The organism is candidate division KSB1 bacterium, from assembly GCA_034521575.1.
GTDB lineage: Bacteria > Zhuqueibacterota > Zhuqueibacteria > Residuimicrobiales > Krinioviventaceae > JAXHMJ01.
This window is the reverse complement of the sequence record JAXHMJ010000002.1, coordinates 692,056-807,398: the sequence shown is the minus strand read 5'-3', so window position 1 is coordinate 807,398 and position 115,343 is coordinate 692,056. Positions and strand designations below refer to the sequence as shown.

Here is a 115,343-nt window from a genome sequence, read left to right as displayed (position 1 = left end):
ACAGGATGCAGGCAATGAAGATTTTGATTTCCCCGGAGTTTTTTCAATGATAGAAGACGAGGATGAAAAAGAAGAGCCCTACAATCCTTTTGAAGAGCCCGAAGAAGCTTCTTCGGCTTCTGTTAATGCCGAGGAAGATGAATCAGAGGCATTCAAATCCTCGGATGAAGACTCTTTGAACGATTTCCTGGCAAGTCTTGATATCAATGATCCAACTTCTGGTTCTGACTCTGACGAAGACGAAGAGGCATTCAAACCTGAACCACCTGCTGCCAAAGAGGCGTTCAAACCTGAACCACCTGCTGCCAAAGAGCCGGTTGAGCCCCCCCAAAAAAGCCATGCGGAGAATGAAAACGATAGTGAAAATTTTGTAACTCCGACCCTGGGAGAAATCTATGCGGCTCAGGGGCAATATGCCAAAGCTATTGAGGTATTTAAAACCCTGATCAGTAAAAACCCAAATAACGAATGGTATCAATCAAAAATCGATTTTCTCCAGAAAAAACTGGACGAAAGTGAAGAATAATTTAGACTTGAATCCGGCGAACGTTTCAGGAATGACAGGATGAGTTTATGCAAATAGAACTGTCCGTCGTGATCGTGACCTACAACAGTTCATCCTATATTCTCGACTGCCTCTGTTCTTTGGTTCAATCTTGTCATGTCTCCACTCAGGTGGTGATTGTAGATAACGCCAGTACAGACGCAACTCTGGATATCCTGTACTCGCATCAAAATGCATTTGCCCTGTCGTTTACTCAATTTACTATTATTGCCAGTCCTGTCAATAAAGGGTATACTCGCGGAATTAATGAAGGCCTGCGCTGTGTCCAGGGTCAAAGTGTATTGCTGCTCAATCCGGATGTTCGGGTGACCGGAGATTTGAATTTACTGATGCAGATGCTTGATGACCCTAAAATTGGTATAATCGCACCGCAACTCAGGTTTCCCGACGGTTCCGTACAAGCATCATGCAGACGATTTCCCCGTCGCCGTGATGTTTTTCTAGAGTGCCTGGGATTTTCATCCTTTTTCAGGGCAAACCGGATTTTTAATCATTGGAAAATGCCCGATTTTGATCATTTAACCGAATATCTAAATTGCCAGCCTCAAGGCGCTTTTTTATTAACACGCAAAGCCGTCATTCGCAAAATCGGTATGCTGGATGAACGGTTTCCCATGTTTTTTAGTGATGTCGACTGGTGCCAGCGTGTTATCAATGCCGGATACATTGTAAAATTTACACCGCGAACCTGGATGATCCATTCAAAAGGCCAAAGCATCTCTCAACGACGACTGGAGATGATCATTTCTTCGCATCGATCATTTGTAACCTATTTTCATAAACAGGAACACAGACTTTGGCACAAAATCGGCACTCACCTGGTTTTTGTGGTATTACTGATCGGTACTCTGCCTCGTCTGCTATTTACAATGCTGCGTGAAAATTCATGAATTATAAAAACTCCACAGTCCTGGTTTTGTTGCTGTTCCTCTCTCACTCGTTTGCGGCGCCGACTTTGCTTTTCAAAGTACAAGAGACCCCGCTGGCAAAAAAACACACAGTTTGGGGTCGTACCGGTGTAAACCGTGTCGATCAGGTTTTACAGCGCTTACAAAAAAATGCTGTTCCACTGTTTACTCAAGCGGATGAAAATTTACAACGTTGGTATCAGATCTATTTTTCATCCGCGGATTCTGCTGAACACACTTTAGAGGTGTTGGCCGGGCTCCCGGATCTGGAATATGCAGATTTAAACCGGGCTTTTCGGCTGCATGATAGACCGGATGACCCGCGACTGGATGAGCAATGGGCCCTGAGCCGTGTGCAGGCCTTTGACGCGTGGGACATTGAACAGGGGGATGCGGCTATTCCGATCGCAATTATTGACACCGGAGTCGATTACAAACATAAAGATCTTGAAGCAAATATATGGATTAATCCAGGGGAAGACCTGAATGGAAATGGTGTCTTTGATCTCACGGATTTGAACGGTATTGATGATGACGGAAACGGATATATTGACGATGTCATGGGCTGGGATTTTACCGATGCTCCCAATTACCCGGATGGCGGGGATTATCTGGAGCGCGATCATGATCCAATGGACGAGCACGGTCATGGGACAGGTGTGGCGGGGATTGTTGCTGCGGTTTCAGATAATCAAATCGGCATTAGCGGACTTGCACCCAACTGCCGTATCATGAATTTGCGGGCCTTTACTGCTAATGGGTACGGTGAAGAAGATGATGTGGCTTCTGCTGTTCTGTATGCCATTGAGAATGACGCGCGCATTATCAATATGAGTTTTGGAGATGTATTCGTCTCTCGAGTTTTAGACGACGTAATCGAATACGCACGGAAAAAGGATATTATCATGGTGGCGTCTGCAGGCAATTCATCATCCGATGATGTTCATTATCCATCTGGATTCAATGCCACAATTTCCGTCGGTTCTACGGATGAATCCGATCAATTATCCGGCTTTTCAAATTACGGCAGCACAATAGATCTGGTTGCCCCGGGCAGTGATATCCTTAGCACTGATCTGAATGATGGTTATCGATTCTGGAATGGAACCAGTTTTAGTTGTCCTTATGTCTCCGCCGCTGCGGCTTTGCTGTTGTCCAGGAATACGGCATTAGCAGCCGAATCTATACGCGGTATTCTGGTAAACTCAACGGACCTCATTGGCGGAACAGATGCATGGAACCCGCTTTTCGGCAGTGGACGTTTAAATGTACTGCAAGCACTTTCAAAGCCAGTTCAATCCATAGTGCGCATCACGGAACCTGCCCTTGACCAGGGATTCGCAACCGGTCCTTTGATGATTCGGGGATCGGCGTGGAGTCCCTCGTTTTCAGAGTACAGTCTGTACTGGGGAACCGGATTTAATCCGGATGCCTGGAATCCGATTATAAAAGGCGTGACCACCCCCCTTATTGATTCTGTTTTATATGTTTGGGACCATTTACCCAAAGATGGCGAATATACATTGTCTTTGCGTGTACAAAATCGTGACGGGGCAGAAGAGAGACACCAAACCCGATTTTTCCTGGATTCTACTCCGCCTGTGATTTCAGAAACTGCCTTGTTCCCCATGATCGACGGACCCAATAGAGTTATTTGCTTGAATTTTATACAGATGATCTGTGCGAAGGAACCATCCATTACCGCGAGGCTGGTTCGCATGATGCATGGAATACGCAGAAATTGACTTTTAGAACCGTAGAATCGCGATTTCACCTGACTCCGGACCTCATTGATCAAAACATTGAATTTTATGTAACGTCCCACAACAGTTCAGGTTTGCAGACCGCGGACGATAATGACGGCGCATACTATCAGGTTGATCTAAGCCAACCGCCGCTGCCTGATATGGCGTTCGCCCCCATCGGTCTTGATATTGAGCCGGGCCGAATATTATCAGAATATTCTGATTATAATTCAAATGGCCTGCCCGAATTGATTGTATCTTCTCAATCTGATGGCGGGATAGGGCCTCTTGTGTTATATGAACTGCAAAACAATGCCATGATCCCTGTCTATACGAGTGAACAGAGACTGATTCCGCGTGATCTCAAAGATATTAACGGTGACGGGCGCCCTGAACTTTTAAGCGGCTTTGGATTCAACAGTTATTTGTATACCAGCCCTTCTGAGGGTGCGTTCCCGTCCCGGCTTTTGAAAGCCTGGGAGGGAAATGGTGCGGATCAGTACTGGGCAAGCCGGCTGGCTGATCTGGATAAAGATGGAAAGGGCCAAGTCATCATGCGCGTGGTGAGCAGCAGCGATGATCAGGATATGTTCAAGGTCTTTGAACTGCAGCCGGATGATACATTTGAGAGCGTCGCCGATTTACCCAATCCCACTCCGGGAGAAAATTTCTACGGTGTGCCGCATTGTGAAATATCCGATTTTGATGGAGATGGGTATACTGATATTTTATTCGGCGACAGTGACGGGGATATTTATATCTATGAAAACAAGGGTGATGATCAATATCAGGCCGTATGGCAGGACAGTCTGCCGCTGATTGACAGTATCGATTACATCGATCACGGAGATTTTGACGGAGACGGTGTCAGCGAATTTATCGCCGGCTGCCACTCACAGCCCAACCTCAATACAGAGCACTATTATGACGCTCGACATTGGTTGTACAGGGTTTATGACCGTCAAGGTGATAATGACTATAAAGTTAGAGCAGAATGGCGTTTTTTCGGGTTCGAGTCGCCTTCAGACTTTCAAAGCGGTGTATCTGCCGGTGATGTTGACGGCGATGGCGATGATGAAATCTATTTGTCCTTGTTTCCGGATTTCTATGTGATCGATCATGTCGATGATCATTACAAAATCATTCACTACCAGATGCCCGCTCAAACGGGCTCTGTACTCACCGGAGATTTGAACGTTGACGGAATACCGGAATATTGGATGTCGGACGGCAATCGTATTCGTGCATTTGCTTTGACAAGCGAACTTACAGCTCCCGTTCCACCCGTCGGATTAACTGCTGCGCCGCTTGACGAACGCACAGTCAGTCTGAACTGGCGGCCGGTGAATGGCGCGGATTCTTACACCATCTTTAGAGGGCCGAAAGCAGATACTGCTCTCGGAACGTGTAACGCTAAAACAGACCACATTCATTGATTCGACCGTCCAGTCAGACTCTGTCTACTATTACGCGGCTCGAACCCTCGATACCGACAAGGAACCGGACACCAGTATTTTATCCAGGACAGCTGCCGCGCGTCCCGGAAAACCGCCTGCATTGCAGACTATTCAACCGGTAAATTTGACGCATATTCGTTTGTTATTTAGCAAGCCGATGAATGAGCGTGCTAAAAACGTTATCCATTACAACTGTAATGCTCCGCCGAAAATAACATCAGCGGTTTTAGACCGGTCCGGGCGCGCAGTGATTTTGACGTTTGATGCAGAGCTCACAGCCGATCAAACATTTTCACTGTTCTGCTCGAATTTACAGGATGTCTATGGTATACCCCTGGATTCAGTGCGCAATTCTGCAGAGTTTACTATGGCATCTCCGGCAGTCACACCATATTTGAAAAAAGGAGAGTGGACTGACTGGAATCAGGCAGTGCTTGAATTCAGTACGAGCATGATGAAATCTTCTCTTGTAAATTCAAACAATTATATGTGTGATGCCGGGGACATAACAATTGCAGAGCTCACAAGCCAGTCAAAAGTCGCATTGACTGTCGCTTTTGATGAGCCGCCGGTAAAGGGACAAAGCATTGTGTTTCGTACAGATAATATTGAAAATAATTTGGGTATCAACAGTCAATCCCGGAAGGGGAGATCAGCTTGAACTTTCCTATCAACTAAATACAGTTAAACCGCATGATGTCATCGTTTACCCTAATCCTCTTAATGCAGCACTTTATGACAATATTACATTTACCAATTTAAAATCTTCATGGACGATTAATATTTTGAACGAATACGGGCAGCTTGTTCGATCTCTAAAATCTCAGCCTCTCCTGAATCGTGTAGCATGGGATATCCGAAATCAGCGGGGAAATAAGGTGGCGCCCGGTATTTATTTATATCAGATTAAAGCGGAAAGCACACAATACATCGGTAAACTGGCTATTGTAAGGTGATTATGAAAAACCATTGGTTTAACAGGCGGCATTGGCAGCGGAAAGACAAGCTGTAGCAAGGGGCCTGCAAAAATTCGGGGCTGTGGTCATCGATGCGGATGCCAAGGGCCATCTTGTACTTGAAATGCCGGATGTAAAATCAAAGCTTGGCCAAATATTCGGTCAAGGAATATTTGTAAAAAGTGATATCGATCGTAAAACACTTTCTAAACTGGCCTTTGAAAGCAAGGAAAATGTCCAGCATCTAAATCGAATAGTACATCCCAAAATTCTGACACTGATTGCAGAGGGATCCGCAAACGCTGGCCCGTCAGGATTTCAATTATATCGTCATTGACGCGGCGCTTTTGTTTGAAGTGAAGCTGGACAAATTATGCGACTGCACCGTTACTGTGGATGCTCCCATCGATCAATGTATAGAACGTGTAAAAAAACGCAATCATCTGACCGAAACCCAAATCCGGCAACGGATGCGGTTTCAGCTTTCTTTTCAAGAGAAACGGGCAAGAGCGGATTATGTGCTGGTTAATGATGCCGCACTTGAAATCTTACATGAAAAAATAAAAAAATTAAATGATTGGATATTGCACTTTTGCTGACCGGGTTTACTTTTCGCACGTGTCGTAATCCTGGAGGAATTGTGTTGATCACATTCATGTTCTTGAGCCTTGGCTTTTTTCTGATAGTAAAAGGTGCGGATTGGCTTGTCAACGGGGCATCGCATCTGGCAAAAAATTTTTCGATCTCTGAATTGGCTATCGGACTTGCCATTGTCGCTTTCGGAACTTCTGCACCTGAATTGATTGTCAATATTATCGCCTCCATTCAGAATAAATCAGATATCGTATATGGTAATATTATAGGCAGCAATCAGTTCAACCTCTTTTTCATTCTGGGGATTTCAGGGTTAATCACTCCCTTGTCCGTAAAATCCAGTACTGCCTGGAAAGAAATACCTTTTTCATTGATTGCAGTTTTGGTTTTGTTTGTTTTATCGAGTGACGAGCTTTTGAGAAATGCCTCTTTATCACAGCTCAGCCGCACCGACGGTATTATTCTGGTTGGTCTTTTTGCCGGTTTTCTATTTTACGTGGCTGATCAGCTCAAAAATGAACCCAAGAGGGAATTGAAAACCAGCAACTCGATAGGCACCAGACATATTGTATTTTATTTGATCATCGGTTTGGCTGCTCTTTTTATGGGTGGGGAGATGGTGGTCCGAAATGCCGTCGAAATGGCCAAAAAACTGGGTATAAGTGAAATGATGATCAGTCTGACCGTTGTTGCTGTCGGAACATCCCTCCCCGAACTGGCAACCTCGGTGACCGCTGCCGTGAAACGAAATAATGACATTGCCGTTGGAAATATAATCGGATCCAATGTTTTTAATATTTTACTGGTTATTGCATCCAGCGCGGTTATTCGTCCGATACATTATTCGGATGCATATAATGCAGGATTGATCGTCTTAATCGCAGGCACTTTATTCCTCACTCTGTCCATGTGGACCGGAGGACGGAGAAAACTGGATAGATGGGAAGCCTTTATTCTCCTGTCAGGTTATTTAATCTTTCAGACCTGGTTCATAATGCAGCATGTCTGAATCGGCTAAACTGGTCCGAACCAGTTGTTGATTAACCGGTGAAATCCCGGCGTTGACTGGTATCAATGAGTTCTGAATATCATATCCTACCACTTATCTTAATAACAGCATAGACCTGGTCTTGATAACAGTGCCGGCACGCAGTCTGGCAAGATAAATACCGCTGGAAACGCTCTTGTTCTTGGAATCTTTCCCATCCCATTTAAATGTCAACGTCCCTGAACGGAAGTTCAGAATCCACCAATGTCCGGATATGCTGACCCTTAATGTCAAATATATCGATTCGAACAGGTCCGTTTTTGCTAATGAATATCTGAATCTGTGTACCTGAATTGAATGGATTAGGATAATTGCTGATGCCATAGGTTTCTGGCTTGTTTTCAGCAAACCGTATACCGGATACACTTTCCGGATCCCCGGGGTTGGTAACCAAATCCGGGGATCCGGGATCGCCATCCCCTTTTTCCCAGCTGCCGTCGGGATCAAGCAGTTCCTGGCCATTTGTGCCTCCGTCTTCATCTGCATCCAGAATGGCAAGATCATTTTCCCATATCACATCACCGTTGACATCCAGATATTCAGCTTCGATCAGCTGACCGAATGGATTGCGGGGTCCACCCGTGCCGGTATGACAGGTTCTGCACTGAAATACAGAGCCGTTTGGAATCTGGTCAACCCGCTTTGATCTGGGAAAAACGCTTACTGCACAGAACACAACCGTTACAAAAACAAATAATCTCATGCTAACCTCCACTCCTATAAAATACGGGATATTAAAAAGCCAAAACGTAAATTGTTTCCATTAAACGTTAGATCGGATCCGGTCAGATATTGGGTCATATTAATTTTATCCTGATTTGTAAAGAATAGCTTGAAAAAATGACCGCCTGTCTCCAATTCGATACCCAGTGAAACCGTGTTATAGGTTTGCCGCCATCCGGATAGGGTGGGACTATATTCAATGATCAAACTCCAGAATTCTGAAATATAATATTGCATATAGCTGCCCCAAACAAGGCTGTATTGAAGATCCTTGCAAAAGGGCTGAGCATTGTAAACATAAGAGGGTACAAATCCGAGTCCGAGCTTATCCTCGTACAGAGCATTCAGAATGATCTGACCATAGTATTGGAACTCTCTGGATCTGTTTTTTACCGTACCGGTTGGTCGAGTTGTGAATTCCAGGCAGCTCCGCCCTGGAATGTCAGAACAACGGGAAGCAGGTCATTGTCCCAGGTCCATGCTTTATATCTAAGCTGCAGATCAGCATTATCATAAACATTTGTACGTCCCACATTCACAAAAATACGGTCTGTAATTGCATACCCGAGCGCAAGTCTGATGTTAGCAGGGCCGTCTAATCCCCAAAACGCTTTAATCCCATCTCCCACGGGCGGACGAAATCGGTGCGATACTTTGAAAAGAATGTCGCCGCGAGAAGGCGTTTCAGCGCTCGGCAGTACCAGCGCATTCAGGGAATGAAATAACTGCAACAATTGGGACTGTTGTTCTGAGCGATTCCAGGAAGTTTGCAATTCTTGTGGACAGAGGAGGGCAGAATAAAGAAGAACGATAACTGCTATTAATATTGATTTCACAGCAAATCCTTTACTTTTGTACCGGCTGCATATAAACTTTCACTTGTAATTGTATAATTTCACTTAGCTTGAGAAACATCAGTTTCGGGATCTTTATGTAATGATCGGAGAGTAAGACCTGAAATTCACTATATGCTTGATATTGGTCGTCGTCCGGGGTTACCTGCACCTCCATCTCTAACGGTTTTTCCACCCCGTGCACGGAAAAGGTACCCTCTGTAAAAGCGATAAAGCCGCTGTCAATGGCAGCCGAATCTATTTCTGTGATTGTTCCTTCATAGGTGGCATAGGGGTATGTTTCCGTTTCCAAATAATTTTCACGCATATGACGGTTGCGCAGCCCGATTCCGGTGTCCAGTGTCTGCAGTTCCACCTCGAAATAAAACTTGTTATTTACCAGAACAGCGTCATTGTCCCATACCACATAACCATCAATCTGGCCGGTCACGCCGTCAAACGTTTCTACCTTGGCATCACTTATAAACCTGACCTTGTTCTGCGCCTCTGTATCTACATGATATTCTGCAGGATAACTGAATGAGGCAAGTGAAAGGCATAACATTAAAATGGATAATTTCATTTCTATCCTCCTAATCATTTGGAGCGCCCCGATCAATCCAGGCGGCAACAGAATCAATTTTGGCATCGCTCAAAGGCCCGGATGGAGGCATAAGAGGTGCGTTGTCTCCGACGAGGGTCAGATACAGGTAACTGCTGTCGCTGTCAAATGGAAGCACGCGCACATACTCTGAAGTATTGACTGGCTCATTGACAAGATTGTTGTATGCTACATCATTTGAAAGATCCAAGCCTCCTGACGGTGTGGTGCCGGAATGGCAGGAGACACAGTTCGGATTAAAAACAGATGCTTGGATCTGTGAAAATGTTGTTCTATTTCCGATCAGGCTTTTATCGGAAACACGATCGCAATCTGATACAATATTTTGCTCACATCCAGACACAATAAATAGTAAAAGAAAAAGCAAGAACCGATATCTCACAGTTTATCCTTTCTCTAACTTTTTAAAAGTTAGAACATTTGTTTAAAAGGTTGTATTCCTAAAAGGAGAGCGGAGGTCTTTAAAATTAGATGCGGCAGGACATTGGAGAAAACCGGGCTCAGAATACAAACCCGGTTTGCAGGGTTTATTTACATTCGATAACACGTGCGGCGATAATACCATCTATAGCTTTTAATTCACCGATCGCCTTTTCATCAAAATTGCCTTCGATATCGATAATGTTATATGCATATTCATCCTGATGTCGGTTCAGCATGTTGGAAATATTAATGTTGCGGTCTGCCAGTACGCCGGTGATCTTTTGTACCATAGCCGGAATGTTTTGGTTGATGACAATAAGGCGTATGTCGCCGGTAAACTGCATCTCACAATCCGGAAAATTGACACTGTTGACCACATTGCCGCATTCCAGGTAATTTACAAGCTGAGTCGCAGCCATGATTGCACAATTGTCTTCGGATTCGGGTGTGGATGCACCCAGATGTGGAACGCCGATTACACTGTCGTGTTTAAGCAGTTCTTCATCAGGGAAATCCGTGACATAACAGGTCACAATGCCGTCATCCAGCGCCTTTTTTATGTCATTATTATTCACCAGACCGCCGCGGGCAAAGTTGAGAATTCGTACACCTTTTTTCATGATCGAGAATTTTTCCGCATTAAACATACCACGGGTTTTATCCGTCAACGGCGCATGAATACTGATGTAATCAGCTTTCGAGACCAGATCATCAAGGGAAACAGCTCTTTGAATATTACGGGATAAACCCCAGGCGCTGTCCACAGACAAAAACGGATCAAACCCAATCACATCCATCCCGAGATCATAAGCATCGTTTGCAACATTGACTCCGATAGCGCCAAGTCCGATTATACCCAACCTCTTGCCTTTGATTTCAGGGCCGGCAAATTGGGATTTGTTTTTTTCGATGAGCTTCGGCACTTGATCACCTTCGCCGATCTGGGTTTTGGCCCAGTCAACACCCTGCACAATTTTACGGGAAGCCAGAAACAATGAACATAAAACCAACTCTTTTACACCATTTGCATTGGCTCCAGGGGTGTTAAATACAACGATGCCGCGTTTTGTACAATCATCGACAGGTATATTGTTAACACCAGCTCCGGCTCGAGCAATGGCCAAAAGTGACTCCGGGAACGGCTCGTCATGGAGTTTATAACTGCGCAGAATATATCCGTCGGCATTAACTGTTTCACTGGACACTTCATACTGATCTCTGGGCAGCAAATCAAGACCACGTGGTGAAATTTTATTGTACGTCTTTATCTTGTACATAAAAATCTCCTATTTGTGTGTTTGTTCAAAATTTTTCATAAATCCGACAAGTTTTTTAACACCGTCAACGGGCATGGCGTTGTAAATGCTGGCGCGCATACCGCCTACGCTCCGATGGCCTTTTAAAGTCTTTAACCCCTGCTCTTCAGCCTCGGCGATAAATTGTTTATCCAAATCCGCATCAGGCGATACAAACGGTACATTCATCAAAGAACGGTCTTTTTTCTCGGCTGTTCCCTTGAAAAAATCGGATTGATCCAGATAATCATATAAAAGCGCTGCTTTCTCTTCATTTTGTGCCTGCATGGCTTTGATGCCGCCGTTGTTTTTCAGCCAGTCAAACACCAGTTTTGCGATATAAATATTATAGCAGGGAGGGGTGTTGAACAGAGAGTCTTTGGATACATGTGTTTTGTAATTCAGCATTGTAGGTAAAGTATCCGGGGCATTTCCAACCAGATCATCACGGATGATGATGATGGTCACACCGGCCGGTCCTATATTTTTTTGCGCGCCTGCAAAGATAATCCCGAATTTGTTGACATCTATTTCTTCAGACAAGATATTAGATGACATATCAGCCACAATCGGAACATTACCTGTGTCAGGAATTTGTGTGTAACGTGTTCCATAGATGGTATTGTTGGTGACGATATAAAAATAATCGGCGTCTTTGGTAAAGGAGGCCGGATTCAACTCAGGAATATAAGTATAGTTTTTATCTTCGGATGATGCAATAATATTGACAGTACCAAATCGTTCGGCTTCCGGTATGGCTTTTTTTGACCAGGCGCCGGTATGCACATAATCTGCTTTGCCGTTTTTCGTCATAATATTCATCGGAACCATGGCAAACTGGGTCGAGGCTCCGCCCTGAAGAAAAAGGACATGATAATTATCCGGGATGTTTAAAAGCTCTCTCAAAACAGCTTCAGCGGATTTAATAATATCATCAAATGCTTTTGATCGGTGGCTCATCTCCATCACAGACATGCCGGTTCCGTTGTAATCCAGCATTTCATCTGCTGCTTTTTTGAGCACCGATTCGGGCAGGGTTGCAGGACCCGCGGAAAAATTATAAACTCGTGTCATATTCTGTCTCCTTTTTTTATTGACTTTTTAGGGTGATAAACGATGATAGGATGGAAAGTTCTGTCATAATATCTATATTGCTTATAAAAACAGGCTTGTCCGGGATAGTAATTATACGCTGTGTGAAATTCAGTATCCCGCGTATGCCCGCATTAATCAATGTGTCGGTCATGTCCTGAGCAGCTTCTGTCGGCACCGTCAGCATTGCGATTTCTATATTCAGCTGAGGAATAATCTCCGGGATATTATAAGCGGGATAGACCGGAATATGAGTACGTATTGTCTCAACCCTGTTGGTATTGGAATCAAATCCGGCTACAAGATTATAGGTATCCGGTTGATAGTTGAGATTGAGAAGAGCGCGGCCGAGTTTGCCCAGGCCGACAATGCACATATTACGCATCTGTGCCAGTCCCAGCTTGTCTGCTATGACGGCGGCAAGCTGCTTGACATCATAACCGCCGCCTCCGCTGCCTTTTTCATCCAAATGACTGATGTCTTTACGGATACTATGCGATCCCACGCCGAGTCGATCCGCCAGCTGAAAAGAGGAGATGCGTGAGATATCCTGTTGTTCCAGGGTCTTCAGAACCCGGTGCAGCTGACAAAGACGTGAAAGTGTTGGTTTGGGTAATCTGTGCACAGAGTTAATATCCTTTCATGGCTTAACTGTGAATTATATCACAAATATACGTCAATTAAGGCTTTTTGTCAAGGGAAATAATATAAATAAACAACCAAAAATAGTAACAAAGTAAATTTCTGTGAAATAAATCACATAATGCGTCCTTTTTAGATGCCGCCAAACCGGCTTCATTTTCAGGGTTCAAAAGACAGTCAAAGCACAGTATAAGAGTTGACGTTGTACCGGTGCTATCGGTCAAATAAAAATTATTGAATTTTATGGCTTAAACTGTTAACTTTAAAAAAAAGGCAAACAATGAAAGTACTATTTATCGGTGGTTCCGGGTGATCAGTTCAGCGTGCAGTGAATTGGCATTGAAAAATCCGGATATTGAACTCTATTGGTTTAACCGCGGCGAAACTGAAATTGATTTAAAGCCTGCCCCGCATTTACTCACTGGTGATATTCGCAACCGAAATCAGGTGGAAAGCATAGTCAAAGCTCATACCTTTGATGTGGTGGTCAACTGGATCGCTTTTACTCCGCAACATGTCAAACAAGACTATGAGGTTTTCGGCGGCAGAGTCGGACAGTATATTTTTATTAGTTCTGCTTCGGCGTATCAGACACCGGCGATGCAGTTTCCGATTACAGAAGACACACCGCTGGACAATCCGTTTTGGCAGTATTCTCGTAATAAAGCCGATTGCGAAAGGTTTTTGAACCGCCGCTGCGAACAGAACAAGTTTCCAGTCACAATAGTTCGTCCGTCACATACCTATAACCGCAAAATGCTGCCCATCATTGGAAAATACACCACCTTTGCGCGTATGCTTCAGAACAAAAAGGTGTTCATACACGACCGGGGTGAGTCAGTCTGGATTTTAACGCATCATAAAGATTTCGCCAAAGGCTTTAACGGACTTTTGGGCCTTGAACCAGCTGTAGGTGAAACCGTGCATATTACCTCAGATGAGCTCCTGTCCTGGAACCAGATCTATCAGACTATAGCCGAGGCAGCCGATGTTGATCTGAATGGCGTTTATTTGCCGTCTCATCTAATTAATGCTTATGATTCGGAACTCGGTGCCGGACTCCTGGGTGATAAGAGCTGCAGTATGATCCCGGACAATTCGAAAATCAAATCACTGGTCCCCGGTTTTGGTGCCGAAATTCCATTTGCACAGGGCGCCCGGGAAATTGTGGACTATTACTTGAATACGCCCCAGGCCCAGGTTCTTGATGAACAGTTTGATTCACTGACAGATAAAATGATCAGCGAATGGGAAGCGTTTTTGAATATAAAACGTTCCTAATTAAAAACGGGAGGTCATGTGCGTTTCTTATCATGTTTTATTATTCTGTGTTTTTTTACAGGATTACCTGCATATTCACAAGCGTATGATCCCTTTGATCATTCAGACCGAGCCATGAATGCGCTGCTGGGTTGGGGCGCATTGTCCATCGCAACCGGTACAGGAATGCTGTTCAGCGGCAATGCCAGAGTACAGTACGCGGGCATTCAAAATATCGCATGGGGAGCGATTGATTCAGGTATCGCATTCTGGGGTAAATCCGGTAATGTGAATGACCGATTGCGTTTGAGTCCCCAGCAAAAAACGATAAATTTTCGCCAGGCGTTATGGATCAATGGATTGCTGGATGTTGTCTATATCGGGGTCGGATATGCGCTGTATCGCAACGGTAAAAATGAAAGGGTAATAGGCAGTGGTGTGGGCGTCATGATCCAGGGCAGTTTTCTTTTCGCATTCGACTGGATCAATTATGCGCTGACTTTGCTGAATTGCGTTCGCGTCTGCGCTGTTTTTGCTGTCCCAGTTGTGAGATCAGCATTCCGGTGAACATTAAACCGCACCCGAAAAGACCGCGCAGCGGCATTTGCTCACTCAGCAGCAACCAGCCGCCGACAACCGCAAACACGGATTCCATGCTTAGAAAGATCACCGCATGCGATGGCGGTGCGTATTTTTGTCCAATAATCTGTAAACTGTATGCAATGCCTACCGAAAATAAACCGCCATACAATATCGGGACCGCAGCCATGCTCACAGCATGCCATTCGATCGGTTCAGCAAAAACAGCCACAATCATGCTGAATATCGCACACGCGCCGTATTGTATAAATGCGAGTTGACCGGATCGTATACGTCCTGCCAAATGTCCGATGATATGCACATGTATCGCATAAAAAAATGCAGACAAAAACACATAGACATCGCCGCGCTGTACTGTAAATTTGCCGTGTATGGAAAGAAAGTAAAGTCCCGCCACGGCCAGAATTGCGCCAATCCAGTTGTGCCGGCTGATTTGATGGCGCAAAAAAAGTCCAAAAAACGGAACCAGGATCACGTAAAGTCCGGTTATAAATCCCGCATTGCCCGGCCGTGGTATATACCAATCCGATCTGCTGCAAAGAGGAAGCAATAAACAGCGCAGCGCCTGAAATAATCCCGGCAATTACGTATTTCCAGGAAAACGTCGCCCGGTATTTGCGAAAGCGTGTGAACGGGTAAAGTGCCAGACATCCCAGGGCAAACCGCAGTCCGTTGTATAAAAAGGGGCCGATATGATCCATACCCTGACGCTGAAAGGCAAAGGCAAATCCCCACACTGCAGCAGTGAGCAACAATATCGAGTCGGATTTAAAGGTTGACATATTGTCTCTTGGCATGACATGTTCCGAATGAATGACAAATTGTCTGTCAGTCTGACAGGCTCAGTATTTCAGTTCATTATATTATAAGTTAAATAAAATCAATTTAATATTCAACTAAAATATGATTGCATGGAATTTGCAACAGATTCTAAGAAAATGCATAGTTTTGAATTAATCAGGAGGACAAAATGACCCAGGAAACACAGACGGGAAAACAATCTTTTGAATTTCAGGCGGAAGTTCGACAGCTTTTGGATATTTTATCCCATTCACTCTATACACACCGGGATGTGTTTATCCGGGAATTGATATCCAATGCAACGGACGCCCTTGATAAAGCGCGGTTTAAAAGTGTCAAGAATGAAGAAATGGCAGACAGTGAGCTGTCATTTGAGATCAATATTGAACTGGATAAAGACAAAAATCAGCTGAAACTATCCGATACAGGAATCGGCATGACTCATGACGAACTGGTGGAAAACCTCGGCACCATTGCCCGATCCGGCACCACTGAATTTATCAAACAGGCCGCTCAGAACAAAGAAGATATCAGCCTGATTGGTCGATTTGGTGTCGGTTTCTACTCGGTGTTCATGGCTGCTGAGACCGTCAAGGTGCATACCAAATCAGCCGAGCCCGGGACTCCGTCGTGGACATGGATCAGTGATGGGACTGGAAAATTTGAGATCGAAGAGGGTCCCCACGATATGAAGCGTGGAACGACTGTTGTGCTGCAACTGCGGGAAGATGCCAAAGATTTTGCTGAAGAATCCAGTGTCAAAAGTATAATCGAAAAATATTCTAATTTCATTCCATTCTCTATCAAAGTAAATGGTGAACAGGTCAATACAGTGAGCGCCATATGGAGAGAACCCAAGTCGAATATCAAAACCGAGCAGTACAATGAGTTTTATAAATTTATCTCACACAAACAGGAAGATGCCTTGACCTGGATGCATTTTTCGGCTGATGTTCCGCTTCAGTTTCATACCCTGTTCTTTGTTCCCAAGACCAATCTCGAGTTTATGGGGTTTGAAGCCGAAGACGAAGGTATTCAGCTGTTTGTGCGCCGGGTACTGGTGGATCCGCATAATTCGGATATTTTACCCAATTATCTGCGTTTTCTGCGCGGTGTGATCGAAAGCGATGATCTGCCGTTGAATATCTCGAGGGAAACCCTTCAGGAAAATGCACATATGATCAAGATCAAAAACACAGTGGTCAGCAAATTCCTGGCACATCTACAGAATCTTGCCGACAAAGAGCCGGAGACGTACACCACATTCTGGAGACAGCACGGACGTATTTTCAAAGAAGGCTATAACGATTACGCCAACAAAGACAAAGTGGCATCGCTATTTCGATTCAATTCCTCGGCTTGCGAAACCCCGGAAGATCTGGTTTCATTGGATACCTATATTGAGCGCATGCCTGAAAATCAGGAAGAGATTTATTATCTCTCCGGGCCGGATTACAAAACTTTGAACAGCAATCCGAATCTGGAAATATTCAAAGCCAAGGATGTAGAGGTGTTGTACTGCTACGATCCTATCGACGAGTTCGCATTACCCGGTCTTTTTGAATATAAAGGAAAGCAGATCGTATCCGCAGACACAGTGGATATGACCAAACTGGAAAAGCTGCCGGACCTTGAAACAAAGCCGGAACCCGAGGGACTGAAAGCGTCACAATCCGATCTTGATAAATTGGCGCGCCGGATTAAAGATATTCTCGGTGACCGGGTTGAGGATGTCAAAATCTCCGAACGCCTGGTCGACAGCCCCGCAGTACTGCGCAGCGACGCTATGTCATCCCAAATGGAAAAAATGATGAAAATCTATACACAGGATAATTCCACAAAACCCAAAACGATGGAAATCAACAAAAAGCATCCGCTGATACATAATCTTTTAGCAATTTATCAAAAAAATGCCAAAGATCCGGTTCTGAATGTTGCGGTTGAGAACCTGTTCAACAGTGTCTCGCTGCTGGACGGAAGCATCAATGATCCTCAGAGTATGGCTGACAGCATTCAGAATATGATTTCGCAGAGTCTGGATTTATACAATCAGCAACCCGGATCAGAAGAGAAATAAAACTATTTTCAGTCAAAAGCCGGCTTTTAATTGAGAGCCGGCTTTTTTAACCGGGGTTATTCGTTTAAGGGGTGTTGTGCTTGCTTTATGTTAATCTCTTGTGATTATTTCAAATAATCAAAACTTTTTTATTGTTTAATACATAAATGGACAGACCTGAGCATACGGTCTATTTTTCATACAGCAAACGATGCGTTTATTTGGCAATGCAGGATCACTCAAAGACACGAATGAATAATCCGCTGGAACGCAAACTTTCCCTGTTTCCGCTCATCAATATCGTTGTGGCGAATATGATTGGAGCGGGAATATTTACCACATCCGGACTGCTTATGCAGAACCTGCGTGATCCGCGGATTATGCTGGTTCTCTGGGTGGTCGGAGGCGCGGTGGCATTATGCGGTGCGCTGAGCTACAGCGAGCTCGGCGCCGCATTCCCGCAGGCCGGCGGCGAGTATTCATTCCTTACACAACTGTATCATCCCAGTCTGGGATTTTTGAGCGGCTGGACATCACTGATCGCGGGATTTTCCGCGCCCATCGCAGCATCCGCTATAGGCGTTGGAAAGTATTTGTTCCGGGCTTTTGATGTTTCCGCCTTGTCAATGGGGGGCGTTGAGATATCTGTTCAAACCGGACAGAAAGCTTTGTCCGTTGCCGTTATTGCTCTATTTACGGCGCTGCATACTCGAGGGATTAAACCCGGAACATATGTGCAAAATCTGCTTACTATACTGAAAATAGCAATTATTGCAGGATTGATTGTCAGTGGTTTTACACTCGGGAACGGCAGTTACCAGCATTTTTACCGGGACCGTGAATTTGTTTTTGATGTGAATGCATTCAAAAATATCGGCCTCTCTCTGATGTGGATTATGTTTGCCTATAGCGGCTGGAATGCCGCCACTTATGTGGGTTCGGAAATCAAGCGCCCTCAAAAAAACCTGCCGCTCTCATTGCTGTTGGGTACAGGTATTGTTATCCTGCTTTATTTTGCCCTCAACCTGTTTTTTGTTTATGCTGTGCCGCCGCTGGATATGCAGGGTGTATGTGTCCATTGGCGGACTTGCTGTCGAACGTGCTTTTGGCAGCAGCTGGGATGCCGCATTGTCCGTTCTGATTGCATTTGCATTGTTTTCTTCACTCAGCGCTTTTATTATTCTGGGACCGCGAGTATATTATGCCATGGCCAGAGACGGTGTGTTTTTCAAGAGTCTCGCAAAAGTACATGCCCGGCATAAAGTACCGGTTCGGGCGATTATACTGCAGGGATTGATCGCCTCTGCACTTGTACTTTCGGGTACATTTGATCAGATTCTCACTTTTATGGGGTTTGCCCTGGGTGTGTTTCCCCTGTTTGCAGTGTTTGGATTGTTTAAACTGCGACGGCGCTGTAAACCCCAGCTCAGAATTTCCGGCTTTCCGGTGGTGCCTGCGATTTATCTGACAGTTAGTCTGGTGATTCTGATTTTTGCATTTCTGCAGCGGCCGCTCGAGTCAGGGTTAGCTCTTGTAACTGTCCTTGCAGGAATTCCCGTTTTTCTCATATTTCGACAAAAGAACCCGAGACAGCAAAAGTGACCAATCTCATCTATATATTATCTTTCTGAAAATCACAGAATGCATCGGCTGGATATGAACTCATCCGGCCATATTCGCTCTGCATATCGCGTCTGAATGTGCTTTGGGGATCATAAAAAATTGTATCTCTTAAAATTAAATTACGGGTACTTTACAGGATCAGCATGGCAGGCATTCCAATGATAAATCTGTATTTACTGCTTTTTTTGCATAACAGTCAAAGCCGTGACTGCCTTTATCACTGTTTGGTCTTGATCGAAGAATGATTGGAAATGTTTGGTTTATTTGGCTGCTCAGAACTTTGAATTTGATGATTGAACGGAAACCGATGAAAATTTATTTTCCATTGTAATCTTTTATCGTTTGAGAGAAGGGGGCTACATTCACAACACAGCGCCTGATGGGACAGACGCTGTATTGGTTTTTGTGTTTAATATTTCACCGAACAACCGTACGGTTTGGTGCTGTTTACACTGACATCTTTACCGGACAAAAGTTCATCCAGAGCTTGTGAAGCATAATTTTTGGCTTTGGATACATCCGCAGGATCTGTGGACCGGATACTGTCAATAGCACCATTATAAACCACTTTACCTTCTTTATTGATGATGAACATGTGTGGAGTTGTTTTCGCGCCGTATTGATTACCGACGCTACCGTCATGGTCAAGTAGAATTGCTGTGGGATCGGCATTATCCAGGATTTCCAGTTCCTGTGCTTTTTCAGCAGTCAGAAAACCCGGCTTTCCGGGAGCAGAAGAAGTAACCGTGAGCCAAACAACACCTTTCTCAGTGTATTTTTCCTGCAGATTCTGCATGTTATCACTTTTATAGTGTTTTTGCACAAACGGGCAGCCGTAATTAAACCATTCCAGCACGACAAGTTTTCCGTCATATTGTGATAAAGAATGTGTCTCTCCTTTAACATCAATCAGATCAAAATCCGGAGCTTGTTCACCTGTCTGTACACCGGCGACAAGTAATGCCGGAAACAGAAGCAGCGCAATATACAATAAATGAATTGATTTGGTTATTGACATATTTTTCCTCCATACTATTTTTAATTGATTACTGTTTTAAATTTAATCGCTTTCTTTTTGGTGTTTTCAGTTTCATAGATGACGACACCTTTTAACTGTTCAGGTAATTCAGTTAGATAAGGAGATTTTTGAAAGGTTTTGCTGTATTGATCGCCCTGTTTTTCTAAACGGTTATTTTCTGTATAAGAGACGACACTTTCCTGTTCAATGAAAACTTTTATATCAGTCAATTTCTCAGGCGGAGTTAATTTGACGACAATTTTATTTTGTTCAGCCAGAGCTGTCACGATCCATTTATCATCAGGCCGTGGCAATGACTTGAGGGCGGAGCGGATGAGCAATGCATGCTGTTTATGGTCTTTCGGGTGAACCGATTTGACCGGCAGCCGCAGAGACAATTCTGCTTGACCGGGGATACAGGCATCGGAGCACGCCAGCCAGTTCACTTTGGTTTGCAGGGTGACCGCAGACGCAGGAAGAGACTCGGGCGGAATCAACCGGGTGAGCAGCACCACCTGATCATTGTATCCGAATGTGACTTCTAATTCTGACTCGAATCGCGAGGGATACGGCCATTGTATCGGGCCTGCCTTGAACCCGGCCGGGAGCGTCCATTCAATTTGGCTTGGTAACCCGGAATCACCGGGATTTTTCCAGTACGTATGATAGTGATCACTCATGGACAAATATATTCCAACCAGGAAAGGTCGGCCGGGTTGAATGGATGTCTCCTCTGCAATCAATTCCGCCTTTACCGGAAGGTTTTCCCGGGCAGAGATACCTGAAACAGCAAAGCTGCACACTATGATGATTTTGATTGCTTGTTTCAAGGTTGCTCCCGTTGTGATAATGATCATTTCTCTTTAACAATTCAACTGGAGAATACCGTTGAAAATTCCTGTTGATTTCTCATCAAAGTAAAGAACGTGCTCGCATGATTAACTGTTAATGGCTGTTCTGAATAAGGGTTCCGGGTGACCCATCATTGCAGAGCAATGTCCGCATAGCTCTGCAATGACTTGAATAGGATTTGATACCTCACTGGGAATGAACCACATCAGCCATTGCCTGCAGATTTTCGATCGGAGTGTCGGGTGATATACCACCTCCGGCTGAGAGGATGATCGGACCATGATCATGTGCTGTTTTCAGCAATTCCCGGGTTGCTTGTTTAACCTGGTCTGCTGTAGCGCGCACCAATGTGTCAACAGGAGGGAGGTTGCCAAACAACACCATATCGTCACCGACCAACTCACGCGCTCTTTCTATGCTGATCTCATGACTGAAATTAAACACATCAATGCCGCATTCAGCCAAGCCTGGAAAAATTTTGTCATTTGGAGTATCATTGTGAAATAAATGAATCATATCCGGGAAACTGTCAAATATACGTTTCAGAAAGGGAAAGGCGAGCTGATCAGCCATCTTGGGGCGCATCATACCGGCAATATCGTCAAGCACCAGAATTCCAAACGGATCGTCCATACGGTCCAGCTGCGCCTTTAGCCATTTAATGCATAAATCAGTGGTCTTTTCAAACAATGCCAGGCAGTTTTCCTTGTCCAGACGGGTAGCCGTTAATAGTTCTGTAACACCAATCAGATGTGCGGCGACTGCAAGAGGACCTCGAGCGGCTGCCATTTTTGGGGGAATACCATCCTGGTTGAGAATTTCCCGGGTTCGTTCATATTGGCGCAGTATCACCGGCATCATACCGTGATGTTCAGGGTCCGGCGTATCTTGTTCAATAATTGCCGCTAATCCACCCGGGAAATGATGCAGCGACGGGGGAGACCCGGGTTTCCATTCAATTTTAACACCCCACCCACTGGGTTCTGCAGACATGCCATACTCGACCCAGCTGCCGGGAACAAATGCAACACCGGGAAGATCTTTTAAAACCTGACGGTAAGAGTTTAGCCAGACTGTCTGATCAAAATAAAAATCCAGTGTATTCACATCCATGTACCCGGGCATCCAGGGAGAATCAATAATAATGCCCATCATAACATCATTGCTTTTTTCTTTGACAATGTTGTAAAAACGATTTAACGTTTCGCTGTATCGGTTCATAAAACCACCTCCTTTTAACTGAACCGGTTCACTTGCTCGTTAAAATAAAATACACATTATTCATCAATGTTTCAAGTGCTAATTGCGATTAATGGATGAATTTTCAAAATACACAGCAGTCAAATTCCGGTTCAAGGGATAAATTGTATCGTAGAACCAATGTCTAATCGACCTGGCCGGATGATTGTCTTTCAAAAGTATAAAAGTACATATAAAATGCAAGAAATGAGTTGCATGGTAACATGCAATTCAGTAATTTTCAGAAAATAATAATGCTTTTTTAATTCCAATAACTTGGGTGCATGATGCGTATTATTCGTGGATGGAGTTGGCTTTTTTGTCTTGATCAGCGCCATAACTGTGAATGCCCAGATCGAATGCGATCTGGAGACCGGGGCGGTGTTCAGCGGTTACAATGATGTGCGTATTCCCGGCGATAACGGAACAAAGTTCTCTTTATCCGAAGAATTGAACGCTGATCCGGCTGCATTTTTCCGGATTGGTCTGACTTTGGATTTTAATCCCCGTCATCATCTAAAGGCGTTGTATGCGCCCCTGTCTATCAATTCAACCGGAACCCTGGACCGGGATTTGATCTTTACAGATGAAATGTTTTCAGCCCGGACTCCGATTGAAACTCAGTATAGATTCAATTCATACAGGTTGACATACCGTTATGATTTTTTAAGAAAAGAAAAACTGCAATTGGGAGCAGGATTTACAGCAAAAATACGGGATGCTGAAATCAGTGTCAAAGGAGGGGGGAAAGAAGCGTCAAAGACCAATGTAGGTTTTGTACCCATCATACATTTTAGAGTATTCTATAAAATGACAGATCGGTTTGGATTTCTACTTGAGGGCGATGCACTCGCTGCTCCTCAAGGCCGAGCAGAAGATGTTCTGGCTGCATTAACTTTCAGAGCAACCAATGCCTTCGATTTAAAGCTGGGTTATCGCATTCTGGAAGGCGGTGCGGATAATGATGAGGTTTATAATTTTGCACTGATACACTATGCTTCACTGGGCACATCGATCCGCTTCTAATTCCAATACAGGTGGTTTCAAAGTTGAGCAGCATATTAAATACTTTAAGTAAATAGTTTTACTTGCTGCTATATAATAAGATAAAGATATTTTATAAAGTACCTAGTGATCGGCGTTTAATTTGAGTCCCGGCTTGTGGAAACCGATTATTGTGCATGGGATAAACTTTTTTTATGCACTTTTTTTGCTCTGAAACAACTGTTAAGCAATCTAAAATCTGGCCCTCAGGTTTATTGCACCCTGGAATTTTGAAAGCAGATACATCACTGGATTTGTAAGAATTTATATATTTGCTCATTTTAAAGAGTACTCTTTGTATTACAATGTTTGATGGCTTTAAATTATTAATACTGTTCAATTTGAAAAATATGTTAAATATTTTGAATTCAATATTCAGGAGTCATACGTATGCCGAATAGACGGACATTTTTTAAACACGGACTCGGTTCAATGGCAACCTTGTCAGTATTTCCGTTTACCCGATACGCTGTTCAACGGCATCCCAATATTCTGTTTATCGCAGTCGATGATTTGAAACCGCTGCTGGGCTGTTATGGTGATGAGTCAACTTTATCGCCGCATATTGATCAATGAGCAGAGCAGGGAACGTTTTTTTTTAATAATCACTGTCAGCAGGCTGTTTGCGGGCCTTCTCGTGCGTCTTTATTGACCGGTCTGTATCCGGATGAAAACAACCCATGGGGATTCACAATGATTCGCGAGGCGCTGCCGGATGTGGTTACTTTACCGCAGTATTTTAAACAGAACGGATATACTACAATCAATATCTCGAAAATATTTGATTACCGAACTGTAGATAAATACTGGGATCAGCCCTCCTGGACACGAGCTTTTCCTTTATCAGAAGAGGCTATGAAACCGTATTATGCTGATTCAACCGGTCCGGTTTGCGGTTATTTTTATCAATCGCCGCTGGTCAAGGATGTATTTGCACAGGTTGAAAATGATACAGGACTTTCAGGTCATGCATTGATACGCAAAGCGCACAAACGCATCAAACCGGCCACTGAATGTCTGGATGTACCGGATAATGCGTACAAGGACGGTGTTTTCGCAGACAAGGCTTTGGCGGACCTGGAAAAACTGTCACAATCCGACAGCCCATTTTTTCTTGCAGTCGGATTTGAGCGTCCGCATTTGCCGTTCACAGCACCTGAAAAATATTAGGATTTATATGATCCAAAGGACATTCAGCTGGCGGAATATCAGCGGATGGCGGAAAATGACCATGCGTATTTTTATACAAAATCACCGGAGCTGCAGTCCTATACTGCTGAAAACGGTGATCGTATTTATGATAAACTCGAAAATAGAAAAAAACTTTCCGGGACCGAGCAAAGTCGCTTGATTCATGGATACAAAGCCGCTGTGAGTTATATAGACGCTCAAATCGGCAAAATCATGAAAAAACTGGATGAACTGGACTTGAACCAAGAGACCATCGTTGTGTTGTGGGGGGATCATGGCTGGCATCTGGGCGATCACGCTCTGTGGGGCAAAGCCACTAATTTTGAACAGGCCACACGCTCTCCGTTGATTATTCGTGTACCTGGACAAACTCCAAACCGCACATCAAAATCAACCGGATTCATTGATTTGTTTTCAACCCTTTGCGAACTGGCCGGACTTGATATCCCGTCCCAGGTCTCCGGCCGCAGTCTGGTCAGGTTGATCAAAGGTAAAGAGGATCCAGATCATACTTTTTCAATCAGTCAATACACCCGTGATAATAAGATGGGATATGCAGTACGCGATGAACGTTATCGGTATGTTGAATGGATCGAGGCGGGCCTGCATGCTGATTCGGACTCTGAATTAAATCATATTGTCGGTAAGCAGCTATTCGATTATGAGCAGGATCCTCTGGAAACTGTAAATGTGGCGGAACAGTCAAAGTATGCTGAGGTTCAGGCAAAACTGGGGGCCTATCTCAAAAAACATTTGAAAACTATCAGTTATAAGAAAGAATGATGTAAAGAGGCAGACTGTTTTGCCGGGCATAGGTTGTTGCATATACAGTGTTCACCTGTCAGCAGAGTTATCATAAATAATATTTCACGGTGCAACCGGCTAAAAAACAAGCCCGGTTACGCCTGTGGTCTCCAGGATCATCCAGGTGACAAACAGAACATAGAGCACGAGCAGCAGCACTGCTTCTCCGCGATAAAGAGTGAGTCGCGTTCGAAGTGTGGTGAACAATACAATGGTTGCAAGTGTGAGAAATCCCATCAGGGGGGCAGCAATGGAAAAGTTGACGGCTGAACTGCCGACTATAAGAATACCTGCAGGTACGGCAATCAGCAGGTCAAAGATATTACTGCCGAGTACATTGGCCAAACTAACCACGCCTTGGCCCTTGCGGGCTGTTTTTACGCTGATAAACATATCGGGCAGACTGGTACCTGCCGCTACTACGGTCAATCCCCAAAGCGAACTGGGTGTATTGAGCAATTCTCCCAAACCCAATGCGGATCGGAGAAGCCCTTCCACGCCTGCAATAATCAACAATAGCCCTGCAATCAGGCGTAGCCATTCCCTCAAAGGACTGACTCTGCTATTTTGCTGTACAGAGTTTTCTGCCGCCCATTTTTCCCGTGTGTCCTGCTGCTGAACAAACAGGTACAATCCGTACAGCAAAACGGGCGCCAGCGCAATCGGGCGGGTCATCGAGCCGACAAGATCTGCCCCGCTTACCGGATGATAAATCACGGCAAATGAAAAGGCCAGCAAAAGAGTTGCTACAGAGATAATATAAAACTGGACATCTTTGTAGACAAGATTGATATCTGCCTGCAGCCGCCTGCCAACCAGTCCCGACACTCCGGGAATGACCAGAATATTAAAAATAGCCGATCCGACAATAGATGCAACGCCCAGATCAAAATCACCATGCAAAAGGGTAGAGATGACAGTTGCAGAGAGTTCGGGAAAACTGGACCCGACGGCAGCGATTACAGCACCCTGTACAATAGCAGGGAGACGATAATGCCTGGCCAGTCGATCCGAGGCCAATTCCAGTAAACCGCTGCCTTTCCAGGTTACAGCTGTGCCGATTCCTGCCAGTCCGATGTAGAAAATAAATAGCAACATTAAATCTCATTATTATTAATCAATTAAGAAAATGCACGGCGTCGGTTTAGTTGAAAATAATATCATTTATATCTATAACGGATATAAATTCTAAAATCATTCAAGGATGATGATGGGTAGCGTCAAATTGAGCAGCGTGTCATCACGATGCACTTAGAAAAAAGCTTTGATTAATCATCCTTTTAACGCTTATTATAAACATGATCAGTATCAGAACTAAAAGAGGTTTTAATAGTTATCTGTCAACTAATTTTGGAATTTCCCCTTTATCCTGTCTTGAAAAATTTGTATCTTGAACAATTCTGCCAAAAGTCCCGGGTTTAATTGCATCGTGTTTCCGAACTGAATCAATCTACGCGCAATGGAGGTTTATCGTGCGATACTTGCTTTATCTCTTAATCATTTTCATAACAGGAATCATTCTGCCTGCTTTTGCTCAAAATGAAAATAACATCCGCAACGAGGCAATCACTGTTTTTCTGGATGTGCCGGGAGAGTTCGAGTCTTATATTAAAACCGAAATCCAGTTTGTCAATTATGTGCGCGACCGCAAACAAGCGCAGGTGTATGTGATGATGTCGGAGCAGCAGACCGGAGGAGGCGGCGAGGAATATACGCTGCATTTGATCGGGCAGCAGAGATTTAAATCCATAAATGATACCCTGAAATACGTGTGCACCCGGTTTGCCAGCGAAGACGACATCCGGCGCGGTATCGTCCGGGTGCTGAAAATCGGTTTGATGCGCTACATTCATGACACACCGCTTTCTGATTATATTCATATCAGCTACAACCAGCCGCAGGAAAGCAGAATCCGTGACAAATGGAATTTTTGGGTGTTTAATATCGATGTTGACTGGGACTTGCAGGGTGAGGAAACCCAGAAAGAGTATGAACTGGAGGCGTCGTTTTCTGTGGACCGGGTAACACCGGAATCCAAGATCGCGCTTTCAATCGAGAATGAGTACAATGAAGAACATTTTGAACTGGATGACCGAACCCTGACCAGTATCCGCCGGTCGCGAGAAATTGAAGGCATGTACGTCAAGAGTCTCACAGATCACTGGTCTGTGGGCGGCTATACCGATATTGAATCATCGACTTATTCAAATCTGGATCTGTCCTGCCGTGTGGGACCGGCGGTCGAGTATAATATTTTTCCCTATTCCGAATACACGCGGCGGGAACTGCGTCTGTTTTATCGGCCCATGTACCGGTATTCGGATTATATCAAACCCACTATTTATCAGAAACAATACGAACATCTGATGCATCAGAGTCTTTCGGCCACGTTTGAACTCAAAGAACCCTGGGGATCGCTGAGCTCAACCCTGGAAGGCTCGCATTATCTGCACGATTGGTCCCGCAACCGAGTCGAGTTTTACTGCAATCTCAATCTGCAGCTGATCGAAGGGCTGTCCCTGAACCTGTTCGGAGATGTGTCCATGATCCGTGATCAGCTGTCACTGCCGGCAGGCGGTGCGACACAGGAGGAAATTTTGCTGCGCCAGAAGGAAGTAGCAACCAACTATGATTATTATGTGTCCATAGGGTTCCGTTATACATTCGGATCTATTTACAGCAATGTGGTCAATCCGAGATTCGGGGATTGATAGCGTGTTTGCGGGAATGTGCTTGCTTTTCCGGTTTGGATGATAAGTTGAGATGTCCATGGAATGCGGATTTCCACGGATTGACGCAGATTGTGCTTTGCAATCCGTGAAAATCCGCGTATACCGCGTCAACCGTGTTCCATCATCCGATGATGATTTGTTTCTGCTTTCTCTGCCGCGGTCTTTGTCGACAAAACAGGAGTTGCCGGTGAACGGGTCGCGTTCGGTATAATACATAAGGGTGGACAGGGTGGAAGGCGTCGGAGTGAAAATCTGAATCTGCCTCGGCTTGACTTTAAGGGTGCGCGCGGCAAACTGTTTTAGCTTGTGCATATCCTGTTCACGGCAGCCGGGATGCGCGGCAATGAGATAATAGGTCAGATACTGGTCCTTGCCTGCTTTGCGGGTCAGGTCGTAAAACATATTTACAAACCGGACCAGATCGTCAACCGGGGGTTTGCCCATTTTCGCCAGCACGTTCGGTTCTGAATGTTCCGGCGCAATTTTTAGCTGTCCGGACACATGAGCCCGGACAATTTCGTTCAGATAATCGCGCCCATGCTGTTTATCAGCCAGCACCATATCATAGCGAATTCCGGAGCTCACGTATACGCTTTTGATATCGGGAATGTTTTTCATGCGCCGCAGCAGATCAATCTGCGGCTGATGGTCTATCTGCAGTGTATTACACACAGCGGGATAAAGACAGCGCTTGTCGCGGCAGGCGCCGGATTTTAGTTTTTTCGCGCACTCGAATCCGTACATATTTGCAGTGGGTCCGCCCAGATCGGTGATACGGCCTTTGAAATTCGGGTGCTGTGTCAGAGTACGCGCTTCATTCGTCACGGAGTCCATACTGCGCCAGCGCACGGTTCTTCCCTGATGTACAGCGATGGAACAGAAATGGCATTCACCATAACATCCGCGGTGCGTAGGGATGGAAAATTGTATCGTATCAAGAGCCTTGACAGGGCCCTGCTGCCGGTGATGCGGATGCAGATCGCGCTCAAAGGGCAGCGCGTGAAGACGATCGAGTTCCGTCTGCCTCAGGTAAGGGGCCGGAGGATTCTGAACCAGATAGCGGGTGTCCTGCAGCTGGGCCAGGGGACGGGCATGTTTCGGATCCTGTTCCTGATAAAATGTCATAAACATGTCGGTAAATGCCGCTTTGTCGCGTTTGACTTGATCCCAGGCCGGCAGCACCAGCGCAGTATCAGGGATAGTGGAGGAGATATGGCAAAGTCCTGGCAGATCTGCCGGAGATTCGCCGTTCTGCAGCCGTTCTGTGAGCTGCACGACCGTGCGGTCGGACATGCCGTACAGCAGATAATCGGCTTTGGCGTCGAACAGAATGGAGCGCCGAAGTTTATTCGACCAATAGTCGTAATGGACTATCCGCCGCAGACTCGCCTCAATGCCGCCAAGTACCAGGGGAACGGTATTTTTGAAATAACGCCGAATGAGATTGCTGTAGACAATCACAGCCCGGTCCGGCCGACGGTTGTTCACATTGCCTGCCGTATAATCATCGGATTTGCGTTTGCGCCCGTTGGCCGTGTAATTGGCGACCATCGAATCAATGCAGCCCGAGGTAATGCCCCAAAACAGTCGCGGCTCGCCAAAGCGGGTAATATCTTTGTCCGATTCGATGTCCGGCTGCGGGATAATTGCGACTTTATAGCCGGCGTCCATCAATATATGTCCGATCATAGAAATGCCGACAAACGGGGAATCAATATAACTGTCACCGGTAATCAGGATGATATCCGGATCGGTCCAGCCGAGGCGCTCAAGTTCTTTTCGGGTTGCAGGTATAAACATGATGTTATTAAATGGTTCATATCATAAAAAAGTTTTCTGATTTAACACCGATCCACGCATAGAAATTTCTTTTTTTGTTGAATTTGGGTGTTCAGGTCCAGATGGTTATAGAACGCGGATGACACTGATAAAAAAAAAGTGCACGCGTGAAAGGGTTCCTAAAACTGTGCATAGAGCGGTCATGGTTTTGAAAACGCTCTCAAGGATTCCGGGACTGGAGAGCAGTTTTGAAAAATTTACCCTGTGTGGTTGGCGTAAATGCCTTGTCCCGGATCAGCATGGGCGACCAATCGGCATCAAACACCCAGACTACCCAGGAGACACCTTTTTTTTCAGTGTAAGCGGTGATGGCCTTGCCGTAGGATACGTCACTGATTACCGGTACATGCGCACCGCGTTCATCTTTGAGACAAAAGCCGATTTCTGTCAGAATCACCGGATACGTATCCGCTGCAAATCCCCAGTCCGCTTGCCATTTTTCTTCCCAGGGTTTCTCACGTTTTTGCGGATACGGGTGACTGACATAGGCAATGTTCACAGCATCAATAGGATTCTCTTTGATTGGCGTCAGACCATAGGCCCAGTTGAATCCGGCACAGAGCACAATGGTTTCGCTGTCTATTTTGCGAATGGCGCCGATTATGCGTTCCTGCAATTGTTTCCATTCCGGCCAAGTCATATCGCCGAATTGATCACCGCTGACCGTCGGTTCGTTATAAATTTCATACATGGCCACCACCGGTTCATCCTTGTAACGCTGTGCAATGGTTTGCCAAAACTCGATGGTTTCTTTAACCGTGGTGTCATACATCCGATGCTGGAATTTTTCCTCTTTTAAATTGCCGATCGAGTGCCAGTCAATGATCACATACAGATCATAGGCTCGGGCCAGTTCAATTCCTTTATCCAGCAGCTGCAGATAATTCCCAGGTTTGCGGTTTCGCCAGGCACGGGGATGTACCGGGAAACGGACGATATTAGCGCCCCAGTCTGCAATTTCACTGAAATAATCAAAAGAATTTTGCACATTGATAAATTGACATTAGATTATTTAAAACGCTTGGATATTCAGCGATAATTTAATATGTTAATCTTGAATATAAAATCGGTATTCAACATGACAACAAAAAAATAAGAAAACAAATGGTACGATCCAAACGCGATAAAACGCATTTTGTTTGTCAGGAATGCGGGTCGGAAACGCCTCGCTGGCAGGGCAAATGTCCGGCTTGCGGCACCTGGAACAGTCTGGTGGAAGAAAAAGTACAGGCCACCCAGTCCCGCGACCGGTTGATGAGTATCAAAGAGGGTAGTGAACCGAAACCGCTGGCTGAAATTGACCATCAGCATCTGCCGCGGCGTGCCACTCACAGTCAGGAATTCAATCGGGTGCTGGGAGGCGGTATCGTCCCCGGTTCTGTGATTCTGGTGGGCGGTGATCCGGGAATCGGCAAGTCTACGCTTCTGCTGCAGGAATCCGGTGCACTGAGTTCGGGTAAAGAAAAAGTTCTATATATCACCGGTGAGGAATCCGCGGAACAGATCAAAATGCGCGCTGATCGACTGAAACTCAAAGCCGATGCCCTGCTGATTATGGCTGAAACCGAGATTGAATCCATCCTCAAGGCCATGCAGAACGCGCAGCCGTCCGTGGTCGTTATCGATTCCATTCAGACCATGTATACGGTTTCACTGGACAGCGCACCCGGCAGCGTCAGTCAGGTGCGTGAATGCACACTGCGCCTCATTGAGCAGGCAAAACAGAATAAAATCGCAGTGTTTCTGGTCGGACATGTCACCAAAGAAGGTTATTTGGCTGGTCCCAAGGTGCTTGAACATATGGTGGATACTTTGCTTATGTTTGAAGGCGACCGTGATCAGTTTTATCGTATTCTGCGCACCACCAAAAATCGTTTTGGTTCCACCCGAGAGATCGGAGTGTTTGAAATGCAGGAAAAAGGGCTGATCGATGTACCGAATCCGTCGGCTGTTTTTTTATCAGAGCGCCAGAGTCAGGCCAGCGGCTCGTCTGTGATCTGCTGTATGGAAGGCACGCGTCCTATATTGGTTGAAGTTCAGGCGCTGGCCGCGCCGACGCGCTTTGGCTATCCGCAGCGCACCACCACAGGCATGGATTTCAAGCGCCTGGTCATGCTGCTGGGTGTTCTGGAAAAGCGGTTGGGGTACCGAGTGGGGAGCATGGATGTGTTTCTGAATGTCGTCGGCGGCATCCGTATTGACGAGACCGCAGCGGATTTGGGAGTGATTGCCGCGGTTGCCTCCAGTATCCGCAATCGTGCTATTTCCGACTCGTCCATTTTACTGGGCGAAGTGGGACTGGGCGGGGAACTGAGGTCTATCGCGCACATTCAATCTCGGCTCAACGAAGCGGAAAAAATGGGATTTCGGCGCGCGATCATACCCAAAGGTAATACCAAGGGATTGGAATCATTTGAAAAAATAAAGGTTGTGCCGGTAGAAAATGCTTATGACGCCTTGAAACAGGCCGGAGATTGATCTCGTAATGCAAGAACATGTTGAATTTTAAGGGATTCTTTGTTACATTAATAAATATTTAATTCGGACTTGTGAATTTTAAGATCAAACACATTGATGCAAAAACCGGCGCCCGCGCGGGATTGATACAGACCGATCACGGCAGTATAGAAACACCCATTTTTATGCCGGTCGGCACGCAGGCCTCGGTCAAAGCTTTGTCGCCGCAGGATTTGAATGAAACCGGAGCCCGGATTATTCTGGGAAACACGTATCATTTGTATTTGCGGCCGGGACAAAAGACCATCCATCAGTGCGGCGGTATCCAGCGGTTCAGCAGCTGGAACAAGCCGGTCCTGACCGACAGCGGCGGCTATCAGGTGTTCAGTTTGAGTAAATTCAACAAAATCTCAGAGGATGGCTTTGTGTTCCGCTCACATCTGGATGGTTCCGAACATAAATTTACTCCGGAAAAGGTGATTGACATCCAGCGCGATCTCGGCTCGGATATCATGATGGTTCTGGACGAGTGCGTGGCCTATCCGGCTGAATATCAGTATGCTGAAAAATCAATAGAGTTGACGCGTCAATGGGCCAAACGCAGTCTCGATGCCTGATAATACAAGTCGGTCGCGTTATGATTTTGCACAGACCCTGTTTGCCATTGTACAGGGCAGTACGTTTCCTGATCTGCGCAAAATAAGCGCTCAACAGCTTGTAGACCTGGATTTTCCCGGATACGCCATAGGTGGATTGTCAGTGGGCGAACCCAAAAATGATATGTATGATATGACCGATTTGGTAACCGGATTGTTGCCCCGGAACAAACCGCGTTATCTGATGGGAGTGGGTAAACCGGAAGATGTACTGGAAGGAATAGAACGCGGTGTGGATATGTTTGACTGTATTATACCGACCCGCAACGGACGCAATGGACAGGCGTTCACATCAGCAGGACCTTTGAATATCAGAAATGAAAAATTCAAAACCGATCAGACTGTTTTGGACCCGGAAATGCAGCTCGCTATACCGGCCGGACATTTTCGCGTGCCTATCTCCGGCATCTTATTATGGCTAAAGAATTACTGGTACTAAAACTGCTAAGTTTGCACAATATAACCTATTATATTAATTTGGTAAAGCAAGCTCGCAAGTCTGTCCTGAAAAATAATTTTGCAGAGTTTAAAAAATCATTTTATCATAAACAAGATCAAAAAATTCAATAAACCTGGAGGTTAACATGTACGCAATATTGAATATTATCGCTGCAGCTGGATCCACACAGTCGGGTGAGGGCGGCAGTGCACTCGGTATGTTTCTGCCGCTGATCATCATTTTTCTGATCATGTGGTTGTTGATATTCCGTCCGCAGGCCAAAAAACAGAAAAAACACCAGCAGATGCTGCAGGCTGTTAAAAAAGGCGATAAAATACTGACTGCAGGCGGTATTTATGGCACTGTAAACGGGTTCAAAGAAAATGAATCGATTATTATTCTCAAAGTGGACGATGGCTGCAAAGTTGATCTTTTAAAAAGCTCAATTGCCCAAAATATCACGGCTGAAGAACGCAACAAAGCCGCTCAAGGCAAAAAATGAAACTGATTTTCATGGGCACCCCTGATTTTGCGGTAGTTAGCTTGAACATACTTCAAAACAGCCGTCACACGGTGGCGGCTGTCGTAACGGCCACAGACAAACCGGCCGGCCGCGGACGCAAACTCAAGGCTTCACCTGTAAAACAGGCAGCCGAACGCCACGCTATACCGGTATTGCAGCCGCAATCTATTAAAGATCCACAGTTTATCAAACAACTCAAACGCTACAATGCGGATTGCTTTGTTGTGGTAGCCTTTCGTATACTACCGATTGAGGTGTTCAGTATTCCCCCGAAAGGGACGTTTAATCTGCATGCCTCGTTGCTGCCCAAATACCGCGGGGCCGCTCCCATTAACTGGGCGCTGATCCGGGGTGAATCGAAAAGCGGGGTGACTACATTTTTCATCGACCAGCAGATTGATACGGGTGAGATGCTGTTTCAAAGACAGGTGTCTCTGCATAATGATATGACGGCCGGTGAACTGGCACGATCTGCTCATGCACAGAGGCGCGGACCTGGTGCTGGAAAACCGTGAATGCTGTCGAATCCGGTGATTTTCAACCGGTAAAGCAGGAGGGAGACGCGACCGCTGCGCCTAAATTGAATAAGGAATTGTGCAGAATCGACTGGTCTCAATCCGCTCAATCGGTACATAACCTTATACGCGGGCTTTCGCCTTATCCGGGCGCTTTTTCCGTGCTCCACGGCAAGCGCCTTCAAATTCTTCGCAGCCGTCCTGTGGAATTCGCATCGTCCAATGCTGCTCCCGGTACAGTGATACGGGTTGAAAAACAGCAGGTGACTGTTCAGACCGGAAATGGACAGATTGCGCTGCTGCGGGTGAAACCCCAGGGCAAGCGGGCCATGTCAGTCGAAGAGTATGTACGCGGTTATTGCATTCAAACGGGTGATGTCTTTGAAAATTAAAGCCGGGACCTCTTATACAGCGCGCGGACTGGCTTTGGAAGCGGTCAAACGGATTGAGCAGGACCAGGCGTATACGAGATCCGGTACTGGATTCGATTATGAAACAAAACCCGCTCTCCGGACAAGACAATGCGTTTCTGAACGAAATCGTACGCGGCACCATCCGCTGGAAAAATCGGCTGGACTGGATTGTAAAGCAGCGTTTCAAGGGAAAATCGGCGGATATGCCGCTGACCGTCCGCTGGATTTTGTGGCTTGGTATCTATCAGGTTTTATTTACGCATACGCCGCCGTTCGCTGCTGTGAACGAATCCGTGAATCTGGTCAAGCAGAAAAAATATATGCGATGGACCGGAGTGGTCAACGGGCTTTTGCGAAATCTCATTCGCCACCCGGACGCTGTGCGTTACCCCAATCCGGATAAGGATCCGGTCGCCTATCTGTCGATTACACAGTCTCATCCCGAATGGTTGGTGAAAAAATGGATAAAAGAGCTTGGTTATCAGGAAACACAGCAGCTTTGTCAGGCCAATAACCAGCCGGCAGGTGTTACGCTGCGCGTTAATCCGCGTATAATATCAGAAAAAGCTTTAATCGAACGTTTGCATCAAAAGGGCATACAGCTGAAATCAACAGGGTTGAGCGGTTATTATCATGTGATCGATAATCAACCCAAAGTATTAAACAAGTTTTTGCACGCCGGAATGCTCAGCATACAGGACATGAGCGCCGGGTTGCCGGTTCGTCTCATTGACGTTGTGCCGGGTGATGTGATTCTGGATGTCTGCGGCGCACCGGGCGGTAAATCAGCCGCCCTGGCAGAACGTTGGGATGAACAATGTCAGATAGTGAGCGGCGATATCAGTCCAGGTCGCAGTAAATTGATTGAAAGCACCCTGAAACGGCTGAATTTACAGCATGTTTATCCTGTGACGGCGGCTGCACAACAATTTCCCGCTTTAAACGTCGATACCGTTTTGCTGGATGCACCATGCTCCGGACTCGGAGTTCTTCAGCGCAAAGCCGATATACGCTGGCAGCGTAAACCCACGGATATTTACGACCTGTCTTTGCTGCAAAAAGACTTGATAAATGCCGCAGCCTCGCATGTCAAGCCGGGAGGCCAGCTCGTTTATTCAACCTGTACGGTCTTACGCGAAGAAAATGAAGATATCGTCCATGCATTTTTAACAAATCATCCAGAGTTTACACTGAAACCAGCTACAAACATCCCGGATGATTGTATCACACAGGCAGGGTTTGTACGTACATGGCCGCACAAACATGCTATAGACGGCAGTTTTGCAGCAAAATTCATTCGCAAGGAATAGTAACGGCATGGAAAAAACAAAACATATTTTACGTGATATCGGTCTGGCCGCGTTGGTCATCCTGATTGCCTATATCGCTATAGTTTACCTGATTCTGCCCCTTTACACCCGGCACTGGCAGTCCATTTCCGTCCCCCATGTAACCGGCATCAGTCAGCGCGCTGCTGAAAAAGTCTTGCAGGATAAGAATCTGGAACCGGTTAAGGATATTGAAAAATTCGATGACAGGGTGCCGCCCGGATTTATTGTCTTTCAGAATCCGGAACCGGATCGGGAAGTGAAGAAGAAGCGACGAATTTATCTTGTCATTTCCAAAGGATATCGTACCATTCAGATGCCGGATTTGATCGGTATACCCATTCGAGACGCCCGTTTTTCATTACAGGAGAATCAGCTCGAGATCGGGCAGATTGAATACACATTTCATCATTTATACCCTGAAAATGTGATTATTGAACAAAGCATCGAACCTGGCTCGGATATTCCGGTCAAGAGCAAAGTCGATCTGGTCTTAAGTTTGGGCAGTGAGCCCGAGACCATAATGGTGCCTTCTCTGACCGGGAATAAACTGGAAGAAGGTCTGCTTAAAATAAAAAAAGCGGGGTTGGTAGCCGGTCATGTCAATATCCGAGAAACCACAGTTTTCCCGGATAAAACCATTATCAATCAATCCATATCATCGGGACAGATTGTCAGCAGAGGCGATACACTCGATATCACAGTAAGCGACAATCCGACAGCAGGAAAGGAACAGGCATGGTAAAAATAGCTCCGTCCATACTCAGCGCTGATTTCTCTCAATTAAAGGAACAGGTGAAAACGGTTGAAGAGGCCGGTGCGGACTGGATTCATTTCGATGTGATGGACGGACATTTTGTCCCGCAAATCACGTTCGGACCTATCGTTGCCCGGGGGGTTCGTAAAATCACCAAACGTTTTCTGGACGCTCATCTGATGGTTCATACACCGGACCGGTTTCTTGAAGAGTTTCAAAAGGCCGGTATCAATCAACTTACCGTGCATGTGGAAGCGGCTTTGCACCTGTGGCAGACCCTGCAGCGGATACATGAACTGGGACTAAAAGCCGGAGTTACAATGAATCCGGCCACACCTGTTGATTGGATCCATAATGTGCTGCATAAGGTAGATAATGTGCTTGTCATGACCGTAGAGCCCGGATATGGAGGTCAGACATTCCTGCCCGAAATGCTGAAAAAGGTGGAAGCGCTGCGCGAACTTAAAATTAAATACGGCTATACTTATGAAATTGAAGTGGATGGAGGAATTGATACCCAAACTGCACCCCTGGTAACCCGCGCAGGCGCTACGGTACTGGTTTCCGGCAGCTCAATTTTCAATGCAAAGGATGTCTCAGCGGCCTTGAAAGATATTAAAAAAGCAGCGTTGAACGGCCTCAACCAAAAAGTTTAAATAAAGCTTGACAAATTAAGCACTTATTAGTATATTTCAAGCCTGATTTGTAGAGGGAGTAAGCGGAAGGATCGTCTCAACTTAATGTTGGAAGCATATCTACAAATCAGTTGAGCGTTCCATAGTCACAATCGGAGGTTTTACCATGCAGAGAGGGAGAGTTAAATGGTTTAATGATTCCAAAGGTTACGGTTTCATTGAACAGGATGAAGGTGAAGATGTGTTTGTCCATTTTTCAGTTATCGAAATGGACGGCTTTAAAACTCTGGCAGATGGTTCCGAAGTTGAATTCGAGTTTGTTCAAGGTGATAAAGGCCTTCAGGCCACCAAAGTGGTTTCTGCCTGACATCTTTTGACTCCCTAATCAAAACCCCGCATTCAATTGTGGGGTTTTTGGTCTCTTAATGGCGATGTTGGTTTATCGGTGCGTAATATGAACACAGTATTTAAAGAAAAAGATATTAAAAAAATTTCAAAGACGCTCGGTGTCGAACCCAAGTTTAAGAGCAACAACTACAGGTTTGAGCTTTACAATGAAGAGCGGGGAAATAAACTTTCGGTTGAAATTTACCCGGATTTACAGATTGGCTCACGCAAAGGCAATCTGGTTAGCGTTTATGCACCCAGCGCTCATTTGCAGTTACACTTTTGCACCGGCTATGTGGTCAGTGATATGCTTGGAGAAGTCACTTTTATAGGAGAAAGCGGTGGAAAGCTTTCAGGTTTAATTGTTGAAAAAGAAGCCGGCTGCAGCCTTTATACCAATGTTGATCGTGAACTTTTATCCGGAGATTTTTCAAAGCTGGGTCCGGAAATTATGCTGTCCGGTGTAGCCTTGTCTCTTGTAGACGATATTTTGCCGGATGATAAAGACTGACCGGCAGATGCTTTTGCGATGGAAAGCAAATTATATGATTATCTGAAACAGTTTCTTGACTATCTGCAGATCGAACGCCAGGTCTCTGCAAATACCCTTGACGCCTATCAACGCGATCTTGTCCGTTATATTGACATTCTCACCCGTCAATCTGTAATTACACCCCAATCTATTCAATTACAGCATGTTAATGATTATTTAAATATCTTGATGGATTTAAATCTCGGCCAATCCACAATTTCAAGAAACCTTTCGGCCGTACGCGCGTTTCATCATTTTTTAATAGCTGAAAATCTGACGGATACCGATCCGACTGAAGATGTGGTGGTTTCCAAGCCCTGGATGAAACTTCCAGAAGTCTTGAATATTCACGAGATAGAGCGGCTGCTTGAACAGCCGGACACCGGGACGGAAACCGGGCTTCGTGACCGGGCTATACTCGAATTCCTTTATGCGACCGGCGTGCGGGTGTCCGAATGTGTGCATCTTAAAATACCACATGTTTTTTGGCAGGATGAGTTTGTTCTGATATACGGAAAAGGTCAAAAAGAGCGGCTTGTGCCCATTTCAAACACTTCTTTGGCGTGGCTGCGTGATTATATAAACGGTCCGCGTATTGTCAAATCCAATTTGGGACTGGCCCATGAAGTTGTTTTTTTGAACCGATTCGGCAAAAAAATATCCCGTCAGAGTATATGGAAACTGATTAAAAAGTATACGCAGCAGGCGAATATTGACAAATTTACCAGCCCGCACACCATTCGTCATTCATTTGCCACACATCTGGTGGAAAACGGAGCCGATTTGAGGGCGGTGCAGGAGATGCTGGGACATGCTGATATCACAACCACTCAGATCTATACGCATCTGGACAGCAAGCGTTTGAAAACTATTCATCATCAGTTTCACCCGCTTGAAACGGGCGCATTATGGAAAAAAAACAGCAAACGTGATGAAAACAAATATTATTCATCTTGAAACAACTGATTCGACCAATGAATATCTGAAACGACATCAGAATTCATTGGCGAGCGGCACCTTGGTCTGTGCCGAACAGCAATCCCGGGGAAAAGGACGCCGTGGGCATGAATGGGCTTCAATGCGCGGTAAAAGTCTGTTGTTCTCTATGCTTATCAAACCGCACATAACTTTTCAGCCGGCGACTAATTTATCTATATGCCCGGCTATTGCACTTATCAGAGCCCTGGCTCAGCTAAATATTAAGGCTGCTGTCAAATGGCCGAATGATATTGTGATGAATAATCGCAAAATCGCGGGCATTCTGGTCGAGAGCAGCTGGCAGTCTGATACCATAAAGACTGTTGTAATCGGAGTGGGGATAAATGTTTCCCAAGACCAAAATGATTTTAGCGGTCTGTCGGAAGCCGGTTCCATATTAACACAAACCGGCAGATATATCGATCGTGATGAATTGTTTGAATCGATTTGTGCCGAGTTTTACCGGTTTTCGAGCTATTTCGAGATGCGGAAACCGTTTCACGAGCTGATACAGGAGTGGTTGTCCTATTGTGATCACATTGACAGTCCGATTCATTTAATGGATGGCTCGGGCAAACGCGGCGGGATTTTCAGGAGCATTAATGAACAGGGGGAGGCGATTGTCGAGACTCCTGATAAGCAGCATCACATCTTTGAGAATTCAAAATATAAAATGAGGAAAACCAATGCTGTTGACGATTGATATCGGCAATACACAGGTTGTAGCCGGACTATGGGAGAACAAGAAACTCGTGCTGCACTGGCGGCTTTCAAGTACCATTGAACGAACCGAGGATGAAACCTGGGTGCTGATGCAGGCGATCTGCCGAACCCGCGGATTCGAACTGGAAAAGACCACTGGTGTGATCATATCCTCTGTGGTGCCGAACCGGACGTTTGATTCTGGAAAAATGGCGGAAAATATTTGTCGTGTCCGTACACCCTGGTGGAATCCGACCTGGATATGGGTATTGAAATAGACTATAATTCTCCCAAAGATGTCGGCAGTGACAGGATATGCAATGCGGTTGCCGGGTATACCCTTTATGACCCGCCTCTGCTCATTGTTGATTTCGGCACCGCCACGTCATTCGATGTGATTTCGCGTCAGGGACATTACCGCGGCGGTGTTATTGCGCCCGGTATCGAGATGTCTTCGCAGCTTTTGCATCAGCGAGCCGCCCGGCTTCCGAGCATCTCCCTGGAATTCCCCGATACGGTTGTCGGCAATACGACCGTTAAAAGTATGCAGTCCGGTCTGATGTGGGGAACGGTAGAGATGATTAACGGCATAACGCGAAGAATTGACAAAGAGCTGGGAGAAACAACAACCAAAATTGCAACAGGCGGACTGGCGCCTGTGGTAGTGAATGAGCTGGATGTAAATTATAAACTGGAATCCCACCTGACATTAAAGGGATTGTACTATATTTATCAAAATCTCAATGGAAAATGAACCGGAATAGCCGTAGAATACAATCAAATCAGCAATTTCGTCATGAAAAGCTGTATGATACTTTGGACCGGACGCGCCAAACTACTTACCGTAAACCGGTTCCGGATCATACCCGAAACGCCTTTGAGTGGATCAATTCCAAAATCAGTAACTTTGACGGCGATGTTATACTGGATTCCGGATGCGGTACAGGGGAAAGCGTACGGGTTTTGTCTAGACTGCACCCGGATGCATTGATTATTGGCATAGATAAATCTTTAACCCGGATTAAAAAGGCGCGGAAACATCCGGACAGCGGTAATACAAGATTCATTCAGGCTGAATATTTCGATTTCTGGCGTTTGGCTGTACAGAATGAGTGGACAATCAAAAAACATTATATTTTATACCCCAATCCATGGCCTAAAAAACAGCATTTGCGGCGTAGAATCCACGGTCACCCGGCGTTCGGCTGTCTGATGCACCTTGGAAACGAAATAGAACTTCGCAGCAATTGGTCGGTTTACGTCCAAGAGTTTTCAATCGCTGTTCACTATATCACCGGCAAAAAGGCGGTTTGGACTCAATTCGAACCGGAAACTCCCCTTACCTTGTTTGAACAAAAATACATGCAGAGTGGACATGCCTTGTTTAGATGTACTTTTCATCCCGGTGAAGACCAATGACAAGCCTTGAACGTGCAGGATGGGATGAATTTATCGGCAAACACGCGCCTGACCTGGCAAAAAACCGCCATGTGGGGCGTATTTGTCTGCAGCAAAAGAATAAATACAGAATCTTGGGGATCGAGGGCGAAATTCCGGCGGTCATATCCGGTCGTTTGTACCACAAAGCAGCAGACCCGTCACAACTTCCGGTGATCGGAGATTGGGTGGTCTATAAAAAAACAGACGCACACGCAAGAATTGAATCTGTTTTACCCAGAAAGACCGAACTCAAACGCGATACAGCGACGCGAAAGGGACGTCAGCGTTCATCGATACAGGTTATAATTGCCAATGTGGATATTATATTTTTGGTGATCGGCCTCGATACACGCTGTGAATCTCAGGCGCATCGAACGCTATCTGACAATTATTGGTGAGAGTGGCGCAGATCCGGTCATCGTTCTCAACAAGTCGGATCTTTGTGAGGATATTCAAACTCAGGTGGAACGCGTTCGCAGCATCGCCCCAACTATCCCTGTACACGTCACCCGGGCGCGTGAGCAGGAGGGACTTGATGCCTTGAACCAATATGGCGCGCAAGGATCGACTCTGGCCTTTATCGGCTCTTCCGGCGTGGGCAAGTCGACGCTCCTGAATGCTTTGTTCGGAGAGAATAAAATGCAAGTCGCTGACCCGCAAGCGGATACCGGACGCGGGATGCACACCACCACGCATCGACAGTTATTTATTTTGCAGGATGGCAGGATCGTCATTGACAATCCGGGTATGCGGGCCATACACTTGTATGATAGCGAGGACGGTCTGGAGCGGGCGTTCCAGGATATTCGGGACCTGGCCCGGCATTGCCGCTTCAGAAACTGCAGGCATCGGCAAGAACCGGATTGTGCGGTCAAACAATCCGTGGAAAACGGAACTCTGGATCAGAATCGCTACGAAAGTTATTTAAAGTTGAAACAGGAACTGTCGAGTCGGGAACCATATTAAATAAAACAGCCCGAATTCAAAAAAGCCGGTAGAAAAAGACCATTTTTTTATGATTTATGGAGAAAATATCTTGCATGATAATGACAAAAGTACTATATTATAAAACTTTAAGCGGGAGTAGTTCAGTGGTAGAACACAACCTTGCCAAGGTTGGGGTCGCGAGTTCGAATCTCGTCTCCCGCTCAATCACTGAATATAGGGCGGCGTAGCCAAGTGGCTAAGGCGGAGGTCTGCAAAACCTCTATTCATCGGTTCGACTCCGATCGCCGCCTCCACAAGCTGAGCTTGGCCGGGGTGGCGAAATTGGTAGACGCAAGGGACTTAAAATCCCTCGGGCTTTTCAAGTCCGTGCCGGTTCGATTCCGGCCCTCGGCACAGTAAAGACAGCGTAACCTGATGGTGCGCTTTTTTTTATAAAGGAACAGGGCGGTTAGCTCAGTTGGTTAGAGTGCTTGCTTGACATGCAAGAGGTCACTGGTTCAAATCCAGTACCGCCCACATTTTCAGGGTTAAAATGAGCCGCCTTTTATGTAATAAACAGGCGGTTTTCTTTTTATAGCCATTTATGAATTGGAGGTTTCGATTGCCGAATATTACTTTTCCAGACGGAAAGACAAAATCATATAATATGGGAACCACTGCCCGGGATATTTTGCTTGAAATCGGGGGACGATTAAAAAAGGAAGCGCTCGCGGCAAAATTGAACGACAAGGCCATTGATCTGGATCATACGATTCAGGAAGACGGTAAAATTGTTTTTCTCACCTTCAATACGGCTGAGGGACAAGATATTTTCTGGCACAGCTCGGCTCATGTGATGGCCCATGCAATTAAAGAAATATACCCGGAAGCCCAATTTGCATTTGGTCCTCCTGTGGAAAACGGATTCTATTACGACGTCGACCTTGATAAAAACCTGACTCCGGATGATCTTGAAAAAATTTCTGATAAAATGCAAGAGATCGTAAAGTGCGATGAGCCCTTTGAACGAAAAAACATGAGTCGTGATGAAGCTCTTGATCTGTTTAAAGAGTTGAACGAAACCTACAAAGTTGAACAAATCGAGCGTTTGGGCGAATCTCCCAGCGTTTATCAGGAGGGAAGTTTTGTTGATTTGTGCCGCGGCCCGCATGTTCCGTCTTCAGGATATATACGTTACTTTAAATTGCTCAGCGTCGCAGGCGCCTACTGGCTGGGTGATGAAAAAAATCCCATGCTGCAGCGGGTTTACGGCGTATCCTTTCCGAAAAAGTCAATGCTTGAGGATTATCTGAACCGTCTTGAAGAAGCCAGGCGCCGGGACCACCGTAAGCTTGGAAAAGAACTTGACCTGTTCAGCATTAACGACCAAATCGGACCCGGTCTCGTTTTGTGGCATCCCAACGGTGCGTTTATACGATATAAGATTGAAGAATTTTGGCGCCAGAGACATCTGCAGGCCGAATACGAATTTGTTATCTCTCCGCACATTGCGCGTGCAGATTTGTGGAGCACCAGCGGACATTTGGACTTTTTCAGCGAAAATATGTATTCTCCCATGCAGGTCGATGAACAGGATTATTTGGTCAAGCCCATGAATTGTCCGTTTCATTTGCTGATTTATAAAAGCCAGATGCGGAGTTATCGTGATCTGCCGATCCGCTGGGCGGAACTGGGAACAGTATACCGCTATGAACGATCCGGCGTTCTGCACGGTTTGCTCCGGGTACGCGGATTTACACAGGATGACGCACACATTATCTGCCGTCCTGACCAGTTAAATGAAGAGGTTTTCAAGATACTTAAATTTTCAACTGATATGCTTAAAGCATTTGGTTTTAATGATCTGGATGTGTATCTTTCTACTAAACCGGAGCAATTTGTAGGAACAGAGGACAATTGGGACAAGGCGACACAGGCGCTCAAAGAGGGACTGGAAAAAGCAGGTGTGGACTATCAAGTCGATCCCGGAGAAGGTGTGTTTTACGGGCCCAAGATTGATATAAAGATCCGGGATTCAATCGGCCGGTCCTGGCAATGTTCCACGATTCAGGTTGACTTTAATGAGCCGGAGCGGTTTGATATTTCTTTTATCGGCGATGACGGTGAAAAACAGCGCCCGATTATGATTCATCGCGCGCTTTTAGGAAGTTTGGAACGATTTTTCGGAGTTCTCATTGAACATTATGCGGGTGCATTTCCTTTATGGCTGGCACCTGTTCAGGTAAACGTAATTCCGATTACAGATAAACAACACGAGTACGCAGAAAAAGTATATAAACAGCTAAAAAAGCAAGGTATTCGCGTCAGGCTGGATGATCGTAACGAGAAGGTTGGTTACAAAATAAGGGAAGGAGAAACGACAAAAATCCCTTATATGCTGATTGTAGGCGATAAAGAAATCAAAGACGAAACGGTCTCTGTTCGCAAACACCATGACGGAGATCAGGGTACAATGGCTTTGGATACTTTTATCGATATGATCCGGGAAAAAGTAAATGAAAAGCAAAATTAAGAGGAGGAGTTGAATATTAAAAAGCAAAAAGTTCGTATTAATGAACACATCAACGCCCCATCTATTCGATTGATCGGAGCCGATGGGAATCAGGTAGGAATTGTGAGTCCGGAAAAAGCAATGGAAGAAGCAAATCAGGTCGGATTGGACTTGGTGGAGATTTCTCCGAATGCCAAGCCGCCCGTCTGCAAGATTATGGACTATGGCAAATACCAGTATGAACTTGCTAAGAAGGAAAAAGAACAGAAAAAGAAACAGCATACGATCGTTACCAAGGAAATTCGGCTGAGACCCAAGATAGAAGAACACGACTTTCAATTCAAAATGCGTCACGCCCGAAAATTTCTCGAAAGCGGGAATCGGGTCAAAGGAACTGTGATGTTCAGAGGTCGTGAAAACGCACACCGCGAGTACGGCGCGCAACTGTTGGATCGGATGAAAGAAGAACTTTCTGATATTGCCAAAATTGAAAAAGATACAAAACTGGAAGGGGCGCAGTTGACCCTGTTCCTGGTTAAAAAATAAAGAGGTCGTGATATGCCAAAAATGAAATCAAGCCGGGCAGCTGCCAAACGCTTTCGACTGACCGGCAGTGGAAAAATACGGCGAAATAAGGCTTATGCAAGTCATATTTTGACGAAAAAATCACAAAAACGCAAAAGAAACTTGAGAAAAACCGGCCTGGTCCACGAGGCGGACGCCAAACGCATTAAACATATGATTTAATGGTCGTCTTGTGCCAGTAAACACTTAGCAAATGGAGGAGTTATGCCAAGATCACATTCGTCAGCCCCCACACGCCGGCGAAGGAATAAATATCTGAAAGAAGCGCGTGGATATTATGGCGGAAAGCATAGACTGTTCAAAAGCGCCAAAGAACAGGTTGAAAAAGGCCTGCAATACTCTTATCGTGACCGTAAGGTCAGAAAACGTGAAATGCGCAAATTGTGGATTATGAGGATCAATGCTGCCTCGCGTATGTTTGATATGACTTATTCCACACTCATGAATGCCTTGAAGATAAAAGATGTTCAAATCAATCGGAAAATGCTTGCGGATCTGGCGGTTCATGATCTGAAAGCTTTTGAACAAATTGTCAAAACAGTAAAAGCGTAAATCGAATGTCAGAACTCTTTGATCAACTACTTGATGATATAAAATCAATTCGAGAAATGTTTAATTCTGAACTTGCTCAGGTTCAAAATCCCGACGAACTTGAGCAAGTTCGGATACAATACCTTTCCAGAAAAGGCAGAGTACAGGCGCTCTTTGGCAACATAGGCAAAGTTGATGCTGATGAACGCCCGCAAGTCGGTGCGGAACTGAACAAGCTGCGTGGTGAACTCGAATCTCTGTTTGATGACAAGAAACAATCTCTTGAAACTCAGTCTGTTTCTATTCAGGATTTTGATCCGACCCTTCCGGGCCGCAAACCTCCGGTGGGTACCGAACATCCGCTGATGCTGGTCTTGTCCGAGATCAAATCAATCTTTAAATCGATTGGATTTCGGGTTGAAGTGGGCAATGAAATAGAGACCGATTATTATAATTTTGAAGCTCTCAACATTCCCCCCTATCATCCGTCCCGGGATATGCATGATACGTTTTATCTGGGGAACGAGGTTTTATTAAGAACACATACATCCCCTGTGCAGATCCATACGATGGAGGAACAGAAACCGCCGATTCGTATGATTGCCCCCGGACGCTGCTTTCGAAAAGACACACCGGACGCCACGCATTCACCGATTTTTTATCAGGTGGAGGGGTTGTGTGTGGACAAGGGCGTTTCTTTTGCTGATCTCCGAGGCGTGGTGCAGGCATTTGCTCATAAATTACTGGGCAGCAATGTCAAAGTACGGTTCCGTCCAAGCTATTTTCCGTTTACCGAACCCAGTGCGGAATATGATTTTTCATGCATCTTTTGCAATGGCAAGGGCTGCAGGTTTTGTAAGCAAACCGGCTGGCTCGAAATTTCCGGCGCCGGTATGGTGGATCCAAATGTTTTCCGGTTTGTTGATTATGATCCGGACGTGTATTCCGGATATGCATTTGGAATGGGTGTTGAACGAATTGCATTGCTATTGTATGGCATTCCTGATATCCGTATATTTTTTGAAAACGATAAACGATTTCTAACACAATTTTAAAAAGACTACCGTGAAAGTTACCCAGAACTGGCTAAAACAATACGTCGATTTTGACTGGTCCCCGCAGGAACTTGCTGAAAGGCTTACCATGTTGGGACTTGAAGTTGAAGAGATTATTCCTGCTCAAAGACCATTTACAAACGTAATCACAGGCAAGGTTGAATCTGTTGAATCGCATCCTGATGCTGACAAATTGAGCGTGTGTCAGGTAACAGATGGAAAGCAAACCTTCACCGTGGTATGCGGCGCTCCCAATGTCCGGCCTGAAAAAATATATCCGTTTGCACAGGTTGGTGCAGAGATACAGGGATATTCAATTGATGCGCGCAAGATACGCGGAGTGCAAAGTAAAGGTATGCTCTGCTCTGAATCCGAATTGGGATTGTCCGAACGCAGCGCCGGATTGATGGAACTGCCGGATAATACTCAAATCGGTATCAATCTGAACGATTTTCTAGGCCCCAAAGATACCGTGTTTGATATTTCCATTACGCCCAATCGTCCTGACTGTCTGAGTGTAATCGGCATTGCCCGGGAAATCGCAGGTATTACCGGAAACCCGCTGCGGCCTCCGAAAGTTGATACCGGAACCGATGACAGCACAAATACTCGCGAAAACATATCCGTCGAGATACAGGCCCCGAAACGATGCTATCGATATTCAGGTCAGTATATCCATAATGTAATCATTAAAGAATCACCTTTTTGGCTGGCGGAACGGCTGCATCATGTGGGTATACGTTCGATCAATAATGTTGTGGATATAACCAACTATGTGATGATGGAGACGGGGCAGCCTCTGCATGCATTTGACTATGATCTGCTGGAAGGTCGGAAAATTATCGTGAAAGAAGCAGAGCCTGGACAAAAGTTTACCACACTGGATGAACAGGAACATACCCTGGATGATCAGGCCTTGATGATATGCGATGCCGAACGTCCGGTGGCGCTGGCTGGAATAATGGGCGGAATGAATTCTGAAGTCTGCCCTGAAACCCATACTGTATTTCTCGAAAGCGCTTTTTTTGAACCACAGGGTATTCGACGAACATCCGGTAAATATGATTTGCTGACAGAATCTTCAAGGCGTTTTGAACGCGGTGTTGATCCGAATGGCACCAACTATGCCATGCAACGCGCAGCAAACCTGTTCGCAGAATTGGCGGACGCAAAAGTGAGTTCAACTTTTATAGATGAGGTTGCCCAGACGGTTGAACCTGAAACATTGACTTGTCCGGTCAAGCGCGTGAATTCCTGGCTGGGCACAAACCTGTCTCAAAGACAAATTTCCGACATCTTGAAAACCATTGATTTAAAATGCGAACCGGATGGGAACAACGCCTTAAATGTAACCATCCCGACGTTTCGGTTCGATCTGGATCGTCCTGTGGACCTGATTGAAGAAGTGGCCCGTTGTTATGGATACAACAACATCGAACCCGTGATGACTCCGAAAATCAATCAGGAGCAACAAAAAAATGAGTTTGATGAATTTCAAGCGCATGCACGTCAAGCATTAACCGGAATGGGATTCAATGAAACTATCTCTTATAGTCTGGTCCGGGATAAACATGCCCGAATGTTTCTGCCCTCAGAAGCGAATCCGGTTGCTTTGCTGAATCCCATTAGTGAGGATCTTGCGGTGTTCAGACCAAACCTGTTGCTGTCATTGCTGAGCAATGTGGCCTATAACCGCAACCGGCAAATTCAGGATCTACGTCTCTACGAAGCCGGACATGTAGCCTTGAAACCGCATAATGGCTCTTACTCGGAAAGCAATCAAATCGCCGGTGTTCTGGCTGGAAACCGTATTGAACAATCATGGTGCGAGAAATCAGTCCCGTTCGATTTTTATGATATTAAAGGAGTCGTTGAGGTCTTTTTACAGCGCATTGATGTTTATGAATATGCCCTTGATATTGCCAAAGAACCGTTTTGGGATTCAGAAGCGGTGTCGGTTTCAATTAATGGCGTATATGTCGGCTCTTTGGGCAAAATAAATAAAGAACCATGTGCAGCGTTCAAAATTCGCTCCCAGGATATTTACGCATTCTGGTTTGATTTTGATATATTGTACCAAAACCATCAGGTGCGTAAGCAATACACACAGGTACCCAAATATCCGTCAGTACCATTTGATCTTGCCTTATTGATTGATGCTGATATTCCAATCGGTGAGATCGAAAAAAACATCTGGAAGTCGGGCGGACCGCATCTGGTCAATGTCCAGCTGTTCGATTTTTACAAAGGCGAACAAATTAATAAAGACAAGAAAAGCGTCGCTTTTTCATTGACTTTTTCATCCAAAGAACGTACGTTAAAGGACAATGAAGTAGATAAAATTGTAAAGAATATTCTGGCGCATCTTAAAAACGAACATAGTGCTGAACTTCGACCGGGTTAATACGGATTGATTTCATGAACGCAAGTGATATGATAGACGTTCTTGAACGTCGAATTGACAGAGCGATTAAAAAGCTGTTGGAACAAAAACATACAATAAAGCAGTTAAAAGAAGAAAAAGCAGAGATTGAACGTCGTCTTTACGACAAAAACAGACAAATTGCTCTTTTAAAACAAGAGCTGAGTCGTCCAAAGTCGGATCCAGATAGTCAGAACAAGCAGGAACTGTTACGTGATAAAATTAAAGAGATGATTGATAGAATCGATCATGTCGATTCTTCGTAATTGATAATAAGCCTATCTTGTCAATCACGGTCTGACCATTTATTGATGTCAAGCTTTAATGAACGATAATAAAAAAAGTCTCAAAGTAACTATTTATGGAACGGAATACGCTCTCGTTTCAGAATCTGATCCGAATCGAGTCGAACAGATTGCAAAATATGTTGATAACAAGATGCGTGAAATACAGAAAGCAAGTCCGAACCGGACCATACATCAAATTGCTATCCTGGCCGCATTGAATATTGCAGATGAATTATTCCATCTGGGACAAAGTCAAAAACGTTCAGTTATAGACAAAGAATTTGAGACTCGACTAAAAAGAATGAATAAAAAGTTAAAGCTTGGTATCGATAAAATATCAGATGAATATGAGAGTTGAATTATAATATCTTGTGTTCAGTTCAAATGACCCAGATTGATCCGGTTGACAAGATTGGATAGATTGCGATAGAAAGGATGTCAACAAGTAGACACTCTGGGTTTTTTAATACAAGTGGAGCATAAATGGATTTATTATATATAGTTATAATATTTGCTGCTTCCCTGATCGGTCTCTTTCTGGGATGGTTTATAGCAAAACACGTCGGACATAACAAGCTGGCGAATGCTGAAAAGCAAGCTCGACAGGTTCTTGATGAAGCAGAAAAAGAAGCCCGTCATACCAAGCGTGAAAAAATATTAGAAGCCAAAGATGAGATATTTCAGCTCAAGCAAAAATTTGAAAATGAAAATAAACAGCGGCGTGATGAGCTTCAGCGTGTTGAGAATAAAGTTATTTCAAAAGAGCGTAATCTTGAAAAACAGCTGGATGTTCTGAAAAAGAAAGAAGAAGATTTGCAGCGACGCGATCAAAAGCTCAACAGCAAAGAAGGTCGTGTTGATAAACTGCAAAAAGAACTTGAGCATTTGATTGAACGTCAGAATGAACAGCTGGAACAGATCAGTGGGATTTCAAATGAGGAAGCCAAACGTATTCAGATGAATAATCTGCTTGAAAAGGCCAAGCAGGAAACCGCAAGGGAAATTAAATCAATTAAAGATCTGGCCCGGCAAACCGCCAATCGGGAAGCACGGGAAATTATCATACAGGCTATTCAGCGTACCGCTGCCGACCATTCCACAGAAACCACCGTTTCTGTGGTGAATCTTCCCAATGATGAAATGAAGGGCCGGATTATTGGCCGGGAGGGACGGAATATCCGCTCCTTTGAAACCGCCACCGGTGTTGAAGTGATTGTTGATGATACACCTGAAGCGGTTGTTCTATCAGGATTCGACCCATTCCGACGTGAAGTCGCAAAGATAGCTCTCGAAAAACTGGTGTCTGACGGCAGAATTCACCCGTCCCGTATCGAAGAGGTCGTGAATCGTACCACTGAGGAGATGGAAGAAAATCTCGTCGATTTGGGCGAAAAAGCTTTGTTTGAAACCGGCGTTTCTGATGTACATATTGAGCTTAAAAAATATCTCGGCAAGTTAAAATATCGGACCAGTTACGGACAGAATGTTTATCAGCATGCCATCGAAGTTTCTTACCTTTCCGGACTTATGGCTTCTCAACTTGGACTTGACGGAGGACTGGCAAAACGTGCCGGACTTTTACATGATATCGGTAAAGCTATTGACCGTTATACTGAGGGCACACACTCTGAAATCGGTGGTGAAATTGCCAAAAAATATGGTGAAAATGAAATTGTTGTAAATTCAATCCTTGCGCATCATGAAGATGTAGAGGCTACACACCCGATTTCTGTTTTGGTCAAAGCAGCAGATGCCGTCAGCGGTTCTCGTCCGGGCGCAAGACGAGAAACACTGGAAACCTATATTAAACGTCTCGAATCTCTGGAAACGCTTGCGAAATCTTTTAGTGGTGTCGGTAATGCTTATGCGATCCAGGCTGGCCGAGAAATACGCGTTATTGTAGAACACGAAAAGATGGATGATGCCGAGTGTGGACAATTGAGTACGGACATTGCCGATAAGATTCAATCCGAAATGGAATATCCCGGACAAATCAAAGTCACCGTGATTCGAGAGTATCGTGCAATAGAATATGCAAAGTGATCTGGTGTTTCTGTGGATAAAGATTTTTATAATGTTCTTTTTATAGCAGATATCGTCGGGAAACCCGGCATGAAGGTTTTTGAGGCCTATGCGGATCATCTTGTAAATTCTTATCTACCGGATATCATCATTGCAAATGGTGAAAATGTCGCTAATGGTAAAGGATTAACTGAACCCCTGGCTCGTCGCATGCATAATCGCGGTGTTCATGTGATCACCAGCGGCAATCATATCTGGAATAAGCGCGATTTTCGAGACTATATGGACGATACGGACACAATATTACGTCCTGCCAATTATCCGGCAGAGACACCCGGGATGGGTTCTATGATTTTTAACTCGAACGCCGGGAAGATCGGTGTCCTGAATTTGCAGGGCAGAACCTTTATGTATCCAATCGACTGCCCGTTTAAACGCAGCCTTGAAGAAGTGCAAAAGCTTCGTAAAGAAACGGATATTATTATTGTCGATTTTCACGCTGAAGCCTCGGCAGAAAAAATAGCACTGGCTTATTATCTGGATGGTAAAGTCAGCGCTGTCATCGGAACGCATACGCATGTCCAGACAGCCGATGAACAGATTTTACCGAAAGGATGCGCGTTTATCACTGATGCCGGCATGACCGGAGCGACAGAGTCTGTTATTGGCATGGAAATCAATACCGCAATTGAACGTTTTATCAAAGGCATCCCCGGACGATTTGTTCTGGCGCAGAACAAACTGCGTATAAATGGTGTTCATATAAAAATTGACAAAAATGGAACAGCAAAAGCAATTGAACGTATAAAACACCCAAAAGGATCATGAGTATAATCATTGATGGAAAAGCCACAGCTCTGAAAATCCAGTACGAATTGAGTGATAAAGTCAAGGATCTGAAGAAAAATAATTGTCATCCCAAACTCGTCGTGATCCTGGTGGGTGATGATTCAGCTTCAAAAGTATATGTGGGCCATAAAGAAAAGGCCTGTGATCAAGTTGGTATAGCCTCGGAGACCATCCTCATGCCATCGGATACTTCTGAGGACACATTACTCGAAACACTGGATGAACTCAACAAGGATAAAACGGTACACGGAATTTTGGTTCAATTGCCGTTGCCGGAACAAATGTCAGAGAATAAAGTTATAGAATTTATTGCTCCTGAAAAGGATGTGGACGGGTTTCATCCTGTCAACCGTGGTAAACTGGTTTCAGGTGAAGATGCATTTCTACCCTGCACACCTGCCGGTATACAATATTTATTGAAAGAGTATGACATTGATCCAGCCGGTAAACATATGGTGATTGTAGGGCGCAGCAATATTGTGGGCAAACCCCTTGCAATCATGATGATGCAAAAGAAAGAATGGGCAAATTCGACGGTTACCGTATGTCATACCGGGTCCGGAAACTTGCAACCTTTTACATCCCTGGCTGATATCCTGATATCAGCTGTTGGCAGTACCCGGCACCATCACTGCAGACATGGTCAAAGAGGGCGCAGTGGTTATTGATGTCGGCACCAATCGGGTGGAAGACGCCACGCGTCAGCGCGGTTTCCGCTTGGTCGGAGATGTAGATTTCGAAGCTGTAAAGTCCAAAGCCAGTGCGATAACTCCTGTTCCGGGAGGAGTCGGTCCTATGACAATCGCGATGTTGTTGAAAAATACGGTAGAATCCGCCATTAAACATTGTCAATAATTCATGCGCCCGTAGCTCAACTGGATAGAGCGTTGGCCTCCGGAGCCAAAGGTTTCGGGTTCGAATCCCGGCGGGCGTACTTAATAATTGCCTGGCATTGCCATTGAAACAAAGTGTCGCTAAATTTTCAGATTTTCTTGTAGAAATGCACGACATGGCTGAAATGCTCGGTCGATCCATCCTGTATATTTTCCTTCCTCCTTTTTACTTTCGTGATATCATTAATCAAATGTATTTAATCGGTGTCAAAAGTCTTGTTATCGTCCTCATGACATCATCCTTTAGCGGGCTGGTGTTATCCTTGCAATTCGGACATGAAATGGCTATTTTTGGGGCCAAGATGTATACCGGTTCAGTCCTGAGTGTGACCATTGTCCGAGAGCTGGGTCCCGTTTTGATTTCTCTTGTTATAGCAGGTCGTGTAGGCGCTGGTATTACCGCCGAATTGGGTTCAATGGCTGTCACCGAACAAATCGATGCCATGCGCGCACTCGGAATTAATCCCTATAAAAAACTGGCAAAACCAAGATTCCTGGCGCTGCTGATTATGCTTCCCATTCTTGTGGCTATCGGGGATATGAGTGCGATCCTGGGAGGATGGCTGATTTCAGTAACTGAATTGAATATTAGTTCAAGTTTCTTTTGGTCTTTGTCCACACAATATTTATATTTGTCTGATATTTTCGCAGGTATGATAAAGCCGGTTATCTTTGCGATAGCTATAGCAACGGTGAGTTGTTATCTTGGTTTTTCGGTCAGAGGTGGAACAAAAGGAGTAGGTGAGGCCACAACAAAATCCGTTGTGCTATCTTCAATTTTAATTTTTATTCTGGATTTTCTGATCACTAAAATAACCTTGGCCGCTGTTTAAATGGGTAATGAGTATAAAATTGTTTTTGATAATGTGTATAAATCCTTTGGTGCGAATCAAGTCCTGCGTGGTTTTTCGTTATCCATTCAAAAAGGTGAAACTCTGGTTATTTTGGGAAGAAGCGGCTGTGGTAAAAGTGTATCCCTAAAAATTCTGCTGGGTTTGCTTCATCCGGATTCCGGCCACGTGTACATTGATGATATCCAAATCACGGCACTGGCTGAGAAAGAAATGTTTTCGGTCAGACAAAAAACGGGTATTCTGTTTCAGGGATCTGCGCTTTTTGATTCCATGACCGTCGGTGAAAATATCGGCTTTCCGTTGAGTGAGCATACCAAAATGACTGAAGAGGAAATAGAAAAAGCCGTTGAGACTAACCTCGAATTTGTGGACATGGCCGGCACACAGTCTTTAATACCGTCTGAATTATCGGGAGGTATGAAAAAACGGGTTGCACTTGCCCGCGCTATGATTTACCAACCTGAAATTATGCTTTATGACGAACCGACAACCGGGCTGGACCCAATCACTGCAACAACAATTAATGCTCTGATTCGAAAGACTCGTTCAAAATATGGTGTAACATCTATTGTTGTCACACATGAACTTGAAAGCGCCTACAGTGTTGCTGACCGCCTTGCTGTCATTCATGAGGGACGTATCATCGAAATCGGGCCAAAGGATGTAATCATAAACAGCCAAAATGAATTTGTAATGAATTTTCTGGCAGGACCCAAATGAGCAATAGACAAATTGAAATTCGTAAGCATGAAGTACGAGTTGGTCTGACCATGGTCATCGGCATTGCCATTATTGTTTTTGTCATTCTCGCAGTGGGAAATCAGCATGGCATCCTCGGCAACCGATATCATTTGAATATAGAAATGTCACGCGTCAACGGACTTCAGGCCGGCGCTCCTGTGAGATTAAACGGCGTCTATGTGGGAAGTGTTACCGATGTGCATTTTAGCGAGGAACTGACCGATCAAAAGGTTCAGATCAAATTGGAAATTTTTACAAGTGTAAAAGAAAGAATTCGAAAGGATTCCAAAGCTCATATCGGTACATTGGGATTGCTGGGCGACAAGTATGTGGCGATTACGATGGGCACTCCTTCCGAACCTATCCTCAAAGATGGAGATCAATTAAGCGGGGCGGATCCGCTGGATATTGAGGTGTTAATTGATGAAGGAGTTGATATTCTGTCATCCGTTAAAACATCCGTTAATAATTTAAATTACTTGACGGAAAAGCTGAAACGGGGTGAGGGAACCCTAGGATTGCTATTAAACGAGACCAACCTGTATTATACGGTTGACACATTACTCACGGATCTATTATACCTGAGTCAATCACTCAAAGGAAACAATACGACTCTGTCACAGATGCTGAATGATTCAACATTTTATCCGGCATTAAAAAAAATAGTGGTGAATGGACAAGTTCTGACAGACAGTCTGGTGAATGGTGACAGTATGCTGAATCAATTGCTTAATGACCCGGAATTCTACGACAAGTTAACCTGTTCAGTAGACTATATGCACAATATACTGGAAAACATTGATAAAGGAAAAGGCAGTATCGGGCAGGCTGTGCGAAATAAAAAACTCTATGAAAATCTGAATACGACTACCGTGAGTCTGGATAGCCTGCTTAAAGATATTAAGGAAAATCCAAAACGATATATTCATGTTGAGGTGTTTTAATGCGCGTTATTCCTGATGAACAAGGGGAAGAACGTATAGACAAATGGTTAAACTATGTGTGCCTGTTTAAAACACGTGCCAAGGCTTCAAAGGCATGCGAAGGCCGACGGATCAAAGTCAACGGTACTGTGGCAAAACCTTCGAAAACGGTTAGAAAAGGGGACCGGATTACAGTCAAATCCAAAGGCGGTAAATATAATAACTTTATCGTGCAGGCTGTATGTCATCAGAATATTCCTGGAAAAGAAGCAAGCTATTATTATGAACAGGAAAAAGTAGAACTCTCTGATGAAGCAAAAGAATTAATGGAACTGCACAAAGACTCTTTAAAAATTCCCCGGCGGAAATATAAAGGACGACCGACAAAAAAGGAACGTCGGGAAATGGAAAAAATAAGGCGTCAGCTTGGAAATAAACAGGATCACTAAAAGAGGAACAGTGTCATGGCTAAAGATGGTGTATTCGCAATGGCGCAGCATCAGCTTGAATCTGCAGCGCAAAAGCTAAACATTAATCCGAACCTGGTCAGGGTAATGCGTGAACCCGAGCGCGAACTCTCTGTTTCATGTCCGGTGGTAATGAACGATGGCTCGATCCAGGTGTTTAAAGGCTATCGTGTACAGCACTCCAATGCCAGAGGGCCCTGTAAAGGCGGGATTCGATTTCACGAAACCGTAACAATTGATGAAGTCAAGGCGCTGGCGATGTGGATGACCTGGAAATGTGCGGTTGTTAATATTCCCTATGGCGGAGCCAAGGGCGGTGTTCAGGTTGATGTTACAAAGCTTGCCAAAGAAGAAAAATGCAGACTGACCCGGCGCTATACAGTCGCAATTATGCCTATTATCGGTCCTCACCGTGATATTCCTGCACCGGATGTAAACACCAATTGGGAAACCATGGGCTGGATCATGGATACGGTTAGTATGTATCAGGGTTCCACAGTCCTGGACATTGTGACCGGAAAATCAATTGAACTGGGCGGAAGTCTGGGCCGTAAAGAAGCCACTGGACGCGGTGTTATGTTCAATACCATAGAGCTTTTAAAACGACTTGAAAAAGAACCTTCGGAAACCAAAATCGCTATTCAGGGATTTGGTAATGTGGGCAGTGTCAGTGCAGTTCTGCTCAAAGAACGCGGTTGTAAAATTGTAGCGGTCAGTGATGTGAGCGGCGGCTATTACAAAGAAGACGGACTGCCGATCGAAGAAATGATTCGATACTGTGAACAATCGCATTTTAATTTGCTGGAGGGATTCCAGGCACCCGGTGTAGAAAAAATAAATAAAGATGAAATTCTCCAACAGGAGGTAGATATTCTTGTACCGGCTGCCCTTGAAAAGCAAATCCACAAGGGAAATGCTGATAAGGTCAAGGCAAAGATTGTGGTTGAAGGCGCCAATGGTCCCACCACACCGGAGGCTGAAGAAATCCTGACCGACCGAGGTGCTATTATTATTCCCGATATTCTGGCCAACAGCGGCGGCGTGATTGTGTCCTATTTTGAATGGGTGCAGTCTATTCAATCCTTTTTCTGGGATGAGGATGAAATTAATCGGAATCTTGAAAAAGCCATTAAGAAAAGTTTCGCTGCGGTTTGGGAATTGGCTGCTGAAAAAAAGGCAACATTGCGCGATGCGGCAATGATGATTGCTGTGAAACGGGTGGCGTCTGCTATGGATGCCAGAGGCATTTTCCCATAGGCTATTGGAATCAATGAAACAGAGAATGTGTTAACCAAGAGATAATCAGTTATAAAAAAAAGAGGTGTCCCTATGTCTGTAAACGTAACAGTGGGAAACAAGGAATATTTTCCTTCGATTTCCAAAATCAAGTATGAAGGCCCGGATTCAAAAAATCCTTTGGCATACAAATGGTATAATCCGGATCAAAAGGTCGCCGGAAAAACAATGAATGAGCATTTCCGTTTTGCTGTTGCCTATTGGCATACATTCTGCGGAACCGGAGATGATCCGTTTGGTCCCGGTACCCAGGCTTATCCTTGGCTAATTGGTGATGACTCTATGCAGGTGGCTAAACAGAAACTGGATGCCGCGTTTGAATTTATCACCAAACTCGGTGTCCCCTTTTACTGTTTTCACGACCGGGATATTGCTCCTGAAGGTAAAGATGTTCAAGAATCTGAAGATAACCTAAAGACATTGGTCGAACTTGCCAAAGAAAAGCAAAAGGAATCCAGCGTAAAACTGCTTTGGGGCACGGCAAATGTTTTCTCAAATCCGCGCTACATGAACGGCGCCGCAACAAATCCCGACTTTGACGTGCTGACACACGTGGCAGCCCAGGTTAAAGCCGCTATGGATGCTACCGTAGAATTGGGCGGTGATAACTATGTCTTTTGGGGCGGTCGTGAAGGATATTTTTCACTTTTGAATACAGATATGAAGCGTGAAATCGAACATCTCGGCATGATGCTGACCAAAGCGCGAGATTATGGGCGTGATATCGGTTTTGATGGCAATTATCTGATAGAACCCAAACCCATGGAACCCACAAAGCATCAATATGATTATGATACATCAACCGTGATTGGGTTCCTGCGTCATTTGGGCCTGGATAAGGATTTTAAAATCAATATCGAAAACAATCATGCGACGCTGGCCGGTCATACACTTGCTCATGAAGTCCAGACCGCAGTGGATGCCGGTATGTTTGGCAGTCTCGATATTAATCAGGGTGATCCTCATAATGGCTGGGATACCGATGAATTCCTTCACAATATTTACGATGCCGTAGAACTGATGCTTATCCTGCTGCAAAATGGCGGAATCGGCAAAGGCGGTATGAACTTTGATTCAAAGCTGCGACGGAGTTCAACCGATTTGCAGGATATTTTTATCGGACATATTATGGCAATGGATACGATGGCGCATGCATTATTGATCGCTGACCGGATTCTGTCAGAATCTGATCTTGTCAAAATGAAACTGCAACGATATGAGAGCTTTGATTCTGGCAAGGGCGCCGATTTTGAAAAAGGAAAATTGTCCTTGACTGAATTGAGAGATCTTGCAGTTGAGAAAGGGGAACCTCAGCAAAAAAGCGGACAGCAGGAGTTGTACGAAAGCATTGTAAATCAATATATTCGATAACACGAGAAAACCAGAGTATTTTTATACTCTGGTTTTTTTTGTTACCGGTTCATGTTCTTCTTGATTTTCTTTGTATTAATAGCCATATTATTATCCGAGATGGGAAAAATACGAAAACCAGACAAAGTTTGCTTAATATCCGCGATTTGTTACGCTGAATATTCAGTGTATGAAAATGTATTATCCCGGTTAATCTCTGAATTTGGTGAGGTTGCAGTATTTTCGGAAATGTTTTCTTTTAAACATACTGAATATTATGCAAAAGAAATGGGAGAAACGCTGAAAAAGCAGTTTATTGTCTTCAAATCATTTATTATTCCGGATAGATTGCCGGAAATCAAGTACAAGACGAATACGATAGAAAATGAATTCAAAATACAGAACCGCCGTCAAGCCAATATTGATCCGGGGTATATCGAACCCCCAAAGCTGGTACTGGCGACCACAAAGAATTACAGTCACAGAATATATATTCAGAATGGAATTTACGGAGATATAGAACTGTATTGGCGGGATGGCAGGTTTAACATCTATCCGTGGACATATCCGGACTATCAGCAAGAGTCCTCACTGCTATTTTTTACGCAAATACGACAAAGATACATTGAACTGATCAAAAAAGGAAAAGAATTTTGGGAATAAGTTATAAAAACTCCGGTGTGGATTTAAGAGCTGCTGAAGATTCAACAAAAAAAATCGGGGGTCTTGCTGATGCCACATTTAACCAGCATGTTTTGAACGGTATTGGGCTTTTTGCCGGATTTTATCAGATTGATTTGGAAAAATATCCAAATCCTGTTGTTGTAACAAGCATAGATGGTGTGGGTACCAAGTTAAAGATTGCTTTTGCCCTGGGCATACATGATACAGTCGGACAGGATCTGGTTAATCACTGCGTCAACGACATTATGACCTCCGGCGCAGACCCTGTGGCGTTTACTGATTATATCGGCACAGTGGATTTAAAGCCGTCTACCATCGAACACATTGTACGCGGCATGACCACGGCCTGTAAACAAAATGATTGTGCCTTGATTGGCGGTGAAACAGCAGAAATGCCGGGATTCTATTCACCCGGTGAATATGATATTGCCGGTTCTATTATCGGATTGGTTAATCAGGAAAATATCATCAATGGAGAAAAAATAAAATCGAAAGACATCTTGATTGGAATTCCCTCTAACGGGCTGCATACCAATGGCTATTCTCTTGCACGTAAAGTAATACTTGAGCATAAAAAAATCGACCTAAAAGCTTATGATTCAGATCTCGGAATGAGCTGGGGCGAAGCGCTGTTACAGATTCACAAAAGCTATCGTCATGCGATCAGGCTGGTGAGGAATCATCCGGGGTTGCATGGAATCAGTCATATTACCGGCGGTGGAATTGTCGGTAATACCAAACGATTACTCCGCGGTAAAACCCTCAACATAGACTGGCAAGCCTGGGATGTTCCTTCGATCTTTAAAATGCTCCAGCAATACGGTGAAATTTCCGACAAAGAAATGCGCCGGACTTTTAATCTTGGCATCGGACTCGTATGTGTAGTTGATCCCGGTCATTCAGAAGGCATTTTTGATATATTAAAATCAAATCATCAAGAGCCTGTTTATATCGGTGAAATTAAATAACGGAGCTTGTTGTGCACGAGAGCAATTCGACAAATATTGCAGTTTTGGGGGCCGGAAGTTGGGGCATCACATTGGCTATCCATTGCCAAAAAACAGGACACCATGTGAAGCTGTGGGAATTTGATCCAAAAGCAGCCGAAAAACTTAACAAAGAACGGCAACGAGACGAGGTACTGAAAGGCGTAAAAATACCTCGTGATATTCATATCAGCAGTGACCTAAATGACGTTGTTCAGAATGCGCACTTGATTATTTCAGTTGTACCGTCTCATGTGGTCCGTCCTGTCTTTAAAAAGCTGAATACGGTAAAAACCCTGAATACGACTGCAGTGATTGTCAATTGCAGTAAAGGTATTGAAAATGATTCATTATGTCGGATTTCAGAAATTGCCGGTCAGGAGTTGTCGCATTTGACGGCTTCACGGTATGCGGTTCTTTCCGGACCAAGTCATGCCGAAGAAGTGAGTCAGGATATTCCCACAGCCGTTGTCGTCGCATCAAAAGATGAAGCCATTGCTCGCTATGTGCAGCAAATGCTCACCAGCAAAATGTTCCGGATTTACCGGACCCCTGATGTGGTGGGGGTTGAACTCGGCGGTTCTCTTAAGAATGTCATTGCGATTGCCGCAGGTATCTGCGATGGGGCCGGTTTTGGCGATAACACCAAGGCTGCTCTGCAGCCGCGTGGATTAGCCGAAATAGCACGGCTTGGCAGCTATTTTCAGGCAAATCCGATCACGTTTTCAGGGTTGTCGGGTATCGGTGATCTGATTGTGACCTGTATGAGCCGCCACAGCCGGAACCGCTATGTGGGAGAACAAATCGGAAAAGGCAAAACACTTGATGAGGTGCTTGAAGAAATGACCATGGTGGCCGAAGGCGTACGCACTTCGGAATCTGTGGTACAGCTTGCAAACAAACACAAAGTTGAGATGCCGATATGTGAGCAGGTTTATGAAATACTTTATCACAACAAAGAAGCCAAACAAGCGCTCAGTGATTTACTGAATCGGGAAGTGAAACCGGAAATTTGGTATTAGGAAGCACGAGAAAGGATCAACATGGAACAGAATGTATGCATCTCTGATGTTGCAAATTACGCGGGACAAACGGTAAACCTCGCAGGTTGGGTTTACAACAAAACCGGCAAAGGAAAACTGCAGTTTATTATGCTGCGGGATGGAACCGGATTGATTCAGGCCGTTATCTTTAAAGGTAATGTCAGTGAAGAGACATTTGAGGCCTGTAAAGAACTGACTCTGGAGAGTTCAATCATCGTAACCGGTGAAATCACCGAAGATCAGCGGGCTAAAGGCGGCTATGAACTTCAGGCCTCTAAAGTTGAAATTATACAAATCGCTGAAGAATATCCGATCTCTCCCAAAGAGCATGGTATAGATTTTTTAATGGATCACCGTCATCTTTGGCTGCGTTCTTCACAGCAGCATGCCATTTTAAGAATTCGTCATGAAATTATCAAATCATGCCGTACATTTTTCGATGAGCATGGATTTACATTGGTGGATGCCCCCATTTTTACTCCGAATGCCTGTGAAGGCACAACCACATTATTCGAAACAGATTATTTCGAAGAAAAAGCTTATCTCACCCAAAGCGGACAGCTTTATATGGAAGCCGCTGCGATGGCTTTCGGGAAAGCTTACTGTTTCGGGCCCACTTTTCGCGCTGAAAAGTCTAAAACCCGGCGGCATCTTACAGAATTCTGGATGATCGAGCCGGAGATGGCCTATTGCGATCTATCCAAAGATATGGATTACGCAGAACAGATGGTTGAATACATTGTTCAAAATGTCCTCAATAACAGAGCTCAGGATCTGGACTATCTTGAACGAGATCTATCCAAATTGGAAAACATAAAAGCGCCCTTTCCCCGAATCACATATGATGACGCGGTTGAAATCCTAAAAAAAGCCGATGCTGATTTTACACCGGGCGATGATTTTGGTGGTGCTGATGAAACAATTATCTCGCAGGAATTTGACCGTCCGGTTATGATTACACATTATCCTTCGAATATCAAAGCGTTTTATATGAAACGGGATTTTGAGAATCCCGCTAAATCCCTTTGTGTGGATATGATCGCCCCGGAGGGATACGGAGAGATCATTGGCGGCGGACAGAGGGAGGATGATCTTGGTAGTCTTTTACAAAGTATAAAGAAACATGACCTTCCTGCTGAAGCATTTAAATGGTACGTGGATTTGAGACGTTACGGCAGCGTACCGCACGCCGGTTTCGGTCTGGGGATTGAGCGTACCGTGGCATGGCTCTGCGGCAGACATCATGTCAGAGAAACCATTCCATTTCCACGAACAATGTCGAGGTTATATCCATGAGTATGGAACGGGCAAATATTACTGTATCCGGAAGAGTACAAGGTGTTGGATTTCGATTCTTTGTCACACAAAAGGCGAGAGATCTAAATATTTCCGGTACCGTCAAAAATGAGATGAACGGAACTGTGTCGGTTAATGCAGAAGGAGAAAAAGACAATATTGAACAATTCATTGTTCACTTGTACCAGGGACCGTCCATGGCCCGGGTGGATGATATCGATACACAATGGGTTGAATACACAGGTAAATATCAGGGATTTCGAACCGTCGGATAAGCATGAGGAATGATAAAATGCTGTTGCAAGAGCTGATACGTAATGTACAGGATTTTCCCAAGCCGGGAATCGGATTTAAGGACATCACGACACTTGTCGGAGACGCAGAGGGATTGCATGATTCCGTCATTCAAATGCTGGCTCCGTTTGATGAGACTAAAATAGATGCTGTTCTCGGCATCGAGTCAAGAGGCTTTATCTTTGCCGCCGCTATGGCTTTTCATCTCAACGTGGGCATGGTTCCCGTGCGTAAACCGGGCAAATTGCCATATGAAACAATCTCTGAAAAATATGAACTCGAATACGGCCAGGATTCATTGGAAATTCATACAGATGCTGTTAAATCCGGCGATCGGATGCTTATCGTCGACGATCTTCTGGCAACCGGCGGCACGGTTGAAGCCACCATACGGCTCGTCGAACGGCTGGGCGGCAAGGTGCTTGGATGCTCTTTCCTCGTTGAACTTGACTTTTTAAAAGGCCGGGAAAAATTGAGTGGTTACCAGGTAGAATCGATTATTCATTATCAATCTGAATAGTATTATACCATAACTGTTTAACACAACGTAAAATACGATATTTTGGAAAGGTCATACGTGTATCGGATATTAGTGATCAATCCGGGTTCAACATCCAGTAAAATTGCCGGTTATAAAGGACCGACGGTTGAATTTAACAGTTCGATTCATCATGATAAAAACGAATTGGAGAATTACCGATCAATTCAGGAACAACTGCCTTTTCGACTTGAGTGTATCAATAAGGTATTACTGGATCGGGGACTTGATGTCGCGGATTTTGATGCCTTTGTAGGCAGAGGTGGGCTTTTGCGTCCGATTGAGAGCGGAACATTTAAGGTCAACGAGCGGATGTTAAAGATCTCCGATCAGGAAATCGAGGAGAACATGCATCTAATTTAGGTGCTCTGTTGGTCTATGATTTTGCAGCCAACACCGGCAAACCCGCTTTTATCGTTGATCCTGTCGTGGTCAATGAACTGGCTCCGGCTGCTCGACTCTCGGGTCATCCTGAATTTGAGCGCAAAAGCATATTTCATGCATTAAATCAGAAAGCTGTGGCTCGAAAACTGGCTGAATCGATGGGCAAATCCTATGAACAGGCTAATTTTATTATCGCACATATGGGCGGCGGCATAACGGTGGGCGCTCATCAAAGAGGGCGCGTCATTGATGTGAACAATGGTCTTGACGGTGAGGGACCCTTTTCAGCCGAGCGTTCCGGCACTTTGCCGGCGGGAGATCTGATACGTGCCTGTTATCGCCATGGATCGGAAACAGAGATGCTTAAAAAAGTAAAAGGTCAGGGCGGATTGATGGCTTATTTGGGGTCGAATGATTTTGAATTCATTATGCGAAAGTTCAAACAGGGAGACGAACAAACCCGATTGACGGTTGAAGCGCTGGCGCTTCAGATCTCAAAGGAAATCGCTGCGCTTAGCGCCTCGCTTTTCGGCGTCATTGATGCCATCGCTTTGACAGGCGGGTTGGCGTTGAGTGAGACATTTATCCATATGATTGTACCGGCGGTCAAACATCTGGCCCCGGTAAAGATATTCCCGGGTGAATTTGAAATGGAAGCTTTGGCTTTTGGCGCATTACGGGTATTAACAGGAAAAGAACAAGCAAAGATTTATTAGAGGCGGATAAGCGCTATGATTACATCATTCGATGAAATGGTTCAAAAAGTCAAGGACAGGCCCAGTAAGACCATTGCCGTGGCCGGCGCTGAAAGTAAAAGTGTGCTTTCAGCAGTCGCACATGCACAACAACAAGGCCTGGCTGATGCAGTACTTGTGGGAAATCGTGAAAAAATCATACGAATCAGTGAAGAATATCAGATTGATATCAGTCCGTTTGATTTGGTCAATACTTCCGATGAAACCCAGTCTGTTGTCAGATGTCTGCAATTGGTGCGCGAGAAACTGGCAGACACTTTGATGAAAGGCACCTGTTCCACGGCAACCTTGCTCCGCGGCGTGCTCGAAAAAGAGCACGGACTGCGTCACGGAAAACTATTGTCTCATATAGCCGCTTTTGAATTGCCCACTTATCACAAACTGCTGTTTATGAGCGACGGCGGTATGAACATTTATCCGGATCTGGACGCCAAAATCGGCATGATTGAGAATGCTGTACAGGTTGCCAAATCCTTCAAAATCCGTAAACCCAAAGTCGCCATGGTCACCGCCCTGGAAAAAGTCAACCATCAGTCCATGCCCTGTACTGCAGATGCTGCTGTAATCTCTAAAATGTCTGATCGCGGTCAGATTATAGATTGCATTGTTGATGGTCCGCTCGCCCTGGACAATGCGCTGGATAAACAAGCATGCGATATCAAAGGCATTAAAAGTCCGGTGGGCGGAGACGCGGATATTTTGATCTTTCCATTTATTGAAGTGGGCAATGTATTTTACAAAGCAATGACTTGTCTTACTGACTGCAAAACTGCAGGAATTGTTATGGGTGCCAAGGTGCCGGTTATCGTTTCATCACGGTCGGATTCTGAGGATGCCCGCTATTATTCCATTGCATTAGCCATGTTAATTGAGTCGAGCTGCCATGATGAAAAATATCAACCTGATAATATTATTATTGTTTGCACTGTTGCCGGTTCAGAACGTTTGGAGTCAGAAATCAGTGGCCATTTCTGCCCAAAATGGCTTTATCAGACGATACAGAGTGGAACAAAATACTTACAGTTATGGACTGGCCGGGCGTTACCGCTATGGAAACCGCGGCGCTGAAATCAAGCTCGATTATATGCAGGAATCCTATGAAAAGTATGAGGTCAAGGCCAATACATTGCACCTTTCGGCCAGTTATTTGTATTTCCCCACTTTTTTTGTTTACTTTCTAATTGGCGCAGGTGTTAATTTTGAAGAATACACTCAAGCCTGGGAACCGATTCCGAATGAGTATAAAAATGAAACCATCGGGCTGATCGTAACCGGTATGGGAACCCGAATCCCCTTGGCTGACAATTTGTCATTTTCATTAGATGTACGTTATATCATGCAGGATAATGACTTTGAATATCTGCCGCTGCACAAGGATTTCAATTATTATTATCAACTCAATTTACTGATTTCCTATATTTTATTTCAATGATCCCTAAACGCATGGCCAAAGATTATGAAATACTTTAACCTTTGCTTTTTTGTCCTGACTTTTGCCGGACTGACCGCGGCTTTTTCTCAGCCGGAATCTGTGTGGGAGGATAGTCACCCCTTTCAGCGTACTTTTGGTGAAAATGGCGTGATCGTGGACACGGTTGCAATGCTGGAGCCTGTTTTTCAGACTATCCAGCACGAACTGGCGCAAGAGTTCAAGCTGGATGGTATTGAATGGATTTTTCCCTTTGATCGCTTTGATCTCAGTTCTGCAGTCGATGTGGACAATATCTCTGCAGCTATCGGCGATACATCCAACTCGACATATATGATCACCGATCAGCAGGCAAACCGGATTATCATCTATGACCGCTTTGCCAATCAAATCATCAATGACCTGACAAATTTTTCATATTTTTCCCCGATGGACGCGGATTTCATGACAGACAACGGCAGGGCCCGATATATTGTAGCTTTCTCAGGCGGAAACCGGGTGGTCATTATCAACCATATCAACCGGGTCATTTGGGAATATGGAGAAAATAATGAACTGGATTCACCGTCTGATGCAGTTTTTATCAATAATACGGCAGGAGAATATCTCGTTGCGGACAAGGGTCGTGACCGGGTTATCATTGTCAATGATGACAAGGATATAGTGTGGCAACTGGCGGGCGATACCTTGAACAATCCGGTCGACGTCGAGTATATTGCCTCATCAGACAGCACATCCCCGGACGAAATATTAATTACAGATCAAGGAAACCACCGGGTTCTGATCGTCTCCAGAGAGACCAAAGAAATCCTCTGGGAATTCGGTGCAGATTCCAGCCTGGATGAGAACAGGCTACTGAACACTCCCAAAGACGCTGATCGCCTGAGAAACGGTCATATTATCATTGCTGATGCCGGCAACCAGCGAATTATTGAAGTGGACCGGGCAGGGGAGTACTTTTGGGAATTTTCAAACCCGGTTTCCGGTATCGAAGATGTAGATGTGGAACTATCCGACAAATTGCTGGCTGTTCAGGAATTTACACCTGACAGCAGCCAGCCTGCGCAAAAGAAAAAATTGCCGGCCATATTAGGATTTTCCACGGTGATTAAAGCATCTCCTGTCTATAACGTGGATAAAAAAGTGAATTTCCGGCAGCTGCTCTGGCTGGCCGATACACTCACTCAGGCCACCTCCGTCAAGCTGCAATTCAGATCATCCGCAGATTATTTCAGCAAAGACGATCAATATCCGCTATGGCGCGGGCCGACTGGTGATACAACATCATATTATATCCTTTCCGGTTAAAAAATCAACGACTCTCATCGCGGCCATCGATACTATCAGGTGCGTGCCAGGATGGGAACAGAAAATCCGCGAAAAGCACCTTCACTCGAACAACTCTGGGTGCGGTACTTTTTCTATGACTCGGATATCGATCCGGCGCCGCGGATTTATACCACACAAATTCCCGGATCGGAAGTCTCGACAGAAGATGTATCCATAAAGTGGAATGCTTTGGAATACAAACAGGTGCTTCCGAACGATCCGGCTGAGCGGGACAAAGTGCGGTTTAGCTTTCAGATCGTGGACTATGAAACAGGCAGTGTGCTGATATCGGATCTTCCCTGGCGCCCGGAAAATACAGTTACGCTCGATCTGTCTCAATACACGGCGCTGAATGGCATCAAACGCATCTACCTGAATGCCTTTCCCTATACCACAGCCCAATATTTGACTCCCAAACTCCGATCCTGGAGAATCACCTATCAACTCTATGATTCCACTCCGTCAAATATTCAGTTTGTCGGACCGGACCGGACTGAAGTGGAATCCTATACCGGGACCACCAGTCTTCCGCCCGAAAACGAAAGCGAGAATCCCGGCAAAGTATATATCATGCTGGACGATCGTAATCTCGAACAGTCACAGTCATCCATTGATATGCCTGTAAAAGCTGTGAATTCCGGAGATATTGAACACGTTACATTATCTTTGACGGCTCCGTTTCAGGCGTTTTCTCTAATTGACCCTGTACCCATCCGTATTGTTAATGGGACAGCTCTTGTTCATCCGGAGAATGATACTCTGGAAGTATCGGACAGAGATTTGATTACGGTGTCGTATCAGGACCCGGATGACCCGACTGACCGGTCTCAGGACACAGTCACAGTAATTATGGGAACCAAAGGCGAGATTTATATTGAAAACTCAAAAGCCGAGGTATTGTCAACGGCTCATATCGGCGATTCACTTTATGCCCGGGTGACCGGTGAGCATGATAAAAACCTGAACACACAGGGTGCCGATTCCATTGTAGTTGTGCTGAGAAATTCAGTAATCAATGACAGTGAGTTTTTGTATCTCTACGAATTGAAAAATGATGCGGGAATCGAAAATACCGGCAACTTTAGATCAAGTCGCGGGCTGTTGCTAAATGATGATAAAAACTGGGCCCCGGATGACAGTGTGCTTTTTGCTCAGCATGGTGATGTGATTCAGGCTGTGTATACGGATAATTTTACACTGGTCAGCTCTGTGAGTGTGCCGGATCAGGAGCCTGTCGACGATGATTTTTCCGACACAGCTTATAAATTACAGATCGCTCCCAATCCGTTTCGGGAATCCACACATGGCAACTTTCGCCTTCGCATTTTTTCCACTGTCGGCAATCTGACTCTTGACAAACTGGAAATATTCAATTTGTCCGGCCAACGTGTGAGACAAATTCAGGGTGATGAAATCACAATCAGCAATGCAGCAAATCGTACTATAGAAAAAAACAGGTACGGCATTATTGAGAACTGGTGGGACCTTTCTAATAATTCCGGCCATAAAATCAGCAGCGGTACCTATTGGGGTAAAATTCACAGGAAGGCTTGCCAATGAGAACACGGGCTCTATGAAACAGGTATCCGCGTTCACCAAATTTGTTGTGATACGCTGACACCGGTATAACGAGGGTTTTATATTATGAATAGAACTTTTCTGCTATTCTTTTTACCATTGTTCTTTACCTGTACAATCGGCTGGGCTCAAAACGGGGCGGGGTATCATGGCGCCGAATTTTTAAGCGTTCATCCTTCAGCGCGTCGGGTGGCGCTGGGTGATGCCGTAACAGCTATACCTCATGATATCAATGCCGTTCGTTATAATATTGGAGCCGTTGGAGGGTTACGTCACACTCTGCTTACTGCAAATTTTCACAAATGGATTGATGATACTCAGCAGGGATCTTTGGCTTTTGGCTACCCTCAACCCTGGGGTGTGATAGCCGGCGGGTTGTCTTATTTTGATGAAGGCGAAATTCAGAGAATGGATCAGGACTTTTTCAGCACCGGGGAAACCATTCAGAGCGGCGATATGATGCTGTCTCTCGGGTACGGCAATTGGTATAAAACCGAACGGTTTGAACTCGACTTTGGGGTTTCTTTCAGCTATATGCATCAGAATCTTGCCGGTGAAACATCAAATGCAGCAGGTATGGATTTGGGCATGCAGCTGCATATACCGTATGTGTCGTTCGGTGCAGCTGTTCAAAATATTAGTTTGAATAAAGTCCAGTTTGACACTTATAAAACTCCGCTTCCGCGAACCATTCGTACCGGAATAACCGGACATGGGAAAATATACAACGCTTTGACCGGTTTGCTGAGTAGTGATTTAATCTGGATTCGCGATCAGGACGCAAGCATACATCTTGGCGCTGAAATCATCTATAATCAATTATTGGCTTTGCGTGGTGGCTATTCACTGTCCGGCAGCCGAGTTACACCATGGGCGCTGGGATTCGGGCTCTATATCCCGGCGGAATGGCTGAATAATTCACTGGCACGAATTGATTATGCTTATGCACCTATACAAACATTTGAAAGTTCAGCCCACCGGTTTTCGATCCACTTTGCAATGAATAAACTAAAGACTCAAAAATACGATCTGAGCGGCATCAGACAGCGTTTGCAATCTGAAATTGATCAGGCACAGCAAGCTCGAATGAAAATAGAAGAAGAAAAAGAAGCGGCACAAAAACTGCTGGATCAGATCAATGAGCGGCTGGCCAAAATACAGGAAATTGCGGATTCGGATAATCGCATCGAAATTGTCCCTGATAAATCCGACCGTCGTACGCTCACGGTTGTGATGAAGCAGATCAACTTTGACTTTAACAAGTGGGAGATAAAACCTGAATATTTCAATACGATGCACAATATTGCGGATATTTTGAAAACGTATCCTGAAGCTCAGGTGCAGGTATCCGGTCATACCGATTCTATCGGCACTGACCCGTATAACATCCGCCTTTCTCACAAGCGGGTGAACCGTGTCATTTCATTCCTTAACGAGCAAGAAGATATTCCTGAAAATAAATTTTTTATGCCGGTTGGTTATGGAGAATTGCGGCCGATTGCGTCAAATGCAACTCCTGAAGGAAGAGCGGAAAACCGCCGCGTTGAATTTAAAATATTCAGTTTTGACAAGCCGCCCAAAGTTCCCAAAGCCTCTGCAGTATTCGATGTTCTCAAAGCTGACGAGACATCAGTGAAAATTCAGTGTAACGGCAAGACCGATCCCAAAGTCAATTCATTATCCGATCCGCCAAGAGTGGTGCTTGATCTCTCGGATGTATATATCATGGCCGATAAAAAAGTGATACCGCTAAATACCGGTCCGTTTCAGCAGGCAAGGCTCGGATTTCATTCTGAAAACCGTTTTACCCGCGTAGTGCTGGATCTGGAACGTAATGTCAAAATTGACGTTAAAGTCATTCAGGATTATATTATTGTCAATGCCGATTAAGCTGATCTTGCATTTCGATATATTATTGATTATAATACAAGTTAATAAATAGGACAACAGGAGAGAAAATGAAAAAATCTTTATTAGCTTTTTTACTGTTTTTATTCACGTATGGATGTGGGTCTTCTCCGGAAAATTTGATGGCGCAACAGTCCAAATTGGCAATTTATCATTCTAACGATATTATGGGCTATCTTACGCCCTGCGGGTGAAAGACAGCGCGATATGGCGGGTTAGCTCGGAGAGCAACCTTACTCGAACAGGAAAAGCAAAAAGTCGATTATTCAATCCAGGTGGATGCCGGTGGTTTTTTGCGCGGGTATATGGAACAAAACCGATTGCGCACCGAATATCTGATTAAAGGACTCTCCCGTCTTGGATGCACAAGCATCAATCCGGGAATACGGGATTTTTCACTGGGTGTGGAATATCTGCTGAAATTACAAAAGGAAACAAATGTCGATTTTGTTTCTGCAAATGTGTACTATTATGAATCCGGGAAACGAGTATTTGAGCCTTTTGTGATAAGTACTGTTGAATCAAATAATGCAGCATTGAATCCGATCAAGATTGGTATATTAGGTTTATGTCAGCCCAAAAACGTACTGGTACCGGAACACTCGAGTGATATTCAGGTTCAAAGTAAATCTCTTTACGAAAGCATTAAAGACCCTCTGGCAAAATTGTCCAAGAAAGCAGATATTGTTATTTTACTGTATCATGGCACCTTTTCCAATCTAAAGGTTCTGATGGATAAAAATCCTGAAATTGATGTGGTTGTCCTTGGCGGACAATATTATGCTGCCAATCAATATCAGTGGGAAATGCCTGCACTGGTCAGTTCACCGCCGCTTGGAAAGTATTTAAGCAAACTGGAGTTGGTTCTTGACGGCAATCAGGATATAATCACCTACCACAAAGAGCGACTACCTTTGGATGAGGATGTTCCGGATGACCCGGAGATGCAGGAATTGATTCGAGATTATAATGAAGAACAGTAATCCCCGGTCATCCGAGTGCACGAGTTAAAACATGATGATTCGTAATTTTTTTTATGCCAGAAAACAAACTATTAACAAAAAATCAAAGCTGATAGGGGGTAAGGCCTGCGTCCTTGCCAAACTTTATGAAATTGGGATACCGGTTCCTGATTTTTTTGTTCTTTCAGCCAAAGCCTGTGTTCATCAGAAACGGATTCATCTTGAAAAACAACTCGAATCTTTTCTAGAAAAACACGAATGGAATATTTCAAAAGAGACCCCGCTTGCTGTTCGGTCATCCGCTCCATTCGAGGATGACACGGTTTTGTCATGGGCTGGACAACTTGAATCCTACCTCAATTTGACATCGATCCATGGAGTGCTGGACAGCATTGAAAAGATATGGCGCTCTATAAACGATCCGCGGGTGATGAAATATATGAGTTATTTTTCGTATCCCCGGTCAAAACGTACCATTGCGGTTCTCATTCAGAGAATGGTGCGACCACTGTTTTCCGGTATTATGTTTACCAGTCATCCGGTGTGGAACCAAACAGACAGCCTGTTGATTGAGGTTGCGCCCGGGAGCTGTGAAAAAGTGACCGCCGGCACTCTAAATCCTGTGCAGGTTTATGTTAATAAAAAAGACTCGAGTATCCAGGTTTCCAATATTAATAACCCGAAATTGCAGGCATTTATCCATTCAGACTATTTTAATCAGTTGATTGAACTGGGGATAAAAATAGAAAATTATTTTCAGGCCGGTCAGGATATTGAGTGGGCGTTTGATGGAGAGCAGGTGTGGATACTGCAGAGTCGTCCCATCACCAGTATACAGGACGGTCGAATTGCGTTTGATACAGAAGGCCAGCCCTGGACAGATTATTTTTTTGCCGAGCGCTTTGTTGAGCCCCTTTCTCCGCTGGGGTGGAGCATATTGGATGAAAAAATTGTAAAAAACGCATTCAGAGAACCCTTGTGGTATCTTGGCTATGATCACCTTGCCAGGGAAAAAAAACTGTCCCGACTGTTTAATGGTATGCCGTATATCCGGCTGGCCGCATTCCATAATCTGTACGCGATAATTCCCGTTTATCTGATATCCGAGGACAAGCGTAAAGCACTAAAGCTCACCCATGATTTTCACGACTCTGTCACCAGTTTCGTGCGCGCACTTCCGTATTTGATTACACGGTTATCCGGTCATTCCTTCCAATGGCTGCCGTTTTATAATCTCAAGCAATGGAATCAATTCAAACGACGTATGCCGATGATTGAAAACTTGAAAAACCGGGTTGAGCAATCAGAGTCTTTTGAAGAATTCAAATCAATTTTTCTGACGACGGAAAAGTTAACCGAATCTTTTCTGGCCATTCACCGCTGGAGTATTACGTTTGCTGATATTTTTTCGATATTACTGGAAAAATATTTAAAACGCATTGACAACGGCACATTGTCACTAAAAGCAATCGATTTATTATCCGGGCTGGCACACAATAAAACTGTCGAGATCAATCTGGCGCTCAAGAATTGCAAAACCGATCGTGAATTTGAACAGTTTTTATCCAGATACGGATACAGATCTGAAAGTCTTGATATCGCCCAGCCTTCCTGGGCCGAGAGCGGTGAACGCATCAAACAACTTTTGGAAACCGTACATCGCACTGAACATACCGCCTCTATAGGCCGGCTCGACGAGTCACGCAAACAAAAAGAAGCCGAGTGCATTCAATATATACAAACACTGCCATGGTCTGTTCGATACCCGGTAAAATGGATTTTTAAGACACTTTTATACTATGGGCAGGAATTCACCCGTTTGCGGGAGAATCAGCGGGATGCCTGGCATCAGATTCTTTTTGTAATGAGACATACGGTGTTAAAAACAGCTGACAAGCTAATGGCGCAAAAAAGACTTTATAACAGAAACGATATGTTTTATTTGACCCGAAAAGAATTTCTCAAACTGCTCGCGTCGGATGATCAAGCTGTTATCAATATTGACAGGAAAAAATATTCTGAATTCGGACGTAAACCGCCGGTCAAGCATGTCAAAGAAAAAAATAAAAATACACACATCCTGACCGGTATCGGAGTAAGCCGGGGACATGCTGTCGGAAGAGTTCGCATTGCAGAGACTTATGAACAGGCACTACAGGCCCAATATGGTGATATTCTGGTGACGCATTCGGCAGATCCGGCCTGGTCGCCTGTGTTTAATTTACTATCCGGTTTGATTATGGAAACCGGCGGCATCCTTTCGCATGCTTCAATCATAGCCAGGGAATACGGGCTGCCGGCCGTTACGAGTGTTCAACATGCTACGGATATATTCACCGACGGGGAGATTGTCGAATTATCCGGTGAACGCGGGATGATCAAACGTTTTAAAGAGCAGGAGGAGCCGCAGGCGTGAATCTGACACTGGAACAGATATTGGAGCAGTTAAAACGGGACCGCGATTTTACTGATCATGTCACTCAATGGAAAACCATACCGGCACAAGCGGCCAGCTATTCGGAATTTCCAAAACATCTTGATGCGGCCTTGATCGATACGTTAAAAGAACGCGGCATTAATAAACTTTATACGCATCAGGCAACTGCCATTCAAAGCGTTTTTCAGGGAAAAAACCTGGTCATTGTCACGCCGACGGCCTCTGGAAAAACACTATGCTATAATCTGCCTGTTCTGCAGTCGATTCTTGAAACACACGAAAGCCGTGCTCTTTATCTGTTCCCGACAAAAGCGCTTTCTCAGGATCAACTCACTGAACTTCATGAAATCCTGCATGCTGTGAACCGGGATATTGATTTCTCCATCAAAAGCTATACATTTGACGGGGATACGCCGGTCAGCGCACGTAAAGCAATAAAATCCTCCGGCCATATTGTGGTTACTAATCCTGATATGCTGCATACAGGAATTCTTCCGCATCATACCCAGTGGATCAAGCTGTTTGAAAATCTGAAATATATCGTGATTGATGAAATTCATCATTATCGTGGACTGTTTGGCAGTCATCTTGCCAATGTCGTTCGAAGATTAAAGCGAATTTGCATGTTTTACGGCAGCCAGCCAACATTTATTTGCTGTTCTGCTACCATCGCAAATCCCCGACAACTGTGCGAAAAAATCACAGGGGAGACCATGACTCTGGTGGATAACAATGGTGCGCCTCGCGGGGAGAAACATTTTATCCTGTATAATCCGCCAATGGTGAATCGCGAATTGGGAATTCGTCGTTCTTATGTCAAAGAAAGCACACGTATTGCATCCCGATTTTTAACAAACAATCATCAAACTATTGTATTTGCCCGCAGCCGGATGAATGTTGAAATCATGCTGACCTATTTAAAAGAGGCCATGCGAAAATCGCACCAAAATCCCGGCAAAGTAAAAGGATACCGGGGCGGATATTTGCCGCTGGAGCGCCGCAGCATCGAACAGGGATTAAGGAGTAAAGAGATAATCGGTGTTATTTCAACCAATGCCCTGGAATTGGGAATTGATATTGGACAGCTCCAGGTCAGTATTATAGCGGGGTATCCCGGCACCATAGCCAGTACGCTTCAGCAGTCCGGGCGCGCCGGACGCGGCTCTGAAACGGCATTGTCCATCATTGTATCGTCATCCTCACCACTGGATCAGTATATTGCCAATAATCCGACTTGGTTTTTTGAAAATTCCCCCGAAGCCGGTATCGTTGACCCTGACAATCTGGTTATTTTATTAAGTCATATCAAATGCGCAGCTTTTGAATTACCGTTTTCACAGTCAGAACAGTATGGGATACACTTTAACGGCGAAAATGGATTGAGCAGCACACCGGATATATTGGAATACCTTGAAGAAAAACATATTATTCATTTTTCCGGTGAAAAATGGCACTGGATGGCGGAAACTTATCCGGCGGAAAGCGTGAGTTTGCGCAGCGCCGCCCAGGAAAATGTGGTGATTGTGGATCGTACCCGCAAAGAACGGGTTATTGGAGAAATTGATCTGTTTGCGGCTCAGCTAATGGTACATGACGAAGCTATTTACCTGCATGGCGGTGAACAATACTATGTGGATAAACTGGATTGGCAGCGACGTAAAGCTTATACACATCAGGTCAAAGTCGATCATTATACAGATGCTCAGCTGAAAACGAACCTACGCGTTTTGGATGTGAGTGAGCAGAACCAGCAAGAAACACATTTGGCCGCTTATGGCGAGGTGGTTGTGACCAGCGTGGCCACTATGTATAAAAAAATTAAATTCAACACCCACGAGAACATTGGTTGGGGAAAAATACATCTCCCTGAAATTGAAATACACACACAGTCCTTCTGGTATTCATTTCCGGAAGACATACATGATCATTTGGGTATTGACAAACAAAGCCTGGCAGATGGCCTGAAAGGGGTGACCAATGTGATGCGCAACATCATCCCGATTTTCATCATGGGAGACAGGAGAGACTTTGATTCGCTTCCCATGGTGCGTTCTCCGTTGTCCGGGCAGCCGTCATTCTTTATTTGGGAACATTATCCCGGCGGTGTGGGGTACAGTAAAAAAATTTACTCGATTTATCCGGACATAGCCAATGCGGCAAAATCTCACATTACCCAATGCGGCTGCGAAAGCGGCTGTCCTTCCTGTGTCGGTCCTGTTCTCCAGGTTGGAGAACAGGGCAAAACTATAGCTGGTATCCTTTTAGAATATATCGTTAAAGTAGAACTTTGAGAATAGTTTGCCCTCCATCAAAGAAAAATTATACAAGTTAGACACCGGAAAACAGGAAAAGGCACGTGAGACACAGCAGTTTGATCCGGAGCAGCTGCAAAGCATTCAGGCCACTTTAAAACATACGCAGAGGGGATTGTGTATTTCTCGTGAAAAGCGTTTTAGTCTTGATTTTACTCACGGTCCGTATACTTTGGAAACATTTTTACATATTCCTAAAACCGTTTTTGATCTTTTGGCTAAAGAAATCCTGTCGAGAGAATTTAACCCGAAATCTGTTGTTTTTTTAGATACAGAAACGACAGGATTGGCAGGAGGGACCGGCACATATGCATTTATTATCGGTGTCGGCTTTTTTGAGAAAAATGAATTCAAAATTCAGCAATTTTTTTTACCGGACTATGATTATGAATCCGCGCAGCTCTATGAACTTGCAGAATTGCTTGCCTCAAAATCAGCATTGATCACATTTAATGGTAAATCCTATGATATACCCCTGCTGAAAAATCGATTTATATTAAATAAAATCAATCTTGAATGGGAATCGTACACTCACATTGACCTGCTGCACACCAGCAGGCGATTATGGGGCCGACAAATAGGCTCGTGTTCACTGCAAAATATAGAGCAGGCTATACTTAAAATCAAACGAAAAGGTGATATCCCGGGGGCGGAAATTCCCCAGCTGTATTTTGATTATCTCATCCATAAAGATTTGCCTACATTATTGGACGTATTCAAACATAATGTGATTGATCTTCTTTCATTGCTTTCAATTTCTGTCAGTGCATCGCAGCTTTTTACTCATCCGGTGGGAGGGACCGTAAATCAGGATTTTCATTCCGCACTGCGTACATTTATCTCTCTGAATCGTTACAAACAAGCACACCTGTTTATTGAAAAATTACCTGGTCAGATCTGTTTTCAGCCGGAGATACTCTATTCGCGGGCCTTGCTCTATAAACGTATGCAGGACTGGGAATCCGCTCTGGAATGTTTCAGACTGATTGTAAAAAAAGACCGACATCGTTTTATTGACGCTTATATAGAAATAGCCAAACTCTACGAGCATAAATTCAAAGATTATAGAGCTGCTCTGGATACCTTGAATGAGCTTGAAGACCGGATTCGAATGATTCGGGAGCTGCGCGATAAAAATATATTCGACAACAAAGCAATTCAGTATAGACGTGATCGACTATATAGAAAAATCGCGGCTGATGATAGAAATACATTGAAATCGAATGGCATTGATACTGACTCTTAATTAAAGTCTTTTTATGTATTTTGAATTCAATAATTGAAATTAAATTTTCTTGACTTTTTCAATTAATTATAGTAAATTAATAGATATACATTATACGGGGCTATAGCTCAGTTGGGAGAGTGCTTGAATGGCATTCAAGAGGTCTGGGGTTCGAATCCCCATAGCTCCACAAAAGGCGTCTCCAAGACGCCTTTTTTACTTTATACTGCCAATCCCAATGTTAAAATAAAGGACATATCAATGATACCTCAATACAAGCCATCCGAGATCGAGAAAAAATGGCAGAATAAATGGGACGAAACAGAGCTGTACAAGGTTAATCTGGATGATACTGAAAACAAACTGTATTGTCTGGTGATGTTTCTTTACCCATCCGGAGACAGATTGCATATTGGGCATTGGTATAATTACGGTCCAACCGATACATGGGCTCGGTTCAAAAGAATGCAGGGCTATAACGTCTTTGAACCGATGGGATATGACGCATTCGGGCTCCCTGCAGAAAATTATGCCATCAAAAATGGTGTTCATCCCGCTGAAAGCACCCGTCAAAATATAAAAAACATCAGAAAACAGCTCAAAGCCATGGGAGCCATGTATGACTGGAGCAAGGAAATTAATACAAGTTCTCCGGAATACTACAAATGGACCCAATGGTTTTTCCTGCAATTATATAAGCATGGACTGGCCTACAGGAAAAAAGCAGCGGTCAATTGGTGCCCATCGTGTCAAACCGTTTTAGCCAACGAACAGGTCGTTGACGGGCAATGTGAACGCTGTGATTCCGATGTTTGGACCCGGGATCTCAAACAATGGTTTTTCAAAATAACCGACTATGCCGAACGCTTGTTACAGGATTTAGAAAAAATAGACTGGCCACATAAAACCCTTGCCATGCAGAAAAACTGGATTGGAAAGAGTGAGGGAGCCCTCATTAAATTCAAACTGGATGCATCGGATGAACATATCAGTGTGTTCACCACACGGCCGGATACTGTTTACGGCGTTACTTATATGGTATTGGCTCCCGAACATCCGCTTGTCGAAAAGATCACGTTAGAAGAACAAGCTAAAGCGGTTGAAGAATATGTGATTCAAGCCAGGAAAACACGGGAAATTGACCGGATGTCGACCGAGCGGGAAAAAACAGGTGTCTTTACCGGCGCCTATTGTATCAATCCGCTTACAGAAGAACGGCTTCCGATCTGGATCGCCGATTATGCACTTGTCAATTACGGAACAGGCGCCGTTATGGCGGTTCCGGCGCATGATGAGCGTGATTTTGAATTTGCCCAAAAGTACAATCTCCCTATTCGACAGGTTATCAGTCCTGAAATAGATTCTCATCAAGTAAAACTTGAGGGCGCCTATACCGAACCCGGGTATATGATCAATTCTGGAACCTTTAATACGTTAACATCGGATCAAGGAAAAGACGCCATTATCAGCTATCTGGAAGAACACGATTTCGGTGAACGCAAAATAAACTATAAATTGCGTGATTGGCTGATTTCCAGACAAAGATATTGGGGAGCTCCCATTCCAATTGTTTACTGCAAGGACTGTGGTGAAATGCCGGTTCCTGAAAAAAACCTCCCTGTGGAACTACCTGAAAACGTAGAATTTAAAGGTAAAGGAACTTCTGCCATTGCCACTGATAAGAATTTTGTGAATACTGTATGTCCCCAATGCGGAGGTCCGGCCGAACGGGAAATCGATACCATGGATACGTTTGTCTGTTCTTCCTGGTATTATCTGCGCTATCCGAATCCTCATCTGAATGACAAACCATTTGATAAAGATAAAGTAAACAGCTGGTTACCGGTCGATCAATATGTCGGCGGCTCTGAACATGCCGTGATGCACCTGCTTTATGCGCGATTTTTTACAAAAGCTTTTCATGATCTGGGTTATCTTGATTTCGACGAACCATTTCAGTGTCTGCGTCATCAGGGCACCATCACCAATCAAGGTGCTAAAATGTCCAAATCACGCGGAAATGTGGTCAATCCCGATGATTTTGTTGATGAATACGGTTCTGATACCTTTAGAATGTACATGATGTTCATGGGCTCTTATGAAGAAGGCGGTGACTGGCATGATGAAGGTATCCAGGGTATTGAGCGTTTTGTAAAACGTGTTTGGAGGCTTGTGCATATCCTGAATTCACAACGTCCGACCGGCAGCGAAACTGAGAAATTCAGCAAAGTTCAGCGTCAGATGCATCACGCAATCAAATTTTGCACACAATCGCTTTCAGATTTCCATTTTAATACGGGAATCAGCCGGATTATGGAGCTTGTCAATGAAATGTATCTTTATATTCAGGATGTAAAACCTGAGCAGCAGAATACTCAACTCTGGACAGTTGCAGTGCCTAATCTTGTCAAACTTTTCGCACCGTTTTGCCCGCATTTATCGGAAGAATTATGGAGCGTTATGGGTCAGAATTATTCTGTATTTGACGCCTCCTGGCCGGTTCATGATGAAAACGCGCTGAAAACATCGACAGTACAGCTGGGTGTTCAGGTGAACGGTAAAATACGCGGACAAATTGAGGTTGAAGCAGATGCTGATAACAAAAGCATTATAAATAAAGCACTGGAAAATGACAAAGTCAGAAAATACATTGATGGAAAAGAAATAAAGAAATCCCTGGTTGTGCCGAATAAGCTCGTCGTATTTGCCGTAAAATAATCATGTGGGGCACAGGGAAGAAAAGCCGGATTCACCGGCTTTTCTTCACATAATTCTATGTTAACATAACTAATATTATGTAAGGTCGAGTCAATTTATATTTTTCGGGCTTTTAATGATCTAACTTTAATTGCTTACGCGCGTCTGCCTTGATCGGCGATTCTATATCGCTCCATAAAATTTCTTCAAATTGTTGATATGCGGCTTCGTGTTGATTGTCCTCAATCAACACCGTCCCTAAATGATACCTGGCTTTGAGATTATTCCCATCCAATGATACAGCTTCTTGTAGCAATTGTGTGCTCTCTGTGAAATGTTTTTCCTTTTTGGCTATCGCCAAAAGCGTCAGGACAACACTGTCCCGTTTACCGAGCGAAAATGCCTTTTGAGCCGCGCTGCCGGCATCTGCAGGCTGATCAGTAACATCGTACAGCATGGCCAGCAATTTGTAATAATACGGTCTTCCCGGATTAAGTTGTATAGCACGCTGAATGCATTTTACGCCTTTGCCAAAGTTTTGCAGCCTGTAATAACATGATGCCAATGATGCCCAGATATCTGCATCATTTTTCTCATGTTTAAGATAAACGGTATATTTTTCAACAGCTTTATCAATTTGATTTTCTATATAATAATGGTATCCCTGAGCCAATACCTGATCGATATCGATGTCCTCAGGCTGTTGTTTCGAATCCATCTCTGGTGAAAACTCTTTACTCGCTGATTTCAATTCGTTCTGGTCAGTTTTATCCAGTGTATGAATTGACCGCTTTGCCAGCATGCCCATAGTGCTTTCAGGATCAAGTTTGATAACAGCTTTAAGGCATCGGTTTGCATTTTCATAGTCCTTCTCAGCAGCGTAAAGTTTTCCCAGGCCAAAATAAGCTTTTAGTTCATCGGGTGAGTATTGCAGGGCTTTTTCAAACCACTTTTTGGCCTTGTCATTTTCTTTTAGAACACTATACACGGCGCCCAGATTGACCAGACCATTGACATTTTTCGGATTGAACATCAAAGCCTTTAGCAAAATCTGTTCTGCTTCAACATATTGGCGCTTCCTCGAATACAGACTGCCCAATACAAAATAAGCCTTGTAATAAACCGGACAAATTTCTATGGTTTCCTGACAATATTCGATACCCTGATCAAAATGACCGACCTGGAAAAAGGCCAGTCCAATATTATAGTGAAAATCAGGATCAACCGGGTTAATTTCAATGGCCTGTTTCCATTTTTCAAACGCTTCTTTATATTTTTGGGCTCTCGCAAATTCAAGAGCCTCTTTATTGAGTTCATCCGCCTCTGAATATTCTCTGGGTATTCCCCAGAGAATTTCAATCGTGTCATGAATCAATTGCACACGGAAGGATTGTGCAGCTCCCTGAAACTGATCCCGGATAAACTCCTTGATGTCTTCATTTGAAAGTTCAGGGTAAAGCCGAATAAAGTCATCCTGACTGAATTGAACTTTAACAATTTTGCTTTTTTGCTGATTATTGTTTGTAGCCATGGTGGTTTCCAATTGCTATTTTATTCATAACCATTCGGATTACCTTGCTGCCATCGCCATGTGTCTTTGCACATGTCGTAAATAGAGTATTCTGCCTGCCAATTCAATTCATTTTGCGCCTTTTGAGAATCTGCAAAACATTCTGAAATATCGCCAGAGCGTCTTGGTGCAAATTTATATTTAATTTTCCTGTCGCAGGCTTTTTCAAAAGCGTCTACCATTTCCAACACGCTGTAGCCTTTGCCTGTTCCCAAATTATAAGGTTCATATCCGGGATTGCTGTTCAATTTTTCAAGCGCTTTGAGATGTCCGCGCGCAAGATCTACAACATGTATATAATCCCGAACTCCGGTGCCGTCACGGGTTGGATAATCATTTCCAAATACAGACAAATGATCCAATCTGCCAATAGCAACCTGGGCAATATATGGCATCAGATTATTCGGAATGCCGGTCGGATCTTCACCAATTTTTCCACTGGGATGCGCTCCGACCGGATTAAAATACCGCAATACAGCTGCATTCCATTCAGTATCGCTATGATATATATCCCTGAGAATCTGTTCAATCATCAGCTTTGTACGGCCGTAAGGATTGGTAGCCGTCAGGACTGCAGTTTCTTTAATGGGTACGGTTTCCGGCTCTCCGTATACAGTCGCTGATGAGCTAAATACTATATTTTTAATATTTTGCTCCTGCATGGCCTTGCAGAGAGTTATGGTACCGGACACATTGTTTTCATAATAGAATAATGGATACGCTGTAGATTCACCCACTGCTTTCAAACCGGCAAAATGAATAACCGCATCAATTTTATGAGTTGAAAATATATGCAAAAGCCCTTCAAAGTCCCGCAAGTCGGTTTGGTAAAATGTCGGTTTTTTGCCGGTTATGTCCTGAACACGTTTTAAAGCTTGCTTCTTGCTGTTATAGAGATTGTCGGCAACGATGACATGATAACCGGCATTTAACAACTCAACACAAGTATGACTGCCGATATATCCAGCACCGCCTGTCACAAATATTGTTTCCAATCCAGTTCTCCCGCATTTAGATAGTCGTCCCAGTTTTTAGGACATTCAGCTTTAATGTTAATGCGTTTTTTAATGTTGGGTGTTCAAATTCTATCGAATGCGCATGCAGAGCCAGGGATCGTAGAGGAAATTTTCGGTTAGAACCATATCGAAAATCCCCGACAACCGGATGACCTCTGTGCGCAAACTGTACTCTGATCTGATGATGCCGGCCGGTGCGTAAAAGGATTTCCACTAATGATTGTTTCCCATCAGAAGCTTTACGTTTGAACGATAATTCTGCCACTTTTGCATTATTCCCCGACTGTACAATGTAACTGTTGACCTTTTTCCTGATCATATAGTCCTTAAAAAAACCATTTTTCTCGATATGTCCATGGATGATTGCATGATAATTTTTTAATATTTTCTTCTCACGCAATTGTTTTGACAATCTTGCCGCCGATTTTGATGTTCTTGAAAATAAAACAACCCCGGATACCGGCCGGTCTATCCGATGTAATAATGCCAGATATACATTACCAGATTTATGATACTTTACCTTGATATAGCGTTTCGCTTCCTCAAACAGCGATAGGTCTCCGGTCATATCTCCCTGAACCAGGATACCCGGCGGTTTATTTACAGCTAAAATATGATTGTCACTGTATAGAATGTTTAGATCAAGCATAATTTTATAACATACACATTTTTTTTAAAAATTCAAAGATACGAAATCGCTTCGACATTGATACTCAAAGCTCCATAATGACTGATCACTTTTCCTTTTAAAAGAAAAACCCGGTTTTTATCCAGCATGTGTTTAAATGTTTCAAACGCTTTTGGAAACAAAGTCGTTTCATAGAGACCTGAAAGATCTTCAAAACTACTGAACTGCATTAATCTGTCATGCTTGGTCCCTGTCACCTTGCCGGTAATATACCAACCGGCCGCTCTAATGGGTTTGTTAATATGCTTATGAAAAGAATCTGAAGGTATTAAATGCAATTTACCAAGCTGTTCCTGATACAAACTAAGAGGATGCTGCGAAATCATCATTCCAAATAATTCGATTTCGTGATTTAACTTTGTTTTCTCATCAAATTCTTTGATCGGTGGAACCTCTTCTTTTAAATCCCGAGCAGTAAATAAAGACACATTCTGTTTGTATTTTGAATTCAATTTCAACATCCACAATAGCTGTGGACGCGTATAAGCTGGTTCCAGATTGTCGAAACATCCGGATTTGATTAATAATGAAATATCATGGCTTTTCAAACGAGTCCGCTCTGTAAAATCCCTGAATGAGCGGTACAATCCATTTCTATGACGTTCATTGACTATTTTTCTAATGCTTTCATGTTTTAGCGCCTTTATCTGCATGAAACCAACGCGTATAGTGCGGTCTTTACCATGATATTCCAGCAAGCTGTGATTAATATCCGGCATCAATACAGTTAATTCCATTCTTCTGGATTCAGAGATGTAAGCAAAAGTAGAGTAATAACCTCCCTGATTTGAAATGACAGCAGCCATAAATTCTGCAGGATAATGAGCACGCAGATAAGCCGATTTAAAAGATACCATGGCATAGGATGCGCTATGAGGTTTGCAAAAACTATATCCGGAAAAACTCATGATCATATTCCATACTTTTTCACAAATATCAACAGAAACACCACGATATTGTGCATTGTCAAAAAATTTTTGTCTATAATCTCCGAGCTTTTTCTTTTGGTGTTTCTTTGAAATAACCTTACGCAAGTCATCCGCTTCATGAGCGGTGAAATCAGCCATAGCCATTACAACACGCGAAACATCTTCTTGATAAATCATTATACCATATGTTTCACGTAGTACTTTAAGTGAAGGATGAAGATAAGTAAACCTCCCCCCTTTTAAACGCCGAATATATTCATTGACATATTCATTGGCAGCAGGACGTATGATTGAACTGTGAATGACAAGATGTTCGAAATCGCCTGCACCCGTTTTTATTTGCAGCTGACGCATCGCCGGTGATTCAACATAAAACACCCCCATTGTTTCACCCCGACCCAGTAGTTCTGCTGTGGCTATATCCTGCAGCGGTGACCAGGTTTGATAATCAATATCGATATTATAATTGGTTTTCACAGCTGTAAGACTATCCCGAATGACAGCAAGCGACCGGTTTCCCAGGATATCAATTTTAACCAGTCCATAATCTTCAGTTTGATCTTTTTCCCATTGGATCGTGTATAATTTTTGATCTTTTTCCAGCGATGATGACACAGTCTGGAGTGTTTCCTGATCTTCACGCTTAAAAACCAATCCGCGGGTTGCCGGCTGAAGTGGTACATGCCGCGATAAACCATCCGGCGCTATGACGACCCCACCACAATGCACTGAAAGATATCTGGGATAGTCCCGAATTGTTTCGGCAGTGCGTAATATCTCCGGCCAGGGATCCACAAGCTTGATGTTTCTAAACGCGGGATGACTATGTATAATATAAGTCAAATTATCCGGCTGCCCTATTCCGGACATTTTTTTTGTAATCCGGCTAATCTCCTCATCCGGCATACCATAGACTTTTGCAACTTCTCGAACACAGGATCTTGCTTTAAATGTGATATGATTAGCGATCATTGCTGCATTTTCCACTCCGAATTTTTTAAAAATATAGGCAAGAATGTTATCGCGTTCATCCCATGGAAAATCTACATCAATATCGGGCGGTTCAATACGACCCGGATTTAGAAATCGCTCAAAGAAAAAATTGTATTTGACTGGATCAACGTGGGTTATGCCTAAAGCATAGCTTACAAGACTGGCAGCAGCAGAACCTCGACCGCATGTACGAGGTGCCTGCTGAACAATATCCGCAACAACCAAAAAATAAGAGGCAAAATGTTTCTGAATAATAATTTCATACTCATAATCAAGGCGTTTTTGAATTTCAGTTGACAGCATTCCATATCGGTTATAAATTCCATTTAAAACTTTTTCGTACAACAATTTGTTCGCAGATTCGCCCTGCCCCCCCGTGATCTCGGGAAAAATAAATTGCAAATCAATAAAATAGCCGGAACACTGTTTTGCTATCAAATAACTGTTTTTTAATGCCGTAGGATTTTCTTTGAAAAGAGTCTGCATCCTGGCTGCAGATTTTAGATAATGACTACTCGTTATTTCTCCCAAATCCGCTTGATCCAGTGTGGTATTGTCGCGTATTGCGCAAAGTACCTGAAATTTACTATATCCTTCCTTGTCTGCAAAATGAATATTATTGGTTGCTACTGTGGGAACATTGTTAGCCTCGGCCCAATTTTGAACAGTCCGGTAATGGTCAGACTGTACAAGTTCTGCAAAAACATTTGGTTGTCCCTTTAGCTTATCCAAAAACATTATTTGATTCGATAAAATTATGACATCAGGATAACCGCTTTCAAGAAACCGGGACAATGCAAAATCATTACTGCAATAAAGCCGTGTCAACAAGTCACAGATAACCTGGTATCCGTGTTTGTTCTTGGCCAGCATGACACAGTGTTCCCGTTCGGTATCAATGAAAGCGCCGATAATCGGATGGATTCCATAGGTTTTACAGGCTTCCAGGAACCAAAACAGACCATAGAAACCATTGGTGTCAGTCAGGGCGAGATGAGAGAATCCCTTGCGTTTTGCAGTTTTGCAAAGATCTTCAATAGAACTTGCCCCCCATCCCATTGAATAGTTTGAATGAACATGTAAATGGACATAATTAAAGGACATCTGCTCATTCTGCCAATATAATACAATCAATTAAATAACAATAGGTTAATAGAATTATCCCGGGGTAGCCGGGATTGCATTTTGAATTCAATACTAAACCGGAGTGTTTATCGACTTTTCAAACACGGCGTATTCTTTTGATTTCTCGCCATTCATCAAATTTTCCGCTAATCGAATAACCATTTTATTATCATCCAAAATCCAGCCAACATCACTGTATTCATAGCCGGCAGATTGCGTATATTGTTTTTGTTTATAGATCATAACCCCATCCAGTCCCAAACGACGATATTTTTTCTTGACCCCCAAATACCCGAGTCTGAATCCTTTACATCTATTTTTGCTCAGGATCATTTTCAAAGCGCGCAGCAATTCGCAGCGAGGTACACCATTTGATCGGCACCATTCGTTCTGCCACATTCAGTACCCCGCCAAAAAAAGCTGCCGGCTCTCCATTTACATAGATAAACATAAACAGGTTTTTTTCCATGATGAGCATCATATCATTAACGATTGCATAAAACTCTTTGCGCGTAAAGGGTACAAAACCAAAATTATCACTCCAGGCATCGTTGTAAATGTCCAGCATTTCCTGTTTTCGAATGCTCAGGGGGCGTTCATCCCAATGTTCAAACGTTAAATCAAACCGATCAATGACTTTTTCTGCAACCCGCTTTAGCTTATCTTCCATTTCATTCATGACAGGGATTTCCCAGGATAAAATTCCCTTGACCTTTTCTAACCCGGCATCTTTTAGTAAATCAGCATAATAAGGTTTGTTATAGTGATAATAAAGCACGGGTCTTGAATCAAAGCCATCCACCAGGCAGCCTGGCGTTGCCTCGTTTACAGGAAGATGTTGCGGTCCGCGCAGGGTATCCATTCCCTTGTTTCCAAGCCACTCTTCTGCGTGCTGCAACAGTGTCTTGGCAACAACTGGATCATCCACACTCTCAAATCCCCCAAAAAAACCTGTTCTGTCATCCCAGTGCTTATTATGATTATAATTTATAAAAGCATAGCAACGCCCGACAATTTTATTGTTTTTTTCAGCTAAAAAGAATTGAATCTCGGCATGTTCAAAAAACGGATTTTTGGGCTCAAAAAATCCTGTCATACCAATAAGACCGAAGCCCAAGTACTCATAATTGAGCAATGGAACATATTGCGGATCGTCTTTATAAAGAGTCCAGTGGAAATCCACAAATTTTTTCAATTTTTGTTTATCCGTATTGCCAAACGAAATAATTTGAAGACATTCTTGCATTGTTGGGCCTGCCTTTCTGGTCTTTTGCAAAACAAATCCGGATTTGACACAATCCGGCAAAAGTAATCTATAAGTAAATCGCTTCTTTATTAAATGTACTTGTTTAACACGTTTTATTACATTGTTTTTGCCGAGTATTCATTAATATACTACTTTTCTAATTCCATGCAAGCTAAAACGCTTATTTATTAGACTATTATCTAAAAATCAATTTAATTTCCATATTTCTGAAAAAAAGGTTGCATTTAAAAAATGCTTTTGATATTTTAAGCCTCGTTATAGTAAAAAAAAAAGTTGTTAATTTCAATTAAAACAAATGGGAGGATATTATGAATCGCGATCCTTTCATTGAGGATGATCAATCTTTTTTTGCAAACAACCCTGAACAGGATTCTTTTAAAATGATGGATGAACAACCTGATATTGAAGACGATGAAATCGAAGATTGGGATGATGAAGAGGAAGAAGAAGAAGAAGATCAAGAACTCGATGAAACTATATCTGAAGATTTTGAAGAAGAGTGGGACGATGAATACTTGGAAGAAGAAGTTGAGGCCGATGATCCCTTGTTGTTAGAAGAAGACGAGGAAGAATGGGAAGACCTTGAAGAGGATTGGCTTTACGGTGCACCTTCCTGGGAAGGTGACGACGAGTGGGATTAACATCCGAATCTCAATGATTATAGACTTGAATGTAGTTGTGGAGGCAGATTTTGAATTTTTTTCTGGAAGAAGTGAACGGTATCAAGATCATAAAACTCAAAGAACAAAAATTGGATTCCAATGTAGCTCCTGATTTAAAAGCTCAATTCCTGGTACTTATCGGCAAAGGGAAACAATTGATCCTTGATTTGAGTAACGTCAATTATTCAGACAGCTCCGGTCTTGGAGCCATTTTGCTCGGCTTTAGATTGGCGAGGGATAATAATGCGGATTTCGCTATATGCGGTGTACAGGAGCGTGTTAAGAAATTGATACAGATCGCACAGTTGGAACATACAATTAGACAATACCAGGATCATCAGTCTGCGATAAAAGCTATGCAGATGACCTAAAAAAATGGCGCTACAATTTGTTGCAGCGCCATTCTAATTGCCACCCTCCCCCCTTTTCTTTTATTACGAACATCCACTGGTTGCACCGCAGGTCAGACACTTGTAACATGATCCGTTCCTTACCATCATGCTGCCGCATTCCGGACAGGGCGGAGCATCTTCCTGATGTTCAAACGAGTATTTTTCACTCTCATTGTCTTTTAATTGCTGAGCAATATTTTGTTTTTCAACATTTGTCATACCCAGCGACTTTGTTTCTGATTGTTTATCAGAATCACAGAGATAGCGGTCACCTAACCAACGGAAAATATAATCGGCAATCGATTTGGCCATGCGGATACGCGGATTATTGGTATATCCGTAAGGTTCAAACCGTGTATGACTGAATTTACCAACGTATGTTTCAAGCGGCACACCGGACTGAAGCCCGATTGATATCGATGTGGCAAAACAATCCATCAATCCCGACACCACCGATCCTTCTTTCGCCATGGTGACAAATATTTCACCCGGCGTTCCGTCCTCGTATTCACCCACAGTCAGATAACCTTCATGACCGCCGATTGAAAATTTATGAGTAACAGCGTTCCTTTCATCCGGCAGCCGGCGTCTAATCCCGCGTTGACCCTGGGGAACTCTGGAATCATCTATTTCTGTTCCCGTCGACAAGGGCTGTGTCCGCTTTGAGCCATCCCGATAAATTGCAATGGCTTTTAAGCCAAGTTTCCAGGCCTTGATATACGTTTGATAGATATCTTCTGCTGTGGCGTCTTTTGGCATGTTGACTGTTTTTGAAATAGCGCCGGATAAAAACGGCTGTACAGCGGCCATCATGCGTACATGTCCCATGTAAGGTATAAACCGCTTTCCATTTTTGGCTTTAAAACTGCAGTCAAAAACAGGTAAATGAGCGGATTTTAAATGCGGTGCACCTTCTATCGTTTCATTCTCATCGATAAAATCAAGAATCTCCTTGATCTGCTGTTCTGTGTAATCCAGCCTGTCAAGCGCAGATGAGATTGTCTGGTTGACAAGTTTCATAAATCCGCCACCGACCATGCTTTTGGTTTTGACAAGCGCCAGTTCCGGCTCAATCCCGGTGGTGTCACAATCCATCATAAATCCAATGGTACCTGTGGGAGCCAGTACCGTGGTTTGGGCATTCTGAAATCCGTAAATTGCTGCCGAACTCTAATACTTCTGTCCAGACTTCTTCAGCGGATTCAATAAGATTATCGGGAACCAGTGAGTTTTCAATATTTTTAACGGCGTCTTTATGCTTCTTCATGACATTCAGCATGGGCTTGGCATTTTTCTCGTATTCATCAAACGGCCCGATAGAGCTGGCCAATATTGAAGAAGACAGATAAGCCTGACCTGTCATCAATGCGGTTATTGTCGCTGCCAGCGCACGGCCGCCCGGACTGTCATAAGCCAGTCCAAAATACATCAAGAGAGCGCCCAGATTCGCATAGCCCAAACCCAATGGACGGTATTCGTGAACTGCTCCCCGCCTCCAGATAGAATCCAGTAGGATAACTTGAGTTGCCCACAAGTATTTCCTGCGCTGTGATTATAACATGAATCGCATGCCGAAAAGCGATTGCATCAAACTGTCCGTCATCATCAACAAATTTAAGCAAATTAAGAGACGCTAAATTGCAAGCTGAATTGTCAACAAACATATACTCGCTGCAGGGATTTGAAGCGTTAATGCGGGCAGAATTGGGACAGGTGTGCCAATCATTAATCGTGCTGTCGAATTGAATTCCCGGTACTTTCACAGATATGTGAAGCATCACATATTTCATTCATCAGGTCTCTTGCTCGATGCCGTTCCACTATTTCATTACCTGTGATAGACCGAGTACACCATTCCCGGTCTTCCTCAACTGAACGCATAAACTCATCCGTTACACGGACACTGTTGTTAGAATTTTGAAAAAACACAGAATTGTAAGCCTCACCGCCGAATGATCCATCATAACCGGCATCAATGAGCGCCCAGGCCTTTTTCTCTTCATTCACTTTGCAATTGATAAATTCGCGGATGTCAGGATGCCCAGCATTAAGGATGACCATTTTCGCAGCGCGTCTTGTCTTGCCGCCGGATTTAATAACACCGGCGAACGCATCATAACCACGCATAAATGAAACAGGACCGGAGGCTTTGCCCCCGCGAGAGGTGCTCTCTTTTGACGATCTCAATGATGAAAAGTTGGTGCCGGTACCCGATCCCCATTTAAACAGTAATCCCTCTGTCCGGGACAAATTGAGAATGGATTCCATTGTGTCATCCACAGCATTAATAAAACAAGCTGAACTCTGCGGCTTTTTTTCGCAGCCCAGATTGAACCAAACCGGACTGTTGAACGATGCTTTTTGGTTAACAAGAAGATGCGTCAACTCGGCTTCAAAAATATCCGCATTTTCCTGATCTGAGAAATAACCCGTGTTCTCACCCCACTTTTTTATGGTGATGACAATTCGGTTAATCATCTCCTTTACACTTGTTTCAGGTTCCTCCGAGCCTCTATTGGTGTGAAAGTATTTGGATGCCACGATATTCAATGCAGTCTGAGACCAATTCTTTGGCACTTGTACATCTTCACGAACAAATACAACTTTTCCTTTGTCATTGGTGATATTTGCCGTCCGTTGCTCCCACTCCAATTCGTCATAAGGATGGACCTGAGGTTGTGAAAAAAATCGGGAAATAGTAATTCCTGAATTCTTTTCAACCTGAGAGTCTGTTTCAGAATTTGATTCCGATTGTGTTGCATGACCAAAATCAAGTTCCGGAGTCTCGTTTTTCATACTCACCTCATAACTCGTAATTATTGAAATTATACGATGAACCCTCATCCCCACCTCATCGCTCCCGTTAAAAAAATATAGACAATTCATGGTCAATTGTCAAGTTAAATAACAATATATAGTATTTTTTCATTCCTCTGACGTCAACTTGTTGTAGTTTTAATAAAAAGAACAAGATATGGTGCTTTTTCTGAAATGTTTTGACTTTAATTAATGATATAGTTATATTGAATTCAAAAACCGATCCTTATGAGATTTTTATTTCTGATATTATTTGCTGCGATTCTGTTTACACTTTGTTGTGATTCCGGCAACACCGAAAGCAGCATGTCTACTTTGGTTCAGATAACGCCTGACACAAGGATCAGTGCTCAGGAGTTCCTCTTACGTATCATTTATTCCAAACGTCCCGCCTACTGCAGTAACAATCACAGAATTCATAAAAAAATTATTTTTAATTCTCTGCTGGCTGAAAAACTGTTCGCCCTGAAAGAAGGCAAAGATAATCTTTTAAGTGAATCCGAGCATTTCCAGCTCTTTTTGAAAGCGCATCAGGAAAATGCTATGAGATATTATCTATATCAGCAAGATCATAAAGACTCTTTATCTATGGCAATAGACAGCACGATGATAGACAGTATCTATGAAAATTATTCCTATCAATACAAGACCCGTATCTTAAAGAGTCCGGGTGGCCTGAGTGCCGATTCCGCCAGTCCATTTATTTCAATGACACCCAAGTCCGTTCCATTTGATTCGTTCTGCATTGACAGCATTTATTCAAAGACCGTGTCCTGGAGCTTGAATCATCAGGATAAACTGACAACCGAAATATTTAAAACGGAACGCAAGACGGGTGACCTGGTCGGTCCTGTTTTCATCGACTCTGTGTTCCATTATGTAAAAATAGTTGACAAACAGTATCTCCCCCCGCTGCATAATTCCGTATCCATGATAAAAGGACAAATAAAGTTGGATCTCTGTTATTGTTCTTTTGTAACCTATATCAATCAACGTACTGCTGCTGCGAACATAGAGTTTGTAAACGAGAATCTTACAAAAGTTGCTGATATCATATATGATAACCCAAAAACTCGAAACAATTCACCAGCGTTCTGGCGCGAGAAAACGATTATATTTCTGCATAATTACTATGATGTTCTCTATGAATCTCTAAAACTCTCCTCATCTTGAGATTTAAGAATAAGGAATGGAACATAGAAACTCTACTGTTAAAATCATCGACTTTTCCATTCTTTCTAAAGCCGGAGCACTTTTCAAGAGATCAGTGGCGTTCTGTTTTTGAGCGCAATCTCAGAGAACTTGTGGTTAAAGATGCTATGACGCAAAAAGCATATAATCGCCGTTTGCATCACGCTCCGCTAGTACAGCAATACAGAGCCATGTTCAAAGATGCGTATCTTGCAGAATTGCATCGTGAATATCTTTTAAGCCGTATTAAAAAGAAAGCAAAGCAAGATTATTTCAATGTCATCACACAATTCCTGAATCCATATGTCGAACAGCTTTTAAAGTCTGATGAGAAAAAGATCAGACTGAATGATAAAGCGTATAAACAGGTGGATCTGGTTAATGTCGATTTGAATCAGTTTACCGGTATACAATATCTTCCCCCGGAGGTTCCAGGCTTTCCCATGATTACCACATATAAATGGCTCGATTATATCGAGCTCTACTCTAATCTAGTTCCCTGATTGCATCGATTCGTTTAAGGACAGGCGGATGAGAATAATAAAGAAAAACATAAAACGGGTGCGGTTTTAGATTAGACAGATTGTGAACCGTTAGTTTCTTGAGCGCGTTGATCATGGAATGTTTGTCATTTCGGGTCTTTACAGCAAACCGGTCTGCCTCATACTCGTTCTTGCGCGAAAAGATATTCAATAAAAGCGATATAAATAGTTCAATAGGCGAATAAAGCATCCCAAAAAATAAAAGTCCCGCATAAACCGACATTTGTTGCATATAAAAAGCTTCAAATAATCCCTGATGCGATAAAAAAATGGACAAAAGATAAAAGACAAAACCCGTGTGGCAAAATGCTAATAATCGTGCTTTTTAATATATGCTTTTTCTTATAATGCCCGACTTCGTGGGCAAGTATAGATAAAATTTCTTCATCATTATGTTGCTCTACAAGGGTGTCGAAAAAGACAATGCGTTTATTCTTTCCAAACCCGGTAAAAAATGCATTTGATTTTCTCGACCGCCTGGACCCGTCCATCACAAAGACTCCAGAGATTGAATAATCGACAGAATCAAAAAATGATTTTATTTTATGATAGAGTTCATGCTTTTCCAAAGGTTCGAATTTGTTAAAAATAGGCATAATCCAACGGGGGGCAATATATTGAACAACAAGTGTAAAAACGGTAACCAGAGCCCAGCCGACAATCCATGCAAAAGTTCCCAGATATTGGAAAATCGCCAGAATACCTGTGAGCAGCGGAACACCGAGTATCAAACTGAGCAGCATTCCTTTAAGAATATCGAGAATAAACGTTTTCCAGGTTGTTTTGTTAAACCCATATTTTTCTTCAATCACAAATGTTGAATAAATGCTGAATGGCAGATCGATTATAAACTTGGCAGCCCCCAAAATCGCGACAAACAAGATCCCTGTCAGTATATCTGACAAGTTTAATTGCCGCAGCATACTATCCAGCCAATTAAAACCACCTGAAAACCAGAACACCAGCAGAATTAGCAAATCCATTGTCTCAATAATTTGACCAAAACGGCTCTTTTCTTTGGTGTACTCCTGAGAGGTTTGGTAGCGTTTCTGATCATAGTATCCCTGGAATTCCTCCGGCAGTTCGCGCTTTATGTGCCGGATGTTCAGCATATCCGCGGTACGAGATAAAATAAACTCAATTAAAAGAGCAGACAGGATAACAACAGCATAAATATTCATAAAATCCTCATGTTGTTGAACTTTAAAAAATCCTTTCTTTTATAACTTGTAAAAACTTGCGGGCTGCCTGATAATCCGGTTTAATTTCAAGAACTTTTTCGCAATCCGCTATAGCAGCGGGATAATTTTTTAGCTCGAAATTCAACTGCGAACGGCTAAAGTAGCCGTCAATATGCAAGGCATCGATGTCAATTGACCGATCCAAATCTTCCAGAGCCCGGTCATACTGTTTCAACATCCGGAAAGCCAATCCCCGGTTGCTGTGTGCTCTGGCATTGTCCCGATTTTTTTCAATGGCCATAGAAAAATCTTCTACCGCTTTGATATAATTTGACAATACGAAAAACACCATACCGCGATGGTTGTAGACAATGGAACAAATTTTGTCATTTGAGCAGGACTCGACAATCCGGGTATACAGGGAGAGCGCCCGGTCATATTCATGCTTGCTGTGCGCATCCAGTGCATTGAACAACAGGTTGTGAAGCTCGTCATGTAGACTGTTTTCATAATTGCGCAAATTCTGGACTTCTTCTGTGTCGGTCGAAATGTTTTCCATCATGGATAAATTTTGAATCGCATGAAGTTTTTCGTATAGTGAATTTCTGCGTTTATCGTCGAGCTTCTGCCGGGCGCGTTGATAATCACGTATTTCCTGAAAAATCATATCAGTCAGCGTCAATGAAGCGTTAATAGATGCAAGTTTTCGTTTTAAATAATCATTCAGAGGGGATTCATCTGATTTGTAAATGATTTCGTGTTCGGCTTCGGCCCATGCATCTTGAAGTTTTGTTCTCAATTGCAATTCAAAAACATTTTCTGTAAACGGGATCGGGCGTTTGATCAACCCATCCGGAAGTTCAATCAGCATATGAATGGATTGATATCCGAATTCGCCTGCTGAAAATTTAGAGCCTTTGTATTCATGTTCTTTTACAGTAAAAGAGTCATACAGACATTGCTGAATTTTATCCAAATCATTCAGAAAAATACAAACAACACGCAGTCCGATGATATCTGTAATTGTAGAGGAATTTCTGACATGATTGAATGAAAGCAAAAGCTTTTTATAAAAGCTATCAAAAGATTTGATACGACTCTTGACAGATCCTGTTATCTCATTTTCATCTAAAAGATGATTTATTTTTTGCAAAACCCTGTGCGATATACTCTTGTAATGATCAAATGATTCTTGATAGGCAGTATAAAGTTCGGTTCTGGATGGAAATTGCTTTTGATGATTGGTGTTGTTCATATGTTCCCGACTTTGGTTTCAAGGGCATCATTGAATATATGAAAAATATTGGAATAAAAAAGAAAAAAATCCCATACCCGGGCTGGATAGAGTGACCGTTCAAAACAGACAAAGGTTCGCCGTGCGAGACTTTGTGCTGATGTATAGATGAGAGAGAACGTAGCTTATCAAGTATGAATTCTATTTGTCTTGCTGATAATTTAAAAATTCTTTACGGGTTACGATTCCAATATGACCTGAATAAATACCACCATTTCCTCCGAGATCGTAGACCTTGACTGCAATCAGATTTTCTTTATTTTCGCGTATGAGATAAGGAGGTATGAAATACGCTCGCTTCGTATTGCAATAAGATTTGGTTTCTTTACCCTTTTCAGGAAAAACACCGGTAGAGCCGATACTGACTCCGTTTAAAAAAACCTGATCGATATCATCAATCTTTCCGACAACAAAAATAAGTTTCCGATTTTTTGTTCTTTTAATCTCAAAGGATTGACGATACCAGGCATATCCGTTATAATTGGGAAAACCCTGTTGCTCCCAATGCGAAGGAACTCCGACCCTGCGCCATCCGGTATCATCATAATCCGGCGAGGCCCATTCATTGTTATTACCGGGCTTAAATTTCCACATACCGCTTAAATCCCGCCAGCAAATTGAGTACATCATCACGCGAATAAATACCAATATCGCCATACACAATACCTCCCCTATGATGATAATCATATACCCGTACTGTAATGACGTTCTGTTTACCGTAATTGATGAAACCCGCTGGTACTTCATATAGTCGATTTTTATCATATGCCGTCTGATAATGTGGCGGAAAATCGCCGTTCCCTCCCAGGAGGTGACCGTTGAAATAGGTTCGGTCGACATCGTCTATCTGGCCAAGCTTTAAATAGATTAGTTTGTTTTGCAAATGCTTGGGAATCGTTATTTTGATCCGGTACCAGCCATAGCCGTCATAGCCGGGAAACCCTTCATTTTCCCATGGTGAGGGAACAGAGACTTTGGACCATCTCGAGTCGTCATAACCCGGTTTTGCATAATTTAAATCATCACCAATTTCAAACAGCCAGACACCTGAAAGATCGATCTCTTTATTGAGGTCCCGCGCTGTCCCGGTTGAAACCGCTATCAGATAAAGCAATATCAGAATGCGTATAAATTTACAATTTGAGCCATTCACTTTGATCAAGAGTCCGTATTGTATTTTTCCAGGAGTTTGATATTATTTTCATAATCATAATAAGTGCTGGTCATTAATTTAAAAAGCGAACGCCTGTATCCAAGATAAGCGTCCAGAAAATTCATTTCTGTATCTTTTTCGCGGGTGACGGCCTCCAGTACTTCCTGCAGGGCTATTTCGTCTTTATCATATTGGCTCAGTGTGCGTTCAGTGATCTCTTTTGCCATTTTACGGTTGCTGTGCATATTTGTGGCTCGGGGATTTGATATTCTTTCATATTTTGAACGGAATTCTCAATCTCTGAACGAATACTGTTTTGGATTTCTTCTTTATACAGGTCATATTTTTGAATCGATATTTTCTGTGCCTGAATCCTTGCCCGTCTTTGTCCCCAATCCCATATGGGCATATAAGCGCTCAAAGCTACTGAATAACTGTTTTCATAATCCTGCCGAATCAGTTCCTCATAACGGGGATTTTGCCGTTCCAGCCCAAAGGTCATTTCCAGATTTAAACGAAAAGAGTTCCAGCCTTTTACATTGATTAAATTAATTTCCTGTTCATTTTTACTAATGTCAATTAATCGCAATCTCGGTCTGAGCTTAAAGCCATTCTGTACAGCTTCTTCAGGATTGATCGCAATATTGGAAATCTCTACAGCAGTTTTGATCACTAAAGAATCACCGGACTCTAAACGCAACCGCTGTTTCAATCGCGTTTTTTCCATACGTAGATTGCTTTTATTTTGCGCCAGTTTCTCCTTGACGTTGTTTAGCTCCACACGAACTTTAATGCAATCCAGGGATTCTTCTCCGCTGGCAGACCGACAATCGGCAATGTCATAACATTTTTCAAGATTTATTATTTGCTGATTAAATATCATATTTTGAAAAGACAGACGATACAAATCATAAAAATCATCAGCTATATCATCGATCAAATCAACCTGATCATCGAGAAATTGTAGCTCTTTACGCTCAAGAGAAAGCTGCGCCTTTTCAATATCGTTTTTAAGTTCATTGGGTTGAAAAAAGGGCTGTTCATATTTGACAAATAAACGATTGTAATAATTAATATCGCGCACGTCAGACGTGATTTGATCGTAACGATATACTTTGTTGTTCAAAGAAAGATAACCGTTTGTGGGATATCCGAAAAATATAATCGGCTGTCGGATCGCCAGATTCGCCTGCCAGAGCTGTGTGTTGCGACGGACGATGATGTCTTTTTGAAGATTGGAATCCCATTCATAATCCGATAGCGCCTCAAATTCAGGTGCTTTCATATTCATGTATACTTTGGAACGCAATCCTGCACGTTCTGCCTGTAACCAAAGTCTGGATCGTTCAATTCCTAATTTCAGCTGTTTGATACGATAACTGCTACCCATAGCAATCTGTACAGCCCGATCCAATGTCAGATCTATAACCTCATCCGCCATTAACAGGGATGGCAACAGTATTAATGAAACTGTCAATATCAAACGAATCATTCACACTCCCAATCTTGCAAAGTTAAAACCAATTTACAATAACGTAAATTAAATAATTACAATTGTCATTCAGGTGTCAAATATTGTAAATTAATGTCACTCCCCTCCTGATCATTTTTTATTCTACATACTTGTAGCCTATCCCGTAAACCGTGATGATATGCTTGGGATGCATAGGATCATCTTCGATTTTTTTTCGCAGTTTTACAATATGGTTGTCAACTGTCCGTGAAGTGGGATATATTTCATAACCCCAGACTTTATCAAGCAATTCATCCCGGCTGACGGTTCTTCCGGTATTTTCTACGAAAAATTTCAGAATTTCAAATTCTTTAAAAGTCATTTCCACTTCATCGCCTTTTTCATTTTGAGCATTATAATGCTCAAAATCGACGAATAGTTTGCCAAACTGAAAGAAATGTTCTCGTTCCTTGGATTTTTGCGAACGACGCAATACTGCTTTTACTCTGGCCAGCAGTTCACGAATACTGAAAGGTTTGGTGATATAATCATCTGCACCCAATTCCAGACCCAACACACGATCCAACTCTTGCCCACGTGCGGTGAGCATAATAATGGGAATTTGCAATCCCTTGTTTCTCAATTCTTTGCACACATCCATACCGGACAGTTTTGGCAGCATAATATCCAGGATGATCAAATCCGGCTTTTGTTCAAGCGCCATCTTTAATCCCGCCTCTCCATCATAGGCAATGGACACTTTATAATCATCAAATTCAAAATTATCTTTCAAGCCCAACGCCATGTCTTGTTCGTCTTCAACAACGAGTATATGTGCCATATTTTGACCCTCTTACTGATTTTGATTCGTGGGAAAAACCAGCGAAAATGTACTGCCTTCACCGGGTTTACTTTTTAATTTAACTTCGCCCTGGTGTACCTGCATAATATGTTTGACCAGAGAAAGTCCCAAGCCGCTCCCTTTAGTATTATGTACGGTGCTGCTTCCGACTCTGTAAAATTTATCGAATATTTTATCCTGTTCCGATTCCGGAATGCCGATACCCTGATCACTGACGGATAAAACAACATCATTATCATGACTATTCAGGTTAATATCTATTTTCTGGCTGGAATCACTGTATTTGATGGCATTGTCTATTAGATTGACAAAAGCTTGTGTTACTGCCTCGGGATCCACTTTCAGCATAACCGGATGCTCTGTCATATGCACATCCAATTCAAAATTGTTTTTTTGCAGGTGATAATGGTAAATATGTAATGCTTTTTCAACCAAATCCTTCATATCAGTCCGCACCATTTGATACGTTTTTTTGTTGGATTCTATCTTGGAAAAATCAAGAATATTATTGATCAGCTTTGAAAGTCGATCGGTTTCCGCAAGTATTGTTCTATAATATTTTTTTAATTTATTCTCTCCCTCTATTCTTCCCATTTCAAGAGTTTCAGCATACATCCGTATCAAAGAAATGGGGGTTCTTAATTCATGAGAAACATTGGCGACAAAATTTGTTTTCATCCTTGCCAATTCCATTTCTTTATAGGTATTCCGCAGCAAATAAGCCATTCCGGCAATAAATAAAACATTGACGGCTACAAGCAAAAGTAAATTCGTCTGAATCTGCTTTTTGGATATTTCTCCGAGTGTGGTGCCGCTTAATTTGATTTTAATATCCAGATGCGGAAGAATCCAAAGTGTTTGACTCTTTTCAAAATTGGCGTCAGGCTTTTCCTCCGATGAAAGATAAAGAAACTGATCTTGCCGGGAATCGGAAACTGCAAATATAAATTCGCCTTCATTTAATGAGGAAAAACGTCTGGCTACAATTTCACGAACATATTTTTCATTATTAATGATAATACCGCTGAAAGCAGCCGAGTTGATAGGAAAAGATTCATCGACAATGGGAAAAAGCAGCAGACTTTGCGGGACATCAGACGATTGCATGGTATCTAATTGTACAGCAATGGGGCGCACATAGCCTTCTTTTGCCAGGCGAATCATTCGCTCCAGGACTTTCTGTTTATCAGTAATTATTTTATCTGCATTGACTCTAAACTGATTGTCTTTGATAGAGGTTTTTGAAACACTGCGGTTGTCCATGTAAGAATAATAAAGATCCGGAGTCACTCGCAAAAAAGCACCGGATACCACACTTTCCATTTCTACAAATTCGCCTAAAGCAGAGTTTATATTCTGCGGAGAGCGGTTATTGTATGCGGTGACAGAATGGCTGGAAATCTCCGAAAGCCAGGTACTGAATATATCCCAGCAATGTTGATTAATAGAAAATAAAATACTGTCAAGCTGCCGATCATATATAGACTGCACAAGCTTTTGATTTTTATCACTCTGCATAAACTGGAGCGCCGTGTAGGAAAAAATCGGCAAAAACAGAACCACAATGGTTACAATGAGAACTCTATGAATCGCTCTTTTTTTCATCAAATTGTATCAAAAATAAAAGTAAAAAACCAAAACTCCGAGTCAGGTCAACATATATCTTTAAATTAATAAAGATTTTTCCTAAAAACAAATCAATCAGAGAAAATTGATTCAGGAGAAATGGAACTCTTGCAAAAGTAAATCATAATATATATATTAGCATAAACAATAACAAAGAGAGATGATTCAATGAGCTTGATATTTATTTCCTCCATCATTGCACTCGGTGGATTTGGGATTGTTCTTCGGAACCGGACTGGCATTTGCGTCAAAAAAATTCGCTGTCGAAACGGACCCCAAGGTAGACGAGATTCTAAATGAACTGCCTGGCGCCAATTGCGGAGCTTGCGGCTATCCCGGATGCAATGCGTATGCTGAAGCCGCGGCCAAAGGTGAAGCCCCTGCCAATTTGTGTACTCCTGGTGGAGAAACTGTAGCACAATCTATTTCCAACATTTTGGGTATATCCAATGAACCCTCGGGTGATCCCAAAGTTGCGGTGGTTTGCTGCCAGGGTGATAATAACAATGCCGTCTCAAAATTTCACTATCAAGGTATCCATGATTGTCATGCTGCTGAACTCGTCGGAGGCGGACACAAGGCTTGTGAATACGGCTGCCTGGGACTTGGCTCCTGCGTCGAGTCCTGTCCCTTTGACGCGCTTTCCATGGGTGACAAGGGTTTACCGATTGTCGATGAAGAAAAGTGCACAGCCTGTGGAATCTGTGTAACCACATGTCCCCGCGGCATTATGCAGCTCATTCCCCGCCAGCAGAATGTTTACCTGGCTTGTGTGTCTCAGGACAAGGCCAAAGCTGTAAAGTCAGTATGCAAGGTTGGATGCTTTGCATGTAAAATATGCACAACCCCCAAAGTAACCACCTCGGAGGCGATAACAATGCAGGGCAATTTGCCCAAAATTCAGGATATCGATAGTGATGACCTGTACACGGCTGTGGAAAAATGCCCGGCCAATTGTTATGTTATTCGTGATCAATCATATGCGGAACAAGCAACACCGGAACAAACAGTACAATAATATAAAGGATTAATCATGTCAGAAATAACCTATGAAAAAGTAGATCAGATTTTAGATACAGTGCGGCCGGCGCTCATTGCTGATGGCGGTAATGTAGAACTTGTCGAAGTCGCGGGAAATAATGTGAAACTTCGGCTCCAGGGCGCCTGTGCCGGATGTCCCATGTCGCAAATGACTCTAAAAATGGGAATCGAACGCGAACTTAAAAAACAACTGCCTGAAATTGATCAGGTGATTTCAGTGTAATGACGAGAGGCGGTTTTACCGCCTCTTTTTTTGGGGATTTCACTCACCTCTCAACATTTTTGTTTGTATTTTAAATCGATTCTTTTACATTAGTAAAAGTTTTATTTATGATTATTGGCGGAGGAATTATGTGGATTATTCGCTGGTTGTTAATTATTGTGGCTGTGACTGTGCTTATCGGATTTGCCGTTCAAAACTCCGATGTTAAAGTGCCTGTTGTTTTCTATAAATGGGAAACAGTAAACGATTTGGCATTATGGCTGGTTTTATATATAGCGTTTGTAGCCGGAATGCTGTTTTCTTTTTTACTGGCCGTCATTCACATTATAAAGACGAAACTGGAACATAAAAAATGCAAACGACAGGTCGAAAAGCTTAAAAAAGAGCTCAAAGACATGAGAAACGTCTCTGTTGAGGAAGCCTGGGCGACTCCAAAGACCTCTTCTGAAAAATCACTTCCAGAATCTAAAGAGGATTAAACATTTATGCAGCAGAGTTATTATATCATTGCCGCTGCATCAGCCGTTGCATTATGTATTGTTTCCATTATTGTTTTGCGCAAACGGCTGAAACCGTCTTTTTCACCGAATGTCCTTTATATTCAGGGCCTCAACGAACTTGTATTGGGTGACCCGGACAAGGCTCTGAAGCTCTTGCGCAAACTGGTGTGCTCTCATACTGATTATTTGGACGCATATATTCACATTAGTAATATTTCACGACAAAAAGGTGATCACGAAAATGCCATCCGCATTTTAAGAGACCTGTTGGCCCGGCCTCAACTTGAACAATCGCAGGAAATTCTGATTATTCGGTCGCTTGCTTTCAATTATTGGGAATGTCAGCAGTACACCTGGACATTATATGCCTGTGACCGTCTTTTGGAAATTGATAAAAAAGATGAATGGGCGAAAACCAAAAAGATCGAATGCTTTGAAGCGTTGCATGATTGGGAAAATGCTTTTCTGCATCTGAAAAAAATAAACAATATACCCAAAGATAAAAAGCAGGACATTCTTTCTCTGTACAAGGTTGAACAGGGATTGGTCTTGATCAGCGGCAAATCTGAACATCATGCCCGTTTAACTTTTCGCCAAGCCATCAAGATCAAAACAGACTGTTTTCCCGCTTATCTGGAGCTGGTGAAAAGCTATATCAGAGAACGGCGCGCCAAAGATGCAGAAAAAGAATTACGGAAATTGATTCACAAAATCCCCCACATGGCCTCTGTGGCACTGGAAGAGCTGTCTCCCGGACTTTATGAACTGGGAGAATTTGAACAAGTTGAAGCGTTGTACCTCTATCTTTTAAAGTCTAAACAGGATTTTGTTGATGTATATCTCGGTCTTGCAAAAATTAAAGAAAAAAAGGGCGAATTGGAAAAAGCGGTTGAACTGAATCGAAAAGCGTATCAAAAATTAAGCAACGATAGTATCCTCCTGCAGATCATCCGACTCGAATCTAAGCTGGGTCGGCATGAATCTGTAAAATCCGAAATCAACAATGTCTCTGCGTACCAATATGAACATTCTTTTGCCTGCAGCCGGTGCGGCTATACGGCCGATTCTTATTTTTGGCATTGTCCAACCTGTCACAACTGGAACACAGCCCGACGAGGAAATTCATGAAAGCGTTCTCGATCATTGTTTTATTTCTCCCGGCCGTCTGCCTTTCTGAAATAACTCTGATGTCTGCAGATCGACTTTACAGTCAGGGAAACTTTTCTGCTCTGCAATCGTCTCTTGAGCAGTTGAGCGATTCCTATCCTGATCACCCTTCCGTCATCTTTTTCAAGTTGTTATTTACAAAAAACGCTGAACAGGTTAAAGACAGGTACTATCATTTCATCAAAGCCTGCTCTTCTTCAAAATATTGCGACGATGCCTTGGAAAAACTTGTTTGCCTGGAACGCTCACAAGGCAATCTGAACAAAGCGGAAAAATTGGCTCATACATTTCTGGACGAGTATCCGCGCTCTGAACTTGTGGACAGAATAGAATATGAACTCTGCTTCATCGATATCCTGCGCGGTCACAGACAAAAAGCCCGGCAGGCCCTGCAGCGTTTTTTAACCCGATATCCACAGTCAATGTTGGTTGATGAAGTTATATGGCAGCTTGAAAAACTTCAGGATTCAATAGATGAACGTTCTCTGCTTCAAGCCATAAGTCAGGAAAATAAACGCTACAGTATTCAAATCGGAGTGCTCAGCCGCTATTCCAATGCTTACCGGGTACAACAGAAATTGTTAAAAAAGTTTAAAGTTGTAGAGATTCGCGAGCAGGTTCTTGCCAACTCTAAACTGTATGCTATTTGGATCGGGAATTTCGAGTCCGGGACTAGAGCCGAACAGTATGCTCAAGCTTTTATAAAACCTCATTTAAACCAGTACAAGATCATCGAAATCAATGAATAAAGCTATGTATTTTCATTGATTGTCAGAAAAGTGTTCAAAACCGGAGTAATGGAATGAAACGATTAACTCTCTTGCTTATTTTACTTGTTTTGCCTGTTTGGGCTTTTGCTGGAAATGAATCCTGCGACAAGGTCGTCGACTATACAATTCAGGCGAGCCTGAATCCATCCGAACGAACTATCAGGGGGGATCAGCTGTTGACATGGAAAAACCCGACAGAAAATGCCGTCAGCACGCTCCAGTTTCATCTTTATCTGAACGCTTTTATGAATACCCAAAGTACATTCATGCAGGAGGTTATCCGATCGAAAAAATTTGCTTCCTTTCTGAAATATGCAAATCAGGATAGCTGGGGATACTGTAAAATCAATTCAATATCCGCAAACGGCGCTGACCTTATGCCCATCAATTACATCCATCCGGACGATGACAATAAGAAAGATCGCACCGTATTTGAAGTAAATCTTCCAGCTCCTGTTCGTGCCGGTGAAACAATCGATATAGAACTTTCCTTCACCGCCCGTCTCCCCCACAATATGCCGCGTAGCGGTTATATTGACAATTTGTTTTTTGCAGGACAATGGTATCCCAAGCTGGGCGTTCTGGAAGACAACGGATGGAACTGCCATCAGTTTCATTTAACCAGTGAATTTTATTCGAATTTTGGCGACTATCATGTAGAGCTGACAGTGCCGTCTAAATATAAAATCGGTGCAACAGGTGCTATAACCGATACAATAAAAACCGGCAACGACAGCGTCACTTACAAAATTGAACAAACCTGCGTACATGATTTTGCATGGACGGCCTGGCCGGATTATCGTATTGAAGAACGGCAGCTGCAATCCGAGGACCTGCCGCCGGTAAATATAAAGTTACTGTACCAACCAGCTCATGGTAAATTTGTAGATGATTATTTTGATGCTGCTGTCAGTGCTCTCAAGCACTTTGGACATTGGTATATTCCTTATCCTTATTCACAATTGACCATTGTTGATGTACCCGAAAAAAGCTGGTTTGGAGGAATGGAATATCCGACACTGATTACAGCCTCCACCCCGCTCATAAATCCGTCTCCGAGTCGGAAGCTGCATCGAACCGTTACACATGAGTGCTGTCATCAGTTCTTTTATGGTCTTCTGGCAAGTAATGAAGTCGAGCATCCCTGGATGGATGAAGGATTTAGCGTATATGCCACCACCCGCTGCCTTCAGGCCACTTTCGGTGACGCTTACTATACTAAAACCTATCTGGATCGTTACGGTTTTGGGATACCGCTGGTATTTCAAAATATACCTGTTGATTACAGGGCAACCCTGCAAAACAGTCAGCGACAGTTCGGCATGTCCGGGAAAATGTCAAACAAAGCCTGGGAGCATTATTCCTATGATGTATACCGCAATAATGCGTATAAAAAACCCGCTTTGATGCTGTGGACTCTGGAGAATATACTGGAAGAGGATTGGCCGAATATCATGAAATCATATACACAATCTTTTTCCTTTCAGCATCCGGAACCAAAGGATTTTCAGAATCTCTTGGCACAAAAGCAGCCCAATATGAGTTCGCTGGTCCAGACATTGCTTGAAACACCTGCTCAATGTGATTATGCGATTTCTGATCTTTACACGTCCTTACTGCCAGATGACCAGGGTATATTTCAGGACGGTGACAGTCTGGTCAGCCGCAAGATATCCCGCGACCAGGATTTATTTCTGAACAAGATATTTTTGCAGCGCAACGGTAATATTAAATTGCCGGTTGACATTGCTCTCACGTTCGAGAATGGTGAGACGAAATATCAATCCTGGGATGGCTCAGGGTATACCAGGCGTATTCAGTTTACATCAGAGTCCAGATTGATCAAGGCAGAGATTGATCCTGATCATAAAATATGGCTCGATGTATATCGTCACAATAATTTAAAATATGCGGAATCATCTCACCTGCCCGGTTTAAAGTGGACTTCAAAATGGCTCTTTTGGGTGCAAAGTCTGTTGGAAATGATGACATTTTATTCCTAAGATCGCCCATGCCCCGGCAACACTGAACAAACTATAAAACAGGAGTTGTAAATGAAGATTAGAACAGCCTTTAGACAGGGATTCCAGCAGGTTTTCACATATTATAAAATTATCGGTATTGTTTTCATTGTTAATATTTTTGCGGCCCTTCTCGTTACCCTTCCTTTTGCCACTCAACTTAATGAACAGATGGCGAAACAGTCTGATGTCGAACAACTTTTAGCATTTGACTATTCATGGTGGCAGGAATTAAACCTTAAAAATGACGGTATTCTGGAAACGCTGCGTCCCAGTATCAGCAGTGGTCTGGGTACCTTATTTGATAATGCAGAACTCGTATTGACAGGACAGTTTTCTCAAATCAGCTGGGCTGTCCTCAGTCTCGGTATTGTGTATCTGTTTGTCGCTGCATTTTTGAACGGCGGTATTCTTTCATTATATCTGGGTGAAAAACGCAAATTCACTGTCCAACGATTTTTTTCGTATTGCGGACAGTATATGAATCACATGTCTGCGATTGTTTTCACTGCATTACTGGTTTTTTTAGCTTATTACAAACTTTTGCTTCCCGGGTTATTTGCGCTTGTCGATTTTCTCACGCTTTCAAATCTGAACCAGACCGTTGTTTGGTTTGCCAATTTGGGCGGGTTTTTGATCCTGTTTCTCATCATGATCTTTTTGGATATTATATTTGATTATGCAAAGATCATTGTCATCCGGGAAAAAAAGGACTCGTCATGGCTGTCTATTTGGCTGGCGATCAAATTCACGTTCAAAAATTTCCGAACCGTAACCGGGTTATATCTGAGTGTGTTTATTGCCTCCGGCCTGGCGTTGCTTGTGCTCGCATGGATTATAACAATGGTACCGACCGTCACCGCGACGATGATCATTCTGGCTATCCTCCTTCAGCAGATTTTTATCCTGGTACAGATTATATTTAGACTGGGCTTTTACGGTACTGAGGTTTCTCTTTATCTGAATCAAGCGGTTTCAGCACAAAAAGTTAAAAAAATCAAAAGATAATCCGGTTATTCGCCGGAATGAATCGAAGATTATGCTGAGCTCGCCTCTGAAATATCTGATTTACAGCTTATTTTTTTGCATAGCGTCCGGTGCATTCTCCAATACAGATTCTCCGTACATTTCAGTTAGTTTTCCTGCTGAAAATGACACACTTTACCCGGGACCATCTGATTCTGTCTTTATAATCGGCACGGTCCAGCCCAAGGATGCCAAAGTCTCCATAAACGGAGCTCCGGTAGAGCCTATTGAAAACGGATCGTTTCTCGCTTTTGTTCCATTTGCCTATGATTCATTTGCGTTTGTTTGTCGGGCTGTTCTGCCACAGGATACAACCCGCATCGTCCGAAATGTGTTTATTCAGCAACCCTGGCAAGCCTATCCGGATGACTCTTTGTGGTTTGATTCAACTTTTACTCTTCCGGGCTCTGATTACAAAACCATTTCCGGCAAGTCCCTTTTGCTTCAATGCCGAGCCACACCGGGACAGCGCGTGTATGCTCAATTGACACCCCTTGATAAAAGAATTCAACTGTTCGAAGGTGTGCATCCTGAAACTGCTTATTGGGGCGAAATGGCTCTGGGGTCGGGTGCGGTAATCCCCAATACACCTCGTAATTTATATACCGCCAGCCTTACGCTTTCTGATTTTCTGTTTCATAAAGATTCCCTGGACATCAACTATGTTTGAATCTCGGCTACCGACACACTGCATTATGATCCAGACGTAACCCTTTTTCTTACTGATACGCTTCAGCCTGTCATGGCAAAAACCGCACATGACCTGGTCCTGCGAACCGGTTTCCGCAACAGCTATTATTTTTTTCTGCCCAAAGATGTCCGACTGCAAATTATTGGTGAATATCTTGGAACGTACAATGTCCGGTTAAGCCGGAATACCACTGCCTGGATCGACACGTCAGGCCTGATACCGCTTAATACTCATGCCCCCCTGCTCTCTGCTGTTATTAAAAATGTCAGAATAACCGAAGATAAAAAATACTGGAACATTAAAGTCTATACACATCTTCGTGTGCCGTTTCGAATTGAACAAAGCGTTAATCCTCAGGCGCTTGACATTTATTTTTATTACAGCACGGCAGATACAGACTGGATGCGTAATCTCTGCAATAAACCGCAAAGGGTACAACCCCAGTGGCAGCAAGTCAATGACGGGCTTTATCGTCTTCACATTCCCATTTCCGTGAACCAGCAATGGGGGTACAAAACTGAATACGATAAAGATGATAATTTTGTGATCCGGATCAAAAAACCGCCGCGCATCGCAAAATGGCCGTATTCTCCTCTCAAACATCTACACATTCTCCTTGATCCCGGTCACTGGCCCGACCACGGCGCTGTCGGTCCGAGTGGTGTGACTGAAAAAGAAATTAATCTGCGTCTCGCCCGTGAACTTGCAGAGCGTCTGCGTCAAAAAGGCGCAACCGTCTCACTGACACATAACGGAGAACCGGGTATCTCACTTCAGGACCGTATTCGCTACGCCAAAGAACTTGAGCCGGATATACTGCTCAGTCTGCATCATAACGCCTTGCCTGATGGTGTTAATCCTTTTATCAACCACGGAACCAGCACCTATTATTATCATCCGCAAAATTTTGCGCTCGCCCTCAAAATTCAGGAACAATTGCTCGATACGTTCCATTTACCTAATTACGGGCTGTTTTGGGACAATCTGGCCATGTGCCGGATAACCAATACGATCAGCGTCTTGATCGAACCGGCATTTATGATTTATCCTCAAGAAGAAAAACTTGTCAGATCGAAGGCGTATTATCGAGAATGCTCCAAAGCGCTCATACAATCCATCAGAGAATTTATTACTGATTAAAAGTCAGGTTAACATGTTTAACTATTGTCCCAAATGCGGTTATGCATTAGAATGGAAATTTATAGACAACAGGCAGCAACAGGTTTGCACAGACTGTCTTTATGTTTATATACTTTATTTTGAAAAGAGATTTTTTTCTTTGTTTATTTATAAAGTATTTATTATATTGTTTAAACACTCTGAAATGAAGGGATATATCCTAACATAAAGGAGATCAAAAACATGCAACATTCCCCTACCACGAGAATCGGCGTGGTAACGGTTATAATCCAGAACCGTACCGCTGCCGTCAAAACCATCAACAACATTCTTACCGATTATTCAGACGTCATAATCGGACGTCTGGGACTTCCACGCGATAACCTGTCTATTATTACCCTGATTGTCGAAGGCAATACAGACCAGATAGGTGCCATGACCGGAAAAATAGGTCAAATTGATCAGGTCAGCGTGAAAACTGCATTTGCAAAAACATCGTAAACATCTAACTTTTTAAAAATAAAGGATTGATCTCATGAGACTTTGGATCACAATCATTTTTATTGTGGGCCTGGCCTGTTCAGCGTTTGCAGCTGAAATAACAGGCCGTGTTCTTGAAGCTGATACAAATAAACCACTCACCGGCGCCAATGTTTCTGTTCAGGGAACGGATTGGGGAGCCAGCACCAATGCTTCAGGAAAATTTGTGCTTTCTAATTTGCCCGAGGGTACATATAAGGTCAAAATTGCTTATATGGGCTATGAAACTGAAACGAGAACCGTCAAGCTGAAGGATAACGATAAAAATCTGACAATTGCTTTGTCTCCGCGTGCTGTTCCGATGGGAGAAGTCAAAGTCACATCCACACGGCAAACGTTGAAACTCAAACAAGTTCCCATTCCCGTTTCCGTTGTGGAGCAGGACGCCATTCAGAAAACCATGCCCGTAACCAGCACCGAAGTGTTGCAACAGGAACCCGGATTGTCTTTGGGACACGATGGAGCCTGGGGTACTTTTCTCAGCATCCGGGGGTTGAGTAGAAATAATATTGTCGTCCTGATCGATGGGAATCGGGTGGATACAGCAGACAGATCTTGCCGCCAGTTTTTCCATGGTTGATGTCAATGATATTGAACGCATCGAAGTGATCAAAGGGGCGGGGTCTTCATTGTATGGGACCGGCGCGATTGGCGGCGTGGTGAACATCATAACCCGTGACGGATGGTATTCTGAATCCCTTTACGCAACCTCCACCCTGTCTACTCATTACAGTAGTGTCAATGACCGCCGGGATGCAAGCGTAACAGCCTATACAGGAGGAAAACGATGGTATTTCAAACTCTCAGGTACTCTGAGAGATGCGGAGGAAGTGGAAACGCCTCACGGTACTCTCGGCAACAGTCAGTTCAGGGATAATTCTCTTTCAGCCCGTGCGGGAATCAAATTAACGCAAAATCACGAGTTCAAATTTAACGCTCAGCGTTATCGTGCGTTCAATGTGGGCATCCCGGGCGCCAATAATCTGTTTCCCTCCAAAGCGGATGTCCGGTATCCGACAGAGGAACGTGATCTTTACAGCATTGAGTACATCGGCCGCAATATCATCGCGCCGCTTCCTCGCCTGTCCGTAAAGTATTTTAAACAGGATATCCTGAGAGATGTGGAAAATATTCCCCATATTATCAAATCAATGCCCACAACTCCGCCGAAAGAAATACACATGCAGGAAATACTTCCCAAAGCCACACATGCCACTCAGGGGTGCAACTGCAGACAGACTGGTCATTACCGGCCAATCAATATGTTATTCTCGGTATTGATACCTGGCAAAAGGAATTGGATAGCCGCCGAAAAAAGCATATGCGTATTGATGTTCTGGACCCGGACAACGGATCGGTGGTAAAAAGCATTGATCAGACATTGGCTGAACGTCCTCTGCCGCTTTCGACCTATTACAGCACCGGGGTGTATGCTCAGGATGAAGTCCCTCTGTTGCAGGATCGTATTAAACTCACCCTTGGAGGTCGCTGGGACTGGATCCGGGTGGAGAATGACAAAACCTTGAATCCCGTGTATATTGTTCAAAACGGCCAGCGGATTGATTCGCCCCCCACCCAGACCGTTCTCTGGAAGGAGAACACAGTAAATAATCATTCATGGAGTGGAAATTTAGGGCTGTTGTTTCACGCAACGCCGTCAACGGATTTCACCTTTACAGCAGCACGATCATTCCGTTCTCCATATATCTCGGAGCGATATCAGTATATTGATCTTGGAAACCTGGTCAAAGTCGGCAATCCGAATTTAAAACCTGAGAACGGCATGTTTACAGATGTTGGTATCCGGGTTTGGAAAGATAAAATATCTTTTTCAGCCAACGCGTTCTACAACCGCATTACCGATATGGTGATAGAAAAAGCCTCGACCTATGAAGGCAGAAACGCCTTGCTGAAAAGCAATGTCGGCAAAGCCGAATTGTACGGTGGTGAAGTCCGGACGGATTACCGTTTTTACAAGCAGTATTCGCTGCATCTCAGCACATCTTATGTTCACGGCCAGGATGTTTATGTTGATGAGCCGCTGCCATTGATCCCCCCTTTGAACGGCCGCATCAGTTTGAGCGGACCGGTTTCTCCGTTTTTAAATTTTAATATTGCGGCCACGCTGTACTCTGAGCAGGAACGAGTCGCCGCCTGGGAAGCATCGACACCGGCATATGCTTATGTTGATGTCTATGCATTCACCCGTTCTTTTCAGATTATGAATCTCCGATCGCAGCTGTTTTTCGGGGTTGAAAATGTACTGGACACCGCATATCGAAATCATCTCGCCAGCAATCGGGGCGAGATTTCAATTGAGCCGGGACGTAATTTTATGATAAGATGGGAATTGGGAATCTGAAGGACAATGGTGCCGGAGTTTAATCTCCGGCACCGTTTTTTTAATTTTCCGGTTTGAAAATAACAGTAGCCAGAGGCGGCAGATTGATGGCAATTGAATGATCGAAACCGTGCCAGGGAGTTTTCTGGCTTTGAACGGTTCCAAAGTTTCCTTTATTGCTGCCACCGTAAATGTCGGAATCTGTATTCAGGAGCTCTTTATATTTGCCGTTCACAGGCGCCCCCACACGATAGCCTTCCCGATATACAGGTGTAAAATTGCAGACGAAAATCAGTTTGTCCGCGTCACTCCCTTTTCGAATAAATGAAATGATCGAGTTTTCCCAGTCCTGAAAATCAATCCACTGAAACCCTTCCTTTTCAAAATCATGATGGTACAAAGCAGGTTCCGATGCATAAAGATGATTTAAATCCGACAACAGGGTCTGGATTTGTCTGTGACGGTCGTACTCTAGTAAATGCCAGTCAATGCTGTATTTTTCATTCCACTCTCTCCATTGGGCCAATTCCGATCCCATAAAAAGCAGCTTTTTGCCGGGATGACCGAACATAAATCCATACAGAGCTCTCAAATTGGCAAATTTTTGCCAGTCATCCCCCGGCATCTTACTCAGCAATGATTTTTTTCCATGCACCACTTCGTCATGACTCAGGACCAGCACAAAATTTTCATTAAATGCATACAGCAGTGCAAAGGTGATCATGTTGTGATGATACTTGCGGTGAACCGGATCTTTGCTGAAAAAAGTCAGAAAATCATTCATCCAGCCCATATTCCACTTGAGATTAAAACCCAGCCCGCCGAGATACGTGGGTTTTGAAACGCCGGGCCATGCCGTTGACTCTTCGGCGACTGATAATGCACCGGGAAAATATCCAAATAACAGTTCATTAATATGCTTGATCAGATCGATTGCGTCCAGATTCTCGCGACCGCCAAACTTGTTGGCTACCCAATCATCACCTTCACGGGAATAGTCAAGATAGAGCATGGAAGATACAGCATCCACACGGATGCCGTCGATATGATACTTGTCAAACCAGAACAGCGCATTGGCAATCAGGAAATTCCGGACCTCGTTTCTTCCGTAATTGAATATTAGAGTCCCCCAGTCCTTGTGTTCTCCCAATCGTGGATCCTGATGTTCATACAAAGCAGTACCGTCAAATCGGGCCAATCCATGCGCGTCTTTTGGAAAATGCGCCGGAACCCAGTCAACAATAACTCCGATGTCATTCTGATGACAGTGATCCATAAAAAATTGAAAATCTGCAGGTGCACCGTATCGTGAGCTGGGCGCAAAATACCCTGTGATTTGGTATCCCCATGATCCGTCGAACGGATGTTCTGCAACCGGCATCAATTCAATATGAGTATATCCCATTTTTTTAACATAATCGACAAGCTGCACGGCAAGGTCACGGTAATTCAAAAAGCTGTTGTCATCTTTGCGTTTCCATGAACCTAAATGTACTTCATAGATTGATATGGGTTTCCGCAGGGCATCCGTATTTCGCCGATTGTGCATCCAGTCATCATCATTCCACTCGTGCGAATCAATTTCCGCAATGATGGAGGCGGTTTTGGGACGGGTTTCGGCCTGAAAGGCAAACGGATCGGCCTTGAAGAATTCGTGATCATGCTGATCCTTGATGGCATATTTGTAAATCTGGGCGGCTTTTAATCCCGGTATAAAGAGTTCCCATACACCTGATCCGCCCAGCACACGCATCTGGTGATGCCCGGATTGCCATTGATTAAACTCACCCACCACACTCACAGCACGGGCATTCGGAGCCCACACCGCAAAATGCACGCCTTCTACAT

Annotated in this window: 112 protein-coding genes, 6 tRNA genes and 6 pseudogenes (2 of these 124 only partly in view); 89 read left to right on the top strand and 35 right to left on the bottom strand. The window is 43.7% G+C overall.

Features of this window, described 5'->3' with window-relative positions:
• The 8 genes from U5R06_06580 to U5R06_06545 all read left to right on the top strand — a co-directional run.
• Positions 1-526: the 3' portion of a tetratricopeptide repeat protein gene (locus tag U5R06_06580; protein MDZ7722479.1), read on the top strand. The gene continues 899 nt to the left of window position 1, outside the view; only the last 526 of its 1,425 coding nucleotides appear in the window; the start codon falls outside the window, past its left edge; the stop codon is at positions 524-526.
• A gap of 47 nt (positions 527-573) precedes the next feature.
• The gene (locus U5R06_06575; GenBank protein ID MDZ7722478.1) at positions 574-1,455 is read left to right on the top strand and encodes a glycosyltransferase family 2 protein; all 882 of its coding nucleotides are present in this window, start codon (positions 574-576) and stop codon (positions 1,453-1,455) included.
• Complete coding sequence (locus U5R06_06570; protein ID MDZ7722477.1) at positions 1,452-3,218, top strand: S8 family peptidase; 1,767 nt, start codon at positions 1,452-1,454, stop codon at positions 3,216-3,218. The genes U5R06_06575 and U5R06_06570 overlap by 4 nt, the downstream gene beginning before the upstream one ends.
• On the top strand, positions 3,128-4,654 hold the full coding sequence (locus U5R06_06565) for a VCBS repeat-containing protein (GenBank protein ID MDZ7722476.1): 1,527 nt from the start codon (positions 3,128-3,130) through the stop codon (positions 4,652-4,654). Before U5R06_06570 ends, U5R06_06565 begins: the two co-directional genes overlap by 91 nt.
• On the top strand, positions 4,566-5,336 hold the full coding sequence (locus tag U5R06_06560; GenBank protein ID MDZ7722475.1) for a hypothetical protein: 771 nt from the start codon (positions 4,566-4,568) through the stop codon (positions 5,334-5,336). The genes U5R06_06565 and U5R06_06560 overlap by 89 nt, the downstream gene beginning before the upstream one ends.
• A 326-nt stretch (positions 5,337-5,662) precedes the next feature.
• Positions 5,663-5,968: a dephospho-CoA kinase gene (locus tag U5R06_06555; protein ID MDZ7722474.1), complete on the top strand. Its 306-nt coding sequence runs from the start codon at positions 5,663-5,665 to the stop codon at positions 5,966-5,968.
• On the top strand, positions 5,913-6,230 hold the full coding sequence (locus U5R06_06550) for a dephospho-CoA kinase (protein ID MDZ7722473.1): 318 nt from the start codon (positions 5,913-5,915) through the stop codon (positions 6,228-6,230). Before U5R06_06555 ends, U5R06_06550 begins: the two co-directional genes overlap by 56 nt.
• A 41-nt stretch (positions 6,231-6,271) precedes the next feature.
• Positions 6,272-7,234: a calcium/sodium antiporter gene (locus tag U5R06_06545; protein MDZ7722472.1), complete on the top strand. Its 963-nt coding sequence runs from the start codon at positions 6,272-6,274 to the stop codon at positions 7,232-7,234.
• A 202-nt stretch (positions 7,235-7,436) separates the two neighbouring features.
• Here the strand turns inward: U5R06_06545 and U5R06_06540 are convergent, their stop codons facing one another.
• The 8 genes from U5R06_06540 to U5R06_06505 form a co-directional block, all read right to left on the bottom strand.
• Positions 7,437-7,976 (bottom strand): T9SS type A sorting domain-containing protein, encoded by a 540-nt coding sequence (locus tag U5R06_06540; GenBank protein ID MDZ7722471.1) that lies wholly within the window; start codon positions 7,974-7,976, stop codon positions 7,437-7,439.
• A gap of 14 nt (positions 7,977-7,990) precedes the next feature.
• Entirely contained in the window at positions 7,991-8,335 is a 345-nt protein-coding gene (locus tag U5R06_06535) for a DUF5777 family beta-barrel protein (protein MDZ7722470.1), read from the bottom strand.
• 50 nt (positions 8,336-8,385) lie between these two features.
• Positions 8,386-8,730 (bottom strand): DUF5777 family beta-barrel protein, encoded by a 345-nt coding sequence (locus U5R06_06530; GenBank protein ID MDZ7722469.1) that lies wholly within the window; start codon positions 8,728-8,730, stop codon positions 8,386-8,388.
• 112 nt (positions 8,731-8,842) lie between these two features.
• On the bottom strand, positions 8,843-9,412 hold the full coding sequence (locus U5R06_06525) for a YceI family protein (GenBank protein MDZ7722468.1): 570 nt from the start codon (positions 9,410-9,412) through the stop codon (positions 8,843-8,845).
• A gap of 10 nt (positions 9,413-9,422) precedes the next feature.
• Positions 9,423-9,794 (bottom strand): c-type cytochrome domain-containing protein, encoded by a 372-nt coding sequence (locus U5R06_06520; GenBank protein MDZ7722467.1) that lies wholly within the window; start codon positions 9,792-9,794, stop codon positions 9,423-9,425.
• Positions 9,795-9,978: 184 nt separating this feature from the next.
• A complete protein-coding gene (locus U5R06_06515) occupies positions 9,979-11,151 on the bottom strand; it encodes a phosphoglycerate dehydrogenase (GenBank protein MDZ7722466.1) in 1,173 nt (390 codons plus the stop codon).
• Between the two features lie 9 nt (positions 11,152-11,160).
• The gene (gene serC / locus U5R06_06510) at positions 11,161-12,243 is read right to left on the bottom strand and encodes a 3-phosphoserine/phosphohydroxythreonine transaminase (GenBank protein MDZ7722465.1); all 1,083 of its coding nucleotides are present in this window, start codon (positions 12,241-12,243) and stop codon (positions 11,161-11,163) included.
• A 16-nt stretch (positions 12,244-12,259) separates the two neighbouring features.
• On the bottom strand, positions 12,260-12,886 hold the full coding sequence (locus tag U5R06_06505) for a redox-sensing transcriptional repressor Rex (GenBank protein MDZ7722464.1): 627 nt from the start codon (positions 12,884-12,886) through the stop codon (positions 12,260-12,262).
• Between the two features lie 326 nt (positions 12,887-13,212).
• Between U5R06_06505 and U5R06_06500 the strand changes: the two genes are divergently transcribed.
• A complete protein-coding gene (locus U5R06_06500) occupies positions 13,213-14,184 on the top strand; it encodes an NAD-dependent epimerase/dehydratase family protein (protein ID MDZ7722463.1) in 972 nt (323 codons plus the stop codon).
• Positions 14,185-14,202: 18 nt separating this feature from the next.
• Complete coding sequence (locus U5R06_06495; protein ID MDZ7722462.1) at positions 14,203-14,730, top strand: hypothetical protein; 528 nt, start codon at positions 14,203-14,205, stop codon at positions 14,728-14,730.
• Here the strand turns inward: U5R06_06495 and U5R06_06490 are convergent.
• Positions 14,648-15,064 (bottom strand): DMT family transporter, encoded by a 417-nt coding sequence (locus U5R06_06490; protein ID MDZ7722461.1) that lies wholly within the window; start codon positions 15,062-15,064, stop codon positions 14,648-14,650. The two genes, U5R06_06495 and U5R06_06490, sit on opposite strands and share 83 nt — an antisense overlap.
• On the bottom strand, positions 14,958-15,464 hold the full coding sequence (locus tag U5R06_06485) for a hypothetical protein (GenBank protein ID MDZ7722460.1): 507 nt from the start codon (positions 15,462-15,464) through the stop codon (positions 14,958-14,960). The genes U5R06_06490 and U5R06_06485 overlap by 107 nt, the downstream gene beginning before the upstream one ends.
• 269 nt (positions 15,465-15,733) lie before the next feature.
• Here U5R06_06485 and htpG point away from each other — a divergent pair, with 269 nt between their 5' ends.
• From htpG to U5R06_06470, 3 genes and pseudogenes are all read left to right on the top strand, one after another.
• The gene (gene htpG / locus U5R06_06480; GenBank protein ID MDZ7722459.1) at positions 15,734-17,641 is read left to right on the top strand and encodes a molecular chaperone HtpG; all 1,908 of its coding nucleotides are present in this window, start codon (positions 15,734-15,736) and stop codon (positions 17,639-17,641) included.
• A 146-nt stretch (positions 17,642-17,787) separates the two neighbouring features.
• Positions 17,788-18,672 (top strand): annotated as a pseudogene (locus tag U5R06_06475) (amino acid permease).
• Positions 18,659-19,222 carry an amino acid permease gene (locus U5R06_06470; protein MDZ7722458.1) on the top strand — a complete coding sequence of 188 codons (564 nt, stop codon included), beginning with the start codon at positions 18,659-18,661 and terminating at the stop codon, positions 19,220-19,222. Before U5R06_06475 ends, U5R06_06470 begins: the two are co-directional and overlap by 14 nt.
• Positions 19,223-19,652: 430 nt before the next feature.
• Here the strand turns inward: U5R06_06470 and U5R06_06465 are convergent, their stop codons facing one another.
• The 3 genes from U5R06_06465 to U5R06_06455 form a co-directional block, all read right to left on the bottom strand.
• Positions 19,653-20,261: a thioredoxin family protein gene (locus U5R06_06465; protein MDZ7722457.1), complete on the bottom strand. Its 609-nt coding sequence runs from the start codon at positions 20,259-20,261 to the stop codon at positions 19,653-19,655.
• A 20-nt stretch (positions 20,262-20,281) separates the two neighbouring features.
• Positions 20,282-21,091, bottom strand: a complete 810-nt coding sequence (locus U5R06_06460) for a protein-disulfide reductase DsbD family protein (protein MDZ7722456.1) — start codon at positions 21,089-21,091, stop codon at positions 20,282-20,284.
• Positions 21,092-21,299: 208 nt separating this feature from the next.
• The gene (locus U5R06_06455; GenBank protein ID MDZ7722455.1) at positions 21,300-22,334 is read right to left on the bottom strand and encodes a uroporphyrinogen decarboxylase family protein; all 1,035 of its coding nucleotides are present in this window, start codon (positions 22,332-22,334) and stop codon (positions 21,300-21,302) included.
• Positions 22,335-22,676: 342 nt separating this feature from the next.
• On the opposite strand from U5R06_06455, the gene U5R06_06450 reads away from it, so the two are divergent.
• The 3 genes and pseudogenes from U5R06_06450 (at position 22,677) to U5R06_06440 (ending at position 25,370) form a co-directional block, all read left to right on the top strand.
• Positions 22,677-23,378: a hypothetical protein gene (locus tag U5R06_06450; GenBank protein ID MDZ7722454.1), complete on the top strand. Its 702-nt coding sequence runs from the start codon at positions 22,677-22,679 to the stop codon at positions 23,376-23,378.
• A gap of 408 nt (positions 23,379-23,786) precedes the next feature.
• Positions 23,787-23,972 (top strand): hypothetical protein, encoded by a 186-nt coding sequence (locus tag U5R06_06445; protein MDZ7722453.1) that lies wholly within the window; start codon positions 23,787-23,789, stop codon positions 23,970-23,972.
• 12 nt (positions 23,973-23,984) lie between these two features.
• A pseudogene (locus tag U5R06_06440) lies at positions 23,985-25,370 on the top strand (sulfatase).
• Between the two features lie 99 nt (positions 25,371-25,469).
• Here the strand turns inward: U5R06_06440 and U5R06_06435 are convergent.
• The 3 genes from U5R06_06435 to U5R06_06425 all read right to left on the bottom strand — a co-directional run bounded on the left by U5R06_06435 (position 25,470) and on the right by U5R06_06425 (position 30,950).
• A complete protein-coding gene (locus U5R06_06435) occupies positions 25,470-26,489 on the bottom strand; it encodes a sodium:calcium antiporter (GenBank protein MDZ7722452.1) in 1,020 nt (339 codons plus the stop codon).
• A gap of 1,463 nt (positions 26,490-27,952) precedes the next feature.
• Positions 27,953-29,923, bottom strand: a complete 1,971-nt coding sequence (locus U5R06_06430) for a YgiQ family radical SAM protein (GenBank protein MDZ7722451.1) — start codon at positions 29,921-29,923, stop codon at positions 27,953-27,955.
• Positions 29,924-30,122: 199 nt separating this feature from the next.
• Positions 30,123-30,950, bottom strand: coding sequence for a cellulase family glycosylhydrolase (locus U5R06_06425; GenBank protein MDZ7722450.1), 828 nt, complete (start codon positions 30,948-30,950; stop codon positions 30,123-30,125).
• 116 nt (positions 30,951-31,066) lie between these two features.
• Between U5R06_06425 and radA the strand changes: the two genes are divergently transcribed.
• From radA to leuS, 57 genes and pseudogenes are all read left to right on the top strand, one after another.
• Complete coding sequence (gene radA / locus U5R06_06420) at positions 31,067-32,440, top strand: DNA repair protein RadA (protein MDZ7722449.1); 1,374 nt, start codon at positions 31,067-31,069, stop codon at positions 32,438-32,440.
• A 71-nt stretch (positions 32,441-32,511) separates the two neighbouring features.
• Positions 32,512-33,645: pseudogene (tgt, locus tag U5R06_06415) on the top strand (tRNA guanosine(34) transglycosylase Tgt).
• 14 nt (positions 33,646-33,659) lie between these two features.
• The gene (yajC, locus tag U5R06_06410) at positions 33,660-34,016 is read left to right on the top strand and encodes a preprotein translocase subunit YajC (GenBank protein MDZ7722448.1); all 357 of its coding nucleotides are present in this window, start codon (positions 33,660-33,662) and stop codon (positions 34,014-34,016) included.
• Positions 34,013-34,552: a methionyl-tRNA formyltransferase gene (locus U5R06_06405; GenBank protein MDZ7722447.1), complete on the top strand. Its 540-nt coding sequence runs from the start codon at positions 34,013-34,015 to the stop codon at positions 34,550-34,552. Before yajC ends, U5R06_06405 begins: the two co-directional genes overlap by 4 nt.
• Entirely contained in the window at positions 34,549-34,944 is a 396-nt protein-coding gene (locus U5R06_06400; GenBank protein MDZ7722446.1) for a hypothetical protein, read from the top strand. The genes U5R06_06405 and U5R06_06400 overlap by 4 nt, the downstream gene beginning before the upstream one ends.
• A 53-nt stretch (positions 34,945-34,997) precedes the next feature.
• Positions 34,998-36,275, top strand: a complete 1,278-nt coding sequence (gene rsmB, locus U5R06_06395) for a 16S rRNA (cytosine(967)-C(5))-methyltransferase RsmB (protein MDZ7722445.1) — start codon at positions 34,998-35,000, stop codon at positions 36,273-36,275.
• 7 nt (positions 36,276-36,282) lie between these two features.
• A complete protein-coding gene (locus U5R06_06390; GenBank protein MDZ7722444.1) occupies positions 36,283-37,038 on the top strand; it encodes a PASTA domain-containing protein in 756 nt (251 codons plus the stop codon).
• Positions 37,032-37,706, top strand: a complete 675-nt coding sequence (rpe, locus tag U5R06_06385) for a ribulose-phosphate 3-epimerase (GenBank protein ID MDZ7722443.1) — start codon at positions 37,032-37,034, stop codon at positions 37,704-37,706. Before U5R06_06390 ends, rpe begins: the two co-directional genes overlap by 7 nt.
• Positions 37,707-37,851: 145 nt before the next feature.
• The gene (locus U5R06_06380; protein ID MDZ7722442.1) at positions 37,852-38,052 is read left to right on the top strand and encodes a cold-shock protein; all 201 of its coding nucleotides are present in this window, start codon (positions 37,852-37,854) and stop codon (positions 38,050-38,052) included.
• A gap of 87 nt (positions 38,053-38,139) precedes the next feature.
• Positions 38,140-38,583, top strand: a complete 444-nt coding sequence (locus tag U5R06_06375) for a hypothetical protein (GenBank protein ID MDZ7722441.1) — start codon at positions 38,140-38,142, stop codon at positions 38,581-38,583.
• A gap of 18 nt (positions 38,584-38,601) precedes the next feature.
• Positions 38,602-39,561, top strand: a complete 960-nt coding sequence (xerD, locus tag U5R06_06370; GenBank protein MDZ7722440.1) for a site-specific tyrosine recombinase XerD — start codon at positions 38,602-38,604, stop codon at positions 39,559-39,561.
• Entirely contained in the window at positions 39,536-40,285 is a 750-nt protein-coding gene (locus U5R06_06365) for a biotin--[acetyl-CoA-carboxylase] ligase (GenBank protein MDZ7722439.1), read from the top strand. Before xerD ends, U5R06_06365 begins: the two co-directional genes overlap by 26 nt.
• The gene (locus tag U5R06_06360) at positions 40,269-40,562 is read left to right on the top strand and encodes a type III pantothenate kinase (protein ID MDZ7722438.1); all 294 of its coding nucleotides are present in this window, start codon (positions 40,269-40,271) and stop codon (positions 40,560-40,562) included. Before U5R06_06365 ends, U5R06_06360 begins: the two co-directional genes overlap by 17 nt.
• The gene (locus U5R06_06355; GenBank protein ID MDZ7722437.1) at positions 40,508-41,038 is read left to right on the top strand and encodes a type III pantothenate kinase; all 531 of its coding nucleotides are present in this window, start codon (positions 40,508-40,510) and stop codon (positions 41,036-41,038) included. The genes U5R06_06360 and U5R06_06355 overlap by 55 nt, the downstream gene beginning before the upstream one ends.
• Positions 41,035-41,703: a methyltransferase domain-containing protein gene (locus U5R06_06350; GenBank protein MDZ7722436.1), complete on the top strand. Its 669-nt coding sequence runs from the start codon at positions 41,035-41,037 to the stop codon at positions 41,701-41,703. The genes U5R06_06355 and U5R06_06350 overlap by 4 nt, the downstream gene beginning before the upstream one ends.
• The gene (locus U5R06_06345; protein MDZ7722435.1) at positions 41,700-42,122 is read left to right on the top strand and encodes a hypothetical protein; all 423 of its coding nucleotides are present in this window, start codon (positions 41,700-41,702) and stop codon (positions 42,120-42,122) included. The genes U5R06_06350 and U5R06_06345 overlap by 4 nt, the downstream gene beginning before the upstream one ends.
• Positions 42,079-42,690 (top strand): ribosome small subunit-dependent GTPase A, encoded by a 612-nt coding sequence (rsgA, locus tag U5R06_06340; protein ID MDZ7722434.1) that lies wholly within the window; start codon positions 42,079-42,081, stop codon positions 42,688-42,690. The genes U5R06_06345 and rsgA overlap by 44 nt, the downstream gene beginning before the upstream one ends.
• Before the next feature lie 111 nt (positions 42,691-42,801).
• Positions 42,802-42,873, top strand: a tRNA-Gly gene (locus U5R06_06335).
• A 16-nt stretch (positions 42,874-42,889) separates the two neighbouring features.
• A tRNA-Cys gene (locus tag U5R06_06330) sits at positions 42,890-42,965 on the top strand.
• A 13-nt stretch (positions 42,966-42,978) separates the two neighbouring features.
• Positions 42,979-43,065: transfer RNA gene (locus U5R06_06325), tRNA-Leu, on the top strand.
• Positions 43,066-43,114: 49 nt separating this feature from the next.
• Positions 43,115-43,188, top strand: a tRNA-Val gene (locus U5R06_06320).
• Between the two features lie 85 nt (positions 43,189-43,273).
• Complete coding sequence (thrS, locus tag U5R06_06315) at positions 43,274-45,184, top strand: threonine--tRNA ligase (GenBank protein MDZ7722433.1); 1,911 nt, start codon at positions 43,274-43,276, stop codon at positions 45,182-45,184.
• Positions 45,185-45,193: 9 nt separating this feature from the next.
• Positions 45,194-45,709, top strand: a complete 516-nt coding sequence (gene infC, locus U5R06_06310) for a translation initiation factor IF-3 (protein ID MDZ7722432.1) — start codon at positions 45,194-45,196, stop codon at positions 45,707-45,709.
• Positions 45,710-45,721: 12 nt separating this feature from the next.
• A complete protein-coding gene (gene rpmI / locus U5R06_06305) occupies positions 45,722-45,910 on the top strand; it encodes a 50S ribosomal protein L35 (GenBank protein ID MDZ7722431.1) in 189 nt (62 codons plus the stop codon).
• Positions 45,911-45,952: 42 nt separating this feature from the next.
• Entirely contained in the window at positions 45,953-46,300 is a 348-nt protein-coding gene (rplT, locus tag U5R06_06300; protein ID MDZ7722430.1) for a 50S ribosomal protein L20, read from the top strand.
• 5 nt (positions 46,301-46,305) lie between these two features.
• Positions 46,306-47,334 (top strand): phenylalanine--tRNA ligase subunit alpha, encoded by a 1,029-nt coding sequence (locus U5R06_06295; GenBank protein MDZ7722429.1) that lies wholly within the window; start codon positions 46,306-46,308, stop codon positions 47,332-47,334.
• 10 nt (positions 47,335-47,344) lie between these two features.
• Positions 47,345-49,738, top strand: a complete 2,394-nt coding sequence (gene pheT / locus U5R06_06290) for a phenylalanine--tRNA ligase subunit beta (GenBank protein MDZ7722428.1) — start codon at positions 47,345-47,347, stop codon at positions 49,736-49,738.
• Positions 49,739-49,752: 14 nt separating this feature from the next.
• Positions 49,753-50,022, top strand: a complete 270-nt coding sequence (locus tag U5R06_06285; protein MDZ7722427.1) for a hypothetical protein — start codon at positions 49,753-49,755, stop codon at positions 50,020-50,022.
• Between the two features lie 58 nt (positions 50,023-50,080).
• Positions 50,081-50,401, top strand: a complete 321-nt coding sequence (locus tag U5R06_06280; protein MDZ7722426.1) for a cell division protein ZapA — start codon at positions 50,081-50,083, stop codon at positions 50,399-50,401.
• Between the two features lie 125 nt (positions 50,402-50,526).
• Positions 50,527-52,086 (top strand): ribonuclease Y, encoded by a 1,560-nt coding sequence (rny, locus tag U5R06_06275; GenBank protein ID MDZ7722425.1) that lies wholly within the window; start codon positions 50,527-50,529, stop codon positions 52,084-52,086.
• A gap of 12 nt (positions 52,087-52,098) precedes the next feature.
• Positions 52,099-52,893, top strand: a complete 795-nt coding sequence (locus U5R06_06270) for a TIGR00282 family metallophosphoesterase (GenBank protein MDZ7722424.1) — start codon at positions 52,099-52,101, stop codon at positions 52,891-52,893.
• Positions 52,890-53,769: pseudogene (gene folD, locus U5R06_06265) on the top strand (bifunctional methylenetetrahydrofolate dehydrogenase/methenyltetrahydrofolate cyclohydrolase FolD). The gene U5R06_06270 and the pseudogene folD overlap by 4 nt, the downstream one beginning before the upstream one ends.
• Positions 53,770-53,774: 5 nt before the next feature.
• Positions 53,775-53,848, top strand: a tRNA-Arg gene (locus U5R06_06260).
• A gap of 24 nt (positions 53,849-53,872) precedes the next feature.
• Positions 53,873-54,640, top strand: a complete 768-nt coding sequence (locus U5R06_06255; protein ID MDZ7722423.1) for an ABC transporter permease — start codon at positions 53,873-53,875, stop codon at positions 54,638-54,640.
• Positions 54,641-55,381, top strand: a complete 741-nt coding sequence (locus U5R06_06250; GenBank protein ID MDZ7722422.1) for an ABC transporter ATP-binding protein — start codon at positions 54,641-54,643, stop codon at positions 55,379-55,381. It abuts the gene before it with no gap.
• On the top strand, positions 55,378-56,346 hold the full coding sequence (locus U5R06_06245) for an MlaD family protein (GenBank protein MDZ7722421.1): 969 nt from the start codon (positions 55,378-55,380) through the stop codon (positions 56,344-56,346). The genes U5R06_06250 and U5R06_06245 overlap by 4 nt, the downstream gene beginning before the upstream one ends.
• Positions 56,346-56,774 carry a S4 domain-containing protein gene (locus U5R06_06240; protein MDZ7722420.1) on the top strand — a complete coding sequence of 143 codons (429 nt, stop codon included), beginning with the start codon at positions 56,346-56,348 and terminating at the stop codon, positions 56,772-56,774. The genes U5R06_06245 and U5R06_06240 overlap by 1 nt, the downstream gene beginning before the upstream one ends.
• Before the next feature lie 15 nt (positions 56,775-56,789).
• Positions 56,790-58,049, top strand: coding sequence for a Glu/Leu/Phe/Val dehydrogenase (locus tag U5R06_06235; protein MDZ7722419.1), 1,260 nt, complete (start codon positions 56,790-56,792; stop codon positions 58,047-58,049).
• Between the two features lie 72 nt (positions 58,050-58,121).
• The gene (gene xylA, locus U5R06_06230) at positions 58,122-59,459 is read left to right on the top strand and encodes a xylose isomerase (GenBank protein MDZ7722418.1); all 1,338 of its coding nucleotides are present in this window, start codon (positions 58,122-58,124) and stop codon (positions 59,457-59,459) included.
• A gap of 51 nt (positions 59,460-59,510) precedes the next feature.
• Complete coding sequence (locus tag U5R06_06225; GenBank protein MDZ7722417.1) at positions 59,511-60,101, top strand: DUF4416 family protein; 591 nt, start codon at positions 59,511-59,513, stop codon at positions 60,099-60,101.
• Complete coding sequence (purM, locus tag U5R06_06220; protein ID MDZ7722416.1) at positions 60,092-61,090, top strand: phosphoribosylformylglycinamidine cyclo-ligase; 999 nt, start codon at positions 60,092-60,094, stop codon at positions 61,088-61,090. Before U5R06_06225 ends, purM begins: the two co-directional genes overlap by 10 nt.
• An 11-nt stretch (positions 61,091-61,101) precedes the next feature.
• Positions 61,102-62,130, top strand: a complete 1,029-nt coding sequence (locus U5R06_06215; GenBank protein ID MDZ7722415.1) for an NAD(P)H-dependent glycerol-3-phosphate dehydrogenase — start codon at positions 61,102-61,104, stop codon at positions 62,128-62,130.
• Between the two features lie 21 nt (positions 62,131-62,151).
• Positions 62,152-63,447: an asparagine--tRNA ligase gene (asnS, locus tag U5R06_06210; protein ID MDZ7722414.1), complete on the top strand. Its 1,296-nt coding sequence runs from the start codon at positions 62,152-62,154 to the stop codon at positions 63,445-63,447.
• Positions 63,444-63,722 (top strand): acylphosphatase, encoded by a 279-nt coding sequence (locus U5R06_06205; GenBank protein ID MDZ7722413.1) that lies wholly within the window; start codon positions 63,444-63,446, stop codon positions 63,720-63,722. The genes asnS and U5R06_06205 overlap by 4 nt, the downstream gene beginning before the upstream one ends.
• A 17-nt stretch (positions 63,723-63,739) precedes the next feature.
• The gene (locus tag U5R06_06200) at positions 63,740-64,261 is read left to right on the top strand and encodes an adenine phosphoribosyltransferase (GenBank protein ID MDZ7722412.1); all 522 of its coding nucleotides are present in this window, start codon (positions 63,740-63,742) and stop codon (positions 64,259-64,261) included.
• 57 nt (positions 64,262-64,318) lie between these two features.
• Positions 64,319-65,379: pseudogene (buk, locus tag U5R06_06195) on the top strand (butyrate kinase).
• A gap of 15 nt (positions 65,380-65,394) precedes the next feature.
• Positions 65,395-66,486 carry a bifunctional enoyl-CoA hydratase/phosphate acetyltransferase gene (locus U5R06_06190; protein MDZ7722411.1) on the top strand — a complete coding sequence of 364 codons (1,092 nt, stop codon included), beginning with the start codon at positions 65,395-65,397 and terminating at the stop codon, positions 66,484-66,486.
• Positions 66,422-66,850: a hypothetical protein gene (locus U5R06_06185; GenBank protein MDZ7722410.1), complete on the top strand. Its 429-nt coding sequence runs from the start codon at positions 66,422-66,424 to the stop codon at positions 66,848-66,850. The genes U5R06_06190 and U5R06_06185 overlap by 65 nt, the downstream gene beginning before the upstream one ends.
• Before the next feature lie 24 nt (positions 66,851-66,874).
• Positions 66,875-68,155: a hypothetical protein gene (locus U5R06_06180; GenBank protein ID MDZ7722409.1), complete on the top strand. Its 1,281-nt coding sequence runs from the start codon at positions 66,875-66,877 to the stop codon at positions 68,153-68,155.
• Positions 68,156-68,206: 51 nt separating this feature from the next.
• Positions 68,207-69,736 carry a hypothetical protein gene (locus tag U5R06_06175; protein ID MDZ7722408.1) on the top strand — a complete coding sequence of 510 codons (1,530 nt, stop codon included), beginning with the start codon at positions 68,207-68,209 and terminating at the stop codon, positions 69,734-69,736.
• An 84-nt stretch (positions 69,737-69,820) separates the two neighbouring features.
• Positions 69,821-71,644 carry a PorV/PorQ family protein gene (locus U5R06_06170; protein MDZ7722407.1) on the top strand — a complete coding sequence of 608 codons (1,824 nt, stop codon included), beginning with the start codon at positions 69,821-69,823 and terminating at the stop codon, positions 71,642-71,644.
• Between the two features lie 311 nt (positions 71,645-71,955).
• On the top strand, positions 71,956-72,645 hold the full coding sequence (locus tag U5R06_06165) for a hypothetical protein (protein MDZ7722406.1): 690 nt from the start codon (positions 71,956-71,958) through the stop codon (positions 72,643-72,645).
• A 31-nt stretch (positions 72,646-72,676) separates the two neighbouring features.
• Positions 72,677-75,040, top strand: a complete 2,364-nt coding sequence (locus U5R06_06160) for a PEP/pyruvate-binding domain-containing protein (GenBank protein ID MDZ7722405.1) — start codon at positions 72,677-72,679, stop codon at positions 75,038-75,040.
• The gene (locus U5R06_06155; protein ID MDZ7722404.1) at positions 75,037-77,352 is read left to right on the top strand and encodes a DEAD/DEAH box helicase; all 2,316 of its coding nucleotides are present in this window, start codon (positions 75,037-75,039) and stop codon (positions 77,350-77,352) included. Before U5R06_06160 ends, U5R06_06155 begins: the two co-directional genes overlap by 4 nt.
• A 7-nt stretch (positions 77,353-77,359) precedes the next feature.
• On the top strand, positions 77,360-78,619 hold the full coding sequence (locus tag U5R06_06150; GenBank protein ID MDZ7722403.1) for a ribonuclease H-like domain-containing protein: 1,260 nt from the start codon (positions 77,360-77,362) through the stop codon (positions 78,617-78,619).
• Between the two features lie 96 nt (positions 78,620-78,715).
• Positions 78,716-78,788: transfer RNA gene (locus U5R06_06145), tRNA-Ala, on the top strand.
• Positions 78,789-78,859: 71 nt separating this feature from the next.
• Positions 78,860-81,316 (top strand): leucine--tRNA ligase, encoded by a 2,457-nt coding sequence (leuS, locus tag U5R06_06140; protein ID MDZ7722402.1) that lies wholly within the window; start codon positions 78,860-78,862, stop codon positions 81,314-81,316.
• A 112-nt stretch (positions 81,317-81,428) separates the two neighbouring features.
• On the opposite strand, the gene U5R06_06135 is transcribed toward leuS, so the two are convergent.
• From U5R06_06135 to U5R06_06110, 6 genes are all read right to left on the bottom strand, one after another.
• Positions 81,429-82,826, bottom strand: coding sequence for a tetratricopeptide repeat protein (locus tag U5R06_06135; GenBank protein MDZ7722401.1), 1,398 nt, complete (start codon positions 82,824-82,826; stop codon positions 81,429-81,431).
• A gap of 20 nt (positions 82,827-82,846) precedes the next feature.
• On the bottom strand, positions 82,847-83,860 hold the full coding sequence (gene galE, locus U5R06_06130) for a UDP-glucose 4-epimerase GalE (protein ID MDZ7722400.1): 1,014 nt from the start codon (positions 83,858-83,860) through the stop codon (positions 82,847-82,849).
• Positions 83,861-83,876: 16 nt separating this feature from the next.
• The gene (locus tag U5R06_06125; protein MDZ7722399.1) at positions 83,877-84,530 is read right to left on the bottom strand and encodes an RNA pseudouridine synthase; all 654 of its coding nucleotides are present in this window, start codon (positions 84,528-84,530) and stop codon (positions 83,877-83,879) included.
• 32 nt (positions 84,531-84,562) lie between these two features.
• Positions 84,563-87,229: a DNA polymerase III subunit alpha gene (gene dnaE / locus U5R06_06120; GenBank protein MDZ7722398.1), complete on the bottom strand. Its 2,667-nt coding sequence runs from the start codon at positions 87,227-87,229 to the stop codon at positions 84,563-84,565.
• A 459-nt stretch (positions 87,230-87,688) separates the two neighbouring features.
• Complete coding sequence (locus tag U5R06_06115; protein MDZ7722397.1) at positions 87,689-87,859, bottom strand: hypothetical protein; 171 nt, start codon at positions 87,857-87,859, stop codon at positions 87,689-87,691.
• 70 nt (positions 87,860-87,929) lie between these two features.
• Positions 87,930-88,892 carry a hypothetical protein gene (locus U5R06_06110; protein ID MDZ7722396.1) on the bottom strand — a complete coding sequence of 321 codons (963 nt, stop codon included), beginning with the start codon at positions 88,890-88,892 and terminating at the stop codon, positions 87,930-87,932.
• A 299-nt stretch (positions 88,893-89,191) separates the two neighbouring features.
• On the opposite strand from U5R06_06110, the gene U5R06_06105 reads away from it, so the two are divergent.
• Positions 89,192-89,524, top strand: coding sequence for a hypothetical protein (locus U5R06_06105; GenBank protein MDZ7722395.1), 333 nt, complete (start codon positions 89,192-89,194; stop codon positions 89,522-89,524).
• A 50-nt stretch (positions 89,525-89,574) separates the two neighbouring features.
• Positions 89,575-89,916, top strand: coding sequence for an STAS domain-containing protein (locus U5R06_06100; GenBank protein MDZ7722394.1), 342 nt, complete (start codon positions 89,575-89,577; stop codon positions 89,914-89,916).
• A gap of 63 nt (positions 89,917-89,979) precedes the next feature.
• Here the strand turns inward: U5R06_06100 and U5R06_06095 are convergent, their stop codons facing one another.
• From U5R06_06095 to U5R06_06080, 4 genes and pseudogenes are all read right to left on the bottom strand, one after another.
• The gene (locus U5R06_06095) at positions 89,980-91,035 is read right to left on the bottom strand and encodes a hypothetical protein (GenBank protein MDZ7722393.1); all 1,056 of its coding nucleotides are present in this window, start codon (positions 91,033-91,035) and stop codon (positions 89,980-89,982) included.
• On the bottom strand, positions 91,022-91,471 hold the full coding sequence (locus U5R06_06090) for a hypothetical protein (GenBank protein MDZ7722392.1): 450 nt from the start codon (positions 91,469-91,471) through the stop codon (positions 91,022-91,024). Before U5R06_06090 ends, U5R06_06095 begins: the two co-directional genes overlap by 14 nt.
• Positions 91,472-91,487: 16 nt before the next feature.
• A pseudogene (locus U5R06_06085) lies at positions 91,488-91,715 on the bottom strand (hypothetical protein).
• Positions 91,663-92,733: a hypothetical protein gene (locus U5R06_06080; GenBank protein MDZ7722391.1), complete on the bottom strand. Its 1,071-nt coding sequence runs from the start codon at positions 92,731-92,733 to the stop codon at positions 91,663-91,665. Before U5R06_06080 ends, U5R06_06085 begins: the two are co-directional and overlap by 53 nt.
• A 564-nt stretch (positions 92,734-93,297) precedes the next feature.
• Here U5R06_06080 and U5R06_06075 point away from each other — a divergent pair.
• Both U5R06_06075 and U5R06_06070 read left to right on the top strand, forming a co-directional pair.
• Positions 93,298-93,927, top strand: a complete 630-nt coding sequence (locus U5R06_06075; GenBank protein ID MDZ7722390.1) for a hypothetical protein — start codon at positions 93,298-93,300, stop codon at positions 93,925-93,927.
• Positions 93,924-94,448 carry a hypothetical protein gene (locus tag U5R06_06070; protein MDZ7722389.1) on the top strand — a complete coding sequence of 175 codons (525 nt, stop codon included), beginning with the start codon at positions 93,924-93,926 and terminating at the stop codon, positions 94,446-94,448. Before U5R06_06075 ends, U5R06_06070 begins: the two co-directional genes overlap by 4 nt.
• A gap of 281 nt (positions 94,449-94,729) precedes the next feature.
• Here U5R06_06070 and U5R06_06065 read toward each other — a convergent pair whose 3' ends face one another.
• The 8 genes from U5R06_06065 to U5R06_06030 all read right to left on the bottom strand — a co-directional run bounded on the left by U5R06_06065 (position 94,730) and on the right by U5R06_06030 (position 102,035).
• Positions 94,730-95,668 carry a M48 family metallopeptidase gene (locus tag U5R06_06065; protein MDZ7722388.1) on the bottom strand — a complete coding sequence of 313 codons (939 nt, stop codon included), beginning with the start codon at positions 95,666-95,668 and terminating at the stop codon, positions 94,730-94,732.
• Positions 95,669-95,690: 22 nt separating this feature from the next.
• Positions 95,691-96,923, bottom strand: coding sequence for a tetratricopeptide repeat protein (locus U5R06_06060; protein ID MDZ7722387.1), 1,233 nt, complete (start codon positions 96,921-96,923; stop codon positions 95,691-95,693).
• Between the two features lie 180 nt (positions 96,924-97,103).
• Positions 97,104-97,556, bottom strand: coding sequence for a beta galactosidase jelly roll domain-containing protein (locus U5R06_06055; protein ID MDZ7722386.1), 453 nt, complete (start codon positions 97,554-97,556; stop codon positions 97,104-97,106).
• The gene (locus U5R06_06050; protein MDZ7722385.1) at positions 97,543-98,115 is read right to left on the bottom strand and encodes a beta galactosidase jelly roll domain-containing protein; all 573 of its coding nucleotides are present in this window, start codon (positions 98,113-98,115) and stop codon (positions 97,543-97,545) included. The genes U5R06_06055 and U5R06_06050 overlap by 14 nt, the downstream gene beginning before the upstream one ends.
• Before the next feature lie 5 nt (positions 98,116-98,120).
• Positions 98,121-98,342, bottom strand: coding sequence for a hypothetical protein (locus U5R06_06045; protein MDZ7722384.1), 222 nt, complete (start codon positions 98,340-98,342; stop codon positions 98,121-98,123).
• The gene (locus U5R06_06040; GenBank protein ID MDZ7722383.1) at positions 98,312-99,607 is read right to left on the bottom strand and encodes a TolC family protein; all 1,296 of its coding nucleotides are present in this window, start codon (positions 99,605-99,607) and stop codon (positions 98,312-98,314) included. Before U5R06_06040 ends, U5R06_06045 begins: the two co-directional genes overlap by 31 nt.
• A 118-nt stretch (positions 99,608-99,725) precedes the next feature.
• Positions 99,726-100,409, bottom strand: coding sequence for a response regulator transcription factor (locus U5R06_06035; protein ID MDZ7722382.1), 684 nt, complete (start codon positions 100,407-100,409; stop codon positions 99,726-99,728).
• 12 nt (positions 100,410-100,421) lie between these two features.
• Positions 100,422-102,035 (bottom strand): HAMP domain-containing sensor histidine kinase, encoded by a 1,614-nt coding sequence (locus U5R06_06030; GenBank protein ID MDZ7722381.1) that lies wholly within the window; start codon positions 102,033-102,035, stop codon positions 100,422-100,424.
• Between the two features lie 238 nt (positions 102,036-102,273).
• Between U5R06_06030 and U5R06_06025 the strand changes: the two genes are divergently transcribed.
• The 12 genes from U5R06_06025 to U5R06_05970 all read left to right on the top strand — a co-directional run bounded on the left by U5R06_06025 (position 102,274) and on the right by U5R06_05970 (position 113,516).
• Complete coding sequence (locus tag U5R06_06025; GenBank protein MDZ7722380.1) at positions 102,274-103,074, top strand: RnfABCDGE type electron transport complex subunit B; 801 nt, start codon at positions 102,274-102,276, stop codon at positions 103,072-103,074.
• A gap of 15 nt (positions 103,075-103,089) precedes the next feature.
• Positions 103,090-103,320 (top strand): NifU family protein, encoded by a 231-nt coding sequence (locus U5R06_06020; protein MDZ7722379.1) that lies wholly within the window; start codon positions 103,090-103,092, stop codon positions 103,318-103,320.
• Positions 103,321-103,448: 128 nt separating this feature from the next.
• Positions 103,449-103,799, top strand: coding sequence for a LapA family protein (locus U5R06_06015; GenBank protein MDZ7722378.1), 351 nt, complete (start codon positions 103,449-103,451; stop codon positions 103,797-103,799).
• Between the two features lie 6 nt (positions 103,800-103,805).
• Positions 103,806-104,948: a tetratricopeptide repeat protein gene (locus U5R06_06010; protein ID MDZ7722377.1), complete on the top strand. Its 1,143-nt coding sequence runs from the start codon at positions 103,806-103,808 to the stop codon at positions 104,946-104,948.
• Positions 104,945-105,736, top strand: a complete 792-nt coding sequence (locus U5R06_06005; GenBank protein ID MDZ7722376.1) for a tetratricopeptide repeat protein — start codon at positions 104,945-104,947, stop codon at positions 105,734-105,736. The genes U5R06_06010 and U5R06_06005 overlap by 4 nt, the downstream gene beginning before the upstream one ends.
• Positions 105,737-105,789: 53 nt before the next feature.
• Positions 105,790-107,760 carry a M1 family metallopeptidase gene (locus tag U5R06_06000; protein MDZ7722375.1) on the top strand — a complete coding sequence of 657 codons (1,971 nt, stop codon included), beginning with the start codon at positions 105,790-105,792 and terminating at the stop codon, positions 107,758-107,760.
• A gap of 51 nt (positions 107,761-107,811) precedes the next feature.
• Positions 107,812-108,786, top strand: coding sequence for a hypothetical protein (locus tag U5R06_05995; GenBank protein MDZ7722374.1), 975 nt, complete (start codon positions 107,812-107,814; stop codon positions 108,784-108,786).
• A 31-nt stretch (positions 108,787-108,817) separates the two neighbouring features.
• Positions 108,818-109,474: a hypothetical protein gene (locus tag U5R06_05990; GenBank protein ID MDZ7722373.1), complete on the top strand. Its 657-nt coding sequence runs from the start codon at positions 108,818-108,820 to the stop codon at positions 109,472-109,474.
• Between the two features lie 72 nt (positions 109,475-109,546).
• Positions 109,547-110,635, top strand: a complete 1,089-nt coding sequence (locus U5R06_05985; protein ID MDZ7722372.1) for an N-acetylmuramoyl-L-alanine amidase — start codon at positions 109,547-109,549, stop codon at positions 110,633-110,635.
• Between the two features lie 222 nt (positions 110,636-110,857).
• On the top strand, positions 110,858-111,115 hold the full coding sequence (locus U5R06_05980; protein ID MDZ7722371.1) for a TM1266 family iron-only hydrogenase system putative regulator: 258 nt from the start codon (positions 110,858-110,860) through the stop codon (positions 111,113-111,115).
• A 34-nt stretch (positions 111,116-111,149) separates the two neighbouring features.
• Positions 111,150-111,734 (top strand): carboxypeptidase-like regulatory domain-containing protein, encoded by a 585-nt coding sequence (locus tag U5R06_05975; GenBank protein ID MDZ7722370.1) that lies wholly within the window; start codon positions 111,150-111,152, stop codon positions 111,732-111,734.
• Between the two features lie 642 nt (positions 111,735-112,376).
• A complete protein-coding gene (locus U5R06_05970; protein ID MDZ7722369.1) occupies positions 112,377-113,516 on the top strand; it encodes a TonB-dependent receptor in 1,140 nt (379 codons plus the stop codon).
• A 40-nt stretch (positions 113,517-113,556) separates the two neighbouring features.
• Here U5R06_05970 and glgB read toward each other — a convergent pair whose 3' ends face one another.
• Positions 113,557-115,343, bottom strand: partial view of a 1,4-alpha-glucan branching protein GlgB gene (glgB, locus tag U5R06_05965; GenBank protein MDZ7722368.1) — the 3' portion only. 427 nt of this gene lie beyond the right edge of the window; only the last 1,787 of its 2,214 coding nucleotides appear in the window; the start codon falls outside the window, past its right edge — the gene reads right to left on this strand; its stop codon occupies positions 113,557-113,559.

What these genes read in the sequence shown, in the direction of transcription:
- U5R06_06575 (MDZ7722478.1), top strand. Translation starts at nt 574, where the DNA reads ATGCAAATAGAACTGTCCGTCGTGATCGTGACCTACAACAGTTCATCC.
- U5R06_06570 (MDZ7722477.1), top strand. Translation starts at nt 1,452, where the DNA reads ATGAATTATAAAAACTCCACAGTCCTGGTTTTGTTGCTGTTCCTCTCT.
- U5R06_06560 (MDZ7722475.1), top strand. Translation starts at nt 4,566, where the DNA reads ATGGCGCGGATTCTTACACCATCTTTAGAGGGCCGAAAGCAGATACTG.
- U5R06_06540 (MDZ7722471.1), bottom strand. Translation starts at nt 7,976, where the DNA reads ATGAGATTATTTGTTTTTGTAACGGTTGTGTTCTGTGCAGTAAGCGTT.
- U5R06_06525 (MDZ7722468.1), bottom strand. Translation starts at nt 9,412, where the DNA reads ATGAAATTATCCATTTTAATGTTATGCCTTTCACTTGCCTCATTCAGT.
- U5R06_06515 (MDZ7722466.1), bottom strand. Translation starts at nt 11,151, where the DNA reads ATGTACAAGATAAAGACGTACAATAAAATTTCACCACGTGGTCTTGAT.
- serC (MDZ7722465.1), bottom strand. Translation starts at nt 12,243, where the DNA reads ATGACACGAGTTTATAATTTTTCCGCGGGTCCTGCAACCCTGCCCGAA.
- U5R06_06485 (MDZ7722460.1), bottom strand. Translation starts at nt 15,464, where the DNA reads ATGGATCATATCGGCCCCTTTTTATACAACGGACTGCGGTTTGCCCTG.
- htpG (MDZ7722459.1), top strand. Translation starts at nt 15,734, where the DNA reads ATGACCCAGGAAACACAGACGGGAAAACAATCTTTTGAATTTCAGGCG.
- U5R06_06470 (MDZ7722458.1), top strand. Translation starts at nt 18,659, where the DNA reads ATGCTGTGCCGCCGCTGGATATGCAGGGTGTATGTGTCCATTGGCGGA.
- U5R06_06465 (MDZ7722457.1), bottom strand. Translation starts at nt 20,261, where the DNA reads ATGTCAATAACCAAATCAATTCATTTATTGTATATTGCGCTGCTTCTG.
- U5R06_06455 (MDZ7722455.1), bottom strand. Translation starts at nt 22,334, where the DNA reads ATGAACCGATACAGCGAAACGTTAAATCGTTTTTACAACATTGTCAAA.
- U5R06_06445 (MDZ7722453.1), top strand. Translation starts at nt 23,787, where the DNA reads ATGCCGAATAGACGGACATTTTTTAAACACGGACTCGGTTCAATGGCA.
- U5R06_06435 (MDZ7722452.1), bottom strand. Translation starts at nt 26,489, where the DNA reads ATGTTGCTATTTATTTTCTACATCGGACTGGCAGGAATCGGCACAGCT.
- U5R06_06430 (MDZ7722451.1), bottom strand. Translation starts at nt 29,923, where the DNA reads ATGTTTATACCTGCAACCCGAAAAGAACTTGAGCGCCTCGGCTGGACC.
- radA (MDZ7722449.1), top strand. Translation starts at nt 31,067, where the DNA reads ATGGTACGATCCAAACGCGATAAAACGCATTTTGTTTGTCAGGAATGC.
- yajC (MDZ7722448.1), top strand. Translation starts at nt 33,660, where the DNA reads ATGTACGCAATATTGAATATTATCGCTGCAGCTGGATCCACACAGTCG.
- U5R06_06405 (MDZ7722447.1), top strand. Translation starts at nt 34,013, where the DNA reads ATGAAACTGATTTTCATGGGCACCCCTGATTTTGCGGTAGTTAGCTTG.
- U5R06_06390 (MDZ7722444.1), top strand. Translation starts at nt 36,283, where the DNA reads ATGGAAAAAACAAAACATATTTTACGTGATATCGGTCTGGCCGCGTTG.
- rpe (MDZ7722443.1), top strand. Translation starts at nt 37,032, where the DNA reads ATGGTAAAAATAGCTCCGTCCATACTCAGCGCTGATTTCTCTCAATTA.
- U5R06_06380 (MDZ7722442.1), top strand. Translation starts at nt 37,852, where the DNA reads ATGCAGAGAGGGAGAGTTAAATGGTTTAATGATTCCAAAGGTTACGGT.
- U5R06_06375 (MDZ7722441.1), top strand. Translation starts at nt 38,140, where the DNA reads ATGAACACAGTATTTAAAGAAAAAGATATTAAAAAAATTTCAAAGACG.
- xerD (MDZ7722440.1), top strand. Translation starts at nt 38,602, where the DNA reads ATGGAAAGCAAATTATATGATTATCTGAAACAGTTTCTTGACTATCTG.
- U5R06_06365 (MDZ7722439.1), top strand. Translation starts at nt 39,536, where the DNA reads ATGAAAACAAATATTATTCATCTTGAAACAACTGATTCGACCAATGAA.
- U5R06_06360 (MDZ7722438.1), top strand. Translation starts at nt 40,269, where the DNA reads ATGCTGTTGACGATTGATATCGGCAATACACAGGTTGTAGCCGGACTA.
- U5R06_06350 (MDZ7722436.1), top strand. Translation starts at nt 41,035, where the DNA reads ATGAACCGGAATAGCCGTAGAATACAATCAAATCAGCAATTTCGTCAT.
- U5R06_06345 (MDZ7722435.1), top strand. Translation starts at nt 41,700, where the DNA reads ATGACAAGCCTTGAACGTGCAGGATGGGATGAATTTATCGGCAAACAC.
- rpmI (MDZ7722431.1), top strand. Translation starts at nt 45,722, where the DNA reads ATGCCAAAAATGAAATCAAGCCGGGCAGCTGCCAAACGCTTTCGACTG.
- rplT (MDZ7722430.1), top strand. Translation starts at nt 45,953, where the DNA reads ATGCCAAGATCACATTCGTCAGCCCCCACACGCCGGCGAAGGAATAAA.
- U5R06_06295 (MDZ7722429.1), top strand. Translation starts at nt 46,306, where the DNA reads ATGTCAGAACTCTTTGATCAACTACTTGATGATATAAAATCAATTCGA.
- U5R06_06285 (MDZ7722427.1), top strand. Translation starts at nt 49,753, where the DNA reads ATGAACGCAAGTGATATGATAGACGTTCTTGAACGTCGAATTGACAGA.
- U5R06_06280 (MDZ7722426.1), top strand. Translation starts at nt 50,081, where the DNA reads ATGAACGATAATAAAAAAAGTCTCAAAGTAACTATTTATGGAACGGAA.
- rny (MDZ7722425.1), top strand. Translation starts at nt 50,527, where the DNA reads ATGGATTTATTATATATAGTTATAATATTTGCTGCTTCCCTGATCGGT.
- U5R06_06250 (MDZ7722422.1), top strand. Translation starts at nt 54,641, where the DNA reads ATGGGTAATGAGTATAAAATTGTTTTTGATAATGTGTATAAATCCTTT.
- U5R06_06245 (MDZ7722421.1), top strand. Translation starts at nt 55,378, where the DNA reads ATGAGCAATAGACAAATTGAAATTCGTAAGCATGAAGTACGAGTTGGT.
- U5R06_06240 (MDZ7722420.1), top strand. Translation starts at nt 56,346, where the DNA reads ATGCGCGTTATTCCTGATGAACAAGGGGAAGAACGTATAGACAAATGG.
- U5R06_06235 (MDZ7722419.1), top strand. Translation starts at nt 56,790, where the DNA reads ATGGCTAAAGATGGTGTATTCGCAATGGCGCAGCATCAGCTTGAATCT.
- xylA (MDZ7722418.1), top strand. Translation starts at nt 58,122, where the DNA reads ATGTCTGTAAACGTAACAGTGGGAAACAAGGAATATTTTCCTTCGATT.
- U5R06_06225 (MDZ7722417.1), top strand. Translation starts at nt 59,511, where the DNA reads ATGTTCTTCTTGATTTTCTTTGTATTAATAGCCATATTATTATCCGAG.
- asnS (MDZ7722414.1), top strand. Translation starts at nt 62,152, where the DNA reads ATGGAACAGAATGTATGCATCTCTGATGTTGCAAATTACGCGGGACAA.
- U5R06_06205 (MDZ7722413.1), top strand. Translation starts at nt 63,444, where the DNA reads ATGAGTATGGAACGGGCAAATATTACTGTATCCGGAAGAGTACAAGGT.
- U5R06_06200 (MDZ7722412.1), top strand. Translation starts at nt 63,740, where the DNA reads ATGCTGTTGCAAGAGCTGATACGTAATGTACAGGATTTTCCCAAGCCG.
- U5R06_06190 (MDZ7722411.1), top strand. Translation starts at nt 65,395, where the DNA reads ATGATTACATCATTCGATGAAATGGTTCAAAAAGTCAAGGACAGGCCC.
- U5R06_06180 (MDZ7722409.1), top strand. Translation starts at nt 66,875, where the DNA reads ATGAAATACTTTAACCTTTGCTTTTTTGTCCTGACTTTTGCCGGACTG.
- U5R06_06175 (MDZ7722408.1), top strand. Translation starts at nt 68,207, where the DNA reads ATGGGAACAGAAAATCCGCGAAAAGCACCTTCACTCGAACAACTCTGG.
- U5R06_06170 (MDZ7722407.1), top strand. Translation starts at nt 69,821, where the DNA reads ATGAATAGAACTTTTCTGCTATTCTTTTTACCATTGTTCTTTACCTGT.
- U5R06_06160 (MDZ7722405.1), top strand. Translation starts at nt 72,677, where the DNA reads ATGATGATTCGTAATTTTTTTTATGCCAGAAAACAAACTATTAACAAA.
- leuS (MDZ7722402.1), top strand. Translation starts at nt 78,860, where the DNA reads ATGATACCTCAATACAAGCCATCCGAGATCGAGAAAAAATGGCAGAAT.
- U5R06_06135 (MDZ7722401.1), bottom strand. Translation starts at nt 82,826, where the DNA reads ATGGCTACAAACAATAATCAGCAAAAAAGCAAAATTGTTAAAGTTCAA.
- U5R06_06125 (MDZ7722399.1), bottom strand. Translation starts at nt 84,530, where the DNA reads ATGCTTGATCTAAACATTCTATACAGTGACAATCATATTTTAGCTGTA.
- dnaE (MDZ7722398.1), bottom strand. Translation starts at nt 87,229, where the DNA reads ATGTTTTTGGATAAGCTAAAGGGACAACCAAATGTTTTTGCAGAACTT.
- U5R06_06115 (MDZ7722397.1), bottom strand. Translation starts at nt 87,859, where the DNA reads ATGATCTATAAACAAAAACAATATACGCAATCTGCCGGCTATGAATAC.
- U5R06_06105 (MDZ7722395.1), top strand. Translation starts at nt 89,192, where the DNA reads ATGAATCGCGATCCTTTCATTGAGGATGATCAATCTTTTTTTGCAAAC.
- U5R06_06095 (MDZ7722393.1), bottom strand. Translation starts at nt 91,035, where the DNA reads ATGATGGATTGTGACACCACCGGGATTGAGCCGGAACTGGCGCTTGTC.
- U5R06_06080 (MDZ7722391.1), bottom strand. Translation starts at nt 92,733, where the DNA reads ATGAAAAACGAGACTCCGGAACTTGATTTTGGTCATGCAACACAATCG.
- U5R06_06075 (MDZ7722390.1), top strand. Translation starts at nt 93,298, where the DNA reads ATGAGATATTATCTATATCAGCAAGATCATAAAGACTCTTTATCTATG.
- U5R06_06065 (MDZ7722388.1), bottom strand. Translation starts at nt 95,668, where the DNA reads ATGAATATTTATGCTGTTGTTATCCTGTCTGCTCTTTTAATTGAGTTT.
- U5R06_06060 (MDZ7722387.1), bottom strand. Translation starts at nt 96,923, where the DNA reads ATGAACAACACCAATCATCAAAAGCAATTTCCATCCAGAACCGAACTT.
- U5R06_06055 (MDZ7722386.1), bottom strand. Translation starts at nt 97,556, where the DNA reads ATGTGGAAATTTAAGCCCGGTAATAACAATGAATGGGCCTCGCCGGAT.
- U5R06_06045 (MDZ7722384.1), bottom strand. Translation starts at nt 98,342, where the DNA reads ATGGCAAAAGAGATCACTGAACGCACACTGAGCCAATATGATAAAGAC.
- U5R06_06040 (MDZ7722383.1), bottom strand. Translation starts at nt 99,607, where the DNA reads ATGATTCGTTTGATATTGACAGTTTCATTAATACTGTTGCCATCCCTG.
- U5R06_06035 (MDZ7722382.1), bottom strand. Translation starts at nt 100,409, where the DNA reads ATGGCACATATACTCGTTGTTGAAGACGAACAAGACATGGCGTTGGGC.
- U5R06_06030 (MDZ7722381.1), bottom strand. Translation starts at nt 102,035, where the DNA reads ATGAAAAAAAGAGCGATTCATAGAGTTCTCATTGTAACCATTGTGGTT.
- U5R06_06020 (MDZ7722379.1), top strand. Translation starts at nt 103,090, where the DNA reads ATGTCAGAAATAACCTATGAAAAAGTAGATCAGATTTTAGATACAGTG.
- U5R06_06015 (MDZ7722378.1), top strand. Translation starts at nt 103,449, where the DNA reads ATGTGGATTATTCGCTGGTTGTTAATTATTGTGGCTGTGACTGTGCTT.
- U5R06_06010 (MDZ7722377.1), top strand. Translation starts at nt 103,806, where the DNA reads ATGCAGCAGAGTTATTATATCATTGCCGCTGCATCAGCCGTTGCATTA.
- U5R06_06005 (MDZ7722376.1), top strand. Translation starts at nt 104,945, where the DNA reads ATGAAAGCGTTCTCGATCATTGTTTTATTTCTCCCGGCCGTCTGCCTT.
- U5R06_06000 (MDZ7722375.1), top strand. Translation starts at nt 105,790, where the DNA reads ATGAAACGATTAACTCTCTTGCTTATTTTACTTGTTTTGCCTGTTTGG.
- U5R06_05995 (MDZ7722374.1), top strand. Translation starts at nt 107,812, where the DNA reads ATGAAGATTAGAACAGCCTTTAGACAGGGATTCCAGCAGGTTTTCACA.
- U5R06_05990 (MDZ7722373.1), top strand. Translation starts at nt 108,818, where the DNA reads ATGCTGAGCTCGCCTCTGAAATATCTGATTTACAGCTTATTTTTTTGC.
- U5R06_05985 (MDZ7722372.1), top strand. Translation starts at nt 109,547, where the DNA reads ATGGCAAAAACCGCACATGACCTGGTCCTGCGAACCGGTTTCCGCAAC.
- U5R06_05980 (MDZ7722371.1), top strand. Translation starts at nt 110,858, where the DNA reads ATGCAACATTCCCCTACCACGAGAATCGGCGTGGTAACGGTTATAATC.
- U5R06_05975 (MDZ7722370.1), top strand. Translation starts at nt 111,150, where the DNA reads ATGAGACTTTGGATCACAATCATTTTTATTGTGGGCCTGGCCTGTTCA.